A 114389-nucleotide genomic window follows, 5' to 3' on the forward strand; every position below is an offset into this window, starting at 1 on the left:
GACTGGCTGCGCGCCAACCCCGACGAGGCCGCCGCGTACGCCGACATCAAGGACCGGCTCGCCCGCGCGCATGCCCACGACGCGAGCGTGCTCAACTACGCCGAGGAGAAGCAGGTGTGGGTGGACGCGGGCTTCAAGCGTGCCGAAGCCTGGGCGCAGAACACCGGCTGGACGCCGTAGCCGGCTGGTTCAGAGCAGGTCGCGCCGACAGCCGGTGGCGACTGGTCCTGCACCTCGAGCTTCGCGTCCAGGCGCGTCGGGCCAGACCGATCGGCTGGCGGGTGTCAACCGTGCGGTGGATGCCGCCGCCAGTGCAGCGTGATGTCCAGATCGGACAGCCAGTGGGCGAGGTCGTAGCCGTGGCGCGCGAGCGCGTCGACGCACCGGTAGGCCGTCTGCAGAGCCTGGCATGCCTGGTGCCGGGTGACGAGCCCGCCCTCCAGCGCCTCGAGCAGCTCACCCGTGTCGATCACCTCCACGCCGCGGCCGGTCCGCAGCACCAGGTCGAGATAGAGGTCGGTGGTCCGCCACACGTCACCGGCGCGGTCGATGGTCACGACATCGAGGTAGAAGTCCTGGTCGCGCTCGTGGCCGGGGTTGAACCAGAAGTCGGTGACGCGCAGCCCGAGTTCGGGCAGCAGCCACGACTCCACGTAGTGGAACTGCCGCCTGCCCGGTGCCGGCCGCGCGAGGTACAGCCCGAAGGGTTCGACGCGGTACTCCTCGACTGCCCGCACCACGCCCTTGGGATCGGTGTTGGTCTTCGCCGCCACGTCGAAGGTCTCTGACTTCGGTGAGTGCATGCCCGCATTCTTCCGGGGTTCGCGCCACGGAGACGAACATCACGTCTACAGTGATCGCGTGCAGCAGGCAGCCGTCTCGTCGGAGCCGCTGGCGGCCGTGGCCGCCGCCCTGGCCGACCGTGCCGCGGAGCTCACCGGACAGCTGGTGAGCCTGTACGACCGTGAGCTGCCGGACCTCGTGCACGACGACGAAACCATGGTCAGTCTCTTGTCGGCCAGCGTGTACCAGAACATGGACACGGCGTTCCAGGTCTTCCAGCACGGCATCGACCCGACCCGGGTGGAGGCGCCGGCGGCCGCGGTCGAGTACGCGCGGCGGCTCGCGCAGCGCGGCACGCCGGTGATCAACCTGATCCGCGCGTACTACCTCGGTCAGACCGCGATGCTCGACCATGCCTTCGGCGAGGGCGCCCGGCTGATCGCGGACCCGCTCGCGCTGGGCGCCGCGATGCGGGAGGCGCTGACCAAGGCGTTCGCCCTCATCGACCGGATCACACAGCAGGTCGTGTCCGCCTACGAGGAGGAGCGCGCCAACTGGATGCTCAACCGCAGCGCGGTGCGGGCGGCCCGTGTCCGTGCGCTGCTGGAGAACGAGCACGACGACATCGACGCCAGCGAGGCGGCGCTCGGCTACCGGCTGCGCGGCACCCACGTCGGCATGGTGGTCTGGTACTCGGAGGACACGCACCCGGCCGACCCGCTCGCGGGCCTGGAGGCCACGGCGAGCCGGTTCACCGCCGACCGGCCCGGTGACGTGCGGCCGCTGTTCGTTCCCCACGACGAGCGGTGCGCGTGGGTGTGGCTGCCCGTCGAGCGGTCCCACCTCCCGGGCCGGGAGCAGATCGCCCGCGCGCTCGCCGGTGACGCGGAGGTCCGAATCGCGCTGGGGGAGCCCGGCGAGGGCCTGGACGGCTTCCGCCGGACCCATCGCCAGGCGGTGCGGGTGCAGGGGCTCGCGCTCGCGGCCGGGACGAGCGCGGCGCGGGCGCTGACGTTCCGCGACGTGGGCGCGATGGCGCTGATGACCGCCGACCTCGACGCCGCCCGGACCTGGGTGAGCGACACCCTGGGTGCGCTCGCGGCGGACGAGGAGCAGAACGGGCGGCTGCGCGAGACGCTGCGGGTGTTCCTTGCCGCGGGGGCCAGCTACACCGCCGCGGCGTCCCGGCTGACGATGCACAAGAACTCCGTCCAGTACCGCGTGCGCAAGGCGGAGGAGCTGCTGGGCCGTCCCGTGTCGGACAACCGGCTGGACGTCGAGCTCGCGCTCAACCTCTGCCACTGCCTCGGCGCCGCCGTCCTGGCGCGGGCCTGAGCGGCCGCGGTTCGGTGCGCCGGACCAGTGCCGTCCGCGATCGTTGGTCGGTCGGCACGAAGCGTGGCCACCCGGTTGCCCGTAGCCTTCACCCATGGGGTCCATTGCGCACGAGCCGGATGAGGCAGTAATGGTCGTTCGTCTGCGCCGTGGACTGGTCGGCGAGAGCAGGCGGGTGTGCCACGTGGTGCCGGTGCCCTCCGAGCCGGTGCCCGACGAGCTGGTCGCGTACTGCGGCGCGCGGATCCTACCCGGGCAGGCCGACCTGCTGAGCCACCTCACCGGCATGCCCTGCGACTCCTGCCTGGCCATGACCGTGCGGCCGGGCCGCGCAGGCCTCGCCGCCGCGTTCTAGGCGCGGGCGGACCGTTCCAGACGCGGGCGGAAACTGTCGGTCCGGGCGCTTACCCTGGACCACGTGGCTTTCGCGACCGAACACCCCGTGCTGGCTCATTCCGAGTTCCGACCGGTCTCCGAGATTCCCCGGAAGAGCGGCCGGTTCCAGGTGGTCAGCGACTACGAGCCCGCCGGCGACCAGCCCGCGGCCATCGACGAGCTCGAGCGCAGGCTCAAGGCGGGGGAGAAGGACGTCGTGCTGCTCGGCGCGACCGGCACCGGCAAGTCGGCGACCACGGCGTGGCTGATCGAGCGGGTGCAGCGGCCCACGCTCGTGATGGCCCCGAACAAGACCCTGGCCGCCCAGCTGGCCAACGAGCTGCGCGAATTCTTCCCGCACAACGCGGTCGAGTACTTCGTCAGCTACTACGACTACTACCAGCCCGAGGCGTACGTCCCGCAGACCGACACCTACATCGAGAAGGACTCGTCGATCAACGACGACGTCGAGCGGCTGCGGCACTCCGCCACCATGAATCTGCTCTCGCGCCGCGACGTCATCGTGGTGGCGAGTGTGTCGTGCATCTACGGTCTCGGTACGCCGCAGTCCTACCTCGACCGCTCCTCGAAACTCGTCGTGGGCGACGAGGTCGATCGCGACACGTTCCTGCGGGCACTGGTCGACGTCCAGTACACGCGCAACGACCTGGCGTTCGCGCGGGGCACCTTCCGCGTGCGCGGCGACACCGTCGAGATCATCCCGGCGTACGAGGAGCTCGCCATCCGGGTCGAGTTCTTCGGCGACGAGATCGACAAGCTGTACTACCTGCACCCGCTCACCGGCGAGATCGTCGACAAGGTCGACGAGGTGCGCATCTTCCCGGCCACGCACTACGTCGCGGGCCCGGAGCGCATGGAGAAGGCGATCCGCGGTATCGAGGCCGAGCTGGAGGAACAGCTCGAGAAGCTCGAGAAGCAGGGCAAGCTCCTCGAGGCGCAGCGGCTGCGGATGCGCACCACCTACGACATCGAGATGATGCGCCAGGTCGGGTTCTGTTCCGGTATCGAGAACTACTCGCGGCACGTCGACGACCGGCCGCCGGGTTCGGCGCCGGCGACGCTGCTCGACTACTTCCCCGAGGACTTCCTGCTGGTCATCGACGAGTCGCACGTGACGGTGCCGCAGATCGGCGGCATGTACGAGGGCGACGCCTCGCGCAAGCGGACCCTGGTCGAGCACGGGTTCCGGCTGCCGAGCGCGCTCGACAACCGGCCGCTGACCTGGGAGGAGTTCTCCGATCGGGTCGGCCAGACCGTGTACCTGTCGGCGACCCCGGGGCCGTACGAGATGGGGCAGACCGGCGGCGAGTTCGTCGAGCAGGTGATCCGGCCGACCGGCCTGGTCGATCCCGAGGTGATCGTCAAGCCCACCGAGGGCCAGATCGACGACCTGGTGCACGAGATCCGCACCCGCGCCGAGAAGGACGAGCGCGTCCTGGTCACCACGCTGACCAAAAAGATGGCCGAGGACCTCACGGACTACCTGCTGGAGCTGGGCATCCGGGTCCGGTACCTGCACTCCGAGGTCGACACGCTGCGCCGGGTGGAGCTGCTGCGGCAGCTGCGCTCCGGTGACTTCGACGTGCTGGTCGGCATCAACCTCCTGCGGGAGGGTCTCGACCTGCCCGAGGTGTCGCTGGTGGCGATCCTCGACGCGGACAAGGAAGGGTTCCTGCGCAGCGGCACCTCGCTGATCCAGACGATCGGCCGTGCGGCGCGGAACGTGTCCGGCCAGGTGCACATGTACGCCGACACGATCACCGACTCGATGCGGTACGCGATCGACGAGACCAACCGCAGGCGGGCCAAGCAGATCGCGTACAACGAGGAACGCGGCATCGACCCGCAGCCGCTGCGGAAGAAGATCGCCGACATCCTCGACCGCGTCTACACCGAGGCCGAGGACTCGGAGGAGGAGATCGCCGTCGGCGGCTCCGGCCGCAACGCCTCGCGCGGGAAGAAGCCGGAACAGGGCGACAGGGTGCGCAGCTCGGGTGTGCTGGCCGACCGCGACGTGAGCGGCATGCCCCGGGCCGAGCTGGCCGACCTCATCCAGCAGATGACCGAGCAGATGATGCAGGCCGCCCGCGATCTGCAGTTCGAGCTGGCGGCACGGCTGCGCGACGAGATCGCCGAGCTGAAGAAGGAGCTGCGCGGCATGGATGCCGCGGGGGTGAAATAGTCACTCCGCGCTGGGGTCGCTCTCCAGGAGGCCGAACAGGTTGCCCTCGGTGTCCCAGCAGTAGGCCAGCCAGCCCACGCCGGGCACTGCGCTCTTGCCCTCGGCGACCGTGCCGCCCGCCTGCTCGATCTCGCGCACGGTCACATCGAGCTCGGCGACCTCCATCGTGAGTGGGTAGGCGTTGACCGCGGCGCCCTTCTCCGGGGGAGGGCCTTCCCGCTGCAGCAGCCCACCGTCGAGGCCGGACCCGTTGCCCGTGGTGATCGACCAGTAGGGATGGGGTCCCCATCTCTCGAACGACCACTCGAAGACGGTCGCATAGAAGGTGATCGCACGCTCCGGATCGCTCGCGTGGACTTCGAAATGGACGGGACGGGGCATGGCGGCCTCCTTGCCGGGATGCGCCGTGCGCGAGATGGAACGGAGAAGCTTACGCCGGAATTGTCGGCCACCGCGGGCGCGGTTGTCAGCAACCGACCGGCAACGCCGACGACGAGTGTGCCGGTGGTGAGCGTGTGCTGACACCGGCGCTGTCGCGGGGAAACAACCGGGAAACGTGCCGGTACTACGTTCGGCGCGATGATGACCAAGAAGGAAGCCGCCGACGCCGTCGTCACCGCCAAGACCCGGCTGGGACTGACGTGGGAGAAACTCGCCGAGGTGGTCGAGGCCCCGCTGGCCTGGTCGACCGCGGCACTGCTCGGGCAGCACCCGATGAGCGAGCAGCAGGCGCAGGCCGTCGGCCAGGTGCTGGAGCTGAGCCCCGAGGTCGTCGAGGCCCTGCGGGCACAACCGATGCGCGGCGCGCTGGAGGACGCCGTGCCCACCGACCCGACGATCTATCGGTTCTACGAGGTCCTGCAGGTCTACGGACCGACGATCAAGGAGCTCATCCATGAGAAGTTCGGCGACGGCATCATGAGCGCCATCAACTTCAAGCTCGACGTCGACCGCCGCGAGGATCCGGGCGGCGACCGGGTGGTCGTGACGCTGGACGGCAAGTTCCTCAAGTACCAGTGGGGCTGAGCCCGAGGTGACCACGCGGGCCGGGTGCCCCGCCTGGATGCCCGGCCCCCTCACCGTCCCGGTCAGTCGCCGAGCATCGCCGCCACGTACGAACGGATCGTCGCCAGCGTCTCGGGTGCGCTCCACACGTGCTCGACATGCGCGTCGTCGGAAGGGCCATGCTCGCCGATGCGCTCGTTGAACGGCCGGTGCAGCTGCCGTTTGGTGTGCAGGAACGCCTCGGGCGGTACCCGGCCGAGCGTGCGGGCCAGCTCGGCCGCCCGCCCCACGACGGCGTCCTCGGCGGCCATCGCGTCGACGAGCCCGCGGGCGAGCGCGTCCGGCCCGCGCCAGGTGCGCGCCCACACCATCAGCTCCGTCAGCGCCGGGCTGCCGTAGGCACAGCGCAGGATCTCGGTCGCCGCCAGCGGGAACGGCACGCCCACGCGGAGCTCGGTCCAGCCGAGCATGCCGTGGTCGGCGTTCATCACCCGCGCGTCACACGCGGCGGCCAGCACCGCCCCGCCCGCGATGGCGTGGCCGTTGATCGCCGCCACCACCGGGCGCGGGAAGTCGAACAACGTCAGGAACACCTCCGAGAGCACCGGCAGGAACTCCCGGACGTACGCCGCGCCGCCTGTGACCAGGCGCCGCAGGTCGACGCCTGCCGAGAACACGCCGGCCGTGCCGGTGAGCACCACGGCGGGATGTCCCGCGCGCAGGACGTCGTCGAGGACGCCGAGCAGCCGCTCGCACAGTTCCGTGTCGAGCGCGTTGGCCTTGCCGTGGGCCAGGCGCACCACGGCGACGCCTTCGGCGGGCCCGAGTTGGATCGACGACATCGGCGGCCTCCGGCGGCTCGCGGCTGTACGAGCCCTCAGGCTAGCCGCGTCAGCTGGTGATGTCCTTGGTCGCGAACCGGCGCGCGGCGAGCAGGCCGAACACGGTGGCGTAAAGGGTCGCCGACAGCGCGCCCGACGCCATGTCGGTCCAGTCGACGTCGGTGGCGATGAGGTCCATCCACGCGAACGAGAAGTGGGTCGGCAGGAAATCGCGCAGGTCGCCGAGCGCGGTGATCTGGTCGAGGATCTGCGACAGGATCGCCACCACCACGGCGCCGCCGACCGCACCGAGCGGAGCATCCGTCGAGACGCTCAGCAGCAGCGCCAGGCCGGCGACCCAGGCCAGCTGGATGATCAGGTAGACCGTGGCGAGCAGGATGGCCAGCACACTCTGCCCGAACGGAATCGAGTCGCCGGTCGGGCTGATCGCTTCCCCGGAGCCGTACCAGAGCACGCCTGCCACCAGGGACACCAGCGGCAGCACCACGATCGTGAGCGCCGAGAGCAACGCCGAGGTGATCGCCTTCTGCCGCAGCAGCCGATGCCGGGGCACGGGGATCGCCAGTAGGTATTTCAAGCTCGACCACGACGACTCGCTCGCGATCGTGTCACCGAAGTACAGCGCCACGATCATCGGCAGCAAGAACGAGCCCGACACGAACAGGGCGACCACGACGAAGTTCGGCGCGCTCGCCGTCGCGAGGTCGATGAATCCGCCGGACCGCCGGTTCGGGCTGGCGTCGCCGATCTCGAACGCCGCCACCAGGATGAACGGCAGGAGCGCCACGAACCCGATGACGAGCTGAGTGCGCCTCCTGCGCAGCTGCCGTCGCAGCTCGACCCCGAGCCGGAGGGTGCGGCTCGCCCGGTAGCCCGCGACGGCGCCGTCGGGCCCGAGTCCGGAGGTCTCGCTGCCGGCGGCGGTCAGCTCCTCGAGGGCCGCCGGGTCGGTGTGCACGCCGTGGTCGGCGGTGCCGACCCGGGCAGCGCCCGAGCCACTGCCCGACCCGTTGCCCGAGCCGTGGCCCGCCACGTGTCCGCCGGGGCCGCGTGTCTTGCCGGTCCTGCTCATGCGCTGCCGTCACCTTCTCCGACGAGTTGCAGGAACGCGTCCTCGAGCCTGCGCCGAGGACCCGCCTGTTCCACGGACACGCCTGCCCGCACGAGCGCGGCGATCGCCTCGGACCGGGGGAGCCCGTCGAGATCGGCGTGCACCAGCGTTCCGTCGACATCGATCCGCGACACCCCGCCGACGCCGCGCAAGGCCTCGGCGGCGAGCTGGGGATCGTCGACACGGAATGTCGCCTCGCCGCCCGCGGCGACGATCTCGTGCACCGCCCCCGAGGCGACCAGCCGGCCCCGGTGCATGACCACCACGTGTGTGCACGTCTGCTCGACCTCGGCGAGCAGGTGGCTCGACACCAGCACCGTGCGCCCGGTGGCCGCGTACCGGCGGAGCACCTCGCGCATCTGGTGGATCTGGGGCGGGTCGAGGCCGTTGGTCGGCTCGTCGAGCACGAGCAGCTCCGGCAGCCCGAGCATCGCCTGCGCGATCGCGAGCCGCTGCCGCATGCCCTGGCTGTAGGTGCGGACCTTGCGGTGCACGGCGTCGCCGAGGCCGGCGATCTCGAGCGCCTCGGCGACATGAGCCTGGTCGCTCGGACGCCCGGTGGCCTGCCAGTACAACGTCAGGTTCGCTTTCCCGGAGAGGTGGGGCAGGAATCCGGAGCCCTCGACGAACGACCCGATGCGGGAGAGCACCGGCGCGCCGGGCGTGACACGGTGGCCGAACACGCGGATTTCGCCCGCACTCGGCGTGATGAGCCCCATCAGCATGCGCAACGTCGTCGTCTTGCCCGCGCCGTTCGGTCCGAGCAGGCCGAGCACCTGGCCGGGCTCGACGCGCAACGACAAGTCGTCCACCGCGGTGAGGCCGCCCGGGTAGGCCTTCGTGAGACCGGTGATGACCAGTGGTGTCGACGCGAGCTCCGGGTCGACGCGGTGGGAGCGCCTCCGGCGCGTGGCGGCCACGATCGCCACGCCCGCGGCCACGACGAGGGCGGCGCCGATACCGGCGAGCTGCCCGACCGGCCAGCCTCCGGTGACCGTGGTGCCCGGCACCACCGGCACCGACAGCGGCGCCCCGTCGGCGAGGGAGATCCGGTAGGTCGCCGGCTCGGCCGGCGTCGCGTACGCCTGGTCGGTGGTGCCGACGACGAGCTGGAGCCGGTGGCCCGATTCGATCGGCCGCACGATGCCGGGCAGGGTCACGGTGGCCTCGACCGACGAGCCGTCCGCGGGCAGCGGCACGCGGATTGGCGAGACCGCGCTGCCGGGCAGCACGCGCGAGCCGTCGGGGTTGACGTCGTACAGCTTGGCGAACAGCACGGCCTCGCCGCCCCGGGCGCCCTGTGGAGTGATGCGGAGCCGGACCGTCGACGAGCCCGTCACCAGCAGCTGGGAGTCCAGCGGATCGGACGTGAAGGAGGCCGACTGCCCGGGCGGGTCCACGGAGAACAGCCCCGAGAGCCGCGACGAGTTGGCCACCACCCGGTTCAGCCCGGGGATGCCGCTGACCGCGGCCGGTGTCGCGCCCGGCGGCCGCACGACCTGCTGTTCGGGGCCGGTCAGGTCCACCTGCCTGCGCTCGGTGGTGCCGACGCCGACGCCGGGGTAGTCCTCGGCCTCCACGCTGCGCACCGACGGCGCGCCGTTGGCCCGCAGCGCACCCTGGACGTCGTAGGCGAACCCGGCTGCCGGATCGGAGCCCTCGCCGGTGAGGTGATGCCAGAGGTAGTCGCCGATGGTGCCGCGCAGCTTCGGGCCCGGCCCGCCGCCGTCGTGGCCGCCGGTGTACCAGACGACCGAGACCTCACCGCCCGCGTCGGCGATCTGCCGCGCGTTGGCGTCGGCCTGGTCGAGGCCGAACAGCGTGTCGCTCTCTCCCTGCACGAGCAGCGCGGGGACGGTGATCCGGTCGGTCACCGACGCGGGGGAGACGCGCCGGAGCAGGTCGAGCGTGCGTGGCTCCGCACGGCCGTCGGTGGCGACGTCGGTGTAGGCGGCGCAGATCTCCGCGCTGAACCGGCCGCACGTGCCGGACGCCGCGTCCAGCGCGGGCGCAGGCGTGCTCGCCGTGGGCGGCACCGCGCTCGTGCCCGCTCCCGGAGCGGTCGTGCCGGCCTCGTCGTTGTCCACCTCGTCGCCGGGCTCCACGGCGTCGGGGCCCGGGCCGCCCGAGCCCGACGGGGCGCCGATCCCGGCGGAGAACAACGTGCCGGCCCAGGCCTGCTTGAACACCCCGGCCGCCGACCCGGCGCCGGCGGCGGGTGTGCCGGGGTCCCGGTAGCCGGTCGAGGCGGCGTTGGGCAGCAGGGCCTGGCCGAGGTCGTTGTAGGTGATGACGGGTGCGATGGCGTCGACGCGCCGGTCGGTGCCCGCGAGGAGGAGGGCCAGCGCGCCGCCGTACGAGGCGCCGGTGACGCCGACGCGCGGGTCGCCCGCGGAGTCCTTGGCGACCTCCGGCAGGCCCGCCAGGTAGTCGAGCAGGCGGGAGGCGTCGGCGACCTCGTAGTCGGGATGGTTGAGCGAGATCCGGCCGGTGCTCTCGCCGAACCCGCGCGCGGAGTAGGCGAGCACCACGAAGCCCCGCTCGGCCAGCTCCCGCGCCTCCCGCGCGACGCTGTTCTTGTCGCCGCCGAACCCGTGCGGCAGGAGCACCGCCGGAGCGGGCGTCTGCTCGGGCACGTAGAGCGTGACGTCGAGCTGCACGCGGTCGGCCGAGCCCGGGGCCGCGGCGACGTCGATGGTCGCGTCCTGGGTGCGGTACCGGGGTGGCTCGTCACCGTCGCGGAGCAGCACGACGCCACCGGCGACGAGCAGGACGACCACGGCGAGGAGAGCCGCCAGGCGGCCACGAACGCGGGGAATGCGGGGCACGACCTTCACACTATTGCGCGTTTGCTGAGAACCTGCCTCGGGCACCCGCTGTTCAGGGAGCAGGGTGCTGCGTTGTGACGGACGTTACGCGTGACGCGTTGGTGACTCGCGTGACTGCGGCTGGCGTTCCCGCCTCCGACCCAGGAAGATGGAGGAGCTTTGGAGGGGAGTATTCCTTCGCGGCGGTGTCGTCAACACGGTTGTCGTTCTCAGGCACCCGGCACCGCCGGCCGGTACCGCCGGTGGAAGAGACCTCTGGGTAGTGGCCGCTTTCCGCTAACCGGAGGATTTCGTACATGACGGTGCCGTTCTGGCTGTGGCTTGCCACCATCGGCGGGCTGATCGTTCTGCTTGCGCTCGATCTCGTGATCGTGGACCGCAAGCCTCACGAGGTGACCACGGGTGAGGCCGCCCGCTGGGTGATCTTCTACGTGTCCTGTGCCGTGGTCTTCGGCATCGGTGTCTGGGTTCTGGCAGGCCACGATCCCGGCGTCGAGTTCTTCACCGGCTACATCACCGAGTACTCGCTCTCGGTCGACAACCTGTTCATCTTCATGGTGATCATGGCGTCGTTCAAGGTGCCGGCGATCCACCAGCACCGGGTTCTGTTGATCGGCATCGTGATCGCGCTGGTGATGCGCGGTGCGTTCATCGCCGTGGGCGCGGCGCTCATCGCGCAGTTCGTGTGGATCTTCTTCGTCTTCGGTGCGGTGCTGATCTGGACCGCCGTGAACATGGTCCGCAGCAAGGACGAGCACGAGGAGTACCAGGAGAACGCGGTGACGCGGTGGGTCCGCAAGATCTTCCCGGTCACCGAGGACTACGAGGGTCACCACTCGATCGTCAAGCGTGACGGCAAGCGCTACATCACGCCGATGTTCCTGGTGATCGTCGCGATCGGCAGCGCCGACCTGCTGTTCGCGGTCGACTCGATCCCGGCGATCTTCGGCATCACGCAGGAAGCCTTCCTGGTGTTCACGGCCAACGCGTTCGCCCTGATGGGCCTGCGGCAGCTGTACTTCCTGCTCGGTGGCCTGGTCAACAAGCTGGTCTACCTCTCCTACGGCCTGGCGATCATCCTGGCCTTCATCGGCCTGAAGCTCGTGCTCCACGCGCTGCACGAGTACCACGTGACTCCGGCGTGGCTGGAGATCAACAACTGGATGTCGCTGGGCGTCATCGTGGCCGTGCTGACCATCACCACGGTCGCCAGCCTGAGGAAGGCCAAGCGGGATCCGAGCGCGGTCGGTGGAGGCGGGCTCGACCTGAAGGCGGAGGCTCCCGAGCAGCGGGAGGAGCGCCGGCAGGCCGAAGGCTCGGCCGCGACCGAGGACGAGGCGGCAGGCAGCCGGCACGACAAGTAGGTCGTTAGGTCGGCTAAGGATCCGGTAGGGTGCCCCCGTGCGCCCTGCTGACATCGAACTGCTGACGGTCCCCGGCAGGCCCGCCCTGTCCGGGGACCTTCTTCTTTCCGCCGTGAGCCGGCCCGACCTGGCGAGCAACTCCTACCGCGGCTCACTCGTCCGCATCGACTCCGATGGCGTGACGACGTGGACCCACGGCGATCGGGACAGCGCCCCGGCCGTCTCGCCGGACGGCCGCTGGGTGGCGTTCCTGCGGGCGGCCGCGACGTCGGCGCCGCAGCTGTACGTGATGCCCGCCGGTGGCGGCGAACCCCGCCGGCTGACGGCTCTCCCGCTCGGCGTCGACGCGCCGGTGTGGGCGCCCGACTCCCGGCGCATCGCGTTCACCGCGCGGGTTCCCGAGCCCGGCCGGTACGGCGTTCCGCTGCCCGGGGAAGACGAGGCGCCCGAACCGGCCGAGGAGGCACCCCGGCGGATCACCCGGTACGACTACCGGATCGACGACATCGGGTTCCTGCGCGACCGGCCGAAGCGGCTGTTCGTCGTGGACGCCCTCGCGGACGATCCCGTCCTCGAGCCCGAGCCGCTGACCGACGGCGACGCCGACGTCAGCGACCCGGCGTGGACCCCGGACGGCCGGTCGGTACTCCTCGTCGCTCCTCGCGACTGGGACCGGGTGGAAACGCTGCACAGCGACGTCTACGCGGTCCCGGCTGAGGGCGGCACGCCACGACTGGTGGTGCGAACGCGCGGGAAGGCCTCCCGGCCCGCGGTCGCCGCGGATGGCACCGTGTACTTCTACGGCACCGAGTTCGACGGTCTCTCGGCCGCCGCCACCAACACCGGGCTCTGGGCCGCCGCGCTACCGGACGACGGCACAGCGGCCGAGCCACGCCGGCTCACCGACGCCGAGTCCGTCGACTGCGTCGCCGCCGCGGGAGAGCCCGCCCCGTACGGCGACGCGGTGCTGGTGGTCGTCGGCCACCGGGGTGCCGCACAGCTGCGCGCCGTGCCGCGCTCCGCGGACCACGCCGTGCTCGACGACCTGCCCCTGCTGGCCGGTGAGCGGGCCGCCGTCCGGTCGTTCACCGTGGACGGCGGCCGCGTCGCGTTCGTGCAGGCCGGCCCTGCCGACGCCGGCGAGGTGCTGCTGCTCGCCGGTGATACCACGACAACGCTCACGGCCTTCTCCGAGCCGCTGCGCGCGTGCGGGGTGCGGCCCGCCGAGGAGCTCACCGCGACCGCGCCGGACGGCTACCCGGTGCACGGCTGGCTCGTCCTGCCGGAAGGACCGGGGCCGCACCCGGTGTTGCTTGTCGTCCACGGCGGGCCGTTCGCCGCGTACGAGTGGAGCCTGTTCGACGAGGCGCAGGTGTACGCCTCGGCGGGGTACGCCGTGGTGCTGGGCAACCCGCGCGGCTCGGCGGGCTACGGCGAGTCGCACGGGCGCGCGGTGCTGCGCAACCTCGGCACGGTGGACGCCGACGACCTGCTCGCCCTGCTCGACGCCGCGCTGGAGCGGTCCGACCTGGACGGCGACCGGGTCGGCGTGATGGGCGGTTCCTACGGCGGGTTCATGACCGGCTGGCTCGCCGCGCACCACGGCGCCCGGTTCCGCGCCGCGTGGAGCGAGCGGGCCGTCAACGCCTGGGACTCGTTCGCGGGCAGCTCGGACATCGGCTGGTCGTTCACGGAGAACTACGTGGGCACCGATCCGGACGAGCAGCGGCGGCGCAGCCCGTTGAGCTACGCCGACAAGATCGGCATCCCGTTCGCCGTCGTGCATTCCGAACAGGACTGGCGCTGCCCGCTCGAGCAGGCCCAGCGGCTGTTCGTGGCGTTGAAGAAGAACGGCGCGGAGACCGAATTCCTGCTCTTCCCGGGCGAGGGGCACGAGCTGTCCCGGTCCGGCAAGCCACGGCACCGGCTGCAGCGGTTCGAGGCTGTGCTGGACTGGTGGGCGCGGTACCTGCCCGTCAGTTGAGCAGCAGGTAGTTGAGCTCCCGGCACACCCGGCTCAGCGGCACGTCGAGCCCGGGGTGGTCGAGGGCGAGCAGCACGTCCGGGGACGCGGGCAGCGCGCCGGCCGCGGGCGGGTCCCACAGGCACACGGCGGGTGCGCCCGCGTCCATCGACGAGCGGTACCAGAGGCCGTCGAGGTCGGGGAAGGCCGCCCGGACGGCGCGGGCCCACGCCTGCGTGATCTTCTTGGGTCCGCTGGAGATCTCCTGCGACGCGCCGACGCGGGTGGGCCACAGCCCGGACAGATCGAGCAGCCGCAGTGTCCGGGATGGACGGACGACGACGAGGTACGGTCCGCGGGTCTTGCGGTCCACGGTGGACGTCGTCTGGAAGACCTCGGCGACACTGGTGCGCACCGACAGTCCGAAGTAGAGCACGCCGTTGTCCGGGTCGTCGGCGGCCTTGCCGCGCTGCGCGCGCTGCGGGTCGAACCGCCCGTGCGGCAATGGACCGGTGTAGCGGAAGGAGTCCCAGCGCTGCGGATGGTTGCCGCGGGCGGTGAAGATCCGGACGAGGCGGGTCGCGGGATGGACCGCGACGATGTCCTCGGATTCGCGCAGCTGCTCACGCAGGACGTCGCGGGCCGGAGGCAGGGGTAGCCGTGCCATGGGCTGTGGTTACGCGTTCCTCGGGCGGGGTCAGGCCGGGGTGCCGAGCGTGCTCGCGAGCTCGGCGACGGGGGTGGGGTCGCCACCGGCCAGCAGCCACTCCCGCGGCGTCACCGGCGCGTCGTCGATCCGCAAATCGTCCTGCGGGGTGCTCATGAACCCGGCCACCACCAGCGCGGGCTGGTCGTCCGGGACGGCGCGCAGCACCGCGTCGAGCCCGGGCAATACCCCGGTGGCGGTGAACTGCCACGCGGGCAGCCGCCAGCCGCCCTGATCCTTCCAGCCGGTGAGCCTGCGCTCCTTGAGCCGGTGCCGCACGCGACTGTCGTCCACGCCGAGCCTGCGGGCCGCCTCGCCGACCGTGAGCGCGGAGTCCGCGAAGACGGCGTGCGTGGCGACGGCGCCCGCCCGGTAGTCGATCTCCTCGTCGCGATGCGGGGACAGGTCGAGTCCCGCATCGGTCAGCACCGCGCGCTGCTCGGGGGAGAAGTAGTGCGCCGGTTGCGGGTTCGGCGGCGACAGGCGGCGTGCGGCCTCCTCGACGAGAGCGAGGAACTCGGCGGTGTCCACCTTCAGTCCGGCCTTGGCCAGGACGTTCTCCAGCGCTGCGGTCATGCGCCCAGGTTAGCACGGGCGTGCGCTTTCGTGCGGTTCACGCGCGAGTCCGGTTGCCGAGCCGCGCGAAGAACCGGCGGGGCGTGGTGCCCGTGAGCTCGCGGCAGTCGCGCGTCAGGTGGGCCTGGTCCGCGTAGCCGGCGACGGCGGCAAGGGTGGTGAGGTCGGGCACGTGCGCGGCCGCCGTGACTGCCCGCCGCAGCCGGGCCACGCGCACGTAGGTCGCCGGCCCGTAGCCGACCGCACGGGTGAACCGGCGGCGCAGCGTCCGCTCCGGGGCGGGAAGGCCGGCCAGCGCCGCCGACACCCGCGGCGCACCCGCGTCCAGGCGCGCGATCAGCGTCCGCAGCACCGGATCGTGCTCCCGCGCGAGCCGGGCGCCGACGACGTCGGCCAGGGCGGCCGGCTGTGCCCGGAGTCGGTCGGCGGTGGCGCGGCCCTGCCGGCCCCATAGGTCGGCCAGCTCGACGCGCTGGTCGGTCAGCTCGGCCGCCGCGACGCCCAGCGCCCTCGGTGCGTGGCCGGGGCGGAACCGGATGCCGTGCACGAGCGTGCCGGACGGAAGGTCGGTGTCCCACGGACCGGTGTCCGGACCGGCGACGAACACCCGGTCACCGGCGACCATGAGATCGGCGCAGCCGTCCGGAACGATCCGGGCAGGCCCGTCCGTGCGCGACCACCACAGGCACCGCACCGCGTCGGTCAGCGCGGCCGGCGGCGCCGCTTCGCGGTACATGCCGTCATGATGCCACCGCGGGCCCGTGGAGACGGGTCAGTCGTCCAGGTGGGCCGTGTCGTTGAAGCGGCGCACGATCCAGCGCTCGCCGGCCACGACGAGCTCGGAGATCGACCCGTTGTCGGCGCCGATGAACGCCAGCGGGGCGGCACGGCTGGCGAGGGCGAGCGCCTGGCCGATCACCCCGCCGTGGGTGAACACGGCGACCTGGCCGCCGGGGTGGGCCGCCGCGAGGCGGGCGAGCGCGGCGTGAACCCGGCCGGCGAAGGCCTCGTTGGACTCGGCTCCGGGGATGACGTCCCAGCGTTGCTCCTCGGCGATCCGCCTCGCCAGCGGATGCCCTTCGGCGACGTGCCTGCGGTAGAGCCCGCCCTCCCACTCGCCGAGGTGCACCTCGCGCAGGTCCGGCTCCACGCGGGGGACCAGCCCGAGCCGCTCGGCCAGCGGTGCCGCCGTCTGGGCCGTGCGGCGCAGCGTCGTGACGTAGAGGGCGGCCAGCTCCGCCGTGGCCAGCCGGTCGGCGACCCGCTTGGCCTGGTCGTGACCCTCGGGCGCCAGCTCGGGATCGCCGTGCCCGTCCACCAGCGGGAACGGTTCGCTCGCCCGGGCGGCCGCGGAGGCGCCGTGCCGGATCAGAAGCAGCCGGGTGGCACCGGGTGGCGGTTGGTAGCGGTACTGCGGGTACTCGGGCTCGGCCGGCTCGTTGCGGGTCACGGTTCGAGGTTAACGGTGTGTGCGCGACGATCTCCGCCGTGACGAACGGTTCTGTCGCGGCGGGCCCGGCGCTCGCCGTGGTCCTGGTCGCCCTGCTCGCCTTCGCGGGGGTGGTGGTGTGGCTCGGCGGGCTGGGGTCGTGGCGTGCGGTGGTGATCGCCGGGGTGCGCGCGGCGGTGCAGCTGGCCGCGGTGTCGCTGGTGATCGCCGCGATCCTGCGATCCGGCTGGTACACGGCCGGCTTCGTACTGCTCATGTTCGGGGTGGCCGCGGCGACCTCGGCCCGCCGGATCGGCGCGCCGAGGGACGTGCCGTGGACGGCGCTCGCGATCGGGGGTGGCGTCGCGCCGGTGCTCGGGCTCGTGCTGGCCTCCGGTGTCGTGCCGCTGCGCCCGGTGGCGGTGGTGCCCGTGGCGGGCATCGTGATCGGCGGTGCCATGACCGCGACGTCCCAGGCCGCCCGCCGCGCCGTGGACGAGCTGCGCACCCGCCATGGCGAGTACGAGGCCGCGCTGGCGCTCGGCCTGGAGCAACGCCCGGCGGCGCTGCTCATTTGCCGTCCCTCCGCCGGGCACGCGCTCGTCCCGGCACTCGACCAGACCCGCACCGTCGGCCTGGTGACCCTGCCCGGAGCCTACGTCGGCGTGCTGCTCGGCGGGGCGAGCCCGGTGCAGGCGGGCGTGACGCAGCTGCTCGTCCTCATCGGACTGCTCGCCGCGGAGGCGGTCGCCGTGCTGGTCGCCGTCCAGCTCGTCGCCGCCCGCCGGCTGCACGCGGACTGGTGAGCCTCAGCCGCGCCACACCGAGCCCTGGATCAGCACGCCGTTGTGGATCAGGAAGCTGCGGACCACGTTGGCCTTGCTTACGGCTTCTTTGCCCTGCCAGCCCTGGGCGGCGACGAAGGTGTCGATCCACTCGTTGACCGTGACCCGGCGCTTGACGCTGACGAATCGCTTGCCGGTGTCCTTCTTGCGCAGGAAACAGAACGCCACGAGCTCGTCCGGCGACTTGCCCACGTGCTCGCAGAACGCCTCCAGGATCCGGAGCCGCTCCTCCTGCGCGCCGGGGTCGTCGAGGTGGTGCGAGGCGCTGGAGCGCCAGCGTTCCACCGACGGTGCGGTGCGGATGTCGAGCGACTTCACAGCGGCAGCCCGAATCGCTCGGCGAGCCGGCGGACCTCGGCGAGCCTGCGCTCGGCGTTCATCGGCTCCTGGATCATGCCTTCCCGCTTGAGCCGCTCGGTCACCTCGGGGATCTCGTCCCACGGTGTGCCGTACTGGCCGCGGTAGAAGTTGTCCGCGAGCGAGCGACGTGGCCGCTGACCACCGCCGTCCGGGCTCTCCGCGGGATAGCCGACGAGCAGGATCCACATCGGAATCCAGTGGTCGGGCACCTTGAGCGGTTCCTTCGCCGCGGCGGCGTTGAAGGCGTGCAGGCCCACACCGAGGCCCTCGTCCACGCCCGCGAGCATGGCCTGCGCGATGGCCAGGCCGGACTCCACCGACACCGCCCACGTGCTGGCCATCGCATCCTTCGACATCGGCTCCACCACCTGGCCGAAGGCGACCTCGTCGACGTAGGCGTGCGACCAGCCGTGCGTCACCGGCAGCGCGCCGAGGTCGACGAGCTCCTTGAGCCGGTCCTGCGCGCCGTTGGCGAACGACATGTCGCCGTACCAGAAGATGGTGACGGGGGCGAGGTCGAGCTGCACCGTGGTGGTGGGCGTCTTGAGCTGCTCGCGGATCTCGTCGGTGAGCTCGTCGCGGTAGCAGACGATGGCCTTCACGAAGTCGGCGTTGACGGCGCGGGAGGCGCGGTTCGCCGCTTCCAGCATCACCTGGATCTTCTCCGGCTCCACCGGCTTGTTCGGATCGAAGAACCGGATCGTGCGCCGGTTGCCGACGACCTGCTTGAACTCCATTGTTCATCCCTTCACTTCGACAGCACCGTCACGACCATCGCGGCGGCATCGCTGCCGAGGAAGCCGCCGCCGTTCTCCGCCAGTGCCACACGTGCGCCCGCGACCTGGCGGTCGCCGCACCGTCCCCGGAGCTGGTCCGCGAGCTCGACGAGCTGGCCGCACCCGGTCGCTCCGATCGGATGCCCCTTGGCAAGCAGCCCGCCGCTCGGATTGACCACCTGCGCGCCGCCCAGGCGCGTCTCGCCGGAGCGCAACAGCCCCGCCGCCTCGCCCGGACCGCACAGCCCCAGCTCCTCGTAGGTGATGAGCTCGGCGGGCGCGGCCGCGTCGTGGATCTCCAGCACGTCCACCTCGTCCGGCCCGATGCCGGCCTGCTCGTAGGCCTGCCCGGCCGCGCGCTCGACGGCACCCGGTTCCCCGGCGCCGCGGTCGGTGCCGGACACGAGCGCGCACGCGCGCACCCACACCGGGTCGGCGCCCAGCCGCTGCGCCCGCTCCGGCGAGCAGACCACCACCGCGGCCGCGCCGTCCCCGATGGGCGAGCACATCAGCAGTGTCAGCGGGTCGGACACCACGCGGCTGGCGAGGACCTCCTCGGCCGTGACGGGGTTGCGGTACTGCGCGTTGGGGTTGAGCGCGGCGTGCGCGTGACTCTTCACGGCCACTTCCGCGAAGTCCTCCGCCGTTGCCCCGGTGCGCTCCATGTAGGCCCGCGTGTTGGCCGCGTAGACGTCCATGAAGAACGACCGCTTGCCCTCGTCCTCGCGCTCCTCGGCCGGCAGCGGTGAGCCCGCCGAGCCGCGCGCCCAGCGTTTGAGGTCGTCGAGCTGCATGAGGTCGACGGCCGTGCCGATCGCCGCGAACGATGTGGCCTTGTCCTCGTGGGTCAGCTTCTCGGCGCCCACCGCGAGCGCCACGTCCGTGGCTCCGGAGGCCACCGCGGAGACCGCCAGGTGGAACGCGGTGGAGGCCGACGCGCACGCGTTCTCGACGTTGACGATCGGCGTGCCGAGCAGCCCCGTATGCCGCAGCGCCACCTGGCCTCGGATCATCTCCTGCCCGGTGAGGATGCCCGCGACGGCGTTGGAGAAGTACACCGCGCCGACGTCGGCGGGTGTCACCCCGGCGTCCCGCAGCGCACCGTCGACGGCTTCCTCGGCGAGCGAGCGGATGGTGCTGTCGGCGAACTTGCCGAAGCGGGTCATGGCCGCGCCGGCGATGCAGACCTTCCCCATCGGCTTCCCTTCTGTTCCCGGTCCCAGGTGGACGGTGTGATCCCGCGGGCCCGCAGGGCCGCGTACTGGTTGCGTTCGGTCGCGGTCTTCGGCAGTTCCTCGACGAGCTCGACGTAGCGCGGCACGGCGTAGTGCGCCATCCGGCCCGCGCAGAAGCCGAGCAGGTCCTCCGGGTCGACGGTCGCCCCCGGCCTGGGCACGACACAGACCTTGATCTCGTCCTCTCCGAGCTCCGACGGCACGGCGTGGGCGGCACACTCGAGCACGCCGGGGTGGGCGTTGACGACGGTCTCGACCTCCCACGCCGAGATGTTCTCGCCGAGCCTGCGCATCGACTCCTTCTTGCGGCCGCGGTAGTAGAAGAAGCCCTCCTCGTCGTAGTGCGCGAGGTCGCCGGTGTGGAACCAGCCGCCGCGGTAGGCCTTCTCGGTGGCCTCGGGCAGCTTGTTGTAGGAGGTCATGCGGCCCTGCGGGTGCCGGAAGACCAGCTCGCCGACCTCGTGCGGGCCGAGCGGGCGGTCCTGGTCGTCGACCACCCGGAACTCCACCCCGGACACGCCCGCCTTGCCCATCGCGCCGACCTTGCCCTCGTCGTTGAGCAGGATGCCGGGGGAGTCGACCATGCCGAACCACTCGATGATCCGGACCCCGAAGCGCTCCTCGAACTCCCGCCACCGGTCGGGCGGGCAGCCCGCGGAGAGCACGACGCGCACGTTGTGGTCCCGGTCGAGCGGGCTCGGCGGCTGCTTGAGCAGGATCGAGATCATCCCGCCGAGCGTGTTGAACTCGACGGCGTCGTAGCGGCGGCAGTCGTCGAAGAAACGGGAGGCGGTGAACTTCGGTGCAAGGGCGAGTTTGCCGTCGACGAACATCGATCCGAGCATCGACACCAGCAGCGCGTTGCCGTGGAAGAGCGGCAACCCGGTGTACATCGTCTCGCCGGGTCGCACGCCGGAGGCCTGGACGAGCGCGGTGAGCGGGGCGAGGTCGTACTTGGTGGCGATGACGCCCTTCGGCGGCCCGGTGGTGCCGGAGGTGTACATCATGCCGACGCCGCCGGTGGGCTCGTCGAGGTCGACGTCCGGTTCGACGTCGGCACCGGAGAGCAGCCGCTCGATCGTCCAGTCCACGCGGCCGCCCGCGGGTCCGTCGCACACCACGAGGTGCCGGAGTGCGGGCAGGTCCGTGGCGACGGACAGGACCGCGTCGCGCAGCTCCTCGGTGAACACGACACAGGTGGCGCCGGAGTCGGCGAGGATGTGGGCGAGGGTGGCGCCGCGCTGCGAGATGTTCACCGGCACCGAGTGGGCGCCGATCATGAGGATGCCCAGATGCGTCCAGATGAACTCGGGCCGGTTGGGCATCATCAGCGCCACCCGTTCGGCCGGGCGCACGCCGAGCTCCAGCAGGCCGTTGGCGGCGCGCCGGCTGAGCGTGAGCACGTCCCGCCAGGGCACCTCGGTGTCCTTCCACTTGAGCCAGGTGGCGTCGGGGTGCTCGGCGGTGCGGCTGCGGACCAGCTGTTCGACAGCTCCCTGGGCTCGTGGCATCGCGGCCTCCTCGCTCGCCGGCGCTGGGTGAAGCAGCGCTCGCGCGAACCGTGACATGGATCACAACAGTCGCGCAATGTGGGCGGCTGCCGAACGTGGCACGGAACTTTGGCGGCGAGCTACAGCCGCCCCGGCGAGGTGGTGACGCCGGCCGTCGCACCGGCCTACGCTGCGAGGATGGCGCTGGAAGGCCTGCTGCGCCGGTTGCTGACGGCGGACACGGTCAGCGCGGCCGCGCAGGCGGCGGTGGACACGGCTCGCGAGGCACTGGCCGCCGACGTGAGCTGGTGTGGTGTCGTGAGCGACGGCGACCTGCGGATGGCGGCCTACAGCGGACTGCGGACCGCCGAGATGCCCGCGCGCTGGCATCTCGCCGTGGGGCAGGGGATCGGGGGGCGCGTCGCCCAGGAGGGACGCCCCATCGTCTGCCGGGACTACCGGCGCGACCGCAGGCGGGTGCCGGTCATGAAGAACGTGATCGACGCCGAGGGCATCCGGGGCGGTGCGTGTGCGCCGCTGCTGTACGGCGGCGAGGTGCTCGGCGTGCTCTACGCGTGCCAGCGTGTGCCCCGCACGTGGAAGCCGGAGGAGATCCGGCAGCTGTCCGTCATCGGCGCCGACACGGCCGTCGCCTTCGGCCGGATCCGCGAGCGGCACCGGGAGGAGCAGCGGGCCGAACTGTCCGAACGTGTGGCGCACGCCGCGGCGCGCACGGTCGACGTGCTCGGCGCCATCGCGATGAGCCTGGCCCGGACCGAGGACCTGGTGGTGGGGATCGGCGTGCTCGCCCACCATCTCGGCATGACGGCCGAACTCCTGGAGCCCGGCGGCGACCGGCTGGCCAAGGCGCCGCCGGGCGACGGGCCTGGCGAGCCGGTGCGGCTGCGGGTGCCGGTCGGTGACGAGCCGCTCGGCTACCTGCGGGTCAGCGGCGACCGCGAACCCGCGCAGGCCGAGCGGGAACTGGTGGAGATCTGCGCCGATCTCGTCGCGTTGCAGTTGCAGCGCGAGCGGGCGGCGTTGCGGGCGGAATCCCGCGTGCACAGCGAGTTCCTCGACGACCTGCTGGAGGGCCGGATCGCCGACGTACCCGGCATGCGGACGCGCGCCGCGCTGCTCGGCATCGAACCGTCCGCGCCGCGCTACGTCGCGTGTGTGGGCCTGCGGCTGCCGATGGACGCCGGATCGGGCGACGCTCCGCCGGGTGTCACGCGCCGAGTCTTCGCCCACGTCGAGCGGTGCCTGCGGCTGCGGTTCCCGCGCTCGATCGTCAACCCGCGCCGTGGGGACGTCGTGGTGCTGCTCGACCCGGAGGGTGCCGACCTGGAGCGGGTGGACCGCGCGCTGCGCGAGGTGGTCGCGCCCGGGGAGCCGGCGGCAGACCTGGTCGCGGGGCTCGGGCGGTTGTGTCTCGGTTTCGCGGACTACGCCGACTCCTACGCCGAGGCCGCGCTCGCGCTCGACGTCGCGCGGCGCCGCTCGCCCGCGGGCGAGGTGCTCGGCCAGGCGGACTTGGGGCTCTACGGGCTGCTGGCGCGAGGTCCGTCCCGGCAGTCGCTGCAGTCCATTGTGGAGAATGCGCTGGGCCCGCTGATCGAATCCGACACCACCGCAGGCACCGAGTACGTCAAGACGCTGCACGCCTACCTCGACGCCGACCGGCACCTCGAGCGTGCGGCCGCGGACCTGCACGTCCATCCCAACACGGTCCGGTATCGGCTGTCGAAGGTGCAGGACATGCTCGGCGTCAGCCTGCGCGACGTGGACGATCGTTTCCTGCTCGAACTTGCCCTGCGAGTGCAGTCGGCGCTCGAACGGCAGTGACCCGGGGAAGAGCTGTACCGGGCACACAACGCCGCCCGGGGTCGTTGGCACGCGCCGCCATTGTGCCCGAGTGTGACACCGATCACTCTGCGGAGGGGCTCGCCGTACGCAGAGGAGAAACCGATGACAGCGACCGCACCGCGCGCGGACACGGCCACCGCGGAGCTACAACAACGGCAGTTGAAGGCCTACTTCGAGAAGACCAAGCCGATGCCGCAGCTGCTCGCGACCTTGCGCAGCAGGCGGGTGGCGATGGGTTACAAGATCGAGAGCGGCGAGGAGGAACAGTCCGCGGCGGGCAGGCGGCTGCACCAGCCGAAGGGCCCGCTCGCGTTCGTCTCCGAGCACCCCGTCGTGCCGCTGAGCGAGGTCGAGGAGGCCATCGTCGCCTGGTCCGCCTGCGGCCCCAACGGCATGGCGCACTGGGACATCGCCACCAGCGGGGGATTCCACGAGCTGGTCGGCATCGCCGGCCGTACGGCCGCGGGCCCCGGCAACTCGTTCGCGCACGACCTGCTGATCATCAAGGACGAGGGCGCGTTCATCTACAACCCCGGGCCCGAACGCGAACGCATGGTGGAGATCGAGAGCGAAAAGGACTACCACAAGGTCCTGGACTGGTACCGCGACGGCCTGAAGAAGGTCATGGACGGCAGGCCGGACATCGACTGGGCGCTGCGGGCCCCGGGCGCACCCAACGCCTCGCTGTTCGGGCCCTACCAGTACAACGTGAACCGCCCCGGCACCACGTGGTTCATCCCGATCACCGACATCGGCTGGCTGTACTTCAGCGTGATGCTGAACATCTTCGACGCCTGGCACATCTACCTGGTCGACGACAAGACCGGCGAGCCGGCGGGGACCGCGCCTTGGGTCAAGGAAGGCCAGCTGGAGTTCCCCATCACGATCAGCCAGATCGAGCAATTCATCTTCCAGGTGGAGACCTACCCGCCGGGCTCGATGGTGCAGAACATGCGGCTGGCGGCCGAGGCGATGGGCCTGGGCAACTGGATCTTCTGCGGCTTCTTCGACGACGTGCTCATGGGCGCGTTCCCCGACATCGCCCACGGTCTGGGGTTCCGGCATGAGCCGCTCAACGAGCGCGCGCCCGCCGCGTCCGGCGCGCTCAAGACATGGGGCGTGGACGGCGTCAAGGAAGCCACGTACGTGCCCTCGGAGAAGTATCCGAACGGGCGCGCCGTCGTGGACGCGATGATGGAGGAGAAGTACGGCTTCGGTCGCGCCATGTCGAAGGGCGACGACAACTGGATGCTCAGCCACGGCGGCCCGTACAAGCAAGAGGTCGTCCGCAACATCGTCAACAGCCCGGTGGTGCAGGTGAGTGACTGGGCCGTCGAGGCGTGTGCGGCGTACTTCGACTACTGCGTCGAGCACTACGGCCAGGCGCCCGTGTACTTCAACCCGATGCAGTGCAACTTCGGCGCGGTGATCCACCACGTCGACCCGGCGTTCTACGAGAAGTACTACGACGGGTCGAGTGTGACCGGGCAGATCCGCGAGCACATGGACACCTGGCACTGACCGGCGGTCCGGTGAGGGCGGCGAGCGCAGGGGGCTCGCCGCCCTTGCGCATTCATGCCCTGACGGTTATATTGCCGTTATGGCAACTACGACGTTCGAGGTGCTGGCCGAGCCGCGCCGGCGGGAGATCCTCGACCTGCTGCGCGACGGCGAACGCGTGGTGGGCGACCTCGTCGAGCGGCTCGAGCTGACCCAGCCCGCGGTGTCGAAGCACCTGCGGATCCTGCGTGAGGCCGGGCTCGTCGACGTCCGCCACGACGCGCAGCGGCGCTGGTACCGGCTCCGGCCGGAGCCGCTACTGGAGATCGAGGCGTGGCTCGCGCCGTACCGGCGCTTCTGGGCCGAGCGTCTCGACGCACTCGAGCGGCACCTGGACACGATGCCCGACGAACCCGAGCCGAGGAGTGACCCGTGAACGACGCCGTACGCCGCGTGGGCGAGGATTGGGAACTGCGGTTCGAGCGGCGTTACCCGCACCCACCGGAGAAAGTCTGGCGAACGCTGACCGAACGCGAGCACCTGAGCGCGTGGTATCCGTTCCTGGCTGTCGAGATGGACGTGCGTGTCGGCGGCATCATCCGGTTCCGCGACGAGCAGGGCACGGAGGTCCACGCGGAGATCACCGAGCTCGTGCCACACCGGTCGTTCGCGTTCACCGAGTTCGACGAGGCGACGGGCGCTCACCGGCTGCGCTTCCGGCTCACCCCGGACGGCGGCGGCTGCGTGCTGGTGATGGAACACGCCTTCGCCGACAACCCGTGGGCCGAGCGGACACAGCAGGGTTGGCTGGGCTGCCTCGACGTCCTCGCCGCCACGGCGGACCGGTTCGCGCTCGGCGGGCTGGAGACCGTCGGCGGCAGGCCGGTGCTGCGGTTCGAACGCCGGCTCGCGCACGCGCCGGAGCGAGTGTGGCGGGCCATCACCGACCCGGCCGAGACCGCGCGGTGGTTCCCCGCCTCGATCGACACCGAACCCCGGGCAGGCGCGCCGATGCGGTTCTCCTTCGGCGACGACGCCGATCCGGGCGGCCGTTTCGCCGAGGGCGAGGTGCTCGAGTACGACCCGCCGAAGGTCTACGCCTTCCGGTGGGCGCGCTCGGTGCTGCGGTTCGAACTCGTGCCCGACGGCGACGGCTGCGTGCTCTCCTTCAGCCACACCCTGAGCGGCACGGGCACCTCCGGCGACCGGCCGTCGGTCGCCCGGCAGGGCCCGGGCTGGGAACGCGGCCTGGAGGTCCTGGCCGCGGGCCTGGACGGCCGCGACGCACCGGAGCGCGACGGGCGGTGGTTCCTGGCGCGCGCCGAACAGTACGTCGAGGAGTACGGCCTGGCCGACGGCGAGCTCCGCACGACCGGCGACGGCCGCGTCGTCCGGTTCGAACGCGATCTCGTGCAGCCGCCGGAGGAGGTGTGGCGGGTGCTCACCGAGGGCGGGGTCCCGGTGGCGGGCGAGCCGGTGCCGGTGCGGTTCACGCATGGCCACCTGGAACCCGCCGAGGTGACAACCGTGGAACCGGTGTGCGCCGTCGAGTACGGCGTCGTCCCGTCCGGCCGGGTGCGGGTTGAACTCCGCGACCAGGAACCGGTGGGCACCCGGCTCGTGCTGACCCACACGCTCGACCCGGCCGCCGAGGCCGAGACGGCGCTCGCCGCGTGGCACACGCACCTGGAGCTGCTCTTCGCCGCGCTGCACGGCGACGTCCGTTGCCCGTGGCCGGACGCGCGCACCGCCGAGCTGCGACGGCGTTATGCCGAACGGCTGGGCACCGAGGCTGCGGCCACCGCGGGCGACGACCGGTAGGCGGCCGCGGACGGCCCGGCACAGCGGCTGATGTGCGGGCCGACGCGGCGTGGCCGGCGGGCCATCGACCGGGGTCCGACCCGGCGGGCGTGGCCGGTCGGGCTGGTGCTGCCCGGTGGGCCCGCCCGGACCTGCGCGCGAGCTGCGGGCGTGGCCGGTCCGCGAGCCTGCGTGCCTGCCCTGTGCCCGGTCACGCCCGGTCGGCGCCGGCCTCCCGCAGCAGGATGTCGACGGCGGCGTCGTTGCGTTCGGTCTGCGGCCGGATCTGTTCGTCGGGCGGGTAGAAGCCGTCCAGGCCGGGGCCGTCGGCCGGGTACATCTCGAACGTGAAGCTCAGGATCCGGTGCCTGCCCCACATCCAGTCGTTGATGTCGCCGTCGGTCACGTAGAGGTCGCTCGACTGCTGGGGGGTGTAGCCGTTGGCGGCGGCCATTTCCTCGCCGACGGAGCGCAGCCGCTGTGCCTGGTCCGGCGTCATGCCCTCGCCCACGTCGTCGGTGGTGTGACCGTAGGGCCAGAGCACCAGTTCGGAGTAGCTGTGGAAGTCGATGTGGCCGGTGATCTGCTGGGTGCCACCGACGACCCGGGAGTCGACGAAGTCCGCGACCGCCTTCGTCTCGGGCGCGGAGAACGCCGCGGTGCCGCGGTAGGTCTCCGAGCCTTCATGGCCGCTGGAGCCGCCGCAGCACCCCCACCGGTGGCCCCAGTTGCGGTTGAGATCGGTGCCCTCGCCCTGACGGTTCTTGCGCCAACCCTGGTACCGGCCGCCGGCGATGTCGTACTCGGCGCCGTCCGGGTTGACGGTGGGGATCACGTAGATCTCGCGGGAGTCCACGAACTGCGTGACGACGGGATCGTGGCCGTAGGAATCGGTGAACCGCTGCACGATGTGCAGGCACATCTCGGTGGTGAGGTGCTCCCGGGCGTGCTGGTTGCAGGTGAAGAGGACCTCGGGCTCGGCCTCGTCGCGCTCGACGTGGTCACTGATCTTGACCAGGTGCAGTGCCCGTCCCTCGAACGACTCGCCGACCGAGGACAACGCCGTGACGTCCCCGTGGTCCTGGGCCGCCTGGCGCAGCTCGGCGGTCACCTCGGCATAGGTGTGGTAACCCTCGTCGCCTGCCGGGAAGTCGCCCGGGGCGGCGCGGCGGTCGGGGTTGCGCTCGGCGAGCACGCGGTCGACATCGCCGACCGGACGGAGGTCCAGTCCTTCGGCGCGCAGGCTCGCCACCTCGGCCGGGCTCGCGACGACGGTGAGCGTCCCGTCCCGCACGCCGAGCACGTCCACGCCCGCCCGCGCGACGCGCTCCTGGGCGCCGGCGGAGATCTCGTACACGCCGCGTTCGGGCGGCTGGGCGCTCGCGGGAACAGTGGCGGCGAACAACAGCAGGAGCCCCGCCGCGGCGGTCAGTGTCCGTCGTGTGGTGCGCATGGCGGTCAGCGTGGTCGAGCGGTGGACCGGCGACAACCCATCGACAGTCGGACGTTGTTCATCAAATCGGGTGCTCCGGGCGCCTTGACCTCGACCTTGGTGGAGGTCGGATGCTGGACCCGTCAGCGCACCGAGAGGGGATGGGAATGGACACGACGGTTCCGCGCGAGACCTTCGACGCCGCCTACGAGGACGCGACCGCGGGGTGGGTCGTCGGGGAACCGCAGCCGGCGATCGTCGCCCTGGAACGCGAGGGGTACGTCCACGGGAGCGTGCTCGACGCCGGCTGCGGCACGGGCGAGCACACGATCCACCTCGCCCGGCTCGGGTACGACGTGCTCGGCATCGACTTCTCCGAGCGTGCGGTGAACCTGGCGCGGCGCAACGCCGAGCAGCGTGGGGTGCGTGCTCGGTTCGAGGTTGCCGACGCCCTCGTGCTCGCGGGCGAGCCGCGGTACGACACCGTCGTCGACAGCGCGCTGTTCCACGTCTTCGGACCCGAGGACGGCCGGCGCTACGCCGCCGCGTTGCACCGGGTGTGCCGGCCGGGCGCGCTGGTCCACGTGCTGGCCCTTGCCCGCACCGGCGAACCCGGATTCGGCCCGCGCATCAGCTCCGGTGCGATCCGGGAGGCGTTCACCGACGGGTGGGTCGTCGAGGACCTGGGCACCAGCGTCTACCGCGCCGTCGCGCACGGCGACCATGCGACGGAGCTGGGGGTCGCTCCGGGCGCGGCGGTGGACCTGCCGGCGTGGCTGGCCCGCGTGCGGCGGGTGTGACGACAGGGGTTCCGCGGACGCGGGTGGCGTCCTGATCTCCCGGCAGCACGGCGCACAAGCGCGGGTCACCGAGTCCTCGGTTGCCAGCGGTTTGGCCCAGCTCGAGCGTGCGCCGCCGGTGGAGCGGAGGCCGTGCCATGCCGACGGATCACAGATTGCTCACGAGGGGTAACCGGGCCCGGTCGATCACCGATGGTTTCCGTATCCGCACATCGGCACGGCCGCGCCACGTAGCCGCTCGTAGCTCCCCGGCCCTAGCTTCCCGAGAGGAACACAATGCGCAAGTCCCTGGCTGCCCTTGTCCTGTCCGCAGCCATCATCGGGGCCGCCACGGCATGCGCCATGCCGGACACCCAGCAGACACGTGTCCCCGAATCGCCCACTCTGTCGGTCCAGCCGGCCGCACCTGTGGAACCGCCGACGCCGACGACCGTCGAGATGCCTTCCGTGGAGGGCCTGAATCTCATGGCGGCGATGGACACGCTGGAGAACCTCGGCATGACGAACATCCAGCCGTTGCCCGTCGACGGGCACGCGTTCGTGGCCAACCCGGCCAACTGGGTGGTCGTGGCGCAGGAGCCCGCCGCTGACACGCAGGCGAACACCGCCGGCGAGGTCACGTTGCAGGTCTCCAAGACAGACGAGGCCGAGTCGAGCTGGTGCGGCGACCGGGACTGTTGACACCGACGCGGTCCCGAGACCGACGGTTGTGGCTGCCCTCGCCTGCGCCCGGCCGGTACCGCTGTTGCGAGCGGATCGGGGTCGCTGTCCGGGATGGCTCCGGCTGTAGTCGCAGCTATCCCGTTGTCGTGCCGCTCATCGCGCAGGCACCAGCTGCACGGCTACCAGCCGCGCTCGCGCCACTCCGGCAGCTTCGGGCGCTCCGCGCCGAGGGTCGAGTCGTCGCCGTGGCCCGGGTAGAACCACGTCTCGTCCGGCAGCCGGTCGAAGATGCGCTCCTCGACGTCGTTGATCAGCGAGGTGAAGTCCTCGGGCGAGTTGGTCTTGCCGACCCCGCCCGGGAACAGCGAGTCGCCGGTGAACAGGTGCGGGTGCCCGTTCGGGTCGCGGTACAGCAGCGCGATCGACCCGGGCGTGTGGCCGCGCAGGTGGATGACCTCGAGGGTGCACTCGCCGACCGTGATGGTGTCGCCGTGCTCGAGGAGGTAGTCCGGCGGCACGGGCAGCGGGTCGGCGTCCGCCGGGTGCGCCGCGGTGTACGACCCGTTCGCGCCGGCGACCGCGCCCAGGGCCTGCCAGTGGTCCGGGTGCTGGTGCGTCGTGACGATCTTGCGCAGCGCGGGCCGGTCGGGGCCGTGGCCGATGAGGTCCGAGATCCGCTCCGAGTCGTTGGCCGCGTCGATGAGCAGGGCCTCGTTGGACTCCCGGCACACCAGCAGGTACGCGTTGTTGTCCATGGGGCCGACCGACAGTTTCGTGATGGTCAGCGCGTCGAGCGTGCGCCGTGCGGCGTCGCCTCCGGGCTCGACGTGACCGGTGTACTCCTCAACGACGTTCACCCGGGACACGGTAGTCGGTGCGGTGCGTGTCCTCGACCGGTGGCCGGATTCACACCAGGTGGGGGAGGTCCCGCTCGGGGAACGCACCGGGCGGTGGTGGTTACGCTGGACGGGTGCCGGTGCGGCCGGGGGCCGCACCGTCGGTTTCTGTCGGTGGCGCGACCTAGCATGGCGGCGGCCGTCGTCAGATCTGACACCGGCACTCCACAGACCAGGGAAGGGACCTTCGGGTGGCTGATCGCCTTGTAGTCCGTGGCGCCCGCGAACACAACCTGCGCGGCGTCGACATCGATCTGCCGCGGGACAGCATGATCGTGTTCACCGGGCTGTCCGGATCGGGCAAGTCGAGCCTGGCGTTCGACACGATCTTCGCCGAAGGCCAGCGGCGGTACGTCGAGTCGCTGTCGGCCTACGCCCGCCAGTTCCTCGGTCAGATGGACAAGCCGGACGTGGACTTCATCGAGGGCCTCTCGCCCGCGGTGTCGATCGACCAGAAGTCCACCTCCCGCAACCCGCGATCCACCGTCGGCACGATCACCGAGGTCTACGACTACCTGCGGCTCCTCTACGCCCGCGCGGGCAAGCCGCACTGCCCGCAGTGTGGCGAGCCGATCAGCAAGCAGACGCCCCAGCAGATCGTCGACCAGGTCCTCGACATGGAACCCGACATCCGGTTCCAGGTCCTGGCACCGGTGGTCCGCGGCCGCAAGGGCGAGTACGTCGACCTGTTCGCCAACCTGCAGCAGCAGGGGTACGCCCGCGCTCGCGTCGACGGCACCGTGTATTCGCTGACCGAGCCGCCGAAGCTGAAGAAGCAGGAGAAGCACGACATCGCGGTCGTCATCGACCGGCTGAAGGTCAAGCCGACCGCCAAGCAGCGGCTCACCGACTCGGTCGAGACGGCCCTGCGCTTGGCCGACGGGCTGGTCGAGCTGGAGTTCGTCGACCTGCCCGAGGACGACCCGCACCGCGTGCGCGGCTTCTCCGAGAACCTCGCCTGCCCCAACGGCCATCCCCTCGCCCTCGAGGACCTCGAGCCGCGGTCGTTCTCGTTCAACTCGCCCTACGGTGCCTGCCCCGAGTGCACCGGCATCGGCGTGCGCAAGGAGGTCGACCCGGAGCTCGTCGTGCCCGACGACGAGCTGTCGCTGGCCGAGGGCGCCATCGCGCCGTGGTCGGGCGGGCAGAGCGCCGACTACTTCCAGCGGCTGCTCGCCTCGCTCGCCGAGACGATCGGCTTCCGGATGGACGTGCCGTGGCGCAAGCTGCCCGCCAAGGTCCAGAAGGCGGTCCTCCACGGTGTCGACGAGCAGGTCCACGTGCGCTACCGCAACCGCTACGGCAGGCAGCGGTCGTACTACGCGAACTTCGAGGGCGTCATCCCGTTCCTCGAGCGGCGGCACGAGCAGACCGAGTCCGAGTACTCGCGGGAACGCTACGAGGGCTACATGCGGGAGGTGCCGTGCCCCGCCTGCCAGGGGACGCGGCTCAAGCCGGAGATCCTCGCCGTCACCCTGGAGCACGGCGAGCTGGGGGAGCGCTCGATCGCCGAGGTTTGCGCGCTGTCGGTGGCGGAGGCCTCGGAGTTCCTCGACGGGCTCGTGCTCGGCCCGCGCGAGGCCATGATCGCGGGCGCCGTGCTCAAGGAGATCCAGGCCCGCCTGCACTTCCTGCTCGACGTCGGACTCGACTACCTCTCGCTCGACCGCGCCGCGGGCACGCTCTCCGGGGGTGAGGCGCAGCGGATCCGGCTCGCCACACAGATCGGCTCCGGGCTGGTCGGCGTGCTCTACGTGCTCGATGAACCGTCGATCGGTCTGCACCAGCGGGACAACCACCGGCTCATCGAGACGCTGACCCGGCTGCGCGACCTCGGCAACACGCTCATCGTCGTCGAGCACGACGAGGACACCATCCGGTCGAGCGACTGGGTGGTCGACATCGGCCCCGGCGCGGGCGAGCACGGCGGCAACATCGTCCACAGCGGACCGTACTCGAAGCTCCTGCGCAACAAGAAGTCGCTCACCGGCGACTACCTCTCCGGCAGGCGCACCATCGAGGTCCCGCAGATCCGCCGTCCCGTGGACAAGAAGCGGCAGGTCACCGTCGTGGGCGCGCGTGAGCACAACCTGCGCGGCATCGACGTGTCGTTCCCGCTCGGCTGCCTGGTGTCGGTCACCGGGGTGTCCGGGTCGGGCAAGTCGACGCTCGTGAACGACATCCTCGCCACCGTGCTGGCCAACAAGCTCAACAACGCCCGGCAGGTGCCGGGCCGGCACACCCGCGTGCGTGGCCTGGACAACGTGGACAAGCTGGTCCGGGTCGACCAGTCGCCGATCGGCCGGACCCCACGGTCCAACCCGGCCACCTACACCGGCGTGTGGGACCACATCCGCAAGCTGTTCGCGGCCACCACAGAGGCGAAGGTCCGCGGCTACCAGCCGGGGCGATTCTCCTTCAACGTCAAGGGCGGCCGGTGCGAGGCGTGTGCGGGCGACGGCACCATCAAGATCGAGATGAATTTCCTGCCGGACGTCTACGTGCCGTGCGAGGTCTGCAAGGGCGCCCGGTACAACCGCGAGACGCTCGAGGTGCACTACAAGGGCAAGACCGTCGCCGAGGTCCTCGACATGCCGATCGAGGAGGCCGCCGAGTTCTTCGAGCCGATCAAGGCGATCCACCGGCACCTGCAGACGCTCGTGGACGTCGGACTCGGCTACGTGCGGCTCGGCCAGCCCGCGCCGACGCTGTCGGGTGGCGAGGCACAGCGCGTCAAGCTGGCGAGCGAGCTGCAGAAGCGCTCGACCGGCCGGACCGTGTACATCCTCGACGAGCCCACCACCGGGCTGCACTTCGAGGACATCCGCAAGCTGCTTGGCGTCATCAACGGGCTGGTCGACAAGGGCAACACCGTCATCGTGATCGAGCACAACCTCGACGTCATCAAGACGTCGGACTGGATCATCGACATGGGCCCCGAGGGCGGCTCGGGCGGCGGCATGGTCGTCGCCGAGGGCACCCCGGAACAGATCGCGGAGAACGAGGACAGCTACACGGGCCGGTTCCTCCGGCCGATCCTCGCCCCGTGACCGTTCCGGCGGGATACTGACCGGGTGCCGCTGACCCGCTATCGCTTCCGCACCGAGTGGACCCTGCCGGCGCCGGCGCCCCGGGTGTTCGCCACGGTCGTCGACCTGGCGACGTACCCGAAATGGTGGCCTGATGTGCGGTCGGTGCGGCAGGTCGACGACGACACCGCCGAGCTCGTGTGCCGCGCGACGCTACCGTTCGCGCTGCGGCTGCGGATGACGCGCATCGAGGAGGACGAGCACGGCGGACGGCTCGGCGTGCGGCTCTCCGGTGACCTCGAGGGCTCGCTCACCGGACTTCTCCGCCCGGCCGGATCGGGCACCCGGTTGCGGATCAGCCAGCACGTGGAGGTGCGCAGGCCGCTGCTGCGGTCACTGTCCCCACTGGCGCACCCGGTCTTCCGGATCAACCACGCCGTGATGATGCGGCGTGGGCTCCACGGCTTGCGCGCCTGGCTCGCCTGACGGGCCTGCCGGCGCGCGACGATGCCGGGCATGTACGACGATGCCGGCCCGGTCCGCGATCCGCGAACCGGGCCGGCATGTCCTCGAACCCCAGTGTGCCGGGATTCCTCCGCGCGCCGCCGGGTCACGCCGGCGCGCATCGGGCTCAGGCGTGCACGGGCTGCCGCTCGGTCTCCTGCTCGGCAGGTTTCGGGGCGTGGTCGTCGACAAGCGTCGACTCGTTGAACGGGTCCTGCCCGCTCAGCACCCGGTGCACCTGCGAGCGGTCGAGCTCCTTGGTCCACGATCCGATGAGGACGGTGGCCACAGCGTTGCCCGCGAAGTTGGTCAGCGCGCGGGCCTCCGACATGAACCGGTCGATGCCGAGGATGAAGCCCACGCCGTCGACGAGCTCCGGCCGGTGCGACTGCAGACCGCCCGCCAGCGTCGCGATCCCCGCGCCGCTGACGCCCGCCGCGCCCTTGGACGCGATGATCATGAACACCAGCAGCGAGATCTGCTCGCCGATCGAGAGCGGGCTGCCCTGCGCCGTGGCGATGAACAGCGTCGCCATCGTCAGATAGATCGCCGTGCCGTCCAGATTGAACGAGTAGCCGGTGGGCACGGTGATGCCGACGACCGGCTTGCTGACACCCAGGTGCTCCATCTTCGCGATGAGCCGAGGCAGCGCCGACTCCGACGACGACGTCGACACGATGAGCAGGAACTCGCGGCCGAGGTAGCCGAGCAGCTTGAACACGTTCACGCGGGCGCCGAACCACAGCACGGCGCCGAGCACGATGAACACGAACAGCAGGCACGTCACGTAGAAGCCGATCATGATGACGGCCAGGCTCCGCAGGGCCTCCCAGCCGGTCTCGCCGACCACCGCGGCGATCGCGCCGAACGCGCCCACCGGCGCCGCCCACATGATCATGGCGAGGATCCGGAACACGAGCCGCTGGATGTGCTCGATGCCCCGCAGCACCGGCTCGCCCGCCCGGCCCAGCTTCTGCAGCGCGAATCCGGCGAGCAGCGCCACGAGCAGGGTCTGGAGTACCGAGCCTTCGGTGAAGGCCGACACCATCGTCTCGGGGATGATGCCGAGCAGGAAGTCGACCGTGCTCTCGCTGCCCTCGGCGGCCTGCTCCTGGACCTTCGCCGCGTCCTCCGGATCGAGGTGCATGCCCTCGCCCGGGTGCAGGAGGTTGCCGACCACCAGACCGATGCCGAGAGCGAACGTCGACATCACGAGGAAGTAGCCGACGGCCAGCAGGCCTACCTTGCCGACCTTCGCGGCCTTCGCGACCGACCCGATGCCCAGCACGATCGTGCAGAAGATGATCGGACTGATCATCATCTTGATGAGGTCCACGAAGCCGCTGCCCAGCGGCTTGAGCTCCTTCGCGACGTCCGGAACCGCGAACCCGACGATCACACCGAGCACCACCGCGGCGATCACCGCGAGGTACAGGTAATGCATGCGGTCGCGGCGTTTCGGAGCAGGTCCGGTCGTCGCCGACGGTTCAGGCAACGTTGCCTCCTCGAGAGATCAGAAAAGGGCCAGGACGACTATCGGCAGGTGTCCGCGTGAGGTCACGGTTGTGTTCATTTCGGTCGTGAACGCCTGTGATGTCATGGGGCGGTGCGAGTCGTGTCTCCCAGGGCGCCAGGCCGGGGCTGGAGCCTGGCCCAGCAGCTGCTGGTGCTGCAACTCGTGCTGGTGAGCGTGCTGGTCGGCGGAGGCACGGCGCTGGCCTACGCGGACGCGGCGGAGGCGGTCGAGGACAAGGCCGCCGAGGAGGTGACCGCGGTGGCGGCGACCATTGCCGACTCGCCCGAGGTGGTCGACGCGGTGGGGTCGCCGGAGCCGAGCCGGATGCTGCAGCCGTTCGCCGAGCGCGTACGCGCCGACACCGGGGTCGACTTCATCACGATCATGGACCGTGACCGGACCCGCTTCACGCACCCGAACCCGGACCGCATCGGCGAGCCGTTCATCGGCACCATCGCGCCGGCACTGTCCGGGCGGCTGTTCACCGAGACCTACACGGGCACCCTCGGCCCCTCGGTGCGCGCGGTGGCGCCCGTGTTCGACGACACGCCGGGCCGCCGGGTGGTCGCGCTGGTGGCGGTGGGCATCACGGTGGAGGCCATCGCGGCGGAGCTGGAGGAACGCCTCGTGCCGGTGTTCGCGGTGGCCGCGGGTGTGCTGCTGGTCGGCGGCGTGGGCAGCTACCTGGTGAGCCGGCGCCTGCGCCGGCAGACCCGGGGAGTGGCGCCGGCCGAGCTGTCCGGCATGTTCGAGTACTACCAGGCGATCCTGCACTCGGTGCGCGAAGGGCTCGTGCTCGTCAGCCGGGACGGGCGTGTGGTGCTCTGCAACGATGCGGCGCGCGAGCTGCTCGGCCTGCCCGAGGATGTGCGCGGCACGCCGGTGGAGGACCTCGGGCTGGCCGCCGATCTCGCCCGGACGTTCACCGCGAACGAACCGGCCGCCGACGAACTGCACGTCACCGACACGCGCGTGCTGCTGGTGAACACGGTGCCGGTGCGGTCGCGGGACCGGGCGATGGGCAACGTCGTGACCCTGCGCGATCACACCGAGCTGCAGTCGCTCACCGGCGAGCTGGACACCGTGCGCGGCTTCGCCGAGTCGCTGCGCTCGCAGGCACACGAGTCGGCGAACCGGCTGCATGCCGTCGTGTCGCTGGTCGAGCTGGGCAAGGCGGAGCAGGCCGTGGAGCTCGCGACCGCGGAGCTGGAGACCGCCCAGCAGCTCACCGACCGCGTTGTGGGCGCGGTCGCCGAGCCCGTGCTCGCGGCGCTGCTGCTCGGCAAGTCGAGCGAGGCCAGCGAACGCGGGGTCGAGCTGGTGCTCACCGAGGACACCGCACTGCAGGACACCGGCGCCCAGTTCGACTCCCGCGACCTCATCACCATCCTCGGCAACCTCGTCGACAACGCCGTGGACGCGGCCGTCGACCGGGCGGCCGAGCGGGCGCCGCGGGTCACCGTCACCGTCCGGTCCGACCCGCACGAGTTGTTCCTCCGCGTCGCCGACACCGGCCCCGGCATCGCCCCCGAGGCGGCCCCGGACATCTTCCGGCGCGGCTGGTCCACCAAACCCGGCGGTGGTGCCGCGGGCCGTGGTCTCGGGCTCGCCCTGGTGGGGCAGGCCGTGCGGCGGCACGGCGGCACGGTCGAGGTCGGCAACGACGTCGGCGCGGTGTTCACGGTCCGTATCCCGCTCCCGGACCGGTCCGCGCCGGCGCCCGGCTAGGGTGCAGGCAGGATGACAAGCCGGACGATCAGTGTGCTCGTGGTCGAGGACGATCCGGTCGCCGCCGACGCACACCGTGCCTATGTCGAGCGCGTGGCCGGCTTCACCGTCGCCGGTGTGGCCCACTCGGGCAACGAGGCCATCCGCTTCTGCCGCCGGCACCGCGTGGACCTCGTGCTCCTCGACTTCTACCTGCCCGACACCCACGGGCTCGCGGTGTGCCAGGCCCTGCGCGCGGCGGGGACGCCGGTGGACGTCATCGCTGTCACCTCCGCGCGGGACCTCGCGATCGTCCGCGCCGCGGTGTCGGCGGGGGTCGTGCAGTACCTGCTGAAACCCTTCACGTTCGCCTCGCTGCGGGACAAGCTGGAGAGCTACGCCCGCTTCCGCGACAGTGTGGCCCGCCCCGGCGAGGTCAGCGGGCAAGCCGACGTCGACCGGATGCTCGCGACCCTGCGTACGTCCGAGCACGGCAGCCTGCCGAAGGGCATGAGCGCGGAGACCCTCGACGCCATCACGGCCGTCCTCGCCGACGCGGGGGAGGGCCTGTCCGCCGCCGCGGCCGCCACCGCCACCGGCGTCGCCCGCGTCACCGCACGCCGCTACCTCGAGTACCTTGCCGACAACGGTCTGGCCAAGCGTCGCCCGCATTACGGCGGCGTCGGCAGGCCCGAGGTCCGGTACGTGCCCGCCGGGTGAGGCCCGCGGGGCAAGAGGGGAGAACTCGCATGACCGAGGGCGCGATGCGCGCGATCGTCACGGACCGCGCGCCGCAGCCGGTCGCCGCCTACTCGCAGGCCAAGCGCAAGGGCAACATCGTGCAGGTCGCCGGCCAGGTGGGCATCGACCCGGCCACGGGCGTGGTGGTGCCCGGTGGCGTCGCCGAGCAGACCCGGCAGGTGTTCGCGAACATCGAGGCCGTGCTCGAGGCGGCCGGCTCGAGCCTCGCCGACGTCGTGATGATGCGGGCCTATCTCCCCGACCCGGCCCACTTCGCGGAGTTCAACGACGCCTACAACGCCCTGGTCGGCGAGCCGTACCCCGCGCGCACGACCGTCTACGTCGGTCTCCCGCCGGGCTTCCTCGTCGAGATCGACGCGCTCGCCGTGCTGGACTGAGCCGCGCCGTCAGTACACCGGTCCGGTGAACTTCTCGCCGGGGCCCTGACCGGGCGCGTCGGGCACCGCGGAGGCCTCCCGGAACGCCTTCTGCAGCGACTGCAGGCCGTCCCGCAGCGGCGCGGCGTGCAGGCCCAGATACTCCGACGAGGCTGTGACCAGGCCGGCGAGCGCGGTGATGAGCCTGCGGGCCTCGTCGAGGTCACGGCGCGGGCTGGAATCCGGGTCCTCGTCGGCGAGGCCGAGCCGCTCGGCGGCGGCGGAGAGCAGCATGACGGCCGCCCGGCTGATGACCTCGACGCTGGGAATGTTCTCGAGTTCGCGGACGTCCCGGGGATTATCCCCGGATCCGGCGGCGTTTACAGAGTCGTCGACCACGTCTGGTACCCTTCCACGTGCGACCAGCCTCCGAGCGATCGGGGGCCGCAAGTGGAGCCCCGCTCCCACCCGAGTCGCCGCCAGAGCACGACCGAGGCGGCCGGGTCCGGTCCCGCGACGCCCGAGCGGCACGAGCCGTTCCGGTGTCGGCGGAACGCCTGGCTCAGCCAGGCAGTGATCGGATTGAGGGCCCCGCACACAGGTACGAAGGTACCGGTGACCGGGGCCCGTGGTATGTGGGCGCCAGGGTCGAACAAGAGCAAGCGACACTTGGACCAAGGAGGCCCCATCAGCTCCGAGACGCGCATCAATGAGCGCATCCGCGTCCCCGAGGTTCGCCTCGTGGGACCGAACGGTGAGCAGGTCGGTATCGTCCGCATCGAGGACGCACTGCGGCTCGCCCAGGAGGCCGACCTCGACCTCGTCGAGGTGGCCCCGCAGGCACGTCCGCCCGTGGCCAAGCTCATGGACTTCGGCAAGTTCAAGTACGAGAGCGCGCAGAAGGCCAGGGAGTCTCGCCGCAACCAGCAGCTGACCGTCATCAAGGAACAGAAGCTGCGGCCCAAGATCGACCAGCACGACTACGAGACGAAGAAGGGGCACGTGTCCCGCTTCCTCGCTCAAGGCAACAAGGTCAAGGTCACGATCATGTTCCGCGGGCGCGAGCAGTCCCGTCCGGAACTGGGGTTCCGGCTGCTGCAGAAGCTCGCTGACGACGTGTCCGAGCTGGGCTTCATCGAGTCGTCGCCGAAGCAGGACGGTCGCAACATGATCATGGTGCTGGCGCCGCACAAGAAGGCCAAGGCGAAGGCGGCGAAGGAAGCCGAGAACGCCTAGTTCATGACGGCCAGCGTCGGCCGGCAGCACGCACAGCGGCACACCGATCGTCGGTGTGCCGCCGTACGAAAGAGGGAAGAATGCCGAAGAACAAGACCCACAGCGGGATGGCCAAGCGTGTCCGCCTGACGGGCACGGGCAAGATCCGCCGCCAGCGTGCTGGGCGCCGTCACCTGATGGAGCGCAAGTCCAGCAAGCTCACCCGCCGTCTCGAGGGCACCACCGAGGTCGCCCCCCAGGACGTGCGCCGGGTGAAGCGGCTGCTCGGTCGCTGACTCGGAACCCGCCGTAACCACCGGGGCGCGGAGGACGCGCCCCCTGATCGACAGGATGGACCCGTGGCACGCGTCAAGCGGGCGGTGAACGCCCAGAAGAAGCGTCGCGCAACTCTCGAACTGGCCAGCGGCTACCGCGGCCAGCGTTCGCGGCTGTACCGCAAGGCCAAGGAGCAGACGCTCCACTCGCTCAACTACGCCTACCGGGACCGCCGTGCCCGTAAGGGTGACTTCCGCCAGCTGTGGATCACTCGCATCAACGCGGCGGCTCGTCAGAACGGCGTCACCTACAACCGGTTCATCCAGGGCCTCAAGGCCGCCGGTGTGGAGGTCGACCGCAAGATCCTCGCCGAGCTCGCCGTCAACGACGCCGCGGCGTTCGCGTCGCTCGTCGAGGTCGCCAAGCAGCACATCTCGACCGACGAGAAGAAGTCGGCCTGAGCGCGAACGGATCACGACCCGGGGCTGTCACCGTGTTCACGCACAAGACGCCCCGGGTCGTCGCTGCTCGGCGCCTGACCACCCGGGCGGGCCGGGACGAGACCGGCCGGTTCCTCGCCGAGGGAGCGCAGGCGGTGCGGGAGGCGCTGCGCTACGGCCGGGTGCACGAGCTGTTCGTCACCAACGCCGCCGCGGAACGACACGGCGACCTGCTGGCGCAGGCGCCGAAGGTGTCGCTCGTCACCCAGCGGGCGGCCGAACTGCTGTCGGAAACCGTGTCGCCGCAGGGCCTCGTCGCCGTGTGTGACACCGTGACCGTGCCGGTGGAGACCGCCCTGTCGGGTGAACCTCGGCTGGTCGCCGTGCTGGCCGGCGTCTCCGACCCGGGCAACGCGGGCACCGTCCTGCGGGTCGCCGACGCGGCGGGTGCCGACGCGGTGCTGTTCGCAGGCGACACGGTGGACGTGCACAACGGCAAGTGCGTGCGCGCGTCCACGGGAAGTCTGTTCCACCTCCCGGTCGCCCGGGAACGGGATGTACCCACGGTGCTGGCCGCGTGTGCGCGCGCCGGCCTGCGCGTGCTCGCCGCGGACGGGCACGCCGAGCACGACCTCCGCACCGCTCCCGACCTCGGCCGGCCGACCGCCTGGCTGTTCGGCAACGAGGCACACGGCCTGCCCGCCGACGTCCTGGCAGCGGCCGACGACGCGGTGCGGGTGCCGATCTACGGCCGGGCGGAGAGCCTCAACCTGGCCACGGCCGCCGCCGTCTGCCTGTACGCGAGCGCGTTGCGCGGCGCTTCCTGACCGAGGGTGACCGCCGGGGTGGTCGAGCCGGTCGCCTAGAATCGTCCTGTCCTTCCGCACCCGTGTGCCTGCGGCCGCGGGGTGCCGAGATCCGTCAGCGGACGCCGAGGAGACATGTCCGAAGCCAGCGATAAGCAGGAGCCCGTGGCGGGCGACGCGCTCGCCCCCGAGACGTTGCAGGCGGCAGTGAAAGCAGCCGAGGAGGCGTTCTCCGGGGCCGAGGACCTCGAGGCGTTGGCGGCGGTCAAGCCCGCGCACCTGGGCGACCACTCTCCGCTGCTGCTCGCCAGGCGGGCCATCGGTTCCCTGCCGAAGGACCAGAAGGCCGATGCCGGCAAGCGCGTCAATGAGGCTCGCCAGGCCATCCAGTCCTCCTACGACAGCCGGCTCGCGACGCTGAAGGCGGAGCGGGACGAGCGGGTTCTGCGGGAGGAGGCCGTCGACGTCACGCTGCCGTGGGATCGGACCCCGCGCGGTGCCCGGCACCCGATCACCACTATCGCCGAGCGGATCGCCGACGTCTTCGTCGGCATGGGTTACGAGGTCGCCGAAGGCCCGGAGCTGGAAGCGGAGTGGTTCAACTTCGACGCGCTCAACTTCGGCAAGGACCACCCGGCCAGGCAGATGCAGGACACGTTCTACGCCGGAGCGGAGGGCTCGAACCTCGTGCTCCGCACGCACACCTCGCCGGTGCAGGCGAGGACGCTGCTGCACCGTGACCTCCCCGTCTACATCGTCTGCCCGGGCCGGACCTTCCGCACCGACGAGCTCGACGCCACACACACGCCCGTGTTCCATCAGGTCGAGGGACTGGCCGTGGACAAGGGCCTCACGATGGCGCACCTCAAGGGCACCCTGGACGCGTTCGCGCGCGCGATCTTCGGAGCGGAATCCGGTACCCGGTTCCGTCCGCACTTCTTCCCCTTCACGGAGCCGTCGGCGGAGGTCGACGTGTGGTTCCCGGAGAAGAAGGGCGGCCCCGGCTGGGTCGAGTGGGGCGGCTGCGGCATGGTCAACCCCAATGTGCTCCGGGCGTGCGGTGTCGACCCGAACGTGTACTCGGGCTTCGCGTTCGGCATGGGGCTGGAACGCACGCTGCAGTTCCGCAACGGCATCCCGGACATGCGCGACATGGTGGAGGGCGACATCCGGTTCACCCTTCCGTTCGGAACGGAGGCCTGAATGAGCGACGCCGGCACTGCCGCGCGCTCCGGCCGGCCGGGCGTGGGCGCCCGGCGGCACGACCGGATGCCGGACCCCATGCGTAAGCCCCGCAGGACGAAGGAGGCGTAGTGCGAGTCCCCGTTAGCTGGCTGAAGGAGCACCTCGAGCTCAGCGACGACGTCACGGCGGACACGCTCGTCGACGCCTTCGTGCGCATCGGCATCGAGGTCGAGTCGGTCGAGCCGCTCGGTACGGTCACCGGCCCGCTGGTCGTCGGCCGGGTCGTGGAGATCGAGGAGCTGACCGGGTTCAAGAAGCCGATCCGGTACTGCCGGGTCGAGGTCGGTGATGTGCCCGCTTCCGAGGTCGTCTCCGACGCCGTGGACGCGGACAGCGCGCCGGAGGGCGAGACGCCCGGTGGCGCGGAGACCGAGGACGAGGACGACGAGATCACGCCGCCGCGCCCGCGGACCAACGGCATCATCTGCGGGGCGACGAACTTCGCCGAGGGTGACCTCGTCGTGGTGGCGCTGCCCGGCGCGGTGCTGCCGGGGGACTTCGCGATCACCGCGCGCAAGACCTACGGGCACGTCAGCGAGGGCATGATCTGCTCGGCGCGGGAGCTCGGGCTCGGCGAGGACCACTCGGGGATTCTCGTGCTGCCCTCCGGTACCGCGAGCCCGGGTGACGATGCCCGCGCGATTCTGGACCTGGAGGACACCGTCCTCGAGCTGGCGCCGACGCCGGACCGCGGCTACGCGCTCTCGATTCGTGGCCTGGCCCGCGAGCTGTCGTGCGCACTGAACGTGCCCTTCGGTGACCCGGCCAGGGTGGACGTGCCCGAGGCCGAAGGCGAAGCCTGGCCGGTGCACCTGGAGGACCCGACCGGCTGCCGCCGCTTCGTGCTGCGGCGCGTGACCGGGCTCGACGCGGGCGCGCCGACGCCGTGGTGGATGCGGCGCAGGCTGCTGCTCGCGGGCATGCGCTCGATCTCGCTGGCCGTGGACGTCACCAACTACGTCATGCTCGAACTCGGCCACCCGTTGCACGCCTTCGACACCGGCTCCATCCAGGGTGACCTGGTGGTGCGGCGCGCCAAGGCGGGCGAGAAGCTCACCACGCTGGACGACGTCGTGCGTGAGCTCGACCCCGACGACGTCGTGATCGCCGACGACAGCGGCGTCATCTCGCTCGCGGGCACCATGGGTGGCGCGACGACCGAGATCAGTGCCGACAGCACGGACGTGCTGCTCGAGGCGGCGCACTGGGACCCTCCGTCGATCAGCCGGACCGCGCGCAGGCACAAGCTCTTCTCCGAGGCGGCGAAGCGGTTCGAGCGCTACACCGATCCGCAGCTGTGCGCGGCGGCGGTCGAGCGTGCCGCGCAGCTGCTGCGCCGGTACGGCGACGGCAGCATTCGTCCCGGCCGCACCGATGTCGGGCAGGTCGAGCCGATGCCCGCCGTCACCATGCCGATCGACCTGCCCGACCGGGTCGCCGGCGTGCGCTACGAGCGCGGTGTCACCGTGGGGCGGCTCACCCAGATCGGCTGCAAGGTGGCCGTCGGCACGGGTGACGACGGAACGGCGCTCGTCACCGCGGTTCCCCCGAGCTGGCGCAGTGACCTCGTGCAGCCCGCCGACCTGGTGGAGGAGGTGTTGCGCCTCGAGGGTTACGACAGCATCCCGTCGGTGCTGCCTGCGGCACCCGCCGGACGTGGCCTGACGGAGGCGCAGCGCCGGCGCCGGGCCGTGTCTCGCGCGCTGGCCGAGGCGGGGTTCGTCGAAGTGCTGCCGTTCCCGTTCGTCTCCGCGTCGGTGTGGGACGCGTTCTCGCTGCCCGAGGACGATGAACGGCGGCGGACCGTGCCGGTGCTGAACCCGCTCGAGGCCGACAAGAACCAGCTCGCGACGACGTTGCTGCCGGGGCTGCTCGAGACGTTGCAGCGCAACCTGTCCCGTGGTTTCCGCGATCTCGCGCTGTTCCACATCGGACAGGTGGTGTTGCCGAAGCCCGGCCAGGGCGCGGCGCCGGACCCCGGCGTGGCCGAGCGGCCGAGTGACGAGGAACTGGCGGCGCTCGAGGAGGCCGTCCCGGCTCAGCCGCAGCACGTCGCCGTGGTGCTGACCGGCCAGCGGCAGCGCGCAGGCTGGTGGGGTCCCGGCGAGCAGGCGACGTGGGCCGACGCGGTGGAGGCGGCCCGGCTCGTCGCGCAGGCGTCGAAGGTCGAGCTGCGGACGGAGGCGGCGGATCTCCTGCCGTGGCACCCCGGCCGGTGTGCCCGGCTGCTGGTGGGGGACTGGCCCGTCGGCCACGCCGGTGAGCTGCACCCGAAGGTCGTCGAGGCCCTCGGACTCCCGAAGCGCACGGTGGCGATGGAGCTGGATCTCGACGCCGTCCCGCTGCGAGATCCGCGACCGGCCCCGTCGATCTCCCCGTTCCCGCCGGTGTTGCTGGACGTGGCGCTGGTGGTGGACGCGGATGTCCCGTCCGCCGAGCTCGCGGACGCCCTCCGCAGCGGTGCAGGCGACCTGCTGGAGGAGGTCACGTTGTTCGACCTCTACACGGGCGAGCAGATCGGTGAGGGCAAGCAGTCCTTGGCGTACAAACTCCGGTTCCGTGCGGCGGACCGCACGCTGACGGTCGAGGAGGCCACCGAGGCGCGCGACGCGGCGGTGGCCGCGGCGGCCGAGCGGTTCGACGCGGTCCTGCGCGGCTGAGGGCCTCCGGTCAGCGGACTCAGGCCGCGCCACGGCGTGCTCCCAGATGCTTGAGCGCTTCCCGGCGGGACAGGGGCGACAGCTCCGGATGAGCGGCGACGAATCCGGCCACCCACTCCGGGTCCGTGCGCGCATACTGCCTGAGCGCCCAGCCGATGGCCTTGCGCAGAAAGAAGTCGGCGTCGCCCGTGTTGGCTTCGACGCACTCGGCGAGCAACTCCCGATCGGTGGCTCCCTTCGCACCGATCTGGCAGATGACGGCGCTCCGCCGTTTCCACCGGTCCGGCGACCGTGCCCACGCGCGCATGGCCGGCCGGAGCTCGGTGGGAAAGGCGCGCAGGATCGGTCCGACGCGGTGGATGGCGAGTTCGTCGACGAAGTCCCACCAGGCGCCGTCGACGATCAGTTCCTCGTAGAGCGGCAGTCGTTCCGGCACCTGCCAGCCGGAGTAGGCCCGGTGGCCGGTGAGTGCGATCGCCAGGTAACGCTCCTCGCGGAACTCGGCCTCATGCCACAGCTCACGGACCGCGCGTTGCCACATCCCGACGTCGGACAGCGGATACTCGGCGAAGACCCGGCTGGCCAGTGCCTGCCGGGCCGGCTTCGCGACACCGCGGAACGGCATCGTGGACTTCATGTACCGCTGCATCTCGGGGGCCTTGGCGGGCTGGGCGAGCTCGGCGAGACCGGTGCGCACGGCACGGATCAGCTGCGCGGTCATGACGGTCCTTCCTGGGATCACTGCAGGTGAGACCGACGATAGGGATGATCTCGGACAGTTTCGAGGCGTGGCGGGAAATCCGCGTCGCGAACGGCCCATCCACCCCGATTTGGTTGACCTTTCATCGTGGTGCATAATCATTCGCATGACGGTGAAGGTTGCGGTGGCCGGTGCCACCGGATACGCCGGGGGCGAGCTGCTGCGCCTGCTGCTCGCGCACCCGGAGGTGGAGATCGGCGCGCTGACCGCCGCCAGCAGCGCGGGCACGCCGCTGGGTGAGCTCCAGCCGCACCTGGCGCCCCTCGCCGACCGCGTGGTGCTCGAGACCACGCCCGAGACGCTGGCCGGGCACGACGTGGTGTTCCTCGCGCTTCCGCACGGCCACTCCGGCGCGATCGCCGCCGAGCTCGGACCGGACGTGCTCGTGGTCGACCTCGGTGCCGACCACCGGCTCACGCAGGCGTCCGACTGGCAACGCTGGTACGGCGGCGAACACGCCGGGGTGTGGCCGTACGGTCTGCCCGAACTCCCCGGTGCCCGCGAGGCGCTGCACGGAACCAAGCGCATCGCCGTTCCCGGATGTTTCCCCACCGGCGGTTCACTCGCACTCGCGCCCGCCCTCGCCGCCGGGCTCGTCGAGCCCGAGGCGACGATCGTCGCCGTCACCGGCACCTCCGGCGCGGGCAAGAGCCTCAAGCCGCACCTGCTCGGCTCCGAGGTGATGGGCTCGGCGAGCGCGTACGGCGTCGGCGGAGCGCACCGGCACACCCCGGAGTTCACCCAGAACCTCAGCGCGGCGGCGGGCCGGCACGTCACGGTGTCGTTCACACCTGTGCTCGCACCCATGCCGCGCGGCATTCTCACCACCGCGAGCGCTCCGTTGGCGTCGAAAACCGGTGGAGCCGTTGACACGGCGGCCGCGAGGGCCACATATGAGAAGGCGTACGACGGTGAGCCGTTCGTGCGGCTGCTGCCCGAGGGGCAGTGGCCCACCACCGGAGCCACCGTGGGCTCGAACGTCGTGCAGCTTCAGGTCGCCGTCGACGCGGATGCCGGGCGTCTCGTCGTGGTGGCCGCGATCGACAACCTCACGAAGGGCACCGCTGGGGGTGCCGTCCAGTCCATGAACATCGCACTCGGACTCCCCGAGACCACGGGGCTGCCGACGGTAGGAGTCGCACCATGACAGTCGTCGTGTCATCCGCGGAGGTGGCCGCATGAGCGTCACCATGCCGCGGGGTTTCCGGGCATCCGGTGTCACCGCAGGCCTGAAGGCCAGCGGCAAACCCGATGTGGCGCTCGTCGTCAACGACGGACCGTCCGATGTGGCCGCCGCCGTCTTCACCACCAACCGCTGCAAGGCGAACCCGGTGCTGTGGAGCGAGCAGGTCGTCGCCGGCGGTCGCGCGAAAGCCGTGGTGCTCAACTCCGGCGGCGCCAACTGCTACACCGGCCCGCAAGGATTCCAGACCACGCACGCCTCCGCGGAGCTCGTGGCCGCCAAGCTCGGTATCGGCGCGATCGACGTCGTGGTGTGCTCGACCGGCCTCATCGGTGAGCAGCTGGAGCGCGGCAAGCTCACCACGGGCATCGAGCAGGCCGTCGCCACGCTTTCCGACACCGGCGGCCAGGACGCCGCCGAGGCCATCATGACCACCGACACCCGCAGCAAGCAGGCGGTGCGGGAAGCGTCCGGCTGGTCGGTCGGGGGCATGGCCAAGGGGGCGGGCATGCTCGCGCCGGCGCTGGCCACGATGCTCGTCGTCGTCACCACCGACGCCGCCGTGGACGCGGCCACCGCCGACCGGGCACTGCGCGCCGCCACACGGGTCACCTTCGACCGTCTCGATTCCGACGGCTGTATGTCCACAAACGACACCGTGCTGCTCATGTGCAGCGGGGCGTCGGGAGTCACGCCGGACGAGGCCGAGTTCACGGCCGCGGTCACCGACGTGTGCCACGACCTCGCCCAGCAGCTGCTCGGCGACGCCGAGGGCGCCGAGCACGACATCGCCATCGAGGTCGTCAACGCCGCCACCGAGGACGACGCCGTGGAGGTCGGCCGGGCCATCGCCCGCAGCAACCTGTTCAAGACCGCCGTCTACGGCAAGGACCCGAACTGGGGACGGATTCTGGCGTCGGTCGGCACCACGAGTGCGGCGTTCGAACCGACCGCGCTCGACGTCGCGTTCAACGGCGTGTGGGTCTGCCGGGGCGGCGAACCAGGCGAGTCGCGTGAGCTTGTCGACCTGAACGACCGCGCCGTGACGGTCACCGTCGACCTCAAGGCGGGCGACGAGAAGGCGACCATCTGGACCAACGACCTCACGCACGCCTACGTGCACGAGAACTCGGCGTACTCGACATGAGCGGCTCGGAGTCCCTGGTGCCCGCCGACGAGCGGCTGGCCACGGCCGCCGAGAAGGCGGGTGTGCTGATCGAGGCGCTGCCGTGGTTGCAGCGGTTCCACGGCGCGACGGTGGTCGTCAAGTACGGCGGCAACGCCATGATCGACGACGAGCTCAAGCGGGCGTTCGCGCAGGACATGGTGTTCCTGCGGATCGCGGGCCTGCGCCCGGTGGTCGTGCACGGCGGTGGCCCCCAGATCTCGCAGATGCTGGCCCGGCTGGGCATCGAAGGCGAGTTCAAGGGAGGCCTGCGGGTCACCACACCCGAAACCATGGACGTGGTGCGCATGGTGCTGGTCGGCCAGGTCAGCCGTGAACTCGTCGGCCTCATCAACGCGCACGGGCCGTACGCGGTCGGGATCTCCGGCGAGGACGGCCGGCTGTTCACCGCCGAGCGCAAGCACGCGACGGTGGACGGCGAGGAGGTCGACATCGGGCTCGTCGGCGAGGTCGCCAGCGTGAACCCGGACGCGGTGCTCGACATCGTCAACGCCGGGCGCATCCCGGTGGTGTCCACGGTCGCGCCGGACCTCGACGGCGTGGTGCACAACGTCAACGCCGACACGGCCGCCGGCGCCCTCGCCGCCGCGCTGCACGCGGAGAAGCTCGTGGTGCTCACCGACGTCGAGGGCCTCTACGCCAACTGGCCCGATCGTTCGTCCCTGGTGGACCGCATCGGTGTCGACCGTCTCGAGCAGCTGTTGCCGAGCCTGGCCAGCGGCATGATCCCGAAGATGGAGGCGTGTGTGCGGGCGATCCGGGGCGGCGTGCGCCGGGCGCACGTCATCGACGGCCGCATCCCGCACTCGGTGTTGCTGGAAGTGTTCACCTCGCGCGGAATCGGCACGATGGTCCTGCCGGAGGACTTGTCATGAGGCACCGTCGCGACACTCGACCGACCAAGGCCCGCACGACGCAGGACGGGGGCGCATGATGTCCAATCAGGACAGCAGGCGGCGGTGGCAGGCCGCCATGATGAACAACTACGGCGTACCGCAGCTCAGCCTGGTCCGGGGAGAGGGTGCCGAGGTGTGGGACGCCGACGGCAACCGCTATCTCGACCTCGTCACCGGGATCGCCGTCAACGCGCTGGGGCACGCGCATCCCGCGATCGTCTCCGCGGTGACCGCGCAGGTCTCGACCCTCGGTCACACGTCGAACCTCTACATCAACGAGCCCGCGCTGCGGCTCGCGGAGCGCCTGCTCGAACTGTCCGGGATGGACGGTGAAGGGCGGGTCCTGTTCTGCAACTCGGGAGCCGAGGCCAACGAGGCCGCGTTCAAGATCAGCCGCCGGACCGGACGGACCAAGGTCGTCGCCACCGACGGTGGCTTCCACGGCCGGACGATGGGTGCCCTCGCACTCACCGGACAGCCTGGCAAGCGCGCGCCGTTCGAGCCGCTCGTGCCGGGCGTGCACCACGTCCCGTACGGCGACGTGGCCGCGCTGGCCGCCGCGGTGGACGACGAGACGGCGGCGTTCGTCGTCGAGCCGGTGCAGGGCGAGGGCGGCGTGATCGTGCCGCCCGACGGCTACCTGCAGGCAGCACGCGAGATCACCGCGAAGCACGGCGCCCTGCTGATCGTTGACGAGGTGCAGACGGGCATCGGCAGGCTGGGCAGCTGGTTCGGGTTCCAGCAGGCCGGTGTCACACCCGACGTCGTCACGCTCGCCAAGGGCCTGGGCGGCGGGCTCCCGCTGGGCGCGTGCCTCGCGACCGGGGAGGCCGCGTCGCTGCTCGAGCCCGGCCAGCACGGCACCACGTTCGGCGGAAATCCCGTGTGCTGCGCGGCCGGCCTGGCGGTACTCGACACGATCGCCGCGGACGGGCTGCTGTCGCACGTCTCGGGGCTCGGCAAGGAACTCGTCACCGGGATCGAAGCGCTCGGCCACCCGCTGATCCAGAGCGTGCGCGGGGCCGGCCTGCTGATCGGTGTCCAGCTGACCGACGCGGTGTCGGCGAAGGCGGCCGCGGCCGCGCAACAGGCCGGGATCCTGGTCAACCCGATCCAGCCGGACGTGCTCCGCGTCGCCCCACCGCTGATCCTCAGCCACGAGCAGGCGCGCGAGTTCCTCGACGCCCTGCCCGCCACACTCGACTCCACCACGAAGGACACCGACTGACATGCTGCGCCACTTTCTCCGCGACGACGACCTGAGCCCCGAGGAGCAGCTCGCGGTGCTCGACCTCGCCGACGAGCTCAAGAAGCGGCCCTACGGCGACCAGCTCGCCGGGCCCAAGGCCGTCGCGGTGATCTTCGAGAAGAACTCCACGCGCACCCGGTTCTCCTTCGAGGTGGGTATCGCCCAGCTCGGTGGTCACCCGGTGGTCGTCGACGGCCGCAGTATGCAGCTCGGCCGGGAGGAGACCATCGAGGACACGGCCAGGGTGCTGTCCCGCTACGTCGACGTGGTGGTGTGGCGCACGTTCGCCCAGGCCCGCATCGAGAAGTTCGCCTCGGTGGCGACCGTTCCGGTGGTCAACGCGCTCACCGACGAGTTCCACCCGTGCCAGATCCTCGCGGACCTGCAGACCATCCGGGAACGCAAGGGCACGCTCGCCGGGCTCACGCTCACCTACCTGGGCGACGGCGCGAACAACATGGCGCACTCGTTGTTGCTCGGGGGCGTGACCGCGGGGCTGCACGTCCGCGTCGCCGCGCCGGAGGGCTTCCACCCGCTGCCGTGGGTGCTCGACGCGGTGGCCAAGCGCGCCGCCGAGACCGGCGGCAGCGCCGAGGTGTTCACCGACCCGAGCGCCGCGGTCGACGGAGCCGACGTCGTGACCACCGACGCGTGGACCTCCATGGGCCAGGAGAACGACGGCAAGGACCGGGTGGGCCCGTTCCGGCCGTACCAGGTCAATACCGACCTGCTCGCGAAGACCGGCAAGGACACGATCGTGTTGCACGACCTGCCCGCGCACCGCGGCTGGGAGATCACCGACGAGGTTCTCGACGGCCCGGCCAGCGCGGTCTGGGACGAGGCGGAGAACCGCCTACACGCACAGAAGGCCCTGCTCGCGTGGCTGCTGCAGCAGCGATGAGCAGCACCGGGAGGCGGTATGAGCACAGGTGAGACGGCCCCGGTCCGAGCCACCAGCAGGGCCGCACGGCAAGCGAGGATCGTCGAGCTGGTGTCCTCACGCGCCATTCGCAGCCAGACCGAGCTCGCCAAGCTGCTGGCCGCCGAGGGCGTCGAGGTCACGCAAGCTACCTTGTCCCGGGATCTCGACGAACTGGGCGCGGTCAAGCTCCGTGGCGCGGACTCCGGTGCTCCGGTGTACGTGATCCCGGAGGACGGCAGCCCGGTGCGGGGCGTGCAGGGTGGCACGTCGCGGCTGTCCCGGTTGCTCGGCGAGCTGATGGTCTCGGCGGAAGGTTCGGCCAACCTCACCGTGGTGCGCACCCCGCCCGGCGCGGCGCAGTTCTTGGCCAGCGCGATCGACCGGGCGGCGATGGGTGAGGTGCTCGGGACCATCGCGGGCGACGACACCGTCGTGGTGATCGCCCGGGACCCGGCCGGCGGCGTCGCACTGGCCCGCCTGCTCACCGAACTGGCCGACGGTCACACCCCCGACTGACCCCCAAGCTAAGGAAGAGAAATTGAGCAAGGTTCTCATGTCCCTGCCGAAGGGAGAGCGCGTCGGCATCGCTTTCTCGGGCGGCCTCGACACCTCGGTCGCCGTGGCGTGGATGCGCGACAAGGGTGCGGTGCCGTGCACCTACACCGCCGACATCGGGCAGTACGACGAGTCCGACATCGAGGGCGTGCCCAGCCGCGCCATGGACTACGGCGCGGAGATCGCCCGCATCGTGGACTGCAAGCCGCAGCTCGTCGAGGAGGGCCTCGCCGCGCTCGCGTGCGGCGCGTTCCATCTCCGCTCCGGCGGCCGCACGTACTTCAACACCACGCCACTCGGCCGGGCCGTCACCGGCACGATGCTGGTCCGCGCGATGCAGGCCGACGGTGTGGACATCTGGGGTGACGGCTCGACCTTCAAGGGCAACGACATCGAGCGGTTCTACCGCTACGGGCTGCTGGCCAATCCCGAGCTGCGGATCTACAAGCCGTGGCTGGACCCGGAGTTCGTACGCGAGCTCGGCGGCCGCCAGGAGATGAGCCAGTGGCTGACCGAGCACGGCCTGCCGTACCGCGACCCGGCGGAGAAGGCGTATTCGACCGACGCCAACATCTGGGGTGCCACGCACGAGGCGAAGACGTTGGAGCACCTCGACGTGTCGCTGGAGACCGTCGACCCGATCATGGGCGTGCGGTTCTGGGACCCGTCGGTGGAGATCCCGACCGAGGACGTCACCGTCCGGTTCGAGGCGGGGCGCCCGGTGGCGATCAACGGCCGGACGTTCGACGATCCGGTGGCGCTGGTGAGGGAGGCCAATGCCATCGGCGGCCGACACGGCCTCGGCATGTCCGACCAGATCGAGAACCGGATCATCGAGGCCAAGTCGCGCGGCATCTACGAGGCACCGGGCATGGCGCTGCTGTGGATCACCTACGAGCGGCTGCTCAGCGCGATCCACAACGAGGACACCATCGCCACCTACCACTACGAGGGCCGCAAGCTCGGACGGTTGCTCTACGAGGGCCGCTGGCTCGACCCACAGGCGCTGATGCAGCGAGAGGCGATCCAGCGCTGGATCGCCTCCCTGGTCACCGGCGAGGTGACGCTGCGACTGCGGCGCGGTGAGGACTACACGATCCTGGCCACCGAAGGGACCAACTTCTCTTACCACCCGGAGCGGCTCTCGATGGAACGCGTCGAGGGTGCCGCGTTCGGTCCCACCGACCGGATCGGGCAGCTGACCATGCGCAACCTGGACATCGCCGACTCGCGCCACAAGCTCGAGTTCTACGCCCAGCAGCCGCTCGACCAGGGCCAGGTGCTCGTCGAGCACGGCACGCTCTTCGGCGAGCTGCCCTCGGGCGGTGCGGACCGGATCACGGCCAATCCGGAGGCGTCGCGTGACGCGGAGACGTCCCTCGACGAGGCCGCGATGGAGTACGGGACCGACTGATGAACGACAACCTCAAGCTCTGGGGTGGGCGGTTCGCGAGCGGACCGGCCGAGGCGATGGCGGCGCTGAGCGCGTCGACGCACTTCGACTGGCGGTTGGCGCCCTACGACATCGCGGGCTCCCGCGCGCACGCTCGCGTCCTGCACAAGGCCGGCCTGCTCACCGACGCGGAGCTGGAGAGCATGCTCGCCGCGCTCGACACGCTCGCCGAGGACGTCGAGTCGGGCGCGTTCACTCCGACGGTGGCCGACGAGGACGTGCACACGGCCCTGGAGCGTGGCCTGCTGGAGCGGGCCGGTGCCGAGCTCGGCGGTAAGCTGCGCGCGGGCCGGTCGCGCAACGACCAGGTGGCGACGCTGTTCCGGATGTGGCTGCGGGACGCGGCACGCCGGGTGGTGGCGGGCACACTCGACGTGGTGGACGCGCTGGTGGAGCAGTCGCGGCGGCATCCGGACGCGGTCCTGCCCGGGCGGACCCACCTGCAGCATGCCCAGCCCGTGCTGCTCGCCCACCACCTGCTGGCGCACGCGCAGTCGTTGCTGCGCGACATCGGCAGGCTGCGGGACTGGGACGCCCGCACCGCCGAGTCGCCCTACGGTTCAGGCGCGCTCGCGGGCTCCTCACTCGGCCTGGACCCGGACGCCGTGGCCGCCGAGCTCGGCTTCGACGGTTCGGTCGAGAACTCGATCGACGGCACCGCGTCCCGGGACTTCGCGGCCGAGTTCGCGTTCGCGCTGGCGATGCTCTCGGTGAACCTCTCCCGGATCGCCGAGGAGGTCGTCATCTGGAACACCGCCGAGTTCGGCTACGTCACGCTGGACGACGCCTGGGCCACCGGCAGTTCGATCATGCCGCAGAAGAAGAACCCGGATGTCGCGGAGCTCACGCGCGGGAAGGCGGGCAGGCTCATCGGCAACCTGACCGGACTGCTCGCGACGCTCAAGGCGCAGCCGCTCGCCTACAACCGTGATCTGCAGGAGGACAAGGAGCCGGTCTTCGACTCGGTGGAGCAGCTGGAGCTCCTGTTCCCCGCGATCGCGGGCATGATCGGGACGCTCACGTTCCACACCGATCGGCTCGCCGAGCTCGCGCCCGCCGGGTTCACGCTGGCCACCGACATCGCCGAGTGGCTGGTGCGCCAGGGCGTGCCGTTCCGCAGCGCGCACGAGGCAGCGGGGGAGTGCGTGCGGGTCGCCGAGGCGCGGGGTGCCGGACTGGACGAGCTCACCGACGACGAACTCGCCAAGATCCACCCGGCGCTGACCCCCGACGTCCGGGAGGTGCTGACCGTCGCCGGTTCGATCGCCTCCCGGGACGCCCGGGGTGGGACCGCCCCGGCACAGGTCGCCGAGCAGCGCGACCGGCTCGTCGCCCGGGTCGCCGAGCACCGGGTGTGGGCGGGAACGCCGACGGTGGCCGGTTAGCCTGAGCCGGCGACAATCACGGCGAGGACACAGGAGGCCCGGTGAGCGAGGATTGCGGAACGTGCGCGCCACCCGCTCACCGGGCCCGATCGGGTGCGGGAAGCCGTGGGAACACAGGGGGCCGGGTGACGGACGACGCTGACCACGACCGGGTGGTGTGCCGGGACGAGCTGGCCATCGATCCGGTCGAGCTGGCTCCGCGACTGCTCGGGTGCGTGCTGGAGTCGCGGAGTGACCAGGGAGTCGTGCGGGTGCGGCTCGCCGAGGTGGAGGCCTACCGGGGTCTCGACGACCCGGCGTCCCACTGTTACCGCGGCCGCACGCCTCGCAACGAGGTCATGTGGGGGCCGGCGGGGCACCTGTACGTCTACTTCGTGTACGGCATGCATTTCTGTGCCAACATCGTCGGCCTCACCGACGGCGAGCCGGGCGCTGTCCTGCTGCGCGCGGGCGAGGTGGTGCAGGGACAGGAGCTGGCGCGTTCGCGCCGGCCGACCGCGCGCGGCAACGGCACGGTCGCCAAGGGCCCCGCGGTGCTGACCTCGGTGCTCGGCGTCGACCGAGCGCACAACGGCATCGATCTCACCGACCCGTCGTCACCGGTGCGGCTGCTCGCAGGCTCGGACGTCCCCGAGGAGCGCGTCCGCACGGGCCCGCGGGTCGGTGTCGCCGCGGCCATGGACATCCCGTGGCGGTTTTGGATCGACGGATCCCCGGCCGTGAGCATGTACCGGCGGGGCGGCCGCGTGCGCGCCCGATCCTGACGTGGCCGTTGGTCACGGGCGGGCTGCCTTCTCGCCGTGCACGGCCGTGTATTCCGCCGCCAGCCACGGACCGAGGTCGTCGAGCAGCACACGCAGCGCGGAGGCATCGGCCGAGCCCCGGCCAACGTCCACGGCGAGACGCATCTGTCCGGCGCGCTCGGGGTAGTAGTGCCCAAAGACCCCGGCGGATCGGTTCAGGTCGCTGGTCCAGCCGCCCCAGCGCGGCATCACCAGGGTGAACCCGGTCCGGACCAGGCGCCTGCCGACGCTGCGACCGAGCGCCCGGCGGTCGTGCTCGGTGGCCGCTCGCGCCGCACGCAGTCGCCACGGCGGAAGCAGCGACGCGAGATCGCCGTTGGTCTCCCGCGCGAGCAGGGACGTCGGCCGGTACCGGGGGAGGTGCTCGGCGAGGTCGGGCCCGGTCAGCGGAGTGCACAGGCATGCGACGAAGAACCCGCCGTCGTATCGTTCGCGTTCGCTGAGCAGGTCGGTCGCGCAGGCCAGGCCGATGGCGGCGCCGTCGATCTGCGGGAACGCCCTGTCGAGTTCGGCCTCGACGGTCTGCGCGTCCGCGCGGTCGGCGTCGGTCGGTAGGCGCCGCAGCGCGAGCAGCATGTCCAGATCGGACACTCCCGCGACCGCCGTGCCGCGCGGCACGCTGCCGTACAGGTAGGCGCTGTGCAGCCGCGTAGCGCCGAACGTGGCGGTGATGAGACTGCGGGCGGCGTCGACCACCGGCGTGAAGACAGCGGGTACGCGGGCCGGCGAGCCCTCGCGGGCGATCGTGCCGTCCGGCCGCAGTCCGCGATGCTCCACCCCGTCAGTCTGCACGCCCCACGACGGGGCGTTCGCGGAGGTGGGGACAATGGACGGCGTGAGTGAGCACATCCTTGACGAGCTGGCCTGGCGAGGGCTGATCACCCAGTCCACCGACCTCGACGCGTTGCGCCGCGACCTCGACGACGGTCCGATCGCCGTCTACATCGGCTTCGACCCCACGGCGCCGAGTCTGCACGCGGGCCACCTCGTCCAGATGCTGGTGCTGCGGCGGTTCCAGAACGCCGGGCACCGGCCGGTGCTCCTCGCCGGCGGCGGGACCGGGCTGATCGGCGATCCGCGCGATGTCGGCGAGCGCACGCTCAACTCCGAGGAGACCGTGCGCGAGTGGGCGGAGCGCCTGCGCGGTCAGCTCGCGACATTCGTCGACTTCGACCATGCCGACGTGCCTCCCATCGAGGTCAACAACCTCGACTGGCTCGGCACGATGCCGGTGCCCACGTTCCTGCGCGATGTCGGCAAGCACTTCTCGGTCAACACGATGCTGGCGCGCGAGACCGTCAAACGCCGGCTGGAGGGCGATGGCATCTCCTACACCGAGTTCAGCTACATGCTCCTGCAGGCCAACGACTACCGGGAGCTCTACGAGCGGCACGGCGTGAAGCTTCAGGTCGGCGGGTCGGACCAGTGGGGCAACATCGTCGCCGGCGTCGACCTGATCCGGCGCGTGCACGGCGTGCAGGTGCACGCGCTGACCACGCCGCTCGTCACCGACTCCGAGGGACGCAAGCTGGGCAAGTCGACCGGCGGCGGCAACGTGTGGCTCGATCCCGAGATGACGTCGCCGTACGCCTGGTACCAGTACTTCCTCAACCTGCCGGACGCCAGCGTCGTGGAGTACCTCAAGCTGCTGACGTTCCTGGACTCCGACGAGATCGCGGAACTCGAGACGGCCACCGCGGAACGTCCCGCAGCCCGGCTCGGCCAGCGCCGGCTCGCGCAGGAGCTCACCGATCTCGTGCACGGTCCCGAGCAGACGGCGCAAGTCATCGCGGCGAGCCAGGCCCTCTTCGGCCGGGGTGACCTCGCGAGCTTGGACGCGGCGACGTTGAAGTCCGCGCTCGCCGAGGTGCCCACCGGCGAGGTGAAGCTGTCCGACGAACCGACGATCGTCGACCTGCTCGTGGCGGCGGGGCTCGTCGACAGCAAGGGCGCGGCACGGCGCACCGTCAAGGAGGGCGGTGCGTACGTCAACAACAGCAAGATCACCGACGAGACGTGGCGGCCGGCGGCCACGGACGCGCTGCACGGCCAATGGCTCGTGGTGCGTCGCGGCAAGCGCACCCTGGCCGGAGTGCGACTCCTGGGCTGATCCGGCGCCTGAACTGGGGTTTTGCGTCAAGGGGACCCCCCTGTTCAGGCGGTCTGACGGGGCATGTAATCTTTTCTTCGTCGCCGGGGAGACCGGGCAGGTGGGAGACCACGGAGCCCGGGTTACCAGGCGAGGGGACACGAACCAAGCTCCCACGGCTGTGGTAGAGTGGGTGTTCCCAATCGGAGCGACAAGCCCCCACAACGAACCGGAAGGTTTGAGTCGGGGTCGGTCACGCTCCGGGTGTTTGAAACAATGTGCGTGTTGTTTGAGAACTCAACAGTGTGTTTGTGAGCTTGTAGTCTTGTTGTTTGTGTGACCCTGTTTTGGGTTTCTTTGAGGCTATTGTTGTAGCTGGGTTTTCTCTTTGATGCATTGTTGGAGAGTTTGATCCTGGCTCAGGACGAACGCTGGCGGCGTGCTTAACACATGCAAGTCGAACGCTGAAGCTCAGCTTGCTGGGTGGATGAGTGGCGAACGGGTGAGTAACACGTGGGTAATCTGCCCTGTACTCTGGGATAAGCCTGGGAAACTGGGTCTAATACCGGATAGGACCATGTCACGCATGTGGTGTGGTGGAAAGTTTTGGCGGTACAGGTTGAGCCCGCGGCCTATCAGCTTGTTGGTGGGGTGATGGCCTACCAAGGCGGTGACGGGTAGCCGGCCTGAGAGGGCGACCGGCCACACTGGGACTGAGACACGGCCCAGACTCCTACGGGAGGCAGCAGTGGGGAATATTGCACAATGGGCGGAAGCCTGATGCAGCGACGCCGCGTGAGGGATGACGGCCTTCGGGTTGTAAACCTCTTTCGCCAGGGACGAAGCGTAAGTGACGGTACCTGGAGAAGAAGCACCGGCTAACTACGTGCCAGCAGCCGCGGTAATACGTAGGGTGCGAGCGTTGTCCGGAATTATTGGGCGTAAAGAGCTCGTAGGCGGTGTGTCACGTCGGCCGTGAAAACCTCAGGCTTAACTTGGGGCTTGCGGTCGATACGGGCATCACTTGAGTTCGGTAGGGGAGACTGGAATTCCTGGTGTAGCGGTGGAATGCGCAGATATCAGGAGGAACACCGGTGGCGAAGGCGGGTCTCTGGGCCGATACTGACGCTGAGGAGCGAAAGCGTGGGGAGCGAACAGGATTAGATACCCTGGTAGTCCACGCTGTAAACGTTGGGCGCTAGGTGTGGGGTGCTGTCCACGTATCCCGTGCCGTAGCTAACGCATTAAGCGCCCCGCCTGGGGAGTACGGCCGCAAGGCTAAAACTCAAAGGAATTGACGGGGGCCCGCACAAGCGGCGGAGCATGTGGATTAATTCGATGCAACGCGAAGAACCTTACCTGGGCTTGACATGCACTGGACGCATCCAGAGATGGGTGTTCCCTTGTGGCTGGTGTACAGGTGGTGCATGGCTGTCGTCAGCTCGTGTCGTGAGATGTTGGGTTAAGTCCCGCAACGAGCGCAACCCTTGTCCTATGTTGCCAGCGGGTAATGCCGGGGACTCGTGGGAGACTGCCGGGGTCAACTCGGAGGAAGGTGGGGATGACGTCAAGTCATCATGCCCCTTATGTCCAGGGCTTCACACATGCTACAATGGCCGGTACAGAGGGCTGCGATACCGTGAGGTGGAGCGAATCCCTTAAAGCTGGTCTCAGTTCGGATCGTAGTCTGCAACTCGACTACGTGAAGTCGGAGTCGCTAGTAATCGCAGATCAGCAACGCTGCGGTGAATACGTTCCCGGGCCTTGTACACACCGCCCGTCACGTCACGAAAGTCGGTAACACCCGAAGCCCACGGCCCAACCCCTTGTGGGAGGGAGTGGTCGAAGGTGGGACTGGCGATTGGGACGAAGTCGTAACAAGGTAGCCGTACCGGAAGGTGCGGCTGGATCACCTCCTTTCTAAGGAGCTTTTCACGTCTCATGCCGGCGCTGGGTTGTGGTCTGGTGTTGGTGTGGGGGTGGCCGGATGGAATGCCCGTGTGTGGTGTTGTCCGGTTGCTCGAGGAATTTGTGGACCGACAAGACTGCGTTGAGAGCTGTGAACACACTGTTGGGTCCTGAGGCAGCACGTGGTGTTGTTTCGGTGTGGTGTTTGAGAATTGTAGAGTGGGTGCGAGCATCTTTGTGGTCAAGTTGTGTAGGGCACATGGTGGATGTCTGGGCACCAGGGGCCGATGAAGGACGTGGGAGGCTGCGATAAGCCTCGGGGAGCTGTCAACCGAGCTGTGATCCGAGGGTGTCCGAATGGGGTAACCCGGCACCCGTGATGGGGTGTCACCCGCGCCTGAATGTATAGGGCGTGTGGAGGGAACGCGGGGAAGTGAAACATCTCAGTACCCGTAGGAAGAGAAAACAATTGTGATTCCGTGAGTAGTGGCGAGCGAAAGCGGAGGAGGCTAAACCGTGCGCATGTCAAGCTGTCAGGTGTTGTGTGTGCGGGGTTGTGAGACCTGCCTGGAGGGAGCTGACACTCTCTCGGATGCGCGCCATGGTTAGCGGAACAGTCTGGGATGGCTGGCCGGAGTGGGTGAGAGTCCCGTACGCGAAAGCTGTGGTGGTGTGTCTTGGTGGTGTTCTCGAGTAGCAGCGAGCTCGTGGAATTTGCTGTGAATCTGCCGGGACCACCCGGTAAGCCTAAATACTTCCTGGTGACCGATAGCGGACGAGTACCGTGAGGGAAAGATGAAAAGTACCCCGGGAGGGGAGTGAAAGAGTACCTGAAACCGTGTGCCTGCAAGCCGTCAGAGCCTTTGGGTGATGGCGTGCCTTTTGAAGAATGAGCCTGCGAGTTCGTGCTGCGTGGCGAGGTTAACCCGTGGGGGGTAGCCGTAGCGAAAGCGAGTCTGAAGAGGGCGTGTAGTTGCGTGGTCGAGACCCGAAGCGGGGTGATCTACCCATGGCCAGGGTGAAGCGCCGGTAAGACGGTGTGGAGGCCCGAACCCACCAGGGTTGAAAACCTGGGGGATGAGTTGTGGGTAGGGGTGAAAGGCCAATCAAACTCCGTGATAGCTGGTTCTCCCCGAAATGCATTTAGGTGCAGCGTCGCGTGTTTCATCATGGGGGTAGAGCTACTGGATGGCCTAGGGGCCTTACCGGGTTACCGAAGTCAACCAAACTCCGAATACTGTGATGTGAGAGCGCGGCAGTGAGACGGCGGGGGATAAGCTTCGTCGTCGAGAGGGAAACAGCCCAGAACACCAGCTAAGGCCCCTAAGTGTGTGCTCAGTGGGAAAGGATGTGGAGTCGCTGAGACAACCAGGAGGTTGGCTTAGAAGCAGCCATCCTTGAAAGAGTGCGTAATAGCTCACTGGTCAAGTGGTTCTGCGCCGACAATGTAGCGGGGCTTAAGCACACCGCCGAAGCTGTGTCGTCCACACATAACATCGGCTCCAGGGTTTTGTCTCTGGTGTCTAGTGGTGTGGGTGGGTAGGGGAGCGTCCTGCATCCAGGGAAGCGGCGAGGTGACTCAGTCGTGGAGGGTGTGGGAGTGAGAATGCAGGCATGAGTAGCGAATGCAGAGTGAGAATCTCTGCCGCCGGATGACCAAGGGTTCCTGGGCCAGGTTGTTCCGCCCAGGGTAAGTCGGGACCTAAGGCGAGGCCGTCAGGCGTAGTCGATGGACAACGGGTTGATATTCCCGTACCCGCGTGTGTGCGTCCCTGGCGAGGCAGGGGAGACTAACCACCCGAAGCCACACTGACGGCCCTTTCGGGGGTTGTGGTGTGGTGGAGCGTGGGACCTGATCCTGTAGTAGTCAAGCGATGGGGTGACGCAGGAAGGTAGCCCCGCCAGTCAGTGGTGATACTGGTGTAAGCGTGTGGCCCGTTCGATAGGTAAATCCGTCGGACTGACCTTTGAGGTCGAGGGTGAGGCGTGATGCATAGCCGTTGTGGCGAAGTAGGGTGATCCTCTGCTGCCGAGAAAAGCCTCTAGCGAGTGCGCGCGTGGCCCGTACCCCAAACCGACACAGGTGGTCAGGTAGAGAATACCAAGGCGATCGGGTGAACTGTGGTTAAGGAACTCGGCAAATTGCCCCCGTAACTTCGGGAGAAGGGGGGCCAAAGCACCTGAAGCCCTGCGCGGGCTAGGGTGGGTTGGCCGCAGAGACCAGCGGAAAGCGACTGTTTACTAAAAACACAGGTCCATGCGAAGACGCAAGTCGAGGTATATGGACTGACGCCTGCCCGGTGCTGGAACGTTAAGAGGACCGGTTAACCCCTTTCGGGGGGTGAAGCTGAGAATTTAAGCGCCAGTAAACGGCGGTGGTAACTATAACCATCCTAAGGTAGCGAAATTCCTTGTCGGGTAAGTTCCGACCTGCACGAATGGCGTAACGACTTTCCGGCTGTCTCAACCACAGGCCCGGCGAAATTGCACTACGAGTAAAGATGCTCGTTTCGCGCGGCAGGACGGAAAGACCCCGGGACCTTTACTACAGCTTGGTATTGGTTTTCGGTTCGGCTTGTGTAGGATAGGTGGGAGACTGTGAAGCGGCCACGCCAGTGGTTGTGGAGTCGTTGTTGAAATACCACTCTGGTCGTGCTGGGAATCTAACTTCGGACCGTGATCCGGTTCAGGGACAGTGCCTGGTGGGTAGTTTAACTGGGGCGGTTGCCTCCTAAAGGGTAACGGAGGCGCCCAAAGGTTCCCTCAGCCTGGTTGGCAATCAGGTGTTGAGTGTAAGTGCACAAGGGAGCTTGACTGTGAGACTGACGGGTCGAGCAGGTGCGAAAGCAGGGACTAGTGATCCGGCACCTCCTGGTGGAAGGGGTGTCGCTCAACGGATAAAAGGTACCCCGGGGATAACAGGCTGATCTTGCCCAAGAGTCCATATCGACGGCATGGTTTGGCACCTCGATGTCGGCTCGTCGCATCCTGGGGCCGGAGTAGGTCCCAAGGGTTGGGCTGTTCGCCCATTAAAGCGGCACGCGAGCTGGGTTTAGAACGTCGTGAGACAGTTCGGTCCCTATCCGCCGCGCGCGTAGGAGACTTGAGGAAGGCTGTCCCTAGTACGAGAGGACCGGGACGGACGAACCTCTGGTATGCCAGTTGTTCCGCCAGGGGCATGGCTGGTTGGCTACGTTCGGAAGGGATAACCGCTGAAGGCATCTAAGCGGGAAGCCTGTTCCAAGATGAGGTCTCCCACCCCTTGTTGTGGGTTAAGGCCCCCAGTAGACCACTGGGTTGATAGGCCAGACATGGACGCACGGTAACGTGTTTTTGAGTGGACTGGTACTAATCGGCCGAGGACTTGCCCACGAAGATGCTGCGCACCCACTCTACGATTCTGAAACACCACACCGAGCCCCGCCTAGGGGCAGCAACAACAGTCGGTGTGTTGTTTCGTAGTGTTTCGGTGGTGATAGCGGTGGGGACACGCCCGGTCCCATTCCGAACCCGGAAGCTAAGCCCACCAGCGCCGATGGTACTGCACCCGAAGGGGTGTGGGAGAGTAGGACACCGCCGAACAAAACGTGAATGACTAGGGGCCCGTCCGGTCCGACCCCGAAGGGGTCAGGGACCAGGCGGGCCCCTAGCATGTTCAGGCTCAGAACTTCAGCAGTAGGAGGACTCTCGTGTCCGAGAGCGGTCGGCGCGACTCAGAGGGCGGCGGCGAGTTCCGTCGTTCCGAGCGGGCACAAGGCGCCGGCAACGGTCGCGAGCGGCGGACCGAGGGGCGCGGTCGGCACGACGACGGCCCGGCAGGGGGACGGCGGTTCGGTGGCCAGGGATACCGTGGCGGCGAAGGCCGGTCCGGAGGTTACCGGGGCGAGGCCCGGTCCTCGGGTGGCTATCGGGGGGAAGGCCGCTCCGCCGGCGGATACCGCGGAGGCGACCGGTCGCAGCGCGGTGACCGCCCACGTTGGGACGACGGTCCGCGGGACCGACGGGACGACCAGCGCAGCGGCGGTTCGCGCCGCGACGATCGTCCCTACCGGCGCAAGGGTGAGGGCAGCGCACGCGACGATCGTTGGTCGCGGGGCGACCGGCCGTACCAGGGAGACCGTTCCCGCCGGGATGACCGGCGCGAGGGCGACCGTCGTCGGTGGAACGACCGTCCTGGCCGGGACGACAGGTTCGGGCGCGATGACCGGTCGGGGCGGGATGACCGCCGCCGGGACGATCGGTCCGATCGAAACGACCGCCCGCGCTGGGACAACCGATCCGGCAAGGACGACCGCTCCTACCGCGGGGACCGTTTCCGCTCCGGCGACCGTCCCGACCGCGGTGACCGGTCCCGGCGCGACGACCGGTTCTCCCGCGACGATCGTGGCTCCCGGGGCGAGGGCGGGCACCGCACCGATCGGTCGTCCCGCGAGGGTCGGCCGTACCGCGGTGACCGGCAGGACAAGCCGAGGTGGGACGACCGTCCGCGCGGCGGCCGTGACCAGCGGAGGGAGAGCGACCGCCGGGACGACCGCCGCCGGGGCGGCAAGCCCCAGCACGGGGCGCCTCGCGGCACCGATCGGCCCGTCGGCGACCGGGCCGTCGCCAGGGAACTGCTCGAGGCGCCGGAACTGCCGGAGGGTGCGGAGTTCACCGAGCTCGACGCCGAGGTGCGGCGCGAACTGCGGTCGCTGCCCAAGGACCTCGCCGAGCGCATCGGCAGGCATCTGGTGGCTGCGGGCATGCTCGTCGACTCGGACCCCGAGGCCGCACTGGAGCACGCCCGGTACGCGAAGTCGAAGGCCTCGAGGATTCCCATCGTGCGGGAGGCGGTCGGACTCGCGGCCTACCACGCGGGCAACTGGTCGGAGGCGCTGTCGGAGCTGCGCGCCGTGCGGCGGATGACGCACACCGACACCCACGTCGCGGTCATCGCCGACTCCGAGCGCGCGCTCGGCCGGCCCGAACGCGCACTCGACATCGCCAAGGAGACCGACACCGCGAACCTGCCCAAGGAGATCGAGGTCGAGCTGCGGATCGTCGCCGCGGGCGCCCGGCGCGATCTCGGCCAGCTCGACGCCGCCGTCGTGGCGTTGCAGGGCGACGACCTCGATCCGAAGCGGCCTCAGCCGTGGAGCGCGCGCCTGTTCTACGCCTACGCCGACAACCTTGCCGCCGCCGGGCGCACGGACGAGGCCGTGCGCTGGTTCCTCCGCGCCGCCGACGTCGACAGCGAGGAGGAGACCGACGCGGCCGAGCGAGCGGCGGAGCTCTCCGGTGACTGACGCGTTGCTGGACCGGCACGACGCGCTCCTGCTCGACCTGGACGGCACCGTGTACCGCGGGACCGAGCCGGTCGCCGGTGCCGCCGATGCGATCGAGCGGGCCCGGCTGCGCGGAACGCCCCTGCGTTTCGTCACCAACAACGCGTCGAAGGCGCCGGAGGCGGTGGTCGAGCACCTGCGGTCGGTCGGCATCCCCGCCACTCCCGACGAGGTCAACACCAGCGCACAGGCGGCCGCGCAGATTCTGCGGGAACGCCTGCCCGCAGGCGCGCCGGTGCTCGTCGTGGGCACGGCGGCGCTGACGGCCCAGGTGGAGAACGCCGGCTTCGAGGCCGTCCGCGCGACGGGCGACGGTGTCGCCGCGGTCGTGCAGGGCCACTCACCCGAGACCGGCTGGGCCGACCTCGCCGAAGCCTGCCTCGCCATCCGCTCGGGCGCGTTGTGGGTCGCCTGCAACAACGACACGACCCTGCCCGCCGAACGGGGTCTGCTCCCGGGCAACGGTGCGATGGTGGCCGCGCTGCGTGCCGCCACCGACCAGGAACCGCTGGTCGCGGGCAAGCCGGAGCCGCCGCTCTTCCGCACCGCCGCCGACACCGTGGGAGCCCGCAACGCCCTGGTGGCCGGCGACCGGCTCGACACCGACATCGCGGGTGCGCTCGCCGCGGGGTTGGACGCACTCGTCGTCCTCACCGGCGTCGCGACGCCGGAGAGCCTGCTCGCCGCGTCGCCCGCCGAACGGCCCCGGTACCTGGCCGCCGACCTGGACGCGCTCGACGAACCCGCCGACGCACTGGAGATCGGACCCCGGGACGGGTGGACCGTACGAGTCGAGCACGACGTGCTCGTCGCCACGAGCGACGCGGGCCGGAACGAGCTGGATCTGCTGCGCGCGCTGTGCGACGCCGCGTGGCGGCACGGCACCGGCACCGTCCGCCCCGGCGACGAGGTGACGGCCGCCGCGTTCGGCAAGCTCGGACTCGCGTAACGCGGCCACCGTCACACGACCGCATCGGATAGCGTTGAAGCGTGCACGAACAGACGAACCCCGTACCACGGCCGGTCCCCGGGCCGCCACCCGGGATGTCGGGGCAGGCGCCGCAGGAGACCGACCCGCGTGCCGGAATCGAGGAGGCCATCGCCGGGCTCGACGAGCTCGACGACCTGCCCGTGGCCGAGCACGTCGAACGCTTCGACGCGGTGCACACCGAGCTCACCGTGGCACTGTCCAGCATCGACAAGGTCTAGCGATGCCGCGACGAGCGCGCCTGGACGCCGAGCTCGTGCGGCGGGGCCTCGCGCGGTCCCGCGAGCACGCGAGCTCGCTCATCAGCGAGGGCAAGGTGACCGTCCGGGGCATGGTCGCCCGCAAGGCCGCCACCGGGGTGGAGGCCGATGCCGCCATCGTGGTCCGTGCGGTCGACGATCCCGGCTGGGCGTCCCGGGGCGCCTACAAGCTGCTCGGCGCGCTCAAGGCGTTCGAGGCGGACGGGTTGTCGGTCCGCGGCAAACGCTGCCTGGACGCGGGCGCGTCCACCGGCGGGTTCACCGACGTCCTGCTGCGTGAGGGCGCGCGGCAGGTCGTCGCCGCCGATGTGGGGCGCGGGCTGCTCGACTGGCGGCTCCAGAGCGACGAACGCGTCGTGGTACTGGACAAGACCAACGTCCGTAACCTCACGCCCGAGAGCATCGGCGGCCAGGTCGACCTCGTCGTGGCCGACCTGTCGTTCATCTCGCTCCGGCTCGTGCTGCCCGCGCTCGCCGCGTGCGCCGCGGACGGCGCCGACCTCGTGCCGATGGTCAAGCCGCAATTCGAGGTCGGCAAGGACCGGCTCGGCAGCGGGGGCGTCGTGCGGGATCCCGAGCTGCGGGCACAGGCGGTGCTGGATGTGCTTGGCGCCGCGGCCGAACTCGGCCTGCACCCCCGCGGCGTGACGGCCAGCCCGCTGCCCGGGCCGTCGGGCAACGTCGAGTACTTCGTCTGGCTCCGGCGCACCGACGACGGACCCGCCGTCGACGTGGCCGGCCTCGTACGGACCGCAGTCCGGGAGGGACCGTCGTGACCGAGCCGTGCGACACCCGTGAAGTGCTCCTCGTCGTGCACCCGGATCGCGAGACGACCCGGGGAGCGGCGCGGGCCGTCGCGATGCGGCTCGCCGACGCCGGGATCTGGCTGCGGGTCATCGACGAGGAGGTCCGCAGGCTCATCGGCCCACCCGACGACGACCTGCCGTGCACGATCGTCGCCCCCGGAGACAATCCGGCGAAGGGCGCCGAACTGGTGCTCGTGCTCGGCGGCGACGGGACGCTGCTGCGGGCCGCCGAGCTGGCGCGCCCCGCGGGGGTGCCGGTGCTGGGCGTGAACCTGGGCCGCGTCGGCTTCCTGACCGAGGCCGACTCCGACGCGCTGGCCGACACCGTCGACCGCGTGGTGGACCGCCGGTACCGGATCGAGGAGCGCATGACGGTCGACGTCACGGTCACCCGGCGTGGACAGGTGGTCGCCGAGACGTGGGCGCTCAACGAGGCCAGCGTGGAGAAGTCCAGCCGCGAGCGCATTCTCGATGCCCTGATCGAGGTGGACGGGCGCCCCGTGTCGAGCTTCGGCTGCGACGGCGTGCTGTGCTCGACGCCCACCGGGTCGACGGCGTACGCGTTCTCGGCGGGCGGGCCCGTGGTGTGGCCGGACGTCGAGGCGCTGCTCGTGGTGCCGAGCAACGCACATGCCATGTTCTCGCGGCCGCTCGTCGTGTCCCGGGCGTCGGTGATCACCGTGCAGGTCGATCCGGACGGCTCGCCCGCGGTGCTCACCTGTGACGGGTTGCGGCACGTCGAACTCGAGCCTGGGACGCGGGTCCAGGTGGTGGCGGGCCGGGTGCCGGTGCGGCTGGCGCACCTGTGGGACGGTCCGTTCACCGACCGGCTGGTGCACAAGTTCTCGCTGCCGGTGACGAGCTGGCGCGAACGGCACGATCGCCGCGGGAGCCGCAGCTCCGACCCGTCCTGATCGCCGCGTCGTCCCCGGGACTGTCGGGGGGTGCCGCTACCGTGTGTGGCGTGCTGGCCGAGATGCGAATCCAGGGCCTCGGAGTGATCGAGGACGCCCTGCTCGAACTGCACCCGGGATTCACCGTGGTGACGGGTGAGACCGGTGCGGGCAAGACCATGGTCGTCACCGGCTTGCACCTGCTCTCCGGCGGCCGTTCCGAGGCCTCGAAGGTGCGAGCGGGTGCCGCGAAGGCCACGGTGGAGGGCCGGTTCGACAACGTCACCGGCGAGCAGGCCACGCGGATCGTGGCGGACGCCGGTGCCGACATCGACGAGGACGGCAGCCTGATCACGCTGCGGTCCGTGAGTGCCGACGGACGGTCCCGCGCGCACCTGGGCGGACGGTCGGTGCCGGTCGGCGTGCTGGCGGACCTCGCGGAGCACCTCATCGCCGTGCACGGGCAGAACGATCAGCTCCGGCTGTTGCGGCCGGCAGAGCAGCGGTCGGTGCTCGACCGGTTCGCGGGCGAGGCGGTCACCGGGCCTCTCGGCGAGTACCGGCGGGTGCGGCAGGAGTGGCTGGACGTGACCGCGGAGCTGGAGGAACGTTCCACGCGGTCCCGCGAGCTGGCCCAGCAGGCGGACATGCTGCGGCACGGCCTGACGGAGATCGAGGCGGTCGCCCCGACGCCGGGAGAGGACGCCGAGCTCACCGAGCAGGTCAAGCGCCTCGCCGCGGTCGACGAACTGCGCGAGGCGGCCTCCGCGGCGAGCGTGGCCGTGTCCGGCGCGGCCGACGGCGACCCGGATGTGCCCGGCGCGCTCGGACTCGTCGCGGAGGCGCGCAGGCGGCTTGCCGGCGCCGAGGACGCCGCGCTGCGCGACCTGGAACCACGCCTCGCCGAGGCCGCGACACTGCTCACCGACGTCGGGTCCGAGCTCGGCGCGTACCTCGAGTCGCTCGACGCCGACCCCGAACAGCTGGAACGGATCCTCGCCCGTCAGGCCGAGCTGAAGAAGCTGACCCGCAAGTACGCCGCCGATGTCGACGGCGTCCTCGCGTGGGCGGACGACGCTCGGGAACGGCTGGCCGGGATGGACACCTCCGACGAGGCGCTGGCCGCGCTCGCCGCCCGGCGGGACGAGCTGGCCGCCGAGCTGGCCCGGCACGCCGCGACGGTGTCGCGCGAGCGGCGCTCGGCCGCGACCAGGCTGGCCGGTCAGGTGACCGCCGAGCTCGCCGGCCTGGCCATGGGGCAGGCCGAGATCGAGCTGACGGTGCGGAACCGGTCCGCCGACCAGGGTGATCCGCACGCCCTGCGGGTCGGCGGCGACCTCGTGCACGCGGGACCGGACGGCGTCGACGACGTCGAGCTCATGCTCAAAGCCCACTCCGGCGCGCAGCCGCTGCCCGTGCACAAGGCCGCATCCGGCGGTGAGCTCTCCCGCGTGATGCTCGCGATCGAGGTCGTGCTCGCTCACGCCGACCCCGTGCAGACGCTCGTGTTCGACGAGGTGGACGCCGGTGTCGGTGGCCGGGCGGCCGTGGAGATCGGCAAGCGGCTCGCCACGCTCGCCCGCACCCACCAGGTCCTGGTCGTCACCCACCTGCCGCAGGTCGCCGCGTTCGCCGACCGGCATCTCGTGGTCGACAAGGGCACCGACGGCGGCATCACGCGCAGCGGTGTCACCGTGCTCGAGCAGTCGGAGCGGGTCGACGAGCTCGCCAGGATGCTCGCCGGCCTCGACGACACCGAAACGGGCCGGGCGCACGCGGAGGAATTGCTCAGCGCGGCCGAAACCTTCAAGAAGACACCCGAGAACGTGACCACCGGCGGGGCCAGAAAAGGCACGAAGAAGAGGTCGGGCGCTCGGAAGAAGAGCTGAACCTGCCCTGTGGAACTGAGCACAGCGACCCGTATTTGCGCCGGGCGGCCCGGCGCGTCGCGGGCGTTTTCGCGAGCCGATTTGTCAGTATCGGCTCATGAAACTCACCGGCCTGCTCACTCGGACCAAGGATCCGTTGCCCGGCATCAGCGGGGTCGCACGGGTCGACCGGCGCACCCGGGAGCTGCTGCGCAGGGTGGAACCCGGTGAGATCGTCATCCTCGACCACGTGGACCTCGACCGGTCGACCGCCGACGCGCTCGTGCACGCCGGCGTGGCAGCGGTCGTCAACGCGTCACCGTCCATTTCGGGCAGGTTTCCCAACCTGGGCCCGGAAATCCTTGTCGAGGCCGGGATCCCGCTGATCGACAACGTCGGCGCGGAGGTGCTCCACCGCGTCAAGGACGGCAGCAAGGTCCGGGTGCACGAGGGCGTGCTCTACGTCGGCGACCGGCAGGTCGCCTCGGGCAGTGTCCAGACGCCGGAGAGCATCGCCGACCAGATGATCGAGGCCAAGGCCGGGATGTCGACGCAGCTCGAGGCGTTCTCGGCGAACACCATCGAGTTCCTGCGCCGTGAGCGCACCCTCATCCTGGACGGGGTCGGTGTGCCCGATCTCCGCGTGCCCCTGCAGGACCGGCACGTCCTGGTGGTCGCGCCCGGCACCGGCCACGTCGAGGACGTGCGCGCGCTGAAGAAGTACATCGCCGAGCACCGGCCCGTCATCGTCGGCGTCGACTCCGCCGCCGATACCCTGCGTGAGCTGGGCTACACACCCGACATCGTGGTGGGGGACCCGAGCGGTATCGAGGCGGAGACGCTCAAGGCGAGCGGCGAGGTCGTCGTGCCCGCGCAGCCGGACGGGCACGCACCGGGCGTCGAGCGGATCCAGGACCTGGGTATCGGCGCCGTCACCTTCCCCGCGTCCGGCAACCCCGAGGACCTCGCGCTGCTGCTGGCCGACACCCACGACGCGAGTCTCGTGGTGACCGTCGGCTTCCAGGCCACGCTGCGGGAGTTTCTCGACCACGGACGTTCCGGCTCGAACCCGTCCACCTTCCTCACCAGGCTCAAGCTCGGCACCAAGCTGGTCGACGGCAAGGCCGTGGCGACCCTGCACCGCAGTCGCGTGTCGATTGGCGCGGTGGTGCTGCTCGTGCTCGCCGCGCTCGTGGTGGTGGCCGCGGCGCTGCTCGTGTCCGACGTCGGCGGCGTCTACCTCGACTGGCTGCGCGACACCTGGAATTCCTTCACAAGCTGGGTCAAGGGGCTCTTCGCGTGATCTCTCTGCGGTACCACATCGTCTCGATCGCGGCGGCTTTCCTGGCGCTCGCGGTGGGGGTCGTGCTGGGGTCGACCGCGCTGAACGGCTCGCTGCTGTCCGGTCTCTCGGACGAGAAGGGCGAACTCGCCAGGCAGGTCAGCGACCTCGAGGCCGAGCGCAACGCGCTCAACGCGCGCCTCGCCGACGCCGACGCCTTCGCCGGGTCGGTCGGCGGCAAGGTCGTGGCGGGGGCGCTCGACCAGCGGTCCGTGGTGTTCGTGACCACGCCGGATGCCAGCCCCGCCGACCGCGACGCGCTGAAGGGCCTCGTCGAGCAGGCGGGCGGCTCGGTGACGGGTGAGGTACAGCTGACCGAGTCGTTCACCGATCCGGCCAAGTCCGATCAGCTGCGGGAGATCGTCACCCGCCTCCAGCCCGCGGGCGCGCAGTTCCCGACCGCGGGCGACCCCGGGACACTCGCCGGTGCGCTGCTCGGCTCGGTGCTGCTGCTGGACAAGGACTCGGCGCGGCCGCAGTCGTCGGGGGCCGAGCTGGCCGCCGCGATGGCGGGACTCACCGACGGCGGATTCGTCCGGCCCGGCCAGGACGTCCGGCCGGCGCAGCTCGCCGTGGTGCTCGCGGGCGGCAAGGCCGAGGGTGACGGAGCCGGTGACCGCGCCGCGACCCTGGCGCGCTTCTCCGCCCAGTTCGACCGCTCCGGCGCGGGCGTCGTGCTCGCCGGGCGGCCCGCGTCGGCGGAGGGCCGCGGGCCGATCGGGGTGGCGCGTGCCGACACGTCGGCCACCTCGGTGCTGTCCACTGTGGACAATGTCGACACGCAGGCGGGCCGGATCGTCACGGTCCTCGCGCTCCGGGAGCAGCTCGAGGGCGCCGCGGGCCGGTACGGCGTCGCCGGCAACGCCCAGGGCCCCGCACCCGGCGTGAACCAGGACGGCCGCTGAGCCCGGCCCGGCACGACCGTGGCGAGCCCGCCCCAGCCACCACGCGGTGCCGGCTGACTCAGCCGGCCAGCATCCGCTGCCAGGCGTCGACGAACCCGGGGAACGTCTTGCCGACGGTCGCCGGGTTCTCCACCTCGATGCCCGGCACACGCAGGCCGAGTACGGCGCCGGCCATGACGAGCCGGTGGTCGTCGTAGGTGTGGAAGACGCCGCCGCCCAGCGGTACCGGCCGGATCCGCAGCCCGTCCTCGGTCTCGGTGACATCGCCGCCCAGCGCGGTGAGCTCGGTGGCGAGCGCTGCGAGCCGGTCGGTCTCGTGCCCCCGCAGGTGCGCGACGCCGGAGATCCGGGAGGGGCCGTCGGCGAAGCACAGCAGCGCGGCGACGACCGGGGTCAGCTCGCCCACCTCGTGCAGGTCCAGGGTGGCGCCGGGCAGCCTGCCGGTGCCCGTGACACGCAGCCCGTCGTCGTCGAGGCTGACCTCCGCGCCGAGCTCGCGGACGAGGCTGCGCAGCCAGTCGCCCGGCTGCGTCGTCTCGCGTGGCCAGCCGGCAATGCGCACGGAACCGCCGGCCAGGAGCGGCGCCACCACGAACGGCGCCGCCGTCGACAGGTCCGGTTCCACGGTGTAGTGATCCAGCGAGAGGGTCGCGGGTGGGACGTGGAACTCCCGCCGGTTCCGCTCGGGGGCGGCGCCGAAACGGCGCAGCATGTCGAGCGTCATCGCGATGTGCGGCTCGCTCGGCACCGTGCCCACCAGCCGCACCGTCACCCCGACGGTGAACGCGGGTGCGGCGAGCAGCAACGCGGACAGGAACTGGCTCGATGCCGACGAGTCCAGCTCGATCTCGCCGCCCGCCAGGCCGCCCCTGCCGCGCACGGTGAACGGAGGGGCGCCGCGCCCGCCGTCGTCGATGTCGGCACCGAGTTCGCGCAACGCCGTGAGCAGCGGCGAGAGTGGCCTGCGCCGGATGGCCGGGTCGCCGTCGAAGTGGACGGTGCGGGAGCCGAGCGCCGCCAGCGGCGGGGTGAACCGTGCGACGGTGCCCGCGTTGCCGAGGGTGATCGCTGCCTCTCCGTCACCGTCGGTCAGTGGCTGGACACGCACACCGTCCGCGGTGTGCTCCGACGACGCTCCGAGTGCGGCGAGCGCTCCCAGCATGAGCCGGGCGTCGCGGGAGTCCAGCGGTTCACGCACGAGGGTCGGGCCCGCCGACAGCGCGGCGAGCACGTAGGCGCGATTGGTGATCGACTTCGAGCCCGGAACGCGGACCGTGGCGTCGAGCTTGTCCGCGGCTACCGGCGCTGTCCAGGAGTTTTCGGCGGGCACGGCACCACTGTCGCACAGGGTCCGCCTCGCGGTGGTGCCGAGGCGGCGGCGAAACCCGGGCAAAGTGAGATAAGGTGGAAGCCCGTGGGACTTCAGCCGCGGACAACCAAGTACGTCTTTGTCACCGGAGGCGTCGCCTCCTCGCTGGGCAAGGGGCTCACCGCCTCCAGCCTGGGCCAGCTCCTCACCGCTCGTGGGCTCCGCGTCACGATGCAGAAGCTGGACCCGTATCTCAATGTCGACCCCGGCACGATGAACCCGTTCCAGCACGGCGAGGTCTTCGTCACCGAGGACGGCGCCGAAACCGATTTGGACATCGGCCACTACGAACGCTTCCTCGACCGGGACCTCACCGGCCGGGCCAATGTGACCACCGGCCAGGTGTACTCCTCGGTCATCGCCAAGGAACGGCGCGGCGAGTACCTCGGTGACACCGTGCAGGTCATCCCGCACATCACCGACGAGATCAAGTCGCGCATCATGGCGGTCGCCGACGGCGACGGCAGCGGCCAGCGTCCCGACGTCGTCCTCACCGAGGTCGGCGGCACCGTCGGCGACATCGAGTCGCTGCCGTTCCTCGAGGCGTGCCGCCAGGTACGGCACGACGTCGGCCGCGACAACTGTTTCTTCCTGCACGTCTCGCTCGTGCCCTACCTCGCGCCGTCCGGCGAGTTGAAGACCAAGCCCACCCAGCACTCCGTCGCGGCCCTGCGCAACATCGGTATCCAGCCCGACGCGCTGGTCTGCCGCGCCGACCGGGAGCTGTCCGAGGACCTCAAGCGCAAGATCGGCCTGATGTGCGACGTGGACACCGAGGCCGTCATCGCCTGCCCGGACGCGCCGTCCATCTACGACATCCCGAAGGTGCTGCACTCCGAAGCGCTCGACGCCTACGTCGTGCGCAGGCTCGGCCTGCCGTTCCGCGACGTCGACTGGACGGTGTGGGGGGACCTGCTCGACCGGGTACACAACCCGAGCGAGACCGTGCGGATCGCGCTGGTGGGCAAGTACATCGACCTGCCGGACGCTTATCTCTCGGTGACCGAGGCGCTCCGGGCGGGAGGCTTCGCCCACCGGGCCAAGGTGGAGATCGTCTGGGTGCAGTCGGACGACGCGACGACTCCCGCCGGTGCGGCCGCGGCGCTGTCCGATGTGGACGGCATTCTCATCCCGGGCGGCTTCGGGGTCCGCGGCATCGAGGGCAAGATCGGGGCGATCAACTTCGCGCGCACGCGCAAGATCCCGGTGCTGGGTCTGTGCCTCGGCCTGCAGTGCATGGTGATCGAGGCGGCCCGGCATCTCGCCGGCATCACCGACGCGAACTCGGCGGAGTTCGACGAGACCACCTCCCACCCGGTGATCTCGACGATGGCCGACCAGAAGGACGTCGTCGCGGGCGAGAAGGACATGGGCGGCACCATGCGCCTCGGCGCGTACCCGGCGACGCTGCTGCCCGGCTCTCAGGTGGCCGAGGCCTACGGCGCGACCGACATCTCCGAGCGGCACCGGCACCGCTACGAGGTGAACAACGCCTACCGCAAGCAGCTGTCGGAGGCCGGGCTCGTGTTCTCCGGCACCTCGCCCGACGGCCGGCTCGTCGAATTCGTCGAGCTGCCCAAGGACGTCCACCCGTTCTTCGTGGGCACCCAGGCGCATCCGGAGCTCAAGAGCAGGCCGACGCGGCCGCACCCGCTCTTCGACGCCTTCGTCCGGGCCGCGGTGGAGTACCACACGGCTGGCCGGCTCCCCGTGGAGCTGCCCGAGACGCCGGTGGCCGCGCGATGAGCGAGCCCGGGACACACGAGTTCACCGTGGTGTCCTCCCGGGACATCCACATCGGACGCGTCGTGGGCCTGCGGATCGACGAGCTCGTGATGCCCGGCGGTGGCACCGCCCGGCGCGAGGTGGTGGAGCACCTCGGCGCCGTGGCGGTGTGCGCGGTGGACGACGACGGCGCGGTCACGCTCATCCACCAGTATCGGCACCCGGTGCGGGACCGGCTGTGGGAGCTGCCCGCCGGCCTGCTCGACAAGGACGGCGAGGACCCGCTCGACACGGCGGCGCGGGAACTGGTCGAGGAGGCCGGGCTCGCCGCGCGGCGCTGGGACACGCTTGTCGACGTGGCCGCCTCGCCCGGCTTCACGGACGAGGTCGTGCGCGTCTATCTGGCCCGCGAGCTCACCGAGGTCGACCGGGACGTGCACGGCGAGGAGGAAGCCGACCTCGTCATCACGAAGGTGCCACTCGCGGAGGCGGTCGGCATGGCTCTGTCGGGCGAGATCGTCAACGGTGCGACCGTGAGCGGGATCCTCGCCGCGCACGCCGTGCTGGCCGACGGGCTCGCCGCCCGCGATCCGCACGCGCCCTGGCGTCACCGCCCGACCACGTTCGCCGCGCGGCTGCGCTGATCTCAGTCCCGCAGCCGTCGGCCGCGGCCGTCCTCGCCGCCGTTGACCAGCAGCAGGATGCCGTCGATGAAGGGCCAGATCGCACCCATGCCGAACGTGAACAGGGTGACGAGCAGCTGCGCGAGTGCCAGGCCCTTCTGCCCGGTGTAGAACCGGCCGACGCCGAACGGCAGGACGATCTGCAGGACACCGGCGACGATGCGCGAGCGATCCGACGTTCCCCGGTCGGCGCTGGGCGCGAGCGACGTCGGATACCGGTACGGTTCCAACGGCGGGGGCCGCAGGAACGCGGGCTCGGGCGCGGGAAGGTCGGCGAAGAGCGGGCGGATGTCGGCCCGTGTCTGTGCGGCCAGCGCGGCGGACACCCGCTCGTCGTACTCGGAGGTCGTCAGCCGCCCCTCGGCGAAGTGATCGGCGAGCAGCCGAGTGGCCTCCTCGCGCTCGGCAGTGCCGATGCGCAGCCGCTCGGGGTCCGGGTCACTCGTCATATCCCCACGTTACCGGGGAAACTGCGCCGATCGGTCTACAGTGTCCGCGTGGCACGTGCGCGCGGCAGATCGGTGGACCAGGTCGTGGCCGCCTACCTCGACCACCTGACGGTGGAGCGGGGGACCTCGCACAACACCCTCGACAGCTACGCCCGCGACCTCCGCCGGTACGCCGCACACCTGCAAGCCCACGGTGTCACCGACATCGGCGCCGTCGAGCCCGGCCACGTCACCGCGTTCGGCGTGGCCCTGCGCGAGGGCGACGCCGACCACCGGCCGCTGGCGGCGTCGTCGGCCGCGCGGGCCCTGGTCGCGGTGCGTGGGCTGCACCGCTTCGCCCACGCCGACGGCATCACCGAGCACGACCCGGCACGCGACGTCCACCCGCCCGCCCCGGCGCGGCGGCTGCCCAAGGCGCTGCCCGTGGACGACGTGCTCCGGCTGCTCGGCACCCCGCCCCCGGACGGCGAGCGCGCGCTGCGGGACCGCGCGCTGCTCGAACTGCTGTACTCCACCGGCGCGCGGATCTCGGAGGCGGTCGGCCTCGACGTCGACGACATCGACGCCGAGGAGCGGACCGTCCTGCTCGACGGCAAGGGCGGCAGACAGCGGCTCGTTCCGGTCGGGCGGCCCGCGCTCGAGGCCCTCGACGCCTACCTGGTGCGGGCGCGGCCGGTGCTGGCCAAGCGAGGCCGGGGCGGGCCCGCGGTGTTCCTCAACGCCCGGGGTGGCCGGCTGTCCCGGCAGAGCGCGTGGCAGGTGCTGAAGACGGCGGCGGCCCGGGCCGGGATCACCGCCAGCGTGTCGCCGCACACGCTGCGGCACTCGTTCGCCACGCATCTCATCGAAGGCGGCGCCGATGTCCGTGTGGTGCAGGAGCTGCTGGGCCACGCCTCGGTCACGACCACCCAGGTTTACACTTTGATCACGGTGAACACTCTGCGTGAGGTGTACGCGACAGCGCATCCCCGGGCCCTCGGCTGAGCAGCCGAAAGTACTCCGATCGCGCCCGGCGAGCCGAATTGCTGGTGCTTGACGTGCCCGAATAGGCTGACGCCGTCCGTGGCCGAGGAGGAGCTTTCGCCCTATGTCGACTTCCGAGCACCCGACACGGCGCGTTCCGGACAGCCTCGACGGGGTGAGCATCGCGACCGAGACCGGCGGCGAGAGTGGGGAGTACGACGTGACCGCGGCGGAGGAGATGAACGGCGACGACACCCAGGTCAAGCTCGGTCCGACCGGTCGTCCGCTCCGCGTCATCCCCGAACCCCCGCTCGTCGACAAGCACGGCCCGGCGCGGGTGCTCGCGATGTGCAACCAGAAGGGCGGCGTGGGCAAGACCACCTCGACGATCAACCTCGGCGCGGCCTTGGCGGAGTACGGCAGGCGGGTGCTGCTGGTGGACTTCGACCCGCAGGGCGCCCTGTCGGTGGGGCTCGGCGTGCAACCCCACGAGCTGGACCAGACCGTCTACAACGTGATCATGGAACGCTCGGTGGACATCGACGGCGTGATCCGCGCTACGAAGGTCGACAACGTCGATCTCCTGCCGAGCAACATCGACCTCTCGGCCGCCGAGGTGCAGCTGGTCGCCGAGGTCGGCCGGGAACACACGTTACTGAGGGTGCTGCGTCCGGTGATGGAGCGCTACGACTATGTTCTAGTCGACTGCCAGCCGTCACTGGGACTGCTCACCGTCAACGCGCTCACCGCGGCCGACGGCGTGATCATCCCGCTGGAGTGCGAGTTCTTCAGTCTGCGTGGCGTGGCGTTGCTGATAGACACCATCGAGAAGGTGCGCGAGCGGCTCAACCCCAAACTGGATATCACCGGGATTCTCGCCACCATGTTCGATCCGAGAACCCTGCATTCGAAGGAGGTCATGGCCCGCGTGGTGGAGGCATTCGGGGACACCGTGTTCGACACGGTGATCAACCGCACCGTGCGTTTCCCTGAGACCACTGTGGCCGGCGAGCCGATCACTCGCTGGGCTCCGCGGTCGGCCGGCGCGGCGGCGTACCGCCAGCTGGCGCGCGAGGTGATCGCTCGGTGACCAGGCGAGCGTCCTTGCCAGGCGCCTCGGAACTGTTCCGCCGCACAAGCAATCCCGTGTTCGGCGAGGGCGCCTCGGCCCCGGCTCCCGCCACCAACGGCGACGGCGACACCACCTCCGGCGAGGCGAAGCCGGAACGCCGCCTCGCCCGCACGAGCCCCACACGCCGCGGCTCCGGCAGGCAGAAGCACGACGCCAAGATCACGGTGTACGTCTCGGGCGACGAGCTGCTCGCGATGGAACAGGCCCGGCTGACCCTGCGAGCGGCGCACGACCTCGCGGTCGACCGGGGCCGCATCGTGCGGGAGGCCGTGGCGGTGTTGCTCGCCGACTTCGAACAGCACGGCGAGGACTCGGTGCTCGTGGCCCGCTTGCGCGAAGGCCAGCTCGACAGCCAGGAAGCCCCGAACTGATGGATGAAGGGGCACCGCCCCAGCCCGACCCCGCGCCCGCCGCTCAGCCCGAACCCGGCCCGGAGGGGTCGGCACCGCGTTTCCGGGTGCGGCTGGCGAACTTCGAGGGACCGTTCGACCTCCTGCTGCAACTCATCTCCCAGCACCAGCTCGACGTCACCGAGGTCGCGCTGCACCAGGTCACCGACGACTTCATCGCCTACACGCGGGCGCTGGGCCCGGAGTGGGACCTCGACGAGACCACCGAGTTCCTCGTCGTCGCCGCGACGCTGCTCGACCTGAAAGCCGCGCGGCTGCTGCCGTCCGGCGACGTCGAGGACGAGGACGACCTGGCGCTGCTGGAGGCGCGTGACCTGCTGTTCGCGCGGGTGCTGCAGTACCGGGCGTACAAGCAGGTCGCCGCGCTCTTCGCCGAGCTGGAGGCGGGCGCGCTACGGCGGTATCCGCGCTCGGTGACGCTCGAGGAGCGTTATCTCGGGTTGCTGCCCGAGGTGATGCTCGGGGTGACGCCGGAGAAGTTCGCCGACATCGCACTCGAGGTGTTCCGGCCGAAGCCGCCGCCGACGGTGTCGCTGGACCACCTGCACATGGCGAAGGTGTCGGTGCGCGAGCACGCGGCCATCCTGCGCGTCCGGCTGGCCGAGACCGGCCGCGCGACGTTCGGCGAGCTCGTGGCCGACTGCGAGCACACCATCGAGGTCGTCGCGCGATTCCTGGCTCTGCTCGAGCTGTACCGGGAAGCGGTGGTGAACTTCGAGCAGGCCGAGGCGCTCGCGGAGCTGCACGTGCGGTGGACCGGCGGATCGGTGGAGGAGGCCGCCGCGCAGGCGGAGGCCGAGCGCGCCACGGATACGGAGGACGAGGAGTACGGGTGAGCGAGCCACACACCGACAGCGGCACGGGGGCGCCGGGACCCGCCGAGGAACCGGCGGCGGGACACGGGCACGTCGAGCAGGCCGCGACCGGGCACGACGGGGGCACGGGCGGCGAGCCGGCGACGCCGGCTGCCGATGCGACGGTCACCGGCGGGCGGGAGGCCGGTGCCGACACGGCGGCCGTGGACGCGGAGCCGGTGCCGACCGCGGAGCCGGATGCATCCGGCCGCGCCGGGGTCGCCGAGGACGCTGTGCGGCCACGGCACAGGGAGGACACCGGACAGCCCGAGGCCCTCGAGGGGGCCGCTGCTGCCTCGCCGGGTGAGTCCTCGCCCGGCGAAACCGCATCGGATGCCGTGCCGGCGCAGCCAGCCCACACCGGATCCGCCGCGGGCACTCCGGAGGCGGTCGACCTGGACGCCCCGGACACCGACCCGGCCGACACCCGGACCGACACCCGGACCGACACCGACACCGACACTGGCGACGACATCGACATCGAGCTCGAAGCCAACGACACCGATACCGCGGACACCGACACCGATCTCGTCTCCGTCGCCCAGGACCGCACGCTGCCCGACCTCAGCGGCTACGAGGCGCTGCAGTCGGCGCTCGAGGCGTTGCTGCTCGTGGTCGATGCGCCGGTGAACGAGGAAGCCCTCGCCGGTGCCCTCGAACAGCCCGTCGACCGGGTCACCGAGACGCTCCGCTCGATGGCCGAGGACTACACCGACCGCGGCAGCGGCATCGATCTGCGCCGGGTCGCGGACGGCTGGCGGTTCTACACCCGGGACACCTACGCGCCGTTCGTGGAGAAGCTGCTCCTCGACGGCCAGCGGTCGAAGCTCACCCGTGCCGCGCTGGAGACCCTCGCCGTGATCGCCTACCGGCAGCCCGTGACACGCTCGCGGGTCGCGGCGGTCCGCGGGGTGAACGTCGACGGTGTCATCCGCACCCTCGTGGCGCGCGGACTCATCGAGGAGAGCGGCACGGACCCCGAGACCGGTGGCACGCTGTACGTGACGACGGAGTTGTTCCTGGAGCGGCTGGGCCTGTCGTCGCTCAACGACCTGCCGCCCATCGCCCCCCTGTTGCCCGAGGTGGATTCGATCGATGACATCTAGCCGTCCCGAAGGTGTGCGCCTGCAGAAGGTGCTCGCGCAGGCAGGCGTCGCGTCCCGCCGTGCGTCCGAGGACCTCATCGCGCAGGGGCGGGTCAGCGTCGACGGGGAGGTGGTGCGCGAGCTCGGCCGCCGAGTCGACCCGGACAGCGCCGTCATCCACGTCGACGGCCTGCGGGTCATCGTGCGCGACGACCAGGTCTACCTCGCCCTGAACAAGCCGAAGGGCGTGCACAGCACGATGTCGGACGAGCAGGGCAGGCCGTGCGTCGGCGACTACGTGCGCGACCGGCGAGAGCGGCTCTTCCACGTCGGCCGGCTCGACGCCGACACCGAAGGCCTGTTGCTGCTCACCAACGACGGCGATCTGGCGCACCGGCTGATGCACCCCTCATACCACGTGCCGAAGACGTATCTGGCCGAAGTGGACGGCAGTGTGCCGCGTGGGCTGGGCAAGCGGCTGCGGGAGGGTGTGGAGCTCGAGGACGGGCCGGTGCGCGTGGACGAGTTCCGCGTCAAGGACGTCCGGCCCGGGCGCACCCTCGTCGAGGTCGTGCTCCACGAGGGCCGCAAGCACATCGTCCGGCGGTTGCTCGCGGAGGTCGGTCACCCGGTGCGCAAGCTGGTCCGCACCGCCGTGGGCCAGGTTCAGCTCGGTCAGTCGAAACCGGGAACCCTGCGGAAGTTGACCCGTCAGGAGGTCGGCTCGCTGTATCGCGCCGTCGGGATGTAGCCCGTCAGGGCGCGCCGCCCGCGGTGCTCGGCGCACCGGCGGTACGCCGCACCACCAGCCGTGCCACCGGTTCGACGACCCGTGCCGCGATCGGCCCGAGAACGGCCATCAGCAGCACGTAGGCGGTGGCCAGTGCGGCGAGCTCACCGGTTGCGGCGCCGGCGCTCACGGCGAGGCCGGCGATGACGATCGAGAACTCGCCCCGCGCCACCAGTTCCGCTCCGGCACGGGCGCGGCCGAGCTTGCCGATGCCGGAGCGGCGAGCGGCCCACCAGCCGGTGGCGACCTTCGTGAGCGTCGTGACGACCGCGAGCACCACCGCCCACGCCAGGACCGGCGGGATCGAGGCCGGGTCGGTGTTCAGGCCGAACACCACGAAGAACACGGCGGCGAAGAGGTCACGCAGCGGCTCGAGCAGCCGGGTGGCGTTCTCGGCCGTCGAGCCGGAGATCGCGATCCCGAGCAGGAACGCGCCGACGGCGGCGGACACCTGCATCGCCGAGGCGAGCCCGGCGACGAGCAGTGCCGCGCCGAACACCTTGAGCAGGAACACCTCGCGGTCGTCGCTGTCCACGAGGGCCGACACGTAGCGGCCGTAGCGCAGCGCCACCACCAGGACCAGGGAGATCACCAGCAGCGAGATGCCGACCGCCTGCAGGCCACCGAGGAGGCTGACGCCGCCGAGCAGGGCGGTGAGTGTGGGCAGGTAGAGCGCCATCGCGAGGTCCTCGAACACCAGGATCGACAGCACCACCGGGGTCTCGCGGTTGCCGAGCCTGCCCAGGTCGCCGAGGACCTTCGCGATGATGCCCGACGAGGAGATGTAGGTGACGCCCGCGAGCACGAACGCGCCGATCGGCCCCCACCCGAGCAGCAGCGCGACGATGGCGCCGGGTGCCGCGTTCAGCACGATGTCGAGCAGGCCGGCCATCCACGAGCGCTTGAGCCCGGTGACGAGCTCGGCAGCCGAGTACTCCAGGCCGAGCAGCAACAGCAGCAGCACGACGCCGATCTCGCTGGCGAGCTGGGTGAACTCGCCGATGTCGGCCAGCGGGATCACCCCGCCCTTGCCGAAGAACAAGCCGCCGATGAGATACAGCGGGATCGGGGACAATCCGACGCGGCCGGCCAACCTGCCGAGCGCGCCGAGCACGAAGAAGACCGCGCCGAGCTCGATCAGTTCCAGTGCGGTGTGATCCACGGTCAGCCGTGCTGGAGGATCTTGGCGGTGGCGTCCAGTCCCTCGGAGGTACCGACGGCCACGAGCAGGTCGCCTGCGGTGAAGGTGAAGTCGGGGCTGGGGGAGGGGTGCACCTGTCCGGCCCGCATCACGGCGACCACGGAGACACCGGTGCGGCTACGGATCGCGGTGTCGGCGAGCGTCCGGCCGTCGAACGGCGATCCGCTCTTGATCGGCAGCTGCTTGGTGCTGATGCCCGGGAGTTCGCGGTGCTCCTCGGTGAGCTGCGCCACCAGCTGCGGGGCGCCGAGGAGGTTGGCGAGTGCGCCGGCCTCGTCGGCGGTGAGGGGGAGCGAGGCGACGCACGCGTCGGGATCGTCGGACTTCGACACGATCAGTTCGATCTTGCCGTCCCGGTGCGTGACGACTCCCACCCGCCGGCCGTTGTCGAGCGCGAAGTCCTTACGGACGCCGATTCCCGGCAGGGGAGTTACTTCGACGTTCACATACCCAGCCTAACCCCGTCCGCGCCGCCGTCCGGGCTCAGGGTCGTTCGTCCGAAGTGTCCATTTCGGCCGGTCGTGTGGCCAGGTCAGCGGGTCCGTAGGATCGCCCTTGTCGACGGGTTTCGGGGGAGGACGGTGAGGCCGAGTGCTGACGGCGATCGCGGCACACTTCGTGCTGGCGGCGGTCCTTCCGCTGATGGCACGACGGTTCGGCCGCGTGGCCTTCGTCGTCGGCGCCGTCGCCCCGGCCGCGACACTCGGCTACGCCCTGTCGCTGTGGGACAGCGCGCTGACCCAGCCGCACACCGAGACGTTCGCCTGGGCGCCGGGCATCGGGCTGCAGTTCACCGCCCGCTTCGACGAGCTGGCGTTGCTGATGATCCTGCTCGTCAGCGGCATCGGCGCGGTGGTGCTGTGTTACTACGCCTACTACGCCAAACCCGGTGACCACCGCGCGGCGGGGAGGGACTCCGCGCTGCTGGTGCTCTTCGCCGGGTCGATGCTCGGGCTGGTGCTCTCCGACGACGTCATCTCCCTGTACGTTTTCTGGGAGCTCACCACCGTGTGCTCCTTCCTCCTCGTCGGCGGGGACGGCGTGGCCAGGCGCCTGCGCAAAGCCGCGACGCAGGCGCTGCTCGTGACGACCTTCGGCGGCCTCGCCATGCTGCTCGGGCTCATCCTGCTCGCCACGGCCGCGGGCACCCTGCGCATCTCCGAGATCCTCGCCGACCCGCCGGGCGGGACCGCGGTCGCCGCCGCGCTCCTGCTGATCCTGCTCGGCGCGTTCACGAAGTCGGCCCAGGTGCCGTTCCACCCCTGGCTTCCGCTGGCGATGGTCGCGCCCACGCCCGTCAGCGCCTACCTGCACGCGGCGGCGATGGTGAAGGCGGGTGTGTACCTGGTGGCGCGGTTCGCGCCCGGGTTCGCCGACAACCCCGTGTGGTGGGTGCCGATCGTCGTCATCGGCCTGTGGACGATGCTGCTCGGCGGCTTCCGCGCCATGCGCCAGCACGACCTCAAGACCCTGCTCGCCTACGGCACCATCAGCCAGCTCGGGTTCCTCATGGTGCTGGTCGGCGCGGGCACCTGGATGTCGGCGCTTGCCGACGTCACGCTGATCCTCGCGCACGGCCTGTTCAAGTCGGCCCTGTTCCTCACCGTCGGCATCGTCGACAAACGCACCGGGACGCGGGACATCCGGGAGCTCTCCGGACTCGGCAGACGGTGGCGCCCGCTCGCGGTGTTCGCGACGTTCGCCGTGCTCTCGATGGCGGGGATCCCGCCGCTGCTCGGGTTCGTCGGCAAGGAGGCGGCGCTCGAGGCGCTGCTGCGCGGCACGCCGAAGGACCTGGTGCTGCTGATCGGCGTGGCGTTCGGGTCGATGTTCACCGTGGCCTACAGCCTCCGGTTCCTCCGGGGTGCGTTCGGCACCAAGCCCGATGTGGCCACGACGCCGGCGAAACCGTGCGGGCTGGGCATGACCGCGCTCGTCGCGGTCCCCGCCACCGCCGGGCTGCTGTTCGCGTTCGTGCCGGGTCTTCTCGAGCCGATCCTGGCCGGGTACGCCGACCACTACGGCCCCGACCCGGGTTACCACCTGAGCCTGTGGCACGGCGTGACGACCGCGCTCGTGCTGAGCGTGCTCATCATCGCGGCCGGGTATGCCCTGTACCGGGCCGCACCACTGCGCAGGCTCGCCGGCTGGGTGCCTCCCGGTCTGCAGGCGCAGACCTGGTATCGCGGGTCGGTGGAGGGACTCGACCGCGTATCGCAGGCCGTCACCGGCCGGCTCCAGGTCGGTTCGCTGCCGACCTACCTCGGCGTCATCCTGGTGACGATGGTGCTGGGGCCCGGACTGGCCCTGCTCGCGGGCGAGGTCGAGTTCCGCGACCTGCGCTGGTACGACAGCAGGCTCCAGGTGCCGCTGGCGGTGCTGGTGCTGGCGGCGGCCGGTACCGCGCTGCTCGCCCGGCGTCGGCTGACCGCGGTGCTGCTCACCGGTGTCGTCGGATACGGCATCGGGGCGCTGTTCGTGGTCGACGGCGGCGCCGACCTCGCGCTCGCCCAGTTCCTCGTCGAGACCCTCACGCTCGTGGTGTTCGTCTTCGTCATCCGGCGGTTCCCGCCCCGCTTCGACGACCGCTCCCGCCTGTGGCGCGGCCGCTGGGTGAAGGCCGCGATCGCGGCGGTCGGCGGCACGTTCGTCGCGGTGCTGGCGGTGCTCTACTCCGGGTACACCGAGGGCATGCCCGAGGCGAGCCGCGCCTACCTCGAGCGGGCCGAGGAGGACACCGGGGCCAGCAACGTCGTCAACGCGATCATCGTCGACTTCCGGGCCTTCGACACGATCGGGGAGATCACGGTCCTCGCCGTCGCGGCGACCGGCGCGGCGAGCCTGATCCTCGCGCGGTCCCGGCAACGGCCCTCCGGCAGCGGGCCGGACGGGGCCGGGCCGACGGACCGGGGCGAGGACGGTGCCGAGCCGGCCGAGGCCGACCAGCCGCGCATTCCCGCGCCGGACGAGGAGCAGGCAGGCGAACCCACCGGGCAGGCAGGCCCGGCGTCGGAGGTGAAACCGTGACCACCCGGCCCGAGCGCGACCCCAGGCCCGTGGCGTGGACGGCATGGGACACTCCGCGCGACCGCTGGCTCATGGCCGAGCAGGACAGCAACAACTGGCCACGTTCGCTGCTGCTCGAAGTGATCGCCCGCGTGCTCTTCCCGACCGTCCTGATGTTCTCCGTCTACCTGCTGTTCGCCGGGCACCACAACGCCGGCGGCGGGTTCAGCGGCGGGCTCGTCGCCGGGCTGGCGTTCGTGCTGCGGTACGTGGCGGGCGGCAGTGCGGAGCTGGCGATGGCGGTGCGGGTCCGGCCACCGGTCGTGATCGGCGCCGGGCTGACCATCGCCGTCTCCACGGCACTCGTGCCCGCCCTGTTCGGACTGCCGGTGTTGTCCTCGGCCATCTGGGAGGTGTCGCTGCCCGTCCTCGGCGAGCTGAAGATCACCACCAACCTGTTCCTCGACATCGGCGTCTACGTCCTCATCGTCGGGGTCGTGGTCGACCTGCTGCGCACGGTCGGCGCGGGCACGGAGATCGGTGGCCCCGGTCTCGACGACGAGGTCATGGAGGAAGAGCGGGTGAGGCGGCTGTGACCATCAACATCACCATGGCCGTCGTGCTCGCCGGTCTCTACGCGGTCGGATTCTACCTGCTCATGCAGCGGTCCCTGATGCGCGTGATCCTCGGCATCGTGATCCTCGGACACGGCGCCAACCTGTTCCTCCAGGTCGCAGGCGGCCCGCCAGGCGAGCCGACGTTCGTCGGCACCGCCGTGCTCGAGGCGATGGTGGATCCGCTGCCGCAGGCACTGGCCCTCACCGCCATCGTCATCACCTTCGCGCTGACCACCTTCCTGCTCGCTCTGGCCTACCGGTCGTGGGCGCTCCTGGGCCACGACGAGGTGCAGGACGACGTCGAGGACCGCCGGATCCGCGAGGCCGAGCTCGCCCGGGAGGAAGCCGAGGAGCAGGAGGAGGCCGAGCCCGTCGCCGGGTTCGAGGCGCCCGAGGCCGGCGAGGAGGTCGTCCGATGACCGTGCTCGTCGTGCTCCCCGTCCTGTTGCCGCTGCTCGCCGCGGCGCTCTCGCTGGTGGCCGGGCGCTCGCCGCACGTCCAGCGGCTGCTGGGTGTGCTGGTGCTCACGGCCATCGCGGTCGTCGCGGCCGTCCTGCTCGTGCGCACCGACAGCGAGGGCCCGGTGGTACTGCAGCTCGGCGGGTATGCGCCGCCGTTCGGCATCACGCTCGTCGCCGACCGGCTCTCGGCGCTGTTGCTGCTCGTCTCGGCGCTCGTGACGCTCGCCGTGCTGATCTTCTCGATCGGCCAGCGCATCACCGACTTCGGCAGACGGACGGCCTCGACGGCGTTCCACCCGATGTACCTCGTGCTGTGTGCCGGCGTGTCCCTGGCCTATCTCACCGGCGACCTGTTCAACCTCTTCGTCGCCTTCGAGATCATGCTCGGGTCGTCCTACGTGCTCATCACGCGGCGGATCACCGCACAGCGCGTGCGGGCGAGCATGACGTACGTGATCGTGAGTCTCACGTCGTCGCTGCTGTTCATCACGATGATCGCGCTCGTCTACACGGCGACGGGCACCGTCAACCTCGCCGCGCTGCCGGAGAAGATCGCCGAGCTGCCCGCCGGAGTCCAGTCGAGCCTGGCCCTGTTCATGGTGGTGGTGTTCGGCATCAAGGCCGCGCTGGTGCCGCTGCACTTCTGGCTGCCCGACAGCTACCCGACGGCGCCGGCGCCGATCACCGCGGTGTTCGCGGCGCTGCTGACGAAGGTCGGCGTGTACGCGCTCATCCGCACCCAGACGCTCGTGTTCATCCACGACCAGAGCTGGACCGTGCTGCTCGTGCTCGCCCTGCTGACCATGATCGTCGGCGCGCTCGGAGCCATCGCGCAGAACGACCTCAACCGAATGCTGTCGTTCCTGCTCGTGAGCCACATCGGGTACATGCTGTTCGGGCTCGCGTTGTTCACGGTGATCGGCCTCGCGGGCGTGATCCTCTACGTGGTGCACCACATCACCGTGCAGGCCGCGCTGTTCCTCGTCAGTGGTCTCATCACCCGGCACACCGGAACGGTGTCGCTGCAGGCGATGTCGGGCGTGGCCAGGGCGTACCCGCTGGTCGCGGTGCTGTTCGCACTGCCGGCGCTCAGCCTCGCGGGCATCCCGCCGTTCTCCGGGTTCGTCGCCAAGATCGCGTTGCTGCAGGCCGGTGCCGAGGTGGGGACGCCGATGGCGTACACGGTCACGGCCGGGGCTGTGCTGACGAGCCTGCTCACCCTCTACGCGATGAGCAAGATCTGGGTCGGCGCGTTCTGGGGCCAGATCGCCGCACCACAGCCCGACCCGGACCCGACCGACGAGGTCACCGTCGGCACCGGTTCGACGTCGGGCGCGATGCTGGTGTCCACCGGCGGGCTCGTGGCCGTCAGCGTGCTGATCGCGGTGTTCGCCGGCCCGCTCGCGTCGATGAGCGAGCGCGCCGCGGCGGACCTCCTCGACGGCGGCGCCTACCGGGTCGCGGTCCTCGGCGCGGAGGGGAGCGCGGAATGAAACGCGTGTCGCCGTCGCTGCTGATCTGGCTCGTGCTGGTGTGGCTGTTGCTGTGGGGCACCGTCGATCTGTCGACGGCCGTGTTCGGGGTCCTGGTCGCGCTGGCCGTGCTCGTCCTGTTCCCGCTGCCGGTGCACCGCTGGAACATCTTCGGCCACCCGCTGCGGCTGCTGGTGCTGGGCGGATACGTCGCGGTGGACCTGGTGCTGTCGGCGTTCCGGCTCGCCAAGGACAGCCTCGTCCGGCCGGGTGGCGTCCACGCCGCGATCATCGCCGTGCCGGTGCTGTCCGACACCGACCACGTCATCGCCTCGGCGGCCAACGTCCTCTCGCTCGCGCCCGGCAACTTCGTGCTGCAGATCGACCGGCCCAACGGCATCTGGTACGTCTACGCCCTCGGGGTGCGCACCCGTGCCGACGCGCACAAGGTCTACGACGACGCGCTCGACCTGCAGGCCAGGGTGATCTGGGCCTACGGCTCGGCGGAGGAGGCGCGCTCCGTGCGGCAGCGGGCCGAGGAGGCCAAACGCCGGCGCGACCGATCCGTGGTGGAGGGGCCATGACCATCGTCTTCGGGATCACCTTCGGCCTGCTGGGCCTCGCCGGTCTGCTCACGCTGATCCGGCTCGTGCGCGGGCCGCGCACCCTCGACCGGATCCTCGCCGTCGACGTGCTCGTGGTACTCATCGTCGCCGGCACGTCCGTGGGGATGGCGATGTCGCTGCGAGGCATCTACATCGCCCTGATCGTCGTGGTGGCACTGCTCGGGTTCGTCGGCACGATCTCCGTGGTGCGCCTCGTCGAGCGCAGGGAGGAGTACCGGTGAGTGTGCGCGACTGGATCTGCGCGGTCCTGCTGATCTCCGGTGCGCTGTTCTGTGTCGTCGGCACCTACGGCATGCTCCGCCTGCCGGACACACCGAGTAGGCTGCAGGCGGCGACCAAGCCCCAGACTCTCGGCCTGCTGCTGATCCTCGCGGGCACGGCCGTGCGGCTCGAGCCCCAGTACGCGGTCGGCCTGCTGCTGGCGGGGCTGTTCCAGATCATCACCTCACCCGTACTGTCCCAGCTGTTCGGGCGGGCTGCGTATCGCACCGGGGCGGTCGACCACTCGACGCTGGTGGTGGACGAGCTGGAGCAGCGCCTGCGTGCGAACGACCGCTGAGCGCCAGGCAGAATGGGAGCTCGGAAGAACGCAAGGCGAGAGGCAGGAGAACGGTCGGTGGCGGGAGCCCTACGCGGCGTGGTCGCTCTGGACGGCCCGTCGGGAACCGGGAAGACGACGGTGGCGCGCAAACTGGCCGCCAAGCTCGGGGCGGGATACCTCGACACCGGCGCGATGTACCGCCTCGTGACGCTCGCCGTGCTCAGGGCGGGTGTCGATCCCGAGGACGCCGCCGCGGTGGCCGCGTTGGCCCGCGAGCTCGAGGTGAGCGTCGGGACCGATCCGGCCCGGCCGCGGGCGCGGCTCGCCGGCGAGGACGTCGGCGACGAGATCCGGACGGCACGGGTGGACGCGGCCGTCTCCGCCGTGTCGGCGGTGCCCGCGGTGCGGGAGGTGCTCGTGGCCGGTCAGCGCCGGATCATCGAGCACGTCCTCGACACGGCCGGGGGCATCGTCGTGGACGGTCGCGACATCGGCACCGTGGTGGTGCCGGACGCGCCGCTGAAGGTCTTCCTGACCGCCTCCGCCGCGGTGCGGGCGGCCCGCCGCAGCGCCCAGGACACCGCCGCGGGCCGGTCCGCGGACCCGGCGACCGTGCTGGCCTCGGTGGAGCGCCGCGACCAGCTCGACTCCACCCGGGCCACCTCCCCGCTGCGCCCGGCCGACGACGCGGTGGTGTTCGACACCTCGGAGCTGTCCGTCGAGCAGGTCCTGGTGGCGCTGAGCGAACTGGCCAGCCAGCGCGGCCTGCTCGGGGGAGAGGTCGCGGAGGTGTGCCGGTGACGGCACTGCCCCAGGGCGCCCAGCCCTGGCTGCACGACGTGGGCCGGGGGATCGCGCGGTATCTGTACCGGCCCGCGTACCGGGTGCGCGTCCACGGGCTGGCGAGAGTGCCGCGCACCGGGCCCGTGGTGCTCGTGGCCAACCACAGCACGATGATCGAGCCGCAACTCATCTTCGGAATGTTGCCGCGCCGGCCCGTGTTCCTCGTCAAGGAGGAGATGTACGCCGGTGCCGCGGGCCGGTGGCTGCGATGGCTCGGGCAGATCCCGGTGAAACGTGGCGCGCCCGACCGGACGGCGTTGCTCACGGCCACCGGCGTCCTGCGCCGCGGCGGGCTCGTCGCCGTGTTCCCGGAAGGCACCCGGGGCGCGGGGGACGTGGCGACGGCGCATCACGGCGCGGCCTGGCTGGTGCGGAACTCGGGTGCCGTGGTGCTGCCCGTGGCGGTGCGCGGCACGCTGGGCACACCGGGACGGCGCCGGTTCCGCCCGGTGGTGGACCTGCTCGTCGGGGAACCGTTCACACTGGACGTCGGCCCGGGCCGCGCGGGACTTGCCGAAGGCACCGAGCGCATCCGCGGGACGCTCGCTGCGCTGGTGGACGAGCTCGACAGGGACAGAGAAGAGAAGCAGAGACAATGACCGAAGCAGACGGCACGTGGTCCGACGAGGCCGAGTTCGCCCAGCTGGACGAGCTGGGCGCCGACGCCGAGGCCGACGACGCCGCCGAGCTCAACCAGCCGGTGCTCGCCGTGGTGGGCAGGCCGAACGTCGGCAAGTCCACGCTGGTGAACCGCATCCTCGGCCGCCGCGAGGCGGTGGTGCAGGACGTGCCGGGCGTGACGCGCGACCGGGTCGCCTACGACGCGCTGTGGAACGGGCGCCGGTTCACGGTGGTCGACACCGGCGGTTGGGAGCCGGGGGCGACCGGACTGCAGGCATCCGTGGCGGCGCAGGCCGAGCTCGCGATGTCCACTTCGGACGCCGTGCTGCTCGTGGTGGACGCCACCGTGGGTGCCACGGCGACGGACGAGGCGGTCGCGAAAGTGCTGCGCCGGTCCAAGCGCCCGGTGATCCTGGCGGCCAACAAGGTCGACGACGAACGCCTGCTCGCCGAGACCGCGTCGCTGTGGTCACTGGGGCTCGGCGAGCCGCGGCCGGTGAGCGCCTTGCACGGCCGCAGTTCCGGCGACCTGCTCGACGCCATCGTCGACGCACTGCCCGAGGCGCCCCGGGACGCCGAGCGCGCCGCGGGCGGACCACGCCGGGTGGCGCTGGTGGGCAAGCCGAACGTCGGCAAGTCCAGCCTGCTCAACAAGCTCACCGGCGAGGAACGCGCCGTGGTGGACTCGGTCGCGGGCACGACGGTGGACCCGGTGGACTCCCTCGTGGAGCTCGACGGCCAGCTGTGGCGCTTCATCGACACCGCGGGCCTGCGCAAGCGCGTGCAGACGGCCAGCGGCACCGAGTACTACGCGTCGCTGCGGACCAAGACCGCGATCGACGCCGCCGAAGTGGTCATCGTGCTGCTCGACGCGAGCGAACCGGTGTCCGAACAGGACCTTCGCGTGGTGACCATGGTCGCCGAGGCCGGGCGGGCGCTCGTGCTGGCGTTCAACAAGTGGGACCTCGTGGACGAGGACCGCCGCCATCGGCTGGAGCGGGAACTCGACCGCGGCCTGGTCCGGGTTCCGTGGGCCGAGCGGGTGAACATCTCCGCGCTCACCGGCCGGGCCGTGCGCAAGCTCGCGCCCGCGCTGCGGACCGCGCTCGCCTCCTGGGACCAGCGCGTGCCCACCGGCCAGCTCAACGGGTGGTTGTCCGATCTGGTCGCCGCGACCCCGCCGCCGGTGCGTGGCGGCAAGCAGCCGAAGGTGCTCTTCGCGACACAGGCCGGGATCCGGCCGCCGACACTCGTGCTGTTCACCACCGGCTTCCTCGAGGCCGGGTATCGCCGGTTCATCGAGCGCAAGTTCCGCGAACGCTTCGGGTTCCGTGGCACGCCGGTGCGGATCAACGTCCGGGTGCGGGAGAAGAAGCCGAGGAAGCCGCGGTAGGGATTGCTCCGGCAGTGGACTGCACGGCGGTGCGGCTGACGGCCAGCCGCCCGCCGCTCCACCGCTGATGACGCTGCGTCAGGCGTGTCCGTGGCGTGGGGTCACGGCCCGGTGAGAGCAGCCGTCGCGACCCGCGTGATCTCGGCGACGACGTCCTCCATCGGCACGCGCCTGCCGCCGGCCGCGCAGTGATAGCCGAGCTCGTTGACGGCACCGATGAGCGCGACGGCGCTGAGGTGGAAGTCTCGCGCCATCCCCTCGCCGTGGGCCACGCCGCGCTCGGCCTCGGCGACGAGAAACGCCGCCCACCGCTCGCGCCAGGCGAGCCGGTGCCGCTCGACGGCCTCGCTCACGCCGACGACTTCCACAAAGGACAGCCGGGCCCAGCGTGGGTCCGTGGCCGTGGCCGCGAGGTAGGCGCGCACGGCGTGTTCGAGCCGCACGGCCAGCGGAGCGTCGCCCATCTCGGCGAACACGGCCGACACAGCGGCCATGGCACGTTCCAGCACGATGTCGTGCAGGGTCATCAGCAGGGCCTCGCGTCCCGTGAACTCCTCGTAGAAGTTGCGCGTGGACACCCCGGCCGCCGCGCACAGCCGTTCGATCGACGTGGCCGCGTAGCCCTCGGTGCCGAACAGCTCGAGCCCCGCGTCGAGCAGGCGCTGCCTGCGCTCGGCGCGGCGATCGGCCGCCGTCCGGCCGCCGTAGACCCGATCGGCCACCACCTCAGGTTAGAACAGGGGCGTGCGCAGCGGGACCTCGACGAGTGAGGGCCTGCCGGCAGGCGCTCCGGCCTCGACCCAGTGGGCCAGGCGCTCGGCCGTGAACAGCTCGTCGATGACCATGAACGCCGCGCCGACGAGGCCTGCCCGGTCGCTCAGCGTCGACCGTGTGATGCGCAGCTCGCGTGTGGCCAGCGGCAGCGATCGCCGGTACACCGACTCGCGGACGGCTGCGAGCAGCAGGTCGCCGGCGCCGGCGACGCCGCCACCGATGATGACCAGCGCCGGGTTGTAGAAGCTCACCAGGGTCGCGAGCAGGCTGCCGACCAGTCTGCCCGCCCGGGTGAGCAGTTCGACGGACGTGCGGTCCCCGCTCTGCGCGGCGCGGGCGACGTCCGCTGCGGTGACGCGTCCGGCGTCGGCGAGGACGCCGGCGAGGTACTCGCTGCGGCCCTCCCGTGCGGCGGCCTCGCCGTCCCGCGCGATGGCGGCGCCGCCCGCGTACGCCTCGAGGCAGCCGGTGTTGCCGCAGCGGCACACGACTTCTGTGTCGTCGGCCACAGCGGCGTGGCCGATGTCCCCGGCGCAGCCCTGGCTTCCCCGGTGCAGCCTGCCGCCCGACACGAGCCCCGAGCCGATTCCGGTGCCGATCTTGATGTAGAGGATGTCGCGCTGCCCCCGGGCCGACCCGGCGCGCAGCTCGCCGAGCGCCATCGCGTTCACCTCGTTGTCCACCCACACCGGCGCGTTGTACCGCGTGGTGAACCGGTCGCGCACGGGGTAGCCGTCCCAGCCCGGCATGATCGGCGGGGCGCTCGGCCGTCCGGTCGCGAACTCCACCGGACCGGGCAGCCCGATGCCGACACCCCAGATCGAGCGAGGGCCGCCGGACGCGCGCACCTGCGTGAGCAGCTCGTCGAACAGTTCCTCGACGCGGCCGAGGATCCGCTCCGGTCCCTGGGCGATATCAGCTGCCTCCTCATGCTCCGCCAGGACGGTCCCGGCGAGATCGGTGACGCCCGCGCCGATGCTCGTGGCGCCGAGCTCCGCGGCCAGGATCACGCCCGCGCGGGCGCGGAACCGGAGCTCGCGGGGCGCGCGGCCTCCGCTCGACGGTCCGAGTTCGCCTTCCTCCAGCAGTCCGCGGTCGATGAGCTGGTTGACGCGCTGGGTCACGACGGTCCGGCCGAGACCGGAACGCCTGCCGATCTCCGGGCGGGTGCGCGCCGTTCCGGACCGCACGAGATCGAGCACCGACACCAGACTGTCGACGTGTTCCGGGGTGAACCCGGCAGTGCTCCGTGTCGTCCGCGGCAGCTGCACGCCGCCCATCTTTCCACCACGTCGCGGAACGAAGCAGAGTCTGTGGTGGGATGAAAGAAGGTTGGCGATGCGTTACCGACCGCTGACGGGTACAGCTGGAGACAGGAGGTACGTGTGGTGTCGGATCCGGACGAGTTGTACGCAGTGGATTCCGACCTCCCCGTTCTGGACGGAGCGGTGTTGCTGTATCACTTCGACGGCTACATCGACGCCGGCTCGGCGGGCAGCGTTCTCGCCGATCACCTCGTCGAGGATCTCGACGGTCCGATCGTCGCGCGATTCGACGTCGACCGGCTCCTTGACTACCGCTCGCGCCGTCCCACCATGACGTTCGACGGGGACCACTGGGAGGACTACGACGCGCCCGAGCTCGCCGTCCGGTTGCTGCACGACGCCAACGACACTCCGTTCCTGTTGCTCACCGGCCCGGAACCGGACCGTGAATGGGAACTGTTCGCCGAAGCGGTGCGACAGCTGGTGCAGCGTTGGCACGTCCGGCTGAGCGTGGAGTTCCAGGGCATCCCGATGGCCGTTCCGCACACCCGCCCGCTCGGCGTGACCGCACACGCGACCCGGTCGGAGCTGGTGCGCGAGTTCACCCCGATGTTCAACCGGGTCCAGATTCCCGGCAGCGCGGAGGCGCTGCTGGAGCTGCGGCTCGGACAGTCCGGGCACGACGCCGTGGGCTTCGCCGCCCACGTCCCGCACTACCTCGCCAACGCGCGTTATCCGGGCGCGGCGCTGACCCTGCTCGACGCGATCCAACGGGTCACCGGGCTGGAGCTGCCCGCCGACGCGCTGCGCGAGGCGTCGCGCCGCACCGATGTCGAGGTCGATCGGCAGGTGCGCGAGTCCGCGGAGGCCGCCGACGTGGTGAGCGCGCTGGAACGCCAGTACGACGCCTTCACGGCGGCCACCGGCAACCTCCTCGCCGAGGAGGGTGAGATGCCCACCGGCGAGGAGATCGCGAGCCAGTTCGAGAAGTTCCTCGCCGAGCAGCAGGGCAACGACTCGACCGACTCCTGATCCCGGCGCTGCCCATGTCGCGTGTGGACCCCGGGGAGGCGCGGCGGGTGGAGGGTCGCGAAACGTTCTCCACCCGCCCGAGTGTGTTGGCAATTACCGGAACGGATCGGTTTCGGGCACGGTAGTGCCGACACCGTTAGGAACCGGGAGACTCCACACCGGACCCGTGTCGTGTGCCGTTGAAACCGCAACTCCGCGAACACCTTGACATCACCGGGCGGCAGTAGTGTCGTGAAGTGACCTCGTAGCGAGGCTTCGATGCCGAAAAGTGCGGCGGAGAAGGGGATCGCCGGCGGCGGTCCGACACGAAGTGATGCTCGGGAGCGGTCTGTGACGGCGACGGAAGAGAGAGCGCGAGCGGGCGCCGCGTGATGATCACCACCTCGTCGCCCGCTTGCTGATTCATGTCCCTGACCACGACAACGGCGTCGGCCTGTGCCCGGTGCGAGCTGTGCCCTCCCGGGCGGAGTGGCGACTGCTCGTGACCGGTGCGGCCGCCGCACCGCGCCGGATCGCCCACCGGGAGGCACGGTGATGTCCACACACGACCGGAATGACCGCGGCGGCGGGACGACCGCGACGCGAGCCGGCACACCGGCCGGGGCGAGCCCATGGCCGTGAACACGGGCGACACCGTCCACACCGGAGAGACGCTGGCGGGTGCGCTGGCGGACATCCTGGCGGGTGTCGTGCGGACCGACACGGTCGGCCACGACAGCCACTTCTTCGACGATCTGGGCGCCAACTCGCTCGTCATGGCGCACTTCTGCGCGAAGGTCCGAAAGCACCCCGGGTTGCCGCCGGTCTCGATGAAGGACGTCTACCGGTATCCCACCATCTCCGGCCTGGCGACGGCGCTTCTCGACGGGGCGCCCGTCCGGGACCAGGCCCCCGCACCGGTTCCCGTCGCGGTGCCCACCCGGGCGACGACCGGCCGGTACGTCCTCTGTGGCCTGCTGCAGGTGCTGGCCTTCCTCGGCTACTCGGCGATCGCCGGCCTCGTCGTCGGCCGGGGTTACGAGTGGGTGTCGCAGGCCGCCGGGCCGGCCGACGTCTATGCGCGGTCCGTTGTGGTCGGCAGCGCGGCTTTCGCCGGCATGTGCCTGTTCCCGATCGGTGCCAAGTGGATCCTCGTCGGCCGGTGGAAGTCCCGCGAGTTCCCGGTGTGGGGCGCGGAGTACTTCCGGCTGTGGGTCGTCAAGGTCCTGTTGCACGCCAACCCGATCGTGCTCTTCGCGGGCAACCCGCTGTTCGTGCTGTACCTGCGTGCGCTCGGTGCCAAGGTCGGCAGGCACGTCACGTTCCTCAGCCCGACGGTGCCGGTCTGTACCGACCTGCTGACCATCGGCGACGGCACCGTCGTGCGCAGAGGTGCCCGCCTCCTCGGCTACCGCGCCCAGGCGGGACATATCCAGACCGGTCGGGTGACCCTGGGCCGGGACGCCTACGTCGGTGAGCAGGCCGTGCTGGACATCGACACGGCGATCGGTGACGGAAGCCGGCTCGCGCACGCGTCGGCGCTGCACACCGGCGTGACCGTGCCGCCGGGGGAGTACTGGCACGGCTCGCCCGCCCAGCGCGCGCCGGTGGATGCCGCCGGTGTCCCACCGGTGCCGTGCGGCACCCTGCGCCGCGCGCTATACGGTGTGGCGACGGTGCTGCAGCTGGTGGTGGTGTACCTGCCATTGGGCGTCGGCGGCCTGTACATGCTGCTGACCGAAATTCCCGCACTCGCCCCGATTCTGGTGCCGGGCGCCGGGCACGTCACGTCGGCGCGGTTCTACCTCGTCGCGTTCGTCGTCTCGCTCGTGACGTTCTTCGGGGTCACGCTCGCGGGGCTCACCCTGGTGTTCGGGCTCGCGCGGCTGCTGAACCTGCTGGTGCGGCCGGACCGGGTGTATCCGCTGTACGGCCTGCACTACTCCCTGCACCGCGCGGTCACCCGGCTCACCAACGTCCGGTTCTACCTGTGGCTGGTGGGCGACAGCTCCTACGTCGTGCACTACCTGCGCGCCCTCGGCTACGACCTGTCGAGGGTCGAGCAGACCGGATCGAACTTCGGCACGATGGTGCGGCAGGACACGCCCTACCTGACGATGGTCGGCACGGGCACGATGGTGGCCGACGGCCTGGCGGTGGTGAACGCCGACTACTCCGGCACGTCGTTCCGCGTGTCCCGCACGACCATCGGCCCACGCAACTTCCTCGGCAACGGCGTCGTCTATCCCGCGCAGGGCCGGACCGGCGACAACTGCTTGCTCGCCACGAAGGTGATGGTGCCCCTCGACGGGCCGGTGCGGGAAGGCGTGGGACTGCTCGGCTCGCCCGCGTTCGAGATCCCCCGGTCGGTCGAGCGTGACACCCGCTTCGACCATTTCCGCACGGGGGAGGAGTTCCGCAGGCGGCTGTCGGCGAAGAACCGGTACAACCTGCGCACCATGGGCGTCATGCTGGCCCTGCGCTGGCTGTCCGTGTTCGGCTTGACGCTGATCGGGCTGGCGGCGGCGGATCTCTACGACGTGCTGGGCGGGGCGGCGGTGAGCGTGTCCCTGGCGGGCGGTGTGGTCTTCACGACTGTCTACTTCGTCCTGGTGGAACGCTGCCTCACGCGGTTCCGCCCGCTGCGGCCCCGCCTGTGCTCGATCTATGAACCGTACTTCTGGTGGCACGAGCGACTGTGGAAGGTCCCGGAGACCCATTTCCCGTTGTTCAACGGGACACCGTTGAAGACCCTGCTGTGGCGCATGCTGGGAGTCCGGATCGGCCGGCGCGTGTTCGACGACGGCTGTCATCTGACGGAACGGACGCTCGTCACGATCGGCGACGACTGCACCTTGAACCCGGGAAGCGAGATCCAGTGCCACTCCCAGGAGGACGGCACGTTCAAGTCCGACCGCACCACGCTCGGCTCCGCCTGCACGCTCGGCGTCGGAGCACTCGTGCACTACGGCGTGACGGTGGGGGACGGCGCGGAGGTGCTGCCCGACTCGTTCGTCATGAAGGGCGAGGAGGTGCCGGCGCGGGCCCGGTGGGGCGGCAACCCGGCCACGGAGGTGCGGCGTGCGTACTGTCGCCCGGTCTGATTCGTTGATAGTCCACTGTGGACGATATGGCGAGGCGTGAGCGAGGAGGAGCCGATGGAGGGCTCGACGCAGGAAGCGCGCACCTCGTGGCGCGACACGGGCGGCCGCACGAGCCTGCCGCGGTGGACGTGCGACCCGGTACCCGGTGTCGCGGGCTGTGAGCGGACCCTTCCCGCCGCCGTGGTGACGGCCGCGCACCGGCTCGCGGCCGGCCTCGGCATGCCGATCGGCACCGTGCTGCTCGCCGCGCACGCGCGCGTGCTCGCCGCGCTGTCCGGCGAGGACGAGGTCGTCACCGGGTACCTCACCGATGGCGGTCCGGTGCCGTGCCGGCTTTCCGTGCACCCGGGGTCGTGGCGTGACCTGCTGCTGCGCACCCGGCGCGTCGAGGCCGGCCTGCTCGCGCACCCGGACGTGCCGCGTGACGAGGTGACCTCAGCGGCGGGACCGGGGTACGAGACGGTGCTCGACGCCGGCGAGCGGGACGGCGAGCAAGACGGCGGCCCCGGCGAGGACGTCGTCCTGCGGGCCGGCTTGGTCCGGCGGGACGGGATGCTCGTCCTGCGGCTGCAGTACCGCACCGACGTGCTGGACGTCGCCTGTGCCGACCGCATCGCCGGGTACCACCTGACGGCGCTGGAGCATCTCGTCGCCGACCCGGACGCCGAGCACAGCACCACGAGTCTGCTCTCCGCCGGCGAGCTGCGGCTCCAGCTCGAGGGCCTCGCCGGGCCCCGGCGGCCGTTGCCCGGTGTGCGCCTGCACGAGCTGTTCGAACAGCAGGTCCGGCAGAGCCCCGACGCGGTCGCCGCCGGATACGGCGAGCAGCGGTGGACCTATGCCGAACTCGATGCCCGGGCCAACCGGATCGCCCGTTGCCTGCTCGCCCACGGGCTGTGCGCCGAAGACGTCGTGGCGGTGGTGACCGAACGCGACCTCGGCTGGATGGCCGCCGTGCTGGGCGTGTTCAAGGCGGGCGGCGCCTACCTGCCGGTGGAACCTCAGCTGCCGCCTCGCCGGATCGCGGCGATGCTGACCCGCGCCGCGTGCCGGCTGGTGCTGTTCGAGGCCGGTAGCACCGGCAACCTCGACGCCGCGCTCGCGTCGTGCCCCGGTGTCCGGGCGATCCCGCTCGGGCAGGCCTGGGCCGAGAGCTGCGACGCGACCGACCTCGGGCTGCTCATCGGACCCGGCAGGCTCGCCTACATCTACTTCACCTCCGGGTCCACGGGTGAGCCCAAGGGCGCGATGTGCGAGCACGCCGGGCTGCTCAACCACGTCCTCGCCAAGATCGAAGACCTGGCGATCGGAGCTGGGACGGTCGTCGCCCAGACCGCGCCGCAGTGTTTCGACATCTCTTTATGGCAGCTGGTCTCGGCCGTGCTGGTCGGCGGCCGCACCGTCCTGGTGCCGCAGGAGGTCATCCTCGACGTCCCTCGGTTCGTCGACACCCTCGTCGCCGAGCGGGTCGCCGTGCTCCAGGTCGTGCCGTCCTATCTGGACGCGATCCTGGCGCATCTGGAGCGCACCCCGCGGCCGTTGCCGGACCTGCGGTGCGTGTCCACCACCGGCGAGCCGCTGAAGCCGAAGCTCGCACGCCGCTGGTTCGCGGCGATGCCCGGCATCCCGCTCGTCAACGCCTACGGGCTGACGGAAACCTCCGACGACACCAATCACGAGATCCTGCACGGACCACCGGACGGCGACCGGGTGCCGCTCGGCCGGCCCGTCGCGAACGTGCGTGTGTACGTCGTCGACGAGCACCTCTCACCGGTGCCGCTCGGAGCCCCGGGCGAGATCGTCTTCTCCGGGGTGTGCGTCGGCCGCGGGTATGTCAACGACCCGGACCGCACCCGCCGCGCATTCGCCGCCGACCCCTACCGGCCGGGCGAGAGGCTTTACCGCAGCGGTGATCTCGGTCGCTGGCGCGCCGACGGCAAGCTCGACTTCCTCGGCCGGGCGGACACGCAGGTCAAGATCCGCGGGTTCCGCATCGAGATCGGCGAGATCGAGAACACCCTGCTGCGCCTGCCCGGGGTGCGCGACGCCGCCGTCGTCGTGGCCGACGGCACCGGCGGCCCACGCCGCCTGGTCGCCTTCCACACCGGCGGGCCCGCGGATCCGGACGTGCTGCGGCGCCGGCTGGGCGAGTCGCTGCCCGCGTACCTGGTGCCCGCGGCGTTCCACCGGCGCGACCGGCTGCCGCTGACCCCGAACGGCAAGCTCGACCGGGCGGCCCTGACCCGGCTCGCCGCCGAACTCGGTGACGGCGAAGCGGACCACCACGCTCCCGCGACGCACACCGAACGCCGGATGGCGGCGGCCTGGGCTTGCGTGCTCGGGATCGCCGAGGACGCGATCGGGGCCCGCGACGATTTCTTCGACCGCGGCGGTACGTCCCTCGCGGCGGTGAAGCTGGCCATCGCGCTGGACCGGGCCGTCTCACCCGCCGACGTCACCCGCCACCCGGTACTCGCGGACCTGGCGCGGCTCGTGGACGCCCGAGCGGATCGGCGTCCCGAGCCCGCCGCCCCGGCGCCCGACTCCCTCACCAGTCGTTGAAAGGACACCACCGATGTCGACCTCTCTCCTCCCGATCGACGTGGACCACCGTCCCGGCGCCCCGCCCCTGGCGCGCGTGCAGCCACCGGCCGTGGCGGCGGACTGGGCCGCCGAGCACGGCGCCGCCCTGCGGGGTGTCGTCGCCGAGTGCGGCGCCGTCCTCGTCCGCGGCCTCGGGTTGCGCTCGGCCACCGACGTGACGGCCGTCTTCCACCGGCTGGCCCCGACGCTCATGCCCGAACGCGAGGCGTTCGCCAGCCGGCACCGCTACGCCGACGGCGTGTACTCATCGGCGACCTGGCCTGCCAACCAGCCGATGTGCATGCACCACGAGCTGAGTTACGCACTCGAGGTGCCCGGGCTCCTGATGTTCGCGTGTCTCACCGCACCCACCCAGGGCGGCGCCACCGGCATCGCCGACGCGGCCGCGGTGTTCGAGGCGCTGCCGGGCGAGCTGACCGCACGGTTCGAACGCGAGGGCTGGCTGCTCACCCGCAGCTACACCGACGAGATCGGCGCCTCGATCGCGGACGCGTTCGGCACCGGCGACCGCGCCGCCGTCGAAGCCTACTGCCGGGCCAACGCGATCGAGTTCGCGTGGCAACCGGACGGCGGTTTGCGCACGCGCCAGCGTCGCCCCGCCGTGGTCCGCCACCCGGTCACCGGCCGGCGCTGCTGGTTCAACCAGGTCGCGTTCCTCAGCGAGTGGACGCTCGACCCCGACGTGCGGGAGTACCTCGTGGACGTCTACGGCGCCGACGGCCTGCCGTTCACCACCCGGTTCGGCGACGGCGAACCTATCGGCGAGGACGTCGTCGCGCTGCTCAACGAGACCTACGAGGCGCACACCGACCGCGAACCGTGGCAGCCGGGCGACCTGTTGCTCGTCGACAACATCCACACGGCGCACAGCAGGGAGCCCTACACGGGCCCTCGCGAAGTCCTCGTGGGAATGGCCGATCCCGTGCGCCCCGCCGACCACGTTCCCGAGAGGTGAGACCGATGACGACGCTTCGGGCCACCGAGCCGGAACCCGCGAGCTCCGCCGACGCCCAGGTGCCACCGTTCGCGGTCATCTCCGGCCGGCAGGTCGACCGGATCCTGCGCGGCCGGGAACACCGCATCGTCGGGCTCATCGAGGACACCTACCGGGCGCACTGCGCGGGCGAGTCGGTGAACCCGCCGTCGTACTTCCTGCGGTTCCCGGACCGGCCCTCGGACCGCATCATCGCCCTGCCCGCCTCGATCGACGGCGCGATCGGCGTGTCCGGTCTCAAGTGGATCTCCAGCTTTCCCGGCAACGTCCGATCCGGACTGCCCAGGGCGTCGGCGGTGCTGATCCTCAACGACCACGACACCGGATACCCGTTCGCGTGTGTGGAGAGCTCCATCATCAGCGCCACGCGCACGGCCGCGCTGGCGGCCTCCGCCGCCGACTGGCTCAGCCGCGGCCGGGCACGTCCGGCCCGGCTGGGCTTCGTGGGCGCCGGGCTCATCGCCCGCTACATCCACACCTACCTGACCCGCACCGGGTGGTCGTTCGACGAGATCGGGCTGCACGACGTGTCGGCCGACAGTACGGCCGGCTTCCGCGGCTACCTGGAGCGCGTGGGCACGGCCGGGCCGGTGAGGGTGCACGACAGCGCCGACGAGCTCATCCGCTCCAGCGACCTGGTGGTGTTCGCGACGGTCGCGGGACGGCCGCACATCACGGAGCCGGCGTGGTTCGCGCACAACCCGCTCGTGCTGCACGTGTCGCTGCGGGACCTGGCGCCCGAGGTTGTCCTCTCCGCCTGCAACGTCCTCGACGACGTCGATCACTGCCTGACGGCGAACACCTCGCCGCACCTGGCCGAACAACGGGTGGGGCACCGCGGATTCGTGCACGGCACGCTTGACGACGTCATGGGCGGACGGCTCACGCCACCCCGGGACCGCCCGGTGGTGTTCTCGCCCTTCGGGCTCGGCGTGCTCGATCTCGCCGTGGGCAAGTTCGTCTACGACGAGGCACTGCGCGCGGGCGACCTCACGGTCGTCGACGGGTTCTTCCACGAACTGCGCCGGTACGGCTGACGGCCCTGCCGCACAGCGTCCCTGATCGGAAGGTGGTCCTCGTGCCCGTCATCTCGGTGCCGCTGGAGTTCAACGAAGAGGATCTCTACGTCAATCTGTGGCCCACGTTCGGACACATGCTCTTCCTCAAGTGCGAGGGGTTCAACTTCGCCGGGTCCATCAAACTGAAAGCCGCTCTGGGCATGGTCGATGCGGCCGAGCAGGACGGCAGGCTGCGGCCGGGGTCCGTGCTCGTGGAGTCGTCATCGGGCAACCTGGGCGTCGCGCTGAGCATGATCGCGGCCAATCGCGGCTACGGGTTCGTCTGCGTGACCGACTCGCGGTGCAACCTCTCGACCCGCCGGCTCATGACGGCGCTCGGCGGTGAGGTCCACGTCGTCACCGAGCCGGACCCGGAGCGCGGGCTGCTGGGAGCGCGGATCGACTACGTGCGCGCGCTGTGCGCCGCCGACGACCGCTATGTCTGGCTCGACCAGTACACGAACCCGGCGAACTGGGGGTCGCACTACCGCACCACCGCGCCCGCCATCGCACGGCAGTTCCCGGACCTGGATGTCCTGTTCGTCGGAGCCGGCACCACCGGAACGCTCATGGGCTGCGCCCGCTGGTTCAAGGAGTGGCGGCCGCCGGTGCGCATCGTGGCGGTCGACAGCGTCGGATCGGTGATCTTCGGTGGCCCGCCCGGCAGGCGGATGATTCCCGGCCTGGGCACCAGCGTCCGGCCGCCGCTGCTCGACGAGTCCTATGTCGACGAGGTGGTCCGGGTGGCGGAGCCGGACACCGTCCGGGCCTGTCACCGCCTGGCGCGCAACGGGTTCCTCTTCGGTGGGTCCACGGGCACCGTGGTGAGCGGTGCGCTCACCTGGCTCGACCGCAACGCCGACAGCGGGGTGACCGCCGTCGCCATCGCGCCGGACCTGGGTGAGCGCTACCTCGACACGCTCTATCACCTGGCCTGGGTACAGGACATCTACGGCGAGGAGGTGCTGGGCTACCGCGAGCCCGCCGCCCGGTCGCGCTCGGCGTGAGCACCGGCGGCCGGGGCGTGCCGGTCGGCAGTGAAGTCGGGCCGTTCCAGCAGGAACGACACGGCGAGTCCGGCGACGAGTCCCCAGAACGCGGCGCTGATGTTCAGCGGCTGCACGTCCGACACGGTGACCAGGAACGCGACGAGCGCGCCGAGTGTGAACCTGCCGCCGAACGCGGTGACGAAGGCGGTCTGCAGCGCGCGGAGCATGGCCAGCCCGCCGAGCACGGCGATGAACGCCTCCGGCGTGGCCAGCATCAGCCGGACGAACGCCGGCGCGCACAGGCCGGTCACCATCGCCAGCAGGCCGCAGACGATCCCGGCGATGTACTGGCGGCGGCGTTCGCCGCCGGCGACGAGCAGGGCGTTGGTGGGACCGGTCAGGCACGTCGACACCGCACCGACCAGGGCGGCGGGCAGCGACCAGAGCCCGCACGCCACGGTGACGACGTTGACCGGGGGCGTGTGACCTGCCTGGCGGAGCACCGCGACGCCCTGGCCGTTCTGCACGACGAGCACCGTGATCGCCAGCGGCACCACGAGCTCGAACAGGGCCTGCCAGGACCACTGCGGCAGCTGCAGCAGCGGCTGCGCGAACCACCCGGTGTCCGAGGGTGGCGGGGCGAACCGGCCGGAGAGGATCACCGCGAGCACCCCGGCGAGCAGGGCCCCGAGGATCGGCGGCATCCGGTGGCCGAGTGCGGGGAACACGCTGAGCAGCAGGAACGCGGCGACCATCGGCACCGCGACGAGTGGGTCGAGTCCGAGCGCGGTGATCAGGTCGAGGCCGAACCTGAGGAAGACACCCGCGACCATGGCCATCACGATCGGCATCGGCAGGGCGGCCATCACCGTGCGCACCCACCCCGTCAGCCCGACGACGAGGACGAGGACGGCGGTGACGAGGAACGCGCCGAGGACTTCGGGCCACGCGAGGTGGTTGAGCGACCCGCCGACGACGACGGTGCCCGGGATGGTCCAGAAGAAGGCGAGCGGCTGGCGGTAGAGCCAGGAGGCCAGGACGGTGAGGATGCCGTTGAGGAAGAACACGCCGAAGATCCACGACGCAAGCTGGCCGGCGGTCAGTCCGCCCTGCACGCCCACCGCCAGGATCACGGCCACCGGGCCGGTCGCGGAGAACACGAGACCGACGAGCCCGTTCGCGACGTAGGTGCCACCCGCGTCGCGGCTCAGCCTGCGCAGCCCCGCGAGTGGCCGGACCGGCCGTTCGAACCGGCCCTGGGCTTCCACCGCCACGGCACCGTCGTCGTCGATGGTGGTGGTCACACACCCTCCTTGCTCGCCTCCGTCGGACCTCGCGTACGCATGCTGAACAACCGGCCGCTTTGCGTACAGAGGGATGTGGGGTGTCCCATAGAGCGGCGCGCTGGGTGGTGGTCCCGCGCGGTGTCTTCCCTGCGACCGGTGCACCGTCTGTGATGTCGATCACGCCGTGGGTGGCGCCTGGGCGGGCTTGCGTCGCAACCCCCAGGCCGCCTCCACGGCGTCGTCGGTCAGTACTTCGGCCGGCGCGCCCTCCGCGAGCAGCCGGCCGCCCGACAGCAGCAGACAGTGATCGGCGCGGGCGGCGTCGGCGAGATCGTGGGTCACGTGCACCACGGCCGCGCCGCGGGCGGCCGTGTCCGTGAGTGCCCCGGCGATGATGTCCCGGGCCGGACCGTCCAGTCCGGTCGTGGGCTCGTCGAGCAGGAGGATGTCCGACCTCTGGGCGAGGCCCTGTGCCACGAGTACGCGTTGCCGCTGGCCGCCCGACAGTGTGCCGAGCCGGCGTTTCGCGAGCTCCGAGATACCGAGCAGGTGCAGGCACTCGGCGACGATCTCGTGGTCCTGTTCGGACAGTCGGCGCCAGAGCCTCCGGTGTGCCCAGCGTCCCATGCGGACGGTCTCGAGCACGGTGATCGGCAATCGGTCGGACACCGCACTGCGCTGGACCACGAGCGCGGGCCGCATCCCGTCGGGCAGTCGCACCGACCCGGCCGTCGGTCGTACCACGCCCGCGACGGAGCCGAGCAACGTCGACTTTCCCGAACCGTTCGGCCCGACGATCGCGGTCACGGCCGCGCGGGGGAGCCGGGCCGTGATCCGGTGCAACACCACCCGTCCGGAGTATCCGGCCGACAGTCCGTGGACCGTCACTCCGCCTGCCCTGTCACAGCGTGTCATCGCGCTCCCTATTTGTAATGAAACTCGTTTTCACTATAGAGTCACCGCCGTGGAGTGGTTGGTCGCCCCGTTCGAGGTCGCGTTCGTGCAGCGCGCGTTGTGGGGCGGGATGCTCGTGTCGCTGATCTGCGCGCTTGCGGGAACGTGGGTCGTGGTGCGGGGCATGGCGTTCCTCGGCGACGCGATGTCGCACGGGATGCTGCCCGGCGTCGCGCTTGCCTCGCTCGCGGGTGGCAACCTGCTGGTGGGTGCCGCGCTCAGCGCCGGCGTGATGGCGCTCGGCGTCTCCGCGCTCGGACGCTCCCGCCGGTTCTCCCAGGACACGGCGATCGGCCTGCTGTTCGTGGGCATGCTCGCGCTCGGCGTCATCATCGTGTCGCACTCGCGGTCGTTCGCGGTGGACCTCACCGGCTTCCTCTTCGGCGACGTCCTGGCCGTCCGGGAGCAGGACCTCGGGCAGCTCGCCGGAGCACTGACCGGCGCCGCCGTCGTCTCGCTACTCGGCCACCGCGCGTTCGTGGCGCTCAGCTTCGACCCGCGCACGGCCGGCACGCTCGGCCTGCGTCCGCGGGCCGCGCATGCGGCGCTGCTCGGCCTGCTCACGCTGGCGATCGTCGCTTCGTTCCACGTCGTCGGCACGCTGCTCGTCTTCGGCCTGCTCGTCGCGCCGCCGGCGGCGGCCATGTTCTGGATGACGCGGATCCCGCTGATCATGCTCGGCGCCGCGGTGGTCGGTTGCCTGGCAACCGCATCGGGACTGCTCATCTCCTGGCACTGGGGAACGGCCGCCGGGGCGACGATCGCCGCGGTCGCCGTCGCGCTGTTCTTCGTGTCCGCACTGACCGCCCGGGCACGCCAACGCACCTGGCGTGCCACCACCGACGAGGAGATCGCACACACATCGTGAGACCACAGAGGACACTCGCCCTGGCCGCCGCCGCGGGCCTGCTGCTGACGGCCTGCGGCAGCTCGCCACCGGCCGAACCCGCCCCGGCCGTCCCCCACGGCTATGTCGAGGGTGCCGAGGAGACCGCCGAGCCTCAGTCACGGCTCGTGATCGCCGACGCGCGCACGGGCGCGGTACGGGTACTCGACCTGCTGACCGGAACGGTCACCCGGCTCGACGACGTCGCCGGTGTGCGGGATATCAGCACCGACGGCCGGTTCGCCTACCTCGCCGCCGGTGGCTCGACACAGGTGATCGACAGCGGTGCCTGGATGGTCGACCACGGCGATCACGTGCACTACTACCGCGCGGCCATCCGGCCGGCCGGTGCGGTGGACGGGCACGTCGTGGCGGCACACGCCGACTCGGCCGTCGCCGCGCTCGCCGTGGAGGGCGGGAAGACGGTCCTGCTGGACCGGGCCGCCCAGGAGGACGGCAAGGCCACGCGCCGCACCGTCCTCGACGGCGTCGCGGTGCCCTACGCCCAGCACCTGGTCGTGGCCTCGGCCGACGGGGTCACCGTGCGCAACCGCGACGGTCGCCGCGTCGCGAACGCCGGCGAGCCGTGCCGGGAGCCCTCCGGCACGGCGCCGACCCGGCGCGGTGTCGTGGTCGGCTGCGCGGACGGCGCGCTCCTGCTCAGCGAGGACGACGGCCGGTTCACCGGCGCGAAGATCCCGTACCCGGACCCCGGGCCGAGCACCGAGCGGGCGCGGGAGTTCACCTCCCGGCCCGGCAGCGCGACCCTCACCGCGTCCGCGGGGGAGCGCGGCGTCTGGGTGCTCGACGTGGCGGAACGGACCTGGAGGCTGGTCGGCACCGGGCCGGTCGTCGCCGTCAACGCCGTGGTGGAGGGCGGGCCGTTGCTCACGCTCACCGCCGACGGCGTGCTCCATGCCTACGACGCCGCCACGGGACAGCGGACGGCGAGCCGGCCGTTGATGGCGGGAGGCGTGCCGGACGGCGAGCCGCCGGTGATCCTGGTCGACACCAGTCGCGCCTACGTCAACGATCCCGGCGGGCGGCGGGTGTACGAGGTCGACTACAACGACCGACTCCGCATCGCCCGGACCTTCGACCTCGACGTCACCCCGTCGCACGTCGTGGAGACGGGCCGATGAGGGCCGCATTCCGCGCGCTGTTCCTGGCCGCGCTGCTTCTGCTTCCGGGCTGTTCCGGGGCGAGCGCCGGATCCGGCGGCATCGTGGTGACGACGAACATCCTCGGTGATCTGACGCGTGCGGTCGTCGGCGACCAGGTGCCGGTGACCGTGCTGATGAAGCCCGACGCCGACCCGCACTCGTTCGCCATCTCGGCGCAGGAGGCCGCACGACTCGAGCAGGCGGATCTCGTCATCCACAATGGACTGGGGCTCGAGGAGGGGGTGCGGCGCAACGTCGACGCGGCAGCCGCCGCGGGTGTCCCCACGGTGGCCGTGGGCGAGCATGTGGACCCGATCCGGTATCAGGGTGACGACCAGTCCGGGCAGCCGGACCCGCATTTCTGGACAGACCCGCGGCGGGTGCGCACCGCGGTCGAGGTGATCACCGACCGGGTCGTGGCCATGGTCGACGGCATCGACGGCGACGCCGTCCGCGCGAACGCCGGAGCGTATCTGGAGACGCTGGACGAACTGGACCGCTGGATGGCCGAGCGGTTCGCCGGCATTCCGGAGGCGAAGCGCAAGCTCGTCACCAACCACCACGTGTTCGGCTACCTCGCGCGACGCTACGGGTTCGCGGTGATGGGTGCCGTCGTGCCGAGCGGGACGACGCTGGCGTCACCGAGCGCGTCCGATCTGAGTGATCTGGCGCGCACGATCCGCACCGCCGGTGTGGGAGCCATCTTCGCCGACTCGTCCCAGCCCGACCGGCTCGCGCGTGTCCTCGCCGACCAGGCCGGGGTTCAGGTGCGCGTGCTGTCGCTGTTCTCCGAGTCGCTGACCGGTCCGCACGGTGGCGCACCGACCTATGTGGACATGATGCGCGCCAACACGGAAACCATCGTCGACGGACTCGGCGGGGTGTGATGACACAACAGGAAAGAGAGACGGAGTGACCATGAGAACCACAGTCCGACAGCGACGAGTCGCAGGACTGTCCACAGTGGCGGCAGCGCTCATCGTGCTGAGTGCGTGCGGCACGACCGATTCGGAACCTGCGCCGGGCCAGGGCGGCGGCGCCGAGCCGGGGCAGGGCGGGCAGCAGATCACCGACCCGGTGGTCACCACCTACGACGGTGGGATCTACGTGCTCGACGGCGACTCGCTCGAGGTGAAGGCGGATGTGAAGCTCGGTGGCTTCAACCGGCTCAACCCGGCGGGCGACGACCGGCACGTCATGGTGTCCACCTCGGACGGATTCCGCGTCCTCGACGCTGGCGGTGGCCGGCTCACCGAGGTGGCGTTCCCCGGTGCGGAACCGGGCCACGTGGTGCGGCACGCGGGCCGCACGGTGCTGTTCTCCGACGGCACCGGAGAGGTCGTGAGCTTCGACCCGCACGAGCTCGGCGACGGCAAGCCGGAGACCGAGTCGTACAAGACGGCCGAACCGCACCACGGTGTCGCCGTGGAACTGGCAGGCGGCGAGCTGTTGGTGACCCTCGGCAACAAGGAGGAACGCACTGGGATCATGGTGCTCGACCGCGACCGCAAGGAGATCGTCCGCAACGAGCAGTGCCCCGGCGTGCACGGCGAGGCGACCGCGCAGGGCGAGGCCGTGGTGATCGGCTGCGAGGACGGCGTCCTCGTCTACCGCGACGGAGCCATCACGAAGATCGACAGCCCCACCGAGTACGGGCGCATCGGCAACCAGGCAGGCACCGACGTCTCGCCGATCGTGCTCGGCGACTACAAGCAGGACGAGGACGCCGAACTGGAACGGCCGACGCAGGTCTCCCTGATCGACACCCGCACCGCATCGCTGCGGCTGGTCGACCTCGGCACGAGCTACACGTTCCGGTCCCTGGCCCGCGGCCCCGAAGGCGAGGCGCTGGTGCTCGGCACGGACGGCGCGATCCACGTACTCGACCCGGCGAAGGGCAGGGTCGTCCGCACCATTCCCGTGCTCGGTGAGTGGCAGGAACCTCTGGAGTGGCAGGAGCCGCGCCCGGCGATCTTCGTGCGCGGCGGCACCGCCTACGTCTCGGACCCGGGGGAGCGCAAGATCCACGCCGTCGACCTCGCCTCCGGTGAGAAGAGTGCGTCGGTGACGCTGGAGCACGCGCCCAACGAGCTGAGCGGCGTGGTCGAGCAGCGCCACTGACTTCCACTCCTCACCGCTGGACGGCGGCGGGCCCGCGCGGACACCGCCGGGCCCGCCGCCGTCGAGCACCTGCGGATCGAGGCCGGCCTGCGCAGCCATGAGGGTCGCAGGCTGGTTGTCGTTCCGACCGCGCCCCCGGCTACCCGGAGAGGCCCCCAGCGGTCGGTAGCGCCCCGGCGAGCTCGAGGAGTACGTCGGCGCCGAGATCGTCACCGCCCTGCGGGCCTGCCGGACGCTCGGGCGTACCGGAACCGGCCGCAGCACCCGGAGGCGGATCGAGGAGCCGCACGCGTCACCCGATGTGGTGAGGGCGGGGTCGCCTCGGCTCGGGACGCCGGGGGAGTGGTGTCCGGGCGCCGGACGCGCCGACCGCGCCGAGCGTCCCACCGCGCGCCGCGGAAGCCGGGGCCACGAGCAAGCGCGGCTCGCCAGGTGACCGGAACAGAGCAGTCGGCCGCGTCGGCTTGCCTGGGCGATGACAAAGCCCCCCATCCCGATGTCGGGTATGGGGGCTGAGGTGGTGCGCGATACTGGGATCGAACCAGTGACCTCTACCGTGTCAAGGTAGCGCTCTCCCGCTGAGCTAATCGCGCGAGGCGGCGGCGGGAATCGAACCCGCGTACAGGGCTTTGCAGGCCCTTGCCTGAACCACTCGGCCACGCCGCCGCATATGTGAATCCGGCAGTTGCCTGATTCAACTGCGGGTAGCCGCCGCAGTCGAGCGGACGACGGGACTCGAACCCGCGACCCTCACCTTGGCAAGGTGATGCGCTACCAGCTGCGCTACGTCCGCATTCTCCTCGGCTCCGGGGTGTTCACCCCGTCGTCGTGGTGTGGAGAGAACTGTACTGGATGCCCGCAAGGGCGCGTGCACGGGGGGTGGCCATCGGGCGCCGCCGCCCGCTGATCAGCCAAGATCGTTCGGAATCAGGTGCGTGAGGGCGTCGTCGACGTCCACCCACAGGTGCTCGTTGCCGGGGAGCACGACGTCGTAGGTGCGGTCGAGGAAGTCGGCCAGCTCCTGGGCGGACGCCTCGAACATGGCGTGCCCGGAGGGCGAGTTCAGCTCGATCAGGACCGACTCCGGGTCCTCGACGGACGGCCTGATGCGCACGTCCCCGTCGCCGGCGTCGGCCAGCAGTCCGTCGGCGAGGAGATCCCGCGCGTACACCCACTCGACCCAGCCGGCCCGGCCGGTGCGGAACGCCGCCACGACCGCGTACGGGTCGCGGGTGTCGTAGCGCAGCTCGACCTTCACCGGAACGGGAGGCGTTCGCGGTGCCAGCAGATCGAAGACGGCGGTGGACCGGAGCGTCACGTGATCGTTTCGCATGGTCGTCCCTTCTGCTCCCTTCCCGGCCGGTTGGCCGAGTTCTGATGGTGAGACGCGGGTGGTTCCCGGCTCGCTCGTCGTTACGGCTGAGATCACACGTCCGTGTGGCTCTCCGTACGTCGTGCCCATCGCGCTCGGCTCGGACGGCCTCCGTGCGTGGCCGCGTGATCGCTCACGCGTACATACTGACCGGTTTAACGCGCGGGCGATAGAACCGTCGCGCCCCTGGTGCGGGTGACGTATCTCCCGCGGGTGTTGCCACTCGTCCGGACGAGTGCCCGCTACCAGGCGCTTCTACGCAGCGTGTCAGCCGATGTGCGGACGGTGCGGCCCAAATGACCACCCGTTTGTCGGGGGTCGAACGGCGTCCGCTACAGTGACTTCCACACCACGGGCGATTAGCTCAGCGGGAGAGCGCTTCGTTCACACCGAAGAGGTCACTGGTTCGATCCCAGTATCGCCCACAGCAGCAGAGCTTCATCCTCGAAGCTTCGGTCACGGCCCGGCGGCCTTGCCGCCGGGCCTTTTCCGTTCCCAGGCGGTCGCCCGAGCGCGGCACTTCAACTTTCAACCGAGACGGTTCCGGGGCCATTCCCCGAGCCCGTCGATGTGAGCCGGTCCACCGCCGACAACCACTGACGCGATCGCCCTCGGGTCATCGATCCACTGACTACGGTGGGTAATCCGTTGGCCGGTACCGTCAATTACTCACCGTGTCCATTTTGTGATGCGGCCCTGGGCTGCGGATCGCTGGAACGGCGGTTTTTTGGCGGCGTCCATGCTGTAACGGTCAGCTGAAAGTGACCGATACCACTGCGTATGTTCCCGCGGTGATGACTGTGGGTGTATGGCGGACGGTTACTCTGTGGAGTCGACTCTGGCGGGCGGGGGCGGATCGGGACTCCACACCTGAGGAGCGCGGGAGGCTCCATGGAAGAGTCGGTGTGGTCGGCGTCGGGTTCGGAGTACGACGCGTCTCGCCACGGCTCGGGGGGCTCCCGCTCGCTGCGGCTGGTCGACGGGCGCGCCGCGGCGATCGGGCCGCCGCCGGCGATGCCGTGGGAACGCCGCTACCGCGCGTGGATCGTGGCCGCGGACGGCCTCGTGACCGTGCTCGTGGTCACCATCGGCGCGCTGTTCATCGGCGACTTCCAGCGCTTCGACGAGCCGCACGCGCTGGGCACCGCCGCAGCCGTGCTGGCGTCACTGCCCGCGAGCCGCGCGTGGAGCCGCAACGGCCTCGGCGAGGGAGCCGAGGAGTTCCGGCGGGTGGGCCGTGGGCTCGTCCTCGCGGGCGTGCTCGTCGCACTCGGCGGCCTGCTCGCGGGCGCGCTCGAGGTCAAGCCGTGGGTGTTCTACGTCGTGCCCTGTGTGGCGCTCGTCCTCCTGCCGGTCCGTTACGCCCTGCGCCGGTTCGTCCACCGGCTCCGCCGCCAGGGCCAGTGCCTGCTGCCCGTGATGGCGGCGGGGAGCCCGGAGACGGTGCGTGACCTCGTCGAGCGCACCCGGGCCATGCCGCACGTCGGCTGGCGGGTGGAGGCCGCGTGCCTGCCCGCCGGTACGGGTGACCACGGCGACATCGACGGCGTGCCCGTGATCGGCACCCTCGACGAGCTCGCCGAGCACGTCGCCCGCGGTGGGTACCGCGTGCTCGCCGTGACGGCCGACCAGTACTGGACGCCGCGCAGGCTGCAGCAGCTGGCGTGGAACCTCGAGACCACCGCCGCCGAGCTCGTGGTCGCCCCGGTGCTCATGGAGATCGCCGGCCCGCGGCTCAACGTGTCCGGGGTCTTCGGGATGCCGTTGCTGCGCGTCACCGCGCCCGCCTTCACCGGCTGGCGGCGGCTCGTCAAGGAGGTGGTCGACCGGATCGGTGCGGCCCTCCTGCTGCTCGCCGCCGCTCCGGTGATGATCGGCATCGCCCTCGCCGTCAAGGCCGACGACCGCGGGCCGGTGATCTACCGGCAGCAGCGGGTGGGCCGGGACGGCACCGCGTTCACGATGCTCAAGTTCCGGACGATGGTCACCGACGCCGACACCGTGCGCACGAGCCTGTTGCGGCACAACGAGGGCTCAGGGCCGCTGTTCAAGATCCGCAACGACCCCCGCGTCACCAAGGTCGGCGCGCTGCTGCGCCGCTACTCGCTGGACGAGCTGCCTCAGCTGTTCAACGTCCTCGCGGGCCAGATGTCGCTCGTCGGGCCGCGGCCGCCGCTGCCGGAGGAGACCGCGCAGTACGCACCGGAGGTGCATCGCCGGTTGCTGGTGAAGCCGGGCATGACGGGGCTGTGGCAGGTCAGCGGCCGCAGCGAGCTCTCGTGGGAGGAGAGTGTCCGGCTCGACTTGCGCTACGTCGAGGACTGGTCGCTGGCGCTCGACATGGTGATCCTCTGGAAGACCTTCCGAGCGGTCACGGTCGGCCGCGGCGCCTACTGAGCCCGTGCGCTTGGCGGCGTGAGCAGCGCCACGCCATCGCGGAAACCGTCAAGCGTTCAACTACGTTGTGCGTGACGGACCGACCGCGATGGAAAGGTGTCACGTATGACCTCGTCCGTTCAGGACGTCCTGCTGGTACCCGCCGACGTGCAGGACCTGCTGTTCCGCGAAGCCAGGACCGCCAATACGTTCAGCCCGGAGCCGGTGAGCGACGCCCAGCTGCGGGCCATTTACGACCTGGTCAAGTGGGCGCCGACGTCCATGAACACCCAGCCGCTGCGCGCCCTGGTCGTGCGCACGCAGGAGGGCAGGCGCAGGCTGCTGCCGCACCTGGCCGAGGGCAACCGCGCGAAGACCGAGAGCGCCCCGGTGACCGTCGTGCTGGCCGCCGACCTCGACTTCCACGAGAACCTGCCCACGGTGTTCCCGCACGCGCCGAACGCCAAGGACAACTTCACCGACGAGGCTGCGCGCGAGAAGGTCGCGACGCTCAACGCCTCGCTCCAGATCGGCTACTTCATTCTCGGCGTCCGGGCCGCCGGGCTGGCCGCGGGCCCGATGACGGGCTTCGACGCGGCCGGTGTCGACCGGGAGTTCTTCGCGGACCGGCCGTGGAAGTCCCTCGTCGTGGTGAACATCGGCAAGCCCGGTGAGAACGCGTGGCGCGAGCGGCTGCCTCGCCTCGGTTATGACGAG

At 70.8% G+C, this 114389-nt stretch carries 101 protein-coding genes, 4 tRNA genes and 3 rRNA genes (2 of these 108 running past the window's edge); 77 read left to right on the forward strand and 31 right to left on the reverse strand.

Features of this window, described 5'->3' with window-relative positions; all coding sequences use genetic code 11:
• A protein-coding gene (coaE, locus tag ACFSZT_RS16280; RefSeq protein ID WP_377390298.1) for a dephospho-CoA kinase crosses the window boundary here: on the forward strand, nucleotides 1-180 show its final stretch. It extends 1014 nt beyond the left edge of the window; 180 of the gene's 1194 nt are visible here — the last part of the coding sequence; its start codon lies beyond the left edge, outside the window; its stop codon occupies nucleotides 178-180.
• A 104-nt stretch (nucleotides 181-284) separates the two neighbouring features.
• Here coaE and ACFSZT_RS16285 read toward each other — a convergent pair whose 3' ends face one another.
• Nucleotides 285-803: a DUF402 domain-containing protein gene (locus ACFSZT_RS16285; protein ID WP_377390300.1), complete on the reverse strand. Its 519-nt coding sequence runs from the start codon at nucleotides 801-803 to the stop codon at nucleotides 285-287.
• Between the two features lie 58 nt (nucleotides 804-861).
• Between ACFSZT_RS16285 and ACFSZT_RS16290 the strand changes: the two genes are divergently transcribed.
• The 3 genes from ACFSZT_RS16290 (at nucleotide 862) to uvrB (ending at nucleotide 4696) form a co-directional block, all read left to right on the forward strand.
• The gene (locus ACFSZT_RS16290) at nucleotides 862-2118 is read left to right on the forward strand and encodes a PucR family transcriptional regulator (RefSeq protein ID WP_377390302.1); all 1257 of its coding nucleotides are present in this window, start codon (nucleotides 862-864) and stop codon (nucleotides 2116-2118) included.
• Nucleotides 2119-2248: 130 nt separating this feature from the next.
• Nucleotides 2249-2473, forward strand: a complete 225-nt coding sequence (locus ACFSZT_RS16295; protein ID WP_377390304.1) for a hypothetical protein — start codon at nucleotides 2249-2251, stop codon at nucleotides 2471-2473.
• 63 nt (nucleotides 2474-2536) lie between these two features.
• On the forward strand, nucleotides 2537-4696 hold the full coding sequence (uvrB, locus tag ACFSZT_RS16300; RefSeq protein WP_377390306.1) for an excinuclease ABC subunit UvrB: 2160 nt from the start codon (nucleotides 2537-2539) through the stop codon (nucleotides 4694-4696).
• Here uvrB and ACFSZT_RS16305 read toward each other — a convergent pair whose 3' ends face one another.
• Complete coding sequence (locus tag ACFSZT_RS16305; RefSeq protein ID WP_377390308.1) at nucleotides 4697-5077, reverse strand: VOC family protein; 381 nt, start codon at nucleotides 5075-5077, stop codon at nucleotides 4697-4699. It lies immediately after the preceding gene.
• Between the two features lie 198 nt (nucleotides 5078-5275).
• On the opposite strand from ACFSZT_RS16305, the gene cynS reads away from it, so the two are divergent.
• Entirely contained in the window at nucleotides 5276-5722 is a 447-nt protein-coding gene (gene cynS / locus ACFSZT_RS16310; protein WP_377390310.1) for a cyanase, read from the forward strand.
• Between the two features lie 62 nt (nucleotides 5723-5784).
• On the opposite strand, the gene ACFSZT_RS16315 is transcribed toward cynS, so the two are convergent.
• Genes ACFSZT_RS16315 through ACFSZT_RS16325 form a run of 3 tightly spaced genes read right to left on the reverse strand, consistent with a single transcriptional unit; the run spans nucleotide 5785 to nucleotide 10482 of the window.
• Nucleotides 5785-6543, reverse strand: coding sequence for an enoyl-CoA hydratase/isomerase family protein (locus ACFSZT_RS16315; protein WP_377390312.1), 759 nt, complete (start codon nucleotides 6541-6543; stop codon nucleotides 5785-5787).
• Between the two features lie 49 nt (nucleotides 6544-6592).
• A complete protein-coding gene (locus ACFSZT_RS16320) occupies nucleotides 6593-7615 on the reverse strand; it encodes an ABC transporter permease (protein ID WP_377390314.1) in 1023 nt (340 codons plus the stop codon).
• Complete coding sequence (locus ACFSZT_RS16325; protein ID WP_377390316.1) at nucleotides 7612-10482, reverse strand: alpha/beta fold hydrolase; 2871 nt, start codon at nucleotides 10480-10482, stop codon at nucleotides 7612-7614. The genes ACFSZT_RS16320 and ACFSZT_RS16325 overlap by 4 nt, the downstream gene beginning before the upstream one ends.
• Before the next feature lie 296 nt (nucleotides 10483-10778).
• Here ACFSZT_RS16325 and ACFSZT_RS16330 point away from each other — a divergent pair, with 296 nt between their 5' ends.
• Both ACFSZT_RS16330 and ACFSZT_RS16335 read left to right on the forward strand, forming a co-directional pair.
• Nucleotides 10779-11846 (forward strand): TerC family protein, encoded by a 1068-nt coding sequence (locus ACFSZT_RS16330; protein ID WP_377390318.1) that lies wholly within the window; start codon nucleotides 10779-10781, stop codon nucleotides 11844-11846.
• Nucleotides 11847-11883: 37 nt separating this feature from the next.
• Complete coding sequence (locus tag ACFSZT_RS16335) at nucleotides 11884-13830, forward strand: S9 family peptidase (protein WP_377390320.1); 1947 nt, start codon at nucleotides 11884-11886, stop codon at nucleotides 13828-13830.
• Here the strand turns inward: ACFSZT_RS16335 and ACFSZT_RS16340 are convergent.
• The 4 genes from ACFSZT_RS16340 to ACFSZT_RS16355 are packed head-to-tail and all read right to left on the reverse strand — an operon-like array spanning nucleotide 13823 to nucleotide 16541.
• The gene (locus tag ACFSZT_RS16340) at nucleotides 13823-14476 is read right to left on the reverse strand and encodes an RES family NAD+ phosphorylase (RefSeq protein ID WP_377390322.1); all 654 of its coding nucleotides are present in this window, start codon (nucleotides 14474-14476) and stop codon (nucleotides 13823-13825) included. The two genes, ACFSZT_RS16335 and ACFSZT_RS16340, sit on opposite strands and share 8 nt — an antisense overlap.
• Nucleotides 14477-14506: 30 nt before the next feature.
• Nucleotides 14507-15091, reverse strand: coding sequence for a DNA-binding protein (locus tag ACFSZT_RS16345; protein ID WP_377390324.1), 585 nt, complete (start codon nucleotides 15089-15091; stop codon nucleotides 14507-14509).
• Between the two features lie 37 nt (nucleotides 15092-15128).
• Complete coding sequence (locus ACFSZT_RS16350; protein ID WP_377390325.1) at nucleotides 15129-15827, reverse strand: AraC family transcriptional regulator; 699 nt, start codon at nucleotides 15825-15827, stop codon at nucleotides 15129-15131.
• Nucleotides 15828-15863: 36 nt separating this feature from the next.
• Complete coding sequence (locus tag ACFSZT_RS16355; protein ID WP_377390327.1) at nucleotides 15864-16541, reverse strand: histidine phosphatase family protein; 678 nt, start codon at nucleotides 16539-16541, stop codon at nucleotides 15864-15866.
• Nucleotides 16542-16579: 38 nt separating this feature from the next.
• On the opposite strand from ACFSZT_RS16355, the gene ACFSZT_RS16360 reads away from it, so the two are divergent.
• On the forward strand, nucleotides 16580-17326 hold the full coding sequence (locus tag ACFSZT_RS16360; protein WP_377390329.1) for an ABC transporter permease: 747 nt from the start codon (nucleotides 16580-16582) through the stop codon (nucleotides 17324-17326).
• 3 nt (nucleotides 17327-17329) lie between these two features.
• On the opposite strand, the gene ACFSZT_RS16365 is transcribed toward ACFSZT_RS16360, so the two are convergent.
• Genes ACFSZT_RS16365 through ACFSZT_RS16380 form a run of 4 tightly spaced genes read right to left on the reverse strand, consistent with a single transcriptional unit; the run spans nucleotide 17330 to nucleotide 21247 of the window.
• Complete coding sequence (locus tag ACFSZT_RS16365) at nucleotides 17330-17683, reverse strand: hypothetical protein (protein ID WP_377390331.1); 354 nt, start codon at nucleotides 17681-17683, stop codon at nucleotides 17330-17332.
• On the reverse strand, nucleotides 17680-18462 hold the full coding sequence (locus ACFSZT_RS16370) for a nitroreductase family protein (protein WP_377390333.1): 783 nt from the start codon (nucleotides 18460-18462) through the stop codon (nucleotides 17680-17682). The genes ACFSZT_RS16365 and ACFSZT_RS16370 overlap by 4 nt, the downstream gene beginning before the upstream one ends.
• Before the next feature lie 11 nt (nucleotides 18463-18473).
• Entirely contained in the window at nucleotides 18474-19697 is a 1224-nt protein-coding gene (locus ACFSZT_RS16375) for a thiolase family protein (protein ID WP_377390335.1), read from the reverse strand.
• A complete protein-coding gene (locus ACFSZT_RS16380) occupies nucleotides 19664-21247 on the reverse strand; it encodes an AMP-binding protein (protein WP_377390337.1) in 1584 nt (527 codons plus the stop codon). Before ACFSZT_RS16380 ends, ACFSZT_RS16375 begins: the two co-directional genes overlap by 34 nt.
• Nucleotides 21248-21424: 177 nt before the next feature.
• Here ACFSZT_RS16380 and ACFSZT_RS16385 point away from each other — a divergent pair, with 177 nt between their 5' ends.
• From ACFSZT_RS16385 to ACFSZT_RS16400, 4 genes are all read left to right on the forward strand, one after another.
• Complete coding sequence (locus ACFSZT_RS16385; protein WP_377390339.1) at nucleotides 21425-23071, forward strand: helix-turn-helix domain-containing protein; 1647 nt, start codon at nucleotides 21425-21427, stop codon at nucleotides 23069-23071.
• Between the two features lie 123 nt (nucleotides 23072-23194).
• The gene (locus ACFSZT_RS16390) at nucleotides 23195-24613 is read left to right on the forward strand and encodes a hypothetical protein (protein WP_377390341.1); all 1419 of its coding nucleotides are present in this window, start codon (nucleotides 23195-23197) and stop codon (nucleotides 24611-24613) included.
• 79 nt (nucleotides 24614-24692) lie between these two features.
• On the forward strand, nucleotides 24693-25028 hold the full coding sequence (locus ACFSZT_RS16395) for an ArsR/SmtB family transcription factor (RefSeq protein ID WP_377390343.1): 336 nt from the start codon (nucleotides 24693-24695) through the stop codon (nucleotides 25026-25028).
• Entirely contained in the window at nucleotides 25025-26413 is a 1389-nt protein-coding gene (locus ACFSZT_RS16400) for an SRPBCC domain-containing protein (protein ID WP_377390345.1), read from the forward strand. Before ACFSZT_RS16395 ends, ACFSZT_RS16400 begins: the two co-directional genes overlap by 4 nt.
• A 190-nt stretch (nucleotides 26414-26603) precedes the next feature.
• On the opposite strand, the gene ACFSZT_RS16405 is transcribed toward ACFSZT_RS16400, so the two are convergent.
• Nucleotides 26604-27845, reverse strand: coding sequence for a M14 family metallopeptidase (locus tag ACFSZT_RS16405; RefSeq protein ID WP_377390347.1), 1242 nt, complete (start codon nucleotides 27843-27845; stop codon nucleotides 26604-26606).
• Nucleotides 27846-27991: 146 nt separating this feature from the next.
• On the opposite strand from ACFSZT_RS16405, the gene ACFSZT_RS16410 reads away from it, so the two are divergent.
• Together ACFSZT_RS16410 and ACFSZT_RS16415 are read left to right on the forward strand one after the other, a co-directional pair.
• Complete coding sequence (locus ACFSZT_RS16410; RefSeq protein WP_377390349.1) at nucleotides 27992-28624, forward strand: class I SAM-dependent methyltransferase; 633 nt, start codon at nucleotides 27992-27994, stop codon at nucleotides 28622-28624.
• Nucleotides 28625-28900: 276 nt separating this feature from the next.
• Nucleotides 28901-29305 carry a PASTA domain-containing protein gene (locus ACFSZT_RS16415; protein WP_377390351.1) on the forward strand — a complete coding sequence of 135 codons (405 nt, stop codon included), beginning with the start codon at nucleotides 28901-28903 and terminating at the stop codon, nucleotides 29303-29305.
• A gap of 161 nt (nucleotides 29306-29466) precedes the next feature.
• On the opposite strand, the gene ACFSZT_RS16420 is transcribed toward ACFSZT_RS16415, so the two are convergent.
• Nucleotides 29467-30144, reverse strand: a complete 678-nt coding sequence (locus ACFSZT_RS16420; RefSeq protein ID WP_377390353.1) for an MBL fold metallo-hydrolase — start codon at nucleotides 30142-30144, stop codon at nucleotides 29467-29469.
• A 230-nt stretch (nucleotides 30145-30374) separates the two neighbouring features.
• Here ACFSZT_RS16420 and uvrA point away from each other — a divergent pair, with 230 nt between their 5' ends.
• Both uvrA and ACFSZT_RS16430 read left to right on the forward strand, forming a co-directional pair.
• Nucleotides 30375-33233, forward strand: a complete 2859-nt coding sequence (uvrA, locus tag ACFSZT_RS16425; RefSeq protein ID WP_377390355.1) for an excinuclease ABC subunit UvrA — start codon at nucleotides 30375-30377, stop codon at nucleotides 33231-33233.
• Nucleotides 33234-33257: 24 nt separating this feature from the next.
• Nucleotides 33258-33698, forward strand: coding sequence for an SRPBCC family protein (locus ACFSZT_RS16430; protein ID WP_377390357.1), 441 nt, complete (start codon nucleotides 33258-33260; stop codon nucleotides 33696-33698).
• A gap of 145 nt (nucleotides 33699-33843) precedes the next feature.
• Here the strand turns inward: ACFSZT_RS16430 and ACFSZT_RS16435 are convergent, their stop codons facing one another.
• Nucleotides 33844-35160 carry a cation:dicarboxylate symporter family transporter gene (locus ACFSZT_RS16435; protein WP_377390407.1) on the reverse strand — a complete coding sequence of 439 codons (1317 nt, stop codon included), beginning with the start codon at nucleotides 35158-35160 and terminating at the stop codon, nucleotides 33844-33846.
• A gap of 162 nt (nucleotides 35161-35322) precedes the next feature.
• Here ACFSZT_RS16435 and ACFSZT_RS16440 point away from each other — a divergent pair, with 162 nt between their 5' ends.
• From ACFSZT_RS16440 to ACFSZT_RS16450, 3 genes are read left to right on the forward strand one after another with little or no spacing between them, the layout of a single operon-like run.
• A complete protein-coding gene (locus ACFSZT_RS16440) occupies nucleotides 35323-36960 on the forward strand; it encodes an ATP-binding protein (protein ID WP_377390359.1) in 1638 nt (545 codons plus the stop codon).
• Nucleotides 36961-36972: 12 nt separating this feature from the next.
• Nucleotides 36973-37659, forward strand: a complete 687-nt coding sequence (locus ACFSZT_RS16445; RefSeq protein ID WP_377390361.1) for a response regulator — start codon at nucleotides 36973-36975, stop codon at nucleotides 37657-37659.
• Between the two features lie 29 nt (nucleotides 37660-37688).
• Nucleotides 37689-38078: a RidA family protein gene (locus ACFSZT_RS16450; protein WP_377390363.1), complete on the forward strand. Its 390-nt coding sequence runs from the start codon at nucleotides 37689-37691 to the stop codon at nucleotides 38076-38078.
• Between the two features lie 9 nt (nucleotides 38079-38087).
• Here ACFSZT_RS16450 and ACFSZT_RS16455 read toward each other — a convergent pair whose 3' ends face one another.
• A complete protein-coding gene (locus ACFSZT_RS16455) occupies nucleotides 38088-38456 on the reverse strand; it encodes a DUF1844 domain-containing protein (protein WP_377390365.1) in 369 nt (122 codons plus the stop codon).
• A 234-nt stretch (nucleotides 38457-38690) separates the two neighbouring features.
• On the opposite strand from ACFSZT_RS16455, the gene infC reads away from it, so the two are divergent.
• The 6 genes from infC (at nucleotide 38691) to pheT (ending at nucleotide 44699) form a co-directional block, all read left to right on the forward strand.
• Nucleotides 38691-39293, forward strand: coding sequence for a translation initiation factor IF-3 (gene infC, locus ACFSZT_RS16460; RefSeq protein WP_377390409.1), 603 nt, complete (start codon nucleotides 38691-38693; stop codon nucleotides 39291-39293).
• A gap of 80 nt (nucleotides 39294-39373) precedes the next feature.
• Nucleotides 39374-39568, forward strand: a complete 195-nt coding sequence (rpmI, locus tag ACFSZT_RS16465) for a 50S ribosomal protein L35 (protein ID WP_377390367.1) — start codon at nucleotides 39374-39376, stop codon at nucleotides 39566-39568.
• 63 nt (nucleotides 39569-39631) lie between these two features.
• On the forward strand, nucleotides 39632-40009 hold the full coding sequence (gene rplT, locus ACFSZT_RS16470; RefSeq protein WP_377390369.1) for a 50S ribosomal protein L20: 378 nt from the start codon (nucleotides 39632-39634) through the stop codon (nucleotides 40007-40009).
• 32 nt (nucleotides 40010-40041) lie between these two features.
• Nucleotides 40042-40815 (forward strand): TrmH family RNA methyltransferase, encoded by a 774-nt coding sequence (locus ACFSZT_RS16475; protein WP_377390371.1) that lies wholly within the window; start codon nucleotides 40042-40044, stop codon nucleotides 40813-40815.
• Between the two features lie 114 nt (nucleotides 40816-40929).
• On the forward strand, nucleotides 40930-41997 hold the full coding sequence (pheS, locus tag ACFSZT_RS16480) for a phenylalanine--tRNA ligase subunit alpha (RefSeq protein ID WP_377390373.1): 1068 nt from the start codon (nucleotides 40930-40932) through the stop codon (nucleotides 41995-41997).
• A gap of 110 nt (nucleotides 41998-42107) precedes the next feature.
• Nucleotides 42108-44699, forward strand: coding sequence for a phenylalanine--tRNA ligase subunit beta (pheT, locus tag ACFSZT_RS16485; RefSeq protein WP_377390375.1), 2592 nt, complete (start codon nucleotides 42108-42110; stop codon nucleotides 44697-44699).
• A gap of 19 nt (nucleotides 44700-44718) precedes the next feature.
• Here pheT and ACFSZT_RS16490 read toward each other — a convergent pair whose 3' ends face one another.
• A complete protein-coding gene (locus tag ACFSZT_RS16490) occupies nucleotides 44719-45420 on the reverse strand; it encodes a DNA alkylation repair protein (protein WP_377390377.1) in 702 nt (233 codons plus the stop codon).
• A gap of 145 nt (nucleotides 45421-45565) precedes the next feature.
• Here ACFSZT_RS16490 and argC point away from each other — a divergent pair, with 145 nt between their 5' ends.
• The 9 genes from argC to ACFSZT_RS16535 all read left to right on the forward strand — a co-directional run bounded on the left by argC (nucleotide 45566) and on the right by ACFSZT_RS16535 (nucleotide 55052).
• Entirely contained in the window at nucleotides 45566-46606 is a 1041-nt protein-coding gene (gene argC, locus ACFSZT_RS16495) for an N-acetyl-gamma-glutamyl-phosphate reductase (protein WP_377390379.1), read from the forward strand.
• 31 nt (nucleotides 46607-46637) lie between these two features.
• Nucleotides 46638-47789, forward strand: a complete 1152-nt coding sequence (argJ, locus tag ACFSZT_RS16500; protein ID WP_377390381.1) for a bifunctional glutamate N-acetyltransferase/amino-acid acetyltransferase ArgJ — start codon at nucleotides 46638-46640, stop codon at nucleotides 47787-47789.
• Nucleotides 47786-48703: an acetylglutamate kinase gene (gene argB / locus ACFSZT_RS16505; protein WP_377390383.1), complete on the forward strand. Its 918-nt coding sequence runs from the start codon at nucleotides 47786-47788 to the stop codon at nucleotides 48701-48703. The genes argJ and argB overlap by 4 nt, the downstream gene beginning before the upstream one ends.
• Nucleotides 48704-48761: 58 nt before the next feature.
• Nucleotides 48762-49952, forward strand: coding sequence for an acetylornithine transaminase (locus ACFSZT_RS16510; protein ID WP_377390411.1), 1191 nt, complete (start codon nucleotides 48762-48764; stop codon nucleotides 49950-49952).
• 1 nt (nucleotide 49953) lies between these two features.
• On the forward strand, nucleotides 49954-50874 hold the full coding sequence (gene argF / locus ACFSZT_RS16515) for an ornithine carbamoyltransferase (protein ID WP_377390385.1): 921 nt from the start codon (nucleotides 49954-49956) through the stop codon (nucleotides 50872-50874).
• Nucleotides 50875-50892: 18 nt separating this feature from the next.
• Nucleotides 50893-51411 (forward strand): arginine repressor, encoded by a 519-nt coding sequence (locus ACFSZT_RS16520; protein WP_377390387.1) that lies wholly within the window; start codon nucleotides 50893-50895, stop codon nucleotides 51409-51411.
• Nucleotides 51412-51433: 22 nt separating this feature from the next.
• The gene (gene argG / locus ACFSZT_RS16525; RefSeq protein WP_377390389.1) at nucleotides 51434-52864 is read left to right on the forward strand and encodes an argininosuccinate synthase; all 1431 of its coding nucleotides are present in this window, start codon (nucleotides 51434-51436) and stop codon (nucleotides 52862-52864) included.
• A complete protein-coding gene (argH, locus tag ACFSZT_RS16530) occupies nucleotides 52864-54288 on the forward strand; it encodes an argininosuccinate lyase (protein WP_377390391.1) in 1425 nt (474 codons plus the stop codon). Before argG ends, argH begins: the two co-directional genes overlap by 1 nt.
• Before the next feature lie 125 nt (nucleotides 54289-54413).
• A complete protein-coding gene (locus ACFSZT_RS16535; protein ID WP_377390393.1) occupies nucleotides 54414-55052 on the forward strand; it encodes a DNA-3-methyladenine glycosylase in 639 nt (212 codons plus the stop codon).
• Between the two features lie 12 nt (nucleotides 55053-55064).
• Here ACFSZT_RS16535 and ACFSZT_RS16540 read toward each other — a convergent pair whose 3' ends face one another.
• Nucleotides 55065-55868: a nucleotidyltransferase gene (locus ACFSZT_RS16540; RefSeq protein ID WP_377390395.1), complete on the reverse strand. Its 804-nt coding sequence runs from the start codon at nucleotides 55866-55868 to the stop codon at nucleotides 55065-55067.
• A gap of 58 nt (nucleotides 55869-55926) precedes the next feature.
• Here ACFSZT_RS16540 and tyrS point away from each other — a divergent pair, with 58 nt between their 5' ends.
• The 12 genes from tyrS to ACFSZT_RS16600 all read left to right on the forward strand — a co-directional run bounded on the left by tyrS (nucleotide 55927) and on the right by ACFSZT_RS16600 (nucleotide 71474).
• Nucleotides 55927-57201 (forward strand): tyrosine--tRNA ligase, encoded by a 1275-nt coding sequence (gene tyrS / locus ACFSZT_RS16545; RefSeq protein WP_377390399.1) that lies wholly within the window; start codon nucleotides 55927-55929, stop codon nucleotides 57199-57201.
• A 375-nt stretch (nucleotides 57202-57576) separates the two neighbouring features.
• Nucleotides 57577-59100: ribosomal RNA gene (locus tag ACFSZT_RS16550) — 16S ribosomal RNA — on the forward strand.
• A gap of 227 nt (nucleotides 59101-59327) precedes the next feature.
• Nucleotides 59328-62460, forward strand: a 23S ribosomal RNA gene (locus ACFSZT_RS16555).
• Between the two features lie 93 nt (nucleotides 62461-62553).
• Nucleotides 62554-62670: ribosomal RNA gene (gene rrf, locus ACFSZT_RS16560) — 5S ribosomal RNA — on the forward strand.
• The 16S, 23S and 5S rRNA genes sit together here, the layout of an rRNA operon.
• Nucleotides 62671-62777: 107 nt before the next feature.
• Complete coding sequence (locus ACFSZT_RS16565) at nucleotides 62778-64373, forward strand: hypothetical protein (RefSeq protein ID WP_377389021.1); 1596 nt, start codon at nucleotides 62778-62780, stop codon at nucleotides 64371-64373.
• Nucleotides 64366-65361 carry an HAD-IIA family hydrolase gene (locus ACFSZT_RS16570; RefSeq protein WP_377389019.1) on the forward strand — a complete coding sequence of 332 codons (996 nt, stop codon included), beginning with the start codon at nucleotides 64366-64368 and terminating at the stop codon, nucleotides 65359-65361. The genes ACFSZT_RS16565 and ACFSZT_RS16570 overlap by 8 nt, the downstream gene beginning before the upstream one ends.
• A 41-nt stretch (nucleotides 65362-65402) precedes the next feature.
• The gene (locus ACFSZT_RS16575; protein WP_377389063.1) at nucleotides 65403-65621 is read left to right on the forward strand and encodes a hypothetical protein; all 219 of its coding nucleotides are present in this window, start codon (nucleotides 65403-65405) and stop codon (nucleotides 65619-65621) included.
• Nucleotides 65622-65623: 2 nt separating this feature from the next.
• On the forward strand, nucleotides 65624-66436 hold the full coding sequence (locus ACFSZT_RS16580; RefSeq protein WP_377389017.1) for a TlyA family RNA methyltransferase: 813 nt from the start codon (nucleotides 65624-65626) through the stop codon (nucleotides 66434-66436).
• Nucleotides 66433-67380 (forward strand): NAD kinase, encoded by a 948-nt coding sequence (locus ACFSZT_RS16585; protein WP_377389015.1) that lies wholly within the window; start codon nucleotides 66433-66435, stop codon nucleotides 67378-67380. Before ACFSZT_RS16580 ends, ACFSZT_RS16585 begins: the two co-directional genes overlap by 4 nt.
• A gap of 50 nt (nucleotides 67381-67430) precedes the next feature.
• Nucleotides 67431-69248: a DNA repair protein RecN gene (gene recN / locus ACFSZT_RS16590; RefSeq protein ID WP_377389013.1), complete on the forward strand. Its 1818-nt coding sequence runs from the start codon at nucleotides 67431-67433 to the stop codon at nucleotides 69246-69248.
• A gap of 97 nt (nucleotides 69249-69345) precedes the next feature.
• Nucleotides 69346-70530, forward strand: coding sequence for a putative cytokinetic ring protein SteA (gene steA, locus ACFSZT_RS16595; RefSeq protein WP_377389011.1), 1185 nt, complete (start codon nucleotides 69346-69348; stop codon nucleotides 70528-70530).
• A complete protein-coding gene (locus ACFSZT_RS16600; RefSeq protein ID WP_377389009.1) occupies nucleotides 70527-71474 on the forward strand; it encodes a copper transporter in 948 nt (315 codons plus the stop codon). The genes steA and ACFSZT_RS16600 overlap by 4 nt, the downstream gene beginning before the upstream one ends.
• A gap of 58 nt (nucleotides 71475-71532) precedes the next feature.
• Here the strand turns inward: ACFSZT_RS16600 and aroA are convergent, their stop codons facing one another.
• Nucleotides 71533-72804: a 3-phosphoshikimate 1-carboxyvinyltransferase gene (gene aroA / locus ACFSZT_RS16605; protein WP_377389007.1), complete on the reverse strand. Its 1272-nt coding sequence runs from the start codon at nucleotides 72802-72804 to the stop codon at nucleotides 71533-71535.
• 84 nt (nucleotides 72805-72888) lie between these two features.
• Here aroA and ACFSZT_RS16610 point away from each other — a divergent pair, with 84 nt between their 5' ends.
• Nucleotides 72889-74589, forward strand: coding sequence for a CTP synthase (locus tag ACFSZT_RS16610; RefSeq protein WP_377389005.1), 1701 nt, complete (start codon nucleotides 72889-72891; stop codon nucleotides 74587-74589).
• Nucleotides 74586-75212, forward strand: coding sequence for an NUDIX domain-containing protein (locus ACFSZT_RS16615; protein ID WP_377389003.1), 627 nt, complete (start codon nucleotides 74586-74588; stop codon nucleotides 75210-75212). Before ACFSZT_RS16610 ends, ACFSZT_RS16615 begins: the two co-directional genes overlap by 4 nt.
• Nucleotides 75213-75214: 2 nt before the next feature.
• On the opposite strand, the gene ACFSZT_RS16620 is transcribed toward ACFSZT_RS16615, so the two are convergent.
• Nucleotides 75215-75700 carry a DUF1707 domain-containing protein gene (locus tag ACFSZT_RS16620; RefSeq protein WP_377389001.1) on the reverse strand — a complete coding sequence of 162 codons (486 nt, stop codon included), beginning with the start codon at nucleotides 75698-75700 and terminating at the stop codon, nucleotides 75215-75217.
• A gap of 48 nt (nucleotides 75701-75748) precedes the next feature.
• Between ACFSZT_RS16620 and xerD the strand changes: the two genes are divergently transcribed.
• The 6 genes from xerD (at nucleotide 75749) to ACFSZT_RS16650 (ending at nucleotide 80895) form a co-directional block, all read left to right on the forward strand.
• Nucleotides 75749-76684 (forward strand): site-specific tyrosine recombinase XerD, encoded by a 936-nt coding sequence (gene xerD, locus ACFSZT_RS16625; protein ID WP_377388999.1) that lies wholly within the window; start codon nucleotides 75749-75751, stop codon nucleotides 76682-76684.
• Between the two features lie 103 nt (nucleotides 76685-76787).
• Nucleotides 76788-77753, forward strand: coding sequence for a ParA family protein (locus ACFSZT_RS16630; protein WP_377388997.1), 966 nt, complete (start codon nucleotides 76788-76790; stop codon nucleotides 77751-77753).
• Nucleotides 77750-78166: a cobyrinic acid a,c-diamide synthase gene (locus tag ACFSZT_RS16635; RefSeq protein WP_377388995.1), complete on the forward strand. Its 417-nt coding sequence runs from the start codon at nucleotides 77750-77752 to the stop codon at nucleotides 78164-78166. Before ACFSZT_RS16630 ends, ACFSZT_RS16635 begins: the two co-directional genes overlap by 4 nt.
• Nucleotides 78166-79041 (forward strand): segregation and condensation protein A, encoded by an 876-nt coding sequence (locus ACFSZT_RS16640; RefSeq protein WP_377388993.1) that lies wholly within the window; start codon nucleotides 78166-78168, stop codon nucleotides 79039-79041. The genes ACFSZT_RS16635 and ACFSZT_RS16640 overlap by 1 nt, the downstream gene beginning before the upstream one ends.
• Before the next feature lie 491 nt (nucleotides 79042-79532).
• The gene (scpB, locus tag ACFSZT_RS16645) at nucleotides 79533-80165 is read left to right on the forward strand and encodes an SMC-Scp complex subunit ScpB (protein WP_377389059.1); all 633 of its coding nucleotides are present in this window, start codon (nucleotides 79533-79535) and stop codon (nucleotides 80163-80165) included.
• Nucleotides 80155-80895, forward strand: coding sequence for a pseudouridine synthase (locus tag ACFSZT_RS16650; RefSeq protein ID WP_377388991.1), 741 nt, complete (start codon nucleotides 80155-80157; stop codon nucleotides 80893-80895). The genes scpB and ACFSZT_RS16650 overlap by 11 nt, the downstream gene beginning before the upstream one ends.
• A gap of 4 nt (nucleotides 80896-80899) precedes the next feature.
• On the opposite strand, the gene ACFSZT_RS16655 is transcribed toward ACFSZT_RS16650, so the two are convergent.
• Both ACFSZT_RS16655 and ACFSZT_RS16660 read right to left on the reverse strand, forming a co-directional pair.
• Nucleotides 80900-82096: a cation:proton antiporter gene (locus ACFSZT_RS16655; protein ID WP_377388989.1), complete on the reverse strand. Its 1197-nt coding sequence runs from the start codon at nucleotides 82094-82096 to the stop codon at nucleotides 80900-80902.
• A gap of 2 nt (nucleotides 82097-82098) precedes the next feature.
• The gene (locus tag ACFSZT_RS16660) at nucleotides 82099-82581 is read right to left on the reverse strand and encodes a cation:proton antiporter regulatory subunit (protein WP_377388987.1); all 483 of its coding nucleotides are present in this window, start codon (nucleotides 82579-82581) and stop codon (nucleotides 82099-82101) included.
• 145 nt (nucleotides 82582-82726) lie between these two features.
• Between ACFSZT_RS16660 and mbhE the strand changes: the two genes are divergently transcribed.
• The 10 genes from mbhE to der all read left to right on the forward strand — a co-directional run bounded on the left by mbhE (nucleotide 82727) and on the right by der (nucleotide 91715).
• Nucleotides 82727-85162 (forward strand): hydrogen gas-evolving membrane-bound hydrogenase subunit E, encoded by a 2436-nt coding sequence (gene mbhE / locus ACFSZT_RS16665; protein ID WP_377388985.1) that lies wholly within the window; start codon nucleotides 82727-82729, stop codon nucleotides 85160-85162.
• Between the two features lie 71 nt (nucleotides 85163-85233).
• A complete protein-coding gene (locus tag ACFSZT_RS16670) occupies nucleotides 85234-85737 on the forward strand; it encodes an MnhB domain-containing protein (protein WP_377389057.1) in 504 nt (167 codons plus the stop codon).
• Nucleotides 85734-86177: a Na(+)/H(+) antiporter subunit C gene (locus ACFSZT_RS16675; protein WP_377388983.1), complete on the forward strand. Its 444-nt coding sequence runs from the start codon at nucleotides 85734-85736 to the stop codon at nucleotides 86175-86177. Before ACFSZT_RS16670 ends, ACFSZT_RS16675 begins: the two co-directional genes overlap by 4 nt.
• The gene (locus ACFSZT_RS16680) at nucleotides 86174-87712 is read left to right on the forward strand and encodes a Na+/H+ antiporter subunit D (protein ID WP_377388981.1); all 1539 of its coding nucleotides are present in this window, start codon (nucleotides 86174-86176) and stop codon (nucleotides 87710-87712) included. Before ACFSZT_RS16675 ends, ACFSZT_RS16680 begins: the two co-directional genes overlap by 4 nt.
• Nucleotides 87709-88275 (forward strand): Na+/H+ antiporter subunit E, encoded by a 567-nt coding sequence (locus ACFSZT_RS16685; RefSeq protein WP_377388979.1) that lies wholly within the window; start codon nucleotides 87709-87711, stop codon nucleotides 88273-88275. The genes ACFSZT_RS16680 and ACFSZT_RS16685 overlap by 4 nt, the downstream gene beginning before the upstream one ends.
• Nucleotides 88272-88538: a monovalent cation/H+ antiporter complex subunit F gene (locus ACFSZT_RS16690; RefSeq protein WP_377388977.1), complete on the forward strand. Its 267-nt coding sequence runs from the start codon at nucleotides 88272-88274 to the stop codon at nucleotides 88536-88538. Before ACFSZT_RS16685 ends, ACFSZT_RS16690 begins: the two co-directional genes overlap by 4 nt.
• On the forward strand, nucleotides 88535-88876 hold the full coding sequence (gene mnhG, locus ACFSZT_RS16695; protein WP_377388975.1) for a monovalent cation/H(+) antiporter subunit G: 342 nt from the start codon (nucleotides 88535-88537) through the stop codon (nucleotides 88874-88876). The genes ACFSZT_RS16690 and mnhG overlap by 4 nt, the downstream gene beginning before the upstream one ends.
• 78 nt (nucleotides 88877-88954) lie before the next feature.
• A complete protein-coding gene (gene cmk, locus ACFSZT_RS16700; RefSeq protein ID WP_377389055.1) occupies nucleotides 88955-89659 on the forward strand; it encodes a (d)CMP kinase in 705 nt (234 codons plus the stop codon).
• Nucleotides 89650-90300, forward strand: coding sequence for a lysophospholipid acyltransferase family protein (locus ACFSZT_RS16705; RefSeq protein WP_377388973.1), 651 nt, complete (start codon nucleotides 89650-89652; stop codon nucleotides 90298-90300). Before cmk ends, ACFSZT_RS16705 begins: the two co-directional genes overlap by 10 nt.
• Nucleotides 90297-91715, forward strand: a complete 1419-nt coding sequence (gene der / locus ACFSZT_RS16710; protein WP_377388971.1) for a ribosome biogenesis GTPase Der — start codon at nucleotides 90297-90299, stop codon at nucleotides 91713-91715. Before ACFSZT_RS16705 ends, der begins: the two co-directional genes overlap by 4 nt.
• A 101-nt stretch (nucleotides 91716-91816) precedes the next feature.
• On the opposite strand, the gene ACFSZT_RS16715 is transcribed toward der, so the two are convergent.
• Together ACFSZT_RS16715 and ACFSZT_RS16720 are read right to left on the reverse strand one after the other, a co-directional pair.
• Complete coding sequence (locus ACFSZT_RS16715) at nucleotides 91817-92437, reverse strand: TetR/AcrR family transcriptional regulator (RefSeq protein ID WP_377388969.1); 621 nt, start codon at nucleotides 92435-92437, stop codon at nucleotides 91817-91819.
• Nucleotides 92438-92446: 9 nt separating this feature from the next.
• Nucleotides 92447-93769: an ROK family protein gene (locus ACFSZT_RS16720; protein ID WP_377388967.1), complete on the reverse strand. Its 1323-nt coding sequence runs from the start codon at nucleotides 93767-93769 to the stop codon at nucleotides 92447-92449.
• Nucleotides 93770-93874: 105 nt separating this feature from the next.
• Between ACFSZT_RS16720 and ACFSZT_RS16725 the strand changes: the two genes are divergently transcribed.
• From ACFSZT_RS16725 to sbnA, 6 genes are all read left to right on the forward strand, one after another.
• Complete coding sequence (locus ACFSZT_RS16725; RefSeq protein WP_377388965.1) at nucleotides 93875-94786, forward strand: proteasome assembly chaperone family protein; 912 nt, start codon at nucleotides 93875-93877, stop codon at nucleotides 94784-94786.
• A gap of 611 nt (nucleotides 94787-95397) precedes the next feature.
• Nucleotides 95398-97869, forward strand: coding sequence for a Pls/PosA family non-ribosomal peptide synthetase (locus ACFSZT_RS16730; RefSeq protein ID WP_377388963.1), 2472 nt, complete (start codon nucleotides 95398-95400; stop codon nucleotides 97867-97869).
• A 36-nt stretch (nucleotides 97870-97905) separates the two neighbouring features.
• Nucleotides 97906-100431 (forward strand): non-ribosomal peptide synthetase, encoded by a 2526-nt coding sequence (locus ACFSZT_RS16735; RefSeq protein WP_377478297.1) that lies wholly within the window; start codon nucleotides 97906-97908, stop codon nucleotides 100429-100431.
• Nucleotides 100432-100444: 13 nt separating this feature from the next.
• Nucleotides 100445-101428, forward strand: coding sequence for a TauD/TfdA family dioxygenase (locus ACFSZT_RS16740; protein ID WP_377388959.1), 984 nt, complete (start codon nucleotides 100445-100447; stop codon nucleotides 101426-101428).
• 5 nt (nucleotides 101429-101433) lie between these two features.
• The gene (gene sbnB / locus ACFSZT_RS16745; protein ID WP_377388957.1) at nucleotides 101434-102504 is read left to right on the forward strand and encodes a 2,3-diaminopropionate biosynthesis protein SbnB; all 1071 of its coding nucleotides are present in this window, start codon (nucleotides 101434-101436) and stop codon (nucleotides 102502-102504) included.
• A 41-nt stretch (nucleotides 102505-102545) separates the two neighbouring features.
• Nucleotides 102546-103532: a 2,3-diaminopropionate biosynthesis protein SbnA gene (gene sbnA / locus ACFSZT_RS16750; protein ID WP_377388955.1), complete on the forward strand. Its 987-nt coding sequence runs from the start codon at nucleotides 102546-102548 to the stop codon at nucleotides 103530-103532.
• Here sbnA and ACFSZT_RS16755 read toward each other — a convergent pair.
• Both ACFSZT_RS16755 and aztA read right to left on the reverse strand, forming a co-directional pair.
• Nucleotides 103496-104818: a benzoate/H(+) symporter BenE family transporter gene (locus ACFSZT_RS16755; protein WP_377388953.1), complete on the reverse strand. Its 1323-nt coding sequence runs from the start codon at nucleotides 104816-104818 to the stop codon at nucleotides 103496-103498. The two genes, sbnA and ACFSZT_RS16755, sit on opposite strands and share 37 nt — an antisense overlap.
• Nucleotides 104819-104977: 159 nt before the next feature.
• Nucleotides 104978-105715 (reverse strand): zinc ABC transporter ATP-binding protein AztA, encoded by a 738-nt coding sequence (gene aztA, locus ACFSZT_RS16760; RefSeq protein ID WP_377388951.1) that lies wholly within the window; start codon nucleotides 105713-105715, stop codon nucleotides 104978-104980.
• Nucleotides 105716-105764: 49 nt separating this feature from the next.
• On the opposite strand from aztA, the gene aztB reads away from it, so the two are divergent.
• Genes aztB through aztD form a run of 4 tightly spaced genes read left to right on the forward strand, consistent with a single transcriptional unit; the run spans nucleotide 105765 to nucleotide 109924 of the window.
• On the forward strand, nucleotides 105765-106622 hold the full coding sequence (gene aztB, locus ACFSZT_RS16765) for a zinc ABC transporter permease AztB (RefSeq protein WP_377388949.1): 858 nt from the start codon (nucleotides 105765-105767) through the stop codon (nucleotides 106620-106622).
• Nucleotides 106619-107782 (forward strand): hypothetical protein, encoded by a 1164-nt coding sequence (locus ACFSZT_RS16770; RefSeq protein WP_377388948.1) that lies wholly within the window; start codon nucleotides 106619-106621, stop codon nucleotides 107780-107782. Before aztB ends, ACFSZT_RS16770 begins: the two co-directional genes overlap by 4 nt.
• Entirely contained in the window at nucleotides 107779-108690 is a 912-nt protein-coding gene (gene aztC, locus ACFSZT_RS16775) for a zinc ABC transporter substrate-binding protein AztC (RefSeq protein WP_377388947.1), read from the forward strand. The genes ACFSZT_RS16770 and aztC overlap by 4 nt, the downstream gene beginning before the upstream one ends.
• Nucleotides 108691-108721: 31 nt before the next feature.
• Nucleotides 108722-109924, forward strand: coding sequence for a zinc metallochaperone AztD (gene aztD / locus ACFSZT_RS16780; RefSeq protein WP_377388946.1), 1203 nt, complete (start codon nucleotides 108722-108724; stop codon nucleotides 109922-109924).
• Nucleotides 109925-110442: 518 nt separating this feature from the next.
• Here aztD and ACFSZT_RS16785 read toward each other — a convergent pair.
• The 4 genes from ACFSZT_RS16785 to ACFSZT_RS16800 all read right to left on the reverse strand — a co-directional run bounded on the left by ACFSZT_RS16785 (nucleotide 110443) and on the right by ACFSZT_RS16800 (nucleotide 111257).
• A tRNA-Val gene (locus tag ACFSZT_RS16785) sits at nucleotides 110443-110517 on the reverse strand.
• Nucleotide 110518: 1 nt separating this feature from the next.
• Nucleotides 110519-110590 (reverse strand) — tRNA-Cys (locus tag ACFSZT_RS16790).
• A 54-nt stretch (nucleotides 110591-110644) separates the two neighbouring features.
• Nucleotides 110645-110717 (reverse strand) — tRNA-Gly (locus ACFSZT_RS16795).
• A gap of 114 nt (nucleotides 110718-110831) precedes the next feature.
• Nucleotides 110832-111257 carry an SsgA family sporulation/cell division regulator gene (locus ACFSZT_RS16800; protein ID WP_377388945.1) on the reverse strand — a complete coding sequence of 142 codons (426 nt, stop codon included), beginning with the start codon at nucleotides 111255-111257 and terminating at the stop codon, nucleotides 110832-110834.
• A 392-nt stretch (nucleotides 111258-111649) separates the two neighbouring features.
• Between ACFSZT_RS16800 and ACFSZT_RS16805 the strand changes: the two genes are divergently transcribed.
• The 3 genes from ACFSZT_RS16805 to ACFSZT_RS16815 all read left to right on the forward strand — a co-directional run.
• Nucleotides 111650-111721: transfer RNA gene (locus ACFSZT_RS16805), tRNA-Val, on the forward strand.
• A 466-nt stretch (nucleotides 111722-112187) separates the two neighbouring features.
• Nucleotides 112188-113693: a sugar transferase gene (locus tag ACFSZT_RS16810; protein WP_377388944.1), complete on the forward strand. Its 1506-nt coding sequence runs from the start codon at nucleotides 112188-112190 to the stop codon at nucleotides 113691-113693.
• A 105-nt stretch (nucleotides 113694-113798) separates the two neighbouring features.
• A protein-coding gene (locus ACFSZT_RS16815; RefSeq protein ID WP_377388942.1) for a malonic semialdehyde reductase crosses the window boundary here: on the forward strand, nucleotides 113799-114389 show its 5' portion. The gene runs 18 nt beyond the window's last position; 591 of the gene's 609 nt are visible here — the first part of the coding sequence; the start codon lies at nucleotides 113799-113801; its stop codon lies beyond the right edge, outside the window.

The sequence above is a fragment of the Prauserella oleivorans genome (genome assembly GCF_042685745.1).
Classification (GTDB): domain Bacteria; phylum Actinomycetota; class Actinomycetes; order Mycobacteriales; family Pseudonocardiaceae; genus Prauserella_A; species Prauserella_A oleivorans.

What these genes read in the sequence shown, in the direction of transcription:
- ACFSZT_RS16330 (WP_377390318.1), top strand. Translation starts at nt 10,779, where the DNA reads ATGACGGTGCCGTTCTGGCTGTGGCTTGCCACCATCGGCGGGCTGATC.
- ACFSZT_RS16340 (WP_377390322.1), bottom strand. Translation starts at nt 14,476, where the DNA reads ATGGCACGGCTACCCCTGCCTCCGGCCCGCGACGTCCTGCGTGAGCAG.
- ACFSZT_RS16580 (WP_377389017.1), top strand. Translation starts at nt 65,624, where the DNA reads ATGCCGCGACGAGCGCGCCTGGACGCCGAGCTCGTGCGGCGGGGCCTC.
- ACFSZT_RS16295 (WP_377390304.1), top strand. Translation starts at nt 2,249, where the DNA reads ATGGTCGTTCGTCTGCGCCGTGGACTGGTCGGCGAGAGCAGGCGGGTG.
- ACFSZT_RS16730 (WP_377388963.1), top strand. Translation starts at nt 95,398, where the DNA reads ATGGCCGTGAACACGGGCGACACCGTCCACACCGGAGAGACGCTGGCG.
- ACFSZT_RS16375 (WP_377390335.1), bottom strand. Translation starts at nt 19,697, where the DNA reads ATGGGGAAGGTCTGCATCGCCGGCGCGGCCATGACCCGCTTCGGCAAG.
- aztA (WP_377388951.1), bottom strand. Translation starts at nt 105,715, where the DNA reads ATGACACGCTGTGACAGGGCAGGCGGAGTGACGGTCCACGGACTGTCG.
- ACFSZT_RS16315 (WP_377390312.1), bottom strand. Translation starts at nt 6,543, where the DNA reads ATGTCGTCGATCCAACTCGGGCCCGCCGAAGGCGTCGCCGTGGTGCGC.
- ACFSZT_RS16370 (WP_377390333.1), bottom strand. Translation starts at nt 18,462, where the DNA reads ATGGAGTTCAAGCAGGTCGTCGGCAACCGGCGCACGATCCGGTTCTTC.
- ACFSZT_RS16385 (WP_377390339.1), top strand. Translation starts at nt 21,425, where the DNA reads ATGGCGCTGGAAGGCCTGCTGCGCCGGTTGCTGACGGCGGACACGGTC.
- ACFSZT_RS16285 (WP_377390300.1), bottom strand. Translation starts at nt 803, where the DNA reads ATGCACTCACCGAAGTCAGAGACCTTCGACGTGGCGGCGAAGACCAAC.
- argH (WP_377390391.1), top strand. Translation starts at nt 52,864, where the DNA reads ATGAACGACAACCTCAAGCTCTGGGGTGGGCGGTTCGCGAGCGGACCG.
- sbnB (WP_377388957.1), top strand. Translation starts at nt 101,434, where the DNA reads ATGACGACGCTTCGGGCCACCGAGCCGGAACCCGCGAGCTCCGCCGAC.
- ACFSZT_RS16490 (WP_377390377.1), bottom strand. Translation starts at nt 45,420, where the DNA reads ATGACCGCGCAGCTGATCCGTGCCGTGCGCACCGGTCTCGCCGAGCTC.
- ACFSZT_RS16685 (WP_377388979.1), top strand. Translation starts at nt 87,709, where the DNA reads ATGAAACGCGTGTCGCCGTCGCTGCTGATCTGGCTCGTGCTGGTGTGG.
- ACFSZT_RS16410 (WP_377390349.1), top strand. Translation starts at nt 27,992, where the DNA reads ATGGACACGACGGTTCCGCGCGAGACCTTCGACGCCGCCTACGAGGAC.
- argB (WP_377390383.1), top strand. Translation starts at nt 47,786, where the DNA reads ATGAGCGGCTCGGAGTCCCTGGTGCCCGCCGACGAGCGGCTGGCCACG.
- argF (WP_377390385.1), top strand. Translation starts at nt 49,954, where the DNA reads ATGCTGCGCCACTTTCTCCGCGACGACGACCTGAGCCCCGAGGAGCAG.
- rpmI (WP_377390367.1), top strand. Translation starts at nt 39,374, where the DNA reads ATGCCGAAGAACAAGACCCACAGCGGGATGGCCAAGCGTGTCCGCCTG.
- argC (WP_377390379.1), top strand. Translation starts at nt 45,566, where the DNA reads ATGACGGTGAAGGTTGCGGTGGCCGGTGCCACCGGATACGCCGGGGGC.
- der (WP_377388971.1), top strand. Translation starts at nt 90,297, where the DNA reads ATGACCGAAGCAGACGGCACGTGGTCCGACGAGGCCGAGTTCGCCCAG.
- ACFSZT_RS16435 (WP_377390407.1), bottom strand. Translation starts at nt 35,160, where the DNA reads ATGCATTACCTGTACCTCGCGGTGATCGCCGCGGTGGTGCTCGGTGTG.
- pheS (WP_377390373.1), top strand. Translation starts at nt 40,930, where the DNA reads ATGTCCGAAGCCAGCGATAAGCAGGAGCCCGTGGCGGGCGACGCGCTC.
- ACFSZT_RS16305 (WP_377390308.1), bottom strand. Translation starts at nt 5,077, where the DNA reads ATGCCCCGTCCCGTCCATTTCGAAGTCCACGCGAGCGATCCGGAGCGT.
- cynS (WP_377390310.1), top strand. Translation starts at nt 5,276, where the DNA reads ATGATGACCAAGAAGGAAGCCGCCGACGCCGTCGTCACCGCCAAGACC.
- ACFSZT_RS16615 (WP_377389003.1), top strand. Translation starts at nt 74,586, where the DNA reads ATGAGCGAGCCCGGGACACACGAGTTCACCGTGGTGTCCTCCCGGGAC.
- ACFSZT_RS16810 (WP_377388944.1), top strand. Translation starts at nt 112,188, where the DNA reads ATGGAAGAGTCGGTGTGGTCGGCGTCGGGTTCGGAGTACGACGCGTCT.
- aztC (WP_377388947.1), top strand. Translation starts at nt 107,779, where the DNA reads ATGAGGGCCGCATTCCGCGCGCTGTTCCTGGCCGCGCTGCTTCTGCTT.
- infC (WP_377390409.1), top strand. Translation starts at nt 38,691, where the DNA reads ATGTGGGCGCCAGGGTCGAACAAGAGCAAGCGACACTTGGACCAAGGA.
- ACFSZT_RS16800 (WP_377388945.1), bottom strand. Translation starts at nt 111,257, where the DNA reads ATGCGAAACGATCACGTGACGCTCCGGTCCACCGCCGTCTTCGATCTG.
- ACFSZT_RS16670 (WP_377389057.1), top strand. Translation starts at nt 85,234, where the DNA reads ATGGCCGAGCAGGACAGCAACAACTGGCCACGTTCGCTGCTGCTCGAA.
- ACFSZT_RS16640 (WP_377388993.1), top strand. Translation starts at nt 78,166, where the DNA reads ATGGATGAAGGGGCACCGCCCCAGCCCGACCCCGCGCCCGCCGCTCAG.
- aztD (WP_377388946.1), top strand. Translation starts at nt 108,722, where the DNA reads ATGAGAACCACAGTCCGACAGCGACGAGTCGCAGGACTGTCCACAGTG.
- ACFSZT_RS16650 (WP_377388991.1), top strand. Translation starts at nt 80,155, where the DNA reads ATGACATCTAGCCGTCCCGAAGGTGTGCGCCTGCAGAAGGTGCTCGCG.
- ACFSZT_RS16320 (WP_377390314.1), bottom strand. Translation starts at nt 7,615, where the DNA reads ATGAGCAGGACCGGCAAGACACGCGGCCCCGGCGGACACGTGGCGGGC.
- ACFSZT_RS16680 (WP_377388981.1), top strand. Translation starts at nt 86,174, where the DNA reads ATGACCGTGCTCGTCGTGCTCCCCGTCCTGTTGCCGCTGCTCGCCGCG.
- ACFSZT_RS16520 (WP_377390387.1), top strand. Translation starts at nt 50,893, where the DNA reads ATGAGCACAGGTGAGACGGCCCCGGTCCGAGCCACCAGCAGGGCCGCA.
- ACFSZT_RS16350 (WP_377390325.1), bottom strand. Translation starts at nt 15,827, where the DNA reads ATGTACCGCGAAGCGGCGCCGCCGGCCGCGCTGACCGACGCGGTGCGG.
- ACFSZT_RS16740 (WP_377388959.1), top strand. Translation starts at nt 100,445, where the DNA reads ATGTCGACCTCTCTCCTCCCGATCGACGTGGACCACCGTCCCGGCGCC.
- ACFSZT_RS16345 (WP_377390324.1), bottom strand. Translation starts at nt 15,091, where the DNA reads ATGACCGCAGCGCTGGAGAACGTCCTGGCCAAGGCCGGACTGAAGGTG.
- ACFSZT_RS16720 (WP_377388967.1), bottom strand. Translation starts at nt 93,769, where the DNA reads ATGGGCGGCGTGCAGCTGCCGCGGACGACACGGAGCACTGCCGGGTTC.
- ACFSZT_RS16445 (WP_377390361.1), top strand. Translation starts at nt 36,973, where the DNA reads ATGACAAGCCGGACGATCAGTGTGCTCGTGGTCGAGGACGATCCGGTC.
- ACFSZT_RS16510 (WP_377390411.1), top strand. Translation starts at nt 48,762, where the DNA reads ATGTCCAATCAGGACAGCAGGCGGCGGTGGCAGGCCGCCATGATGAAC.
- ACFSZT_RS16630 (WP_377388997.1), top strand. Translation starts at nt 76,788, where the DNA reads ATGTCGACTTCCGAGCACCCGACACGGCGCGTTCCGGACAGCCTCGAC.
- ACFSZT_RS16405 (WP_377390347.1), bottom strand. Translation starts at nt 27,845, where the DNA reads ATGCGCACCACACGACGGACACTGACCGCCGCGGCGGGGCTCCTGCTG.
- ACFSZT_RS16395 (WP_377390343.1), top strand. Translation starts at nt 24,693, where the DNA reads ATGGCAACTACGACGTTCGAGGTGCTGGCCGAGCCGCGCCGGCGGGAG.
- steA (WP_377389011.1), top strand. Translation starts at nt 69,346, where the DNA reads ATGAAACTCACCGGCCTGCTCACTCGGACCAAGGATCCGTTGCCCGGC.
- ACFSZT_RS16690 (WP_377388977.1), top strand. Translation starts at nt 88,272, where the DNA reads ATGACCATCGTCTTCGGGATCACCTTCGGCCTGCTGGGCCTCGCCGGT.
- ACFSZT_RS16450 (WP_377390363.1), top strand. Translation starts at nt 37,689, where the DNA reads ATGACCGAGGGCGCGATGCGCGCGATCGTCACGGACCGCGCGCCGCAG.
- ACFSZT_RS16620 (WP_377389001.1), bottom strand. Translation starts at nt 75,700, where the DNA reads ATGACGAGTGACCCGGACCCCGAGCGGCTGCGCATCGGCACTGCCGAG.
- ACFSZT_RS16415 (WP_377390351.1), top strand. Translation starts at nt 28,901, where the DNA reads ATGCGCAAGTCCCTGGCTGCCCTTGTCCTGTCCGCAGCCATCATCGGG.
- ACFSZT_RS16380 (WP_377390337.1), bottom strand. Translation starts at nt 21,247, where the DNA reads ATGCCACGAGCCCAGGGAGCTGTCGAACAGCTGGTCCGCAGCCGCACC.
- ACFSZT_RS16390 (WP_377390341.1), top strand. Translation starts at nt 23,195, where the DNA reads ATGACAGCGACCGCACCGCGCGCGGACACGGCCACCGCGGAGCTACAA.
- argJ (WP_377390381.1), top strand. Translation starts at nt 46,638, where the DNA reads ATGAGCGTCACCATGCCGCGGGGTTTCCGGGCATCCGGTGTCACCGCA.